This window comes from Streptomyces iakyrus (genome assembly GCF_000717055.1).
Lineage (GTDB): Bacteria > Actinomycetota > Actinomycetes > Streptomycetales > Streptomycetaceae > Streptomyces > Streptomyces iakyrus.
Map to the genome: position 1 here is coordinate 171,122 of NZ_JNXI01000001.1, position 115,343 is coordinate 286,464.

98 protein-coding genes and 3 pseudogenes (2 of these 101 running past the window's edge) are annotated in these 115,343 nt (G+C 71.9%); 62 read left to right on the forward strand and 39 right to left on the reverse strand.

Annotated features, from left to right (window positions below):
• Positions 1-667 carry the 5' end (the start) of a transglycosylase domain-containing protein gene (locus tag OO68_RS00755; protein WP_078625141.1) on the reverse strand. It extends 1,448 nt beyond the left edge of the window, so 667 of the gene's 2,115 nt are visible here — the first part of the coding sequence; it begins with the start codon at positions 665-667; its stop codon lies beyond the left edge, outside the window.
• 293 nt (positions 668-960) lie between these two features.
• On the opposite strand from OO68_RS00755, the gene OO68_RS00760 reads away from it, so the two are divergent.
• A complete protein-coding gene (locus tag OO68_RS00760; protein ID WP_033306109.1) occupies positions 961-1,182 on the forward strand; it encodes an FmdB family zinc ribbon protein in 222 nt (73 codons plus the stop codon).
• A 57-nt stretch (positions 1,183-1,239) separates the two neighbouring features.
• Positions 1,240-2,031, forward strand: coding sequence for a DedA family protein (locus OO68_RS00765; protein ID WP_033306110.1), 792 nt, complete (start codon positions 1,240-1,242; stop codon positions 2,029-2,031).
• Here OO68_RS00765 and OO68_RS00770 read toward each other — a convergent pair.
• From OO68_RS00770 to OO68_RS00780, 3 genes are read right to left on the reverse strand one after another with little or no spacing between them, the layout of a single operon-like run.
• Positions 1,928-2,761, reverse strand: coding sequence for an HAD family hydrolase (locus OO68_RS00770; protein ID WP_033306111.1), 834 nt, complete (start codon positions 2,759-2,761; stop codon positions 1,928-1,930). The genes OO68_RS00765 and OO68_RS00770 overlap by 104 nt on opposite strands.
• Positions 2,761-5,334: a phosphoribosyltransferase gene (locus OO68_RS00775; RefSeq protein ID WP_051814225.1), complete on the reverse strand. Its 2,574-nt coding sequence runs from the start codon at positions 5,332-5,334 to the stop codon at positions 2,761-2,763. Before OO68_RS00775 ends, OO68_RS00770 begins: the two co-directional genes overlap by 1 nt.
• Before the next feature lie 31 nt (positions 5,335-5,365).
• Entirely contained in the window at positions 5,366-6,532 is a 1,167-nt protein-coding gene (locus tag OO68_RS00780; protein WP_033306112.1) for an HpcH/HpaI aldolase/citrate lyase family protein, read from the reverse strand.
• 228 nt (positions 6,533-6,760) lie between these two features.
• Between OO68_RS00780 and OO68_RS00785 the strand changes: the two genes are divergently transcribed.
• Positions 6,761-7,672 carry a TerD family protein gene (locus tag OO68_RS00785; RefSeq protein WP_033306113.1) on the forward strand — a complete coding sequence of 304 codons (912 nt, stop codon included), beginning with the start codon at positions 6,761-6,763 and terminating at the stop codon, positions 7,670-7,672.
• Positions 7,673-7,709: 37 nt separating this feature from the next.
• Here the strand turns inward: OO68_RS00785 and OO68_RS00790 are convergent, their stop codons facing one another.
• From OO68_RS00790 to OO68_RS00815, 6 genes are all read right to left on the reverse strand, one after another.
• Positions 7,710-8,447 (reverse strand): TerD family protein, encoded by a 738-nt coding sequence (locus tag OO68_RS00790; RefSeq protein WP_033306114.1) that lies wholly within the window; start codon positions 8,445-8,447, stop codon positions 7,710-7,712.
• Positions 8,448-8,575: 128 nt separating this feature from the next.
• Positions 8,576-9,721: a DUF475 domain-containing protein gene (locus OO68_RS00795; RefSeq protein ID WP_033306115.1), complete on the reverse strand. Its 1,146-nt coding sequence runs from the start codon at positions 9,719-9,721 to the stop codon at positions 8,576-8,578.
• Between the two features lie 125 nt (positions 9,722-9,846).
• Positions 9,847-10,422, reverse strand: coding sequence for a TerD family protein (locus OO68_RS00800; RefSeq protein WP_033306116.1), 576 nt, complete (start codon positions 10,420-10,422; stop codon positions 9,847-9,849).
• Between the two features lie 139 nt (positions 10,423-10,561).
• Positions 10,562-11,137: a TerD family protein gene (locus OO68_RS00805; RefSeq protein WP_031131329.1), complete on the reverse strand. Its 576-nt coding sequence runs from the start codon at positions 11,135-11,137 to the stop codon at positions 10,562-10,564.
• 146 nt (positions 11,138-11,283) lie between these two features.
• Entirely contained in the window at positions 11,284-11,742 is a 459-nt protein-coding gene (locus OO68_RS00810) for a peroxiredoxin (RefSeq protein ID WP_033306117.1), read from the reverse strand.
• Positions 11,743-11,845: 103 nt separating this feature from the next.
• Entirely contained in the window at positions 11,846-12,283 is a 438-nt protein-coding gene (locus OO68_RS00815) for a DUF3052 domain-containing protein (protein ID WP_031104104.1), read from the reverse strand.
• A 418-nt stretch (positions 12,284-12,701) separates the two neighbouring features.
• On the opposite strand from OO68_RS00815, the gene aceE reads away from it, so the two are divergent.
• A complete protein-coding gene (gene aceE, locus OO68_RS00820) occupies positions 12,702-15,449 on the forward strand; it encodes a pyruvate dehydrogenase (acetyl-transferring), homodimeric type (protein WP_033306118.1) in 2,748 nt (915 codons plus the stop codon).
• Between the two features lie 71 nt (positions 15,450-15,520).
• Positions 15,521-16,267, forward strand: a complete 747-nt coding sequence (locus OO68_RS00825) for a potassium channel family protein (RefSeq protein ID WP_245236870.1) — start codon at positions 15,521-15,523, stop codon at positions 16,265-16,267.
• Positions 16,268-16,329: 62 nt separating this feature from the next.
• Here OO68_RS00825 and OO68_RS00830 read toward each other — a convergent pair whose 3' ends face one another.
• Both OO68_RS00830 and OO68_RS00835 read right to left on the reverse strand, forming a co-directional pair.
• Complete coding sequence (locus OO68_RS00830; RefSeq protein WP_033306119.1) at positions 16,330-16,638, reverse strand: hypothetical protein; 309 nt, start codon at positions 16,636-16,638, stop codon at positions 16,330-16,332.
• A 236-nt stretch (positions 16,639-16,874) separates the two neighbouring features.
• Entirely contained in the window at positions 16,875-18,500 is a 1,626-nt protein-coding gene (locus OO68_RS00835; RefSeq protein ID WP_033306120.1) for an MFS transporter, read from the reverse strand.
• A 115-nt stretch (positions 18,501-18,615) separates the two neighbouring features.
• Here OO68_RS00835 and OO68_RS00840 point away from each other — a divergent pair, with 115 nt between their 5' ends.
• From OO68_RS00840 to OO68_RS00850, 3 genes are all read left to right on the forward strand, one after another.
• Positions 18,616-19,248 carry a TetR family transcriptional regulator gene (locus tag OO68_RS00840; RefSeq protein WP_033306121.1) on the forward strand — a complete coding sequence of 211 codons (633 nt, stop codon included), beginning with the start codon at positions 18,616-18,618 and terminating at the stop codon, positions 19,246-19,248.
• 73 nt (positions 19,249-19,321) lie between these two features.
• On the forward strand, positions 19,322-20,530 hold the full coding sequence (locus OO68_RS00845; protein WP_033306122.1) for an alpha/beta hydrolase family protein: 1,209 nt from the start codon (positions 19,322-19,324) through the stop codon (positions 20,528-20,530).
• A gap of 66 nt (positions 20,531-20,596) precedes the next feature.
• Complete coding sequence (locus OO68_RS00850) at positions 20,597-21,448, forward strand: DUF4429 domain-containing protein (protein ID WP_033306430.1); 852 nt, start codon at positions 20,597-20,599, stop codon at positions 21,446-21,448.
• Between the two features lie 84 nt (positions 21,449-21,532).
• On the opposite strand, the gene OO68_RS00855 is transcribed toward OO68_RS00850, so the two are convergent.
• Positions 21,533-22,549 (reverse strand): aldo/keto reductase, encoded by a 1,017-nt coding sequence (locus OO68_RS00855; RefSeq protein ID WP_033306123.1) that lies wholly within the window; start codon positions 22,547-22,549, stop codon positions 21,533-21,535.
• Positions 22,546-23,013, reverse strand: a complete 468-nt coding sequence (locus OO68_RS00860) for a MerR family transcriptional regulator (protein ID WP_033306124.1) — start codon at positions 23,011-23,013, stop codon at positions 22,546-22,548. The genes OO68_RS00855 and OO68_RS00860 overlap by 4 nt, the downstream gene beginning before the upstream one ends.
• Before the next feature lie 98 nt (positions 23,014-23,111).
• On the opposite strand from OO68_RS00860, the gene OO68_RS00865 reads away from it, so the two are divergent.
• Positions 23,112-23,582, forward strand: a complete 471-nt coding sequence (locus OO68_RS00865) for a GNAT family N-acetyltransferase (RefSeq protein WP_033306125.1) — start codon at positions 23,112-23,114, stop codon at positions 23,580-23,582.
• Between the two features lie 18 nt (positions 23,583-23,600).
• Positions 23,601-24,416 (forward strand): serine hydrolase domain-containing protein, encoded by an 816-nt coding sequence (locus OO68_RS00870; protein WP_033306126.1) that lies wholly within the window; start codon positions 23,601-23,603, stop codon positions 24,414-24,416.
• Here OO68_RS00870 and OO68_RS00875 read toward each other — a convergent pair.
• Complete coding sequence (locus OO68_RS00875; RefSeq protein WP_033306431.1) at positions 24,413-25,069, reverse strand: pirin family protein; 657 nt, start codon at positions 25,067-25,069, stop codon at positions 24,413-24,415. The two genes, OO68_RS00870 and OO68_RS00875, sit on opposite strands and share 4 nt — an antisense overlap.
• A 61-nt stretch (positions 25,070-25,130) precedes the next feature.
• Between OO68_RS00875 and fasR the strand changes: the two genes are divergently transcribed.
• The 5 genes from fasR (at position 25,131) to fabF (ending at position 30,064) form a co-directional block, all read left to right on the forward strand.
• A complete protein-coding gene (gene fasR, locus OO68_RS00880; RefSeq protein WP_033306127.1) occupies positions 25,131-26,336 on the forward strand; it encodes a fatty acid biosynthesis transcriptional regulator FasR in 1,206 nt (401 codons plus the stop codon).
• Between the two features lie 89 nt (positions 26,337-26,425).
• Positions 26,426-27,358, forward strand: a complete 933-nt coding sequence (locus tag OO68_RS00885; protein ID WP_033306128.1) for an ACP S-malonyltransferase — start codon at positions 26,426-26,428, stop codon at positions 27,356-27,358.
• 16 nt (positions 27,359-27,374) lie between these two features.
• Positions 27,375-28,376: a ketoacyl-ACP synthase III gene (locus OO68_RS00890; protein ID WP_033306129.1), complete on the forward strand. Its 1,002-nt coding sequence runs from the start codon at positions 27,375-27,377 to the stop codon at positions 28,374-28,376.
• Positions 28,377-28,457: 81 nt separating this feature from the next.
• The gene (locus OO68_RS00895; protein WP_003989952.1) at positions 28,458-28,706 is read left to right on the forward strand and encodes an acyl carrier protein; all 249 of its coding nucleotides are present in this window, start codon (positions 28,458-28,460) and stop codon (positions 28,704-28,706) included.
• 86 nt (positions 28,707-28,792) lie between these two features.
• Positions 28,793-30,064, forward strand: coding sequence for a beta-ketoacyl-ACP synthase II (fabF, locus tag OO68_RS00900; RefSeq protein ID WP_033306130.1), 1,272 nt, complete (start codon positions 28,793-28,795; stop codon positions 30,062-30,064).
• Between the two features lie 130 nt (positions 30,065-30,194).
• On the opposite strand, the gene OO68_RS00905 is transcribed toward fabF, so the two are convergent.
• Positions 30,195-30,689, reverse strand: coding sequence for a DUF3145 domain-containing protein (locus OO68_RS00905; RefSeq protein ID WP_031131293.1), 495 nt, complete (start codon positions 30,687-30,689; stop codon positions 30,195-30,197).
• A gap of 259 nt (positions 30,690-30,948) precedes the next feature.
• On the opposite strand from OO68_RS00905, the gene OO68_RS00910 reads away from it, so the two are divergent.
• Complete coding sequence (locus OO68_RS00910) at positions 30,949-31,842, forward strand: SGNH/GDSL hydrolase family protein (RefSeq protein ID WP_033306131.1); 894 nt, start codon at positions 30,949-30,951, stop codon at positions 31,840-31,842.
• Between the two features lie 10 nt (positions 31,843-31,852).
• Positions 31,853-32,824, forward strand: coding sequence for an aldose epimerase family protein (locus OO68_RS00915; protein WP_033306132.1), 972 nt, complete (start codon positions 31,853-31,855; stop codon positions 32,822-32,824).
• 81 nt (positions 32,825-32,905) lie between these two features.
• Here the strand turns inward: OO68_RS00915 and OO68_RS43560 are convergent, their stop codons facing one another.
• Positions 32,906-33,094 (reverse strand): fibronectin type III-like domain-contianing protein, encoded by a 189-nt coding sequence (locus tag OO68_RS43560; protein WP_403551742.1) that lies wholly within the window; start codon positions 33,092-33,094, stop codon positions 32,906-32,908.
• A 37-nt stretch (positions 33,095-33,131) separates the two neighbouring features.
• Here OO68_RS43560 and OO68_RS00920 point away from each other — a divergent pair.
• Positions 33,132-33,344 (forward strand): annotated as a pseudogene (locus OO68_RS00920) (TetR family transcriptional regulator C-terminal domain-containing protein); the annotation flags it as partial.
• 116 nt (positions 33,345-33,460) lie between these two features.
• Positions 33,461-34,741, forward strand: coding sequence for a pyroglutamyl-peptidase I (locus OO68_RS00925; protein WP_033306133.1), 1,281 nt, complete (start codon positions 33,461-33,463; stop codon positions 34,739-34,741).
• Here OO68_RS00925 and OO68_RS00930 read toward each other — a convergent pair.
• Positions 34,692-35,519, reverse strand: coding sequence for an EI24 domain-containing protein (locus OO68_RS00930; protein ID WP_033306134.1), 828 nt, complete (start codon positions 35,517-35,519; stop codon positions 34,692-34,694). The two genes, OO68_RS00925 and OO68_RS00930, sit on opposite strands and share 50 nt — an antisense overlap.
• A gap of 143 nt (positions 35,520-35,662) precedes the next feature.
• Between OO68_RS00930 and OO68_RS00935 the strand changes: the two genes are divergently transcribed.
• Together OO68_RS00935 and OO68_RS00940 are read left to right on the forward strand one after the other, a co-directional pair.
• Entirely contained in the window at positions 35,663-38,239 is a 2,577-nt protein-coding gene (locus OO68_RS00935) for a M14 family zinc carboxypeptidase (protein WP_033306135.1), read from the forward strand.
• Complete coding sequence (locus OO68_RS00940) at positions 38,236-39,381, forward strand: EstA family serine hydrolase (RefSeq protein WP_033306136.1); 1,146 nt, start codon at positions 38,236-38,238, stop codon at positions 39,379-39,381. Before OO68_RS00935 ends, OO68_RS00940 begins: the two co-directional genes overlap by 4 nt.
• Positions 39,382-39,459: 78 nt before the next feature.
• Here OO68_RS00940 and OO68_RS00945 read toward each other — a convergent pair whose 3' ends face one another.
• Entirely contained in the window at positions 39,460-39,879 is a 420-nt protein-coding gene (locus tag OO68_RS00945; protein WP_033306137.1) for an organic hydroperoxide resistance protein, read from the reverse strand.
• Between the two features lie 94 nt (positions 39,880-39,973).
• Entirely contained in the window at positions 39,974-40,996 is a 1,023-nt protein-coding gene (locus OO68_RS00950) for an NADP-dependent oxidoreductase (RefSeq protein ID WP_033306138.1), read from the reverse strand.
• Positions 40,997-41,098: 102 nt separating this feature from the next.
• Between OO68_RS00950 and OO68_RS00955 the strand changes: the two genes are divergently transcribed.
• Positions 41,099-41,548 (forward strand): MarR family winged helix-turn-helix transcriptional regulator, encoded by a 450-nt coding sequence (locus OO68_RS00955; protein ID WP_033306139.1) that lies wholly within the window; start codon positions 41,099-41,101, stop codon positions 41,546-41,548.
• An 832-nt stretch (positions 41,549-42,380) separates the two neighbouring features.
• Here the strand turns inward: OO68_RS00955 and OO68_RS45190 are convergent.
• Positions 42,381-43,229 (reverse strand): SCO2400 family protein, encoded by an 849-nt coding sequence (locus OO68_RS45190; protein ID WP_033306140.1) that lies wholly within the window; start codon positions 43,227-43,229, stop codon positions 42,381-42,383.
• A gap of 248 nt (positions 43,230-43,477) precedes the next feature.
• On the opposite strand from OO68_RS45190, the gene OO68_RS00965 reads away from it, so the two are divergent.
• The 8 genes from OO68_RS00965 (at position 43,478) to OO68_RS01000 (ending at position 53,981) form a co-directional block, all read left to right on the forward strand.
• A complete protein-coding gene (locus tag OO68_RS00965; RefSeq protein ID WP_033306141.1) occupies positions 43,478-44,641 on the forward strand; it encodes a mandelate racemase/muconate lactonizing enzyme family protein in 1,164 nt (387 codons plus the stop codon).
• Positions 44,638-45,642, forward strand: a complete 1,005-nt coding sequence (locus tag OO68_RS00970) for a zinc-dependent alcohol dehydrogenase (protein ID WP_033306142.1) — start codon at positions 44,638-44,640, stop codon at positions 45,640-45,642. Before OO68_RS00965 ends, OO68_RS00970 begins: the two co-directional genes overlap by 4 nt.
• A 123-nt stretch (positions 45,643-45,765) precedes the next feature.
• Positions 45,766-46,734, forward strand: a complete 969-nt coding sequence (locus OO68_RS00975; protein WP_033306143.1) for a hypothetical protein — start codon at positions 45,766-45,768, stop codon at positions 46,732-46,734.
• A gap of 138 nt (positions 46,735-46,872) precedes the next feature.
• Positions 46,873-47,985: a multiple monosaccharide ABC transporter substrate-binding protein gene (gene chvE / locus OO68_RS00980; protein WP_358958517.1), complete on the forward strand. Its 1,113-nt coding sequence runs from the start codon at positions 46,873-46,875 to the stop codon at positions 47,983-47,985.
• 46 nt (positions 47,986-48,031) lie between these two features.
• Entirely contained in the window at positions 48,032-49,582 is a 1,551-nt protein-coding gene (gene mmsA, locus OO68_RS00985) for a multiple monosaccharide ABC transporter ATP-binding protein (RefSeq protein ID WP_033306145.1), read from the forward strand.
• Positions 49,579-50,823, forward strand: coding sequence for a multiple monosaccharide ABC transporter permease (gene mmsB, locus OO68_RS00990; protein WP_033306146.1), 1,245 nt, complete (start codon positions 49,579-49,581; stop codon positions 50,821-50,823). Before mmsA ends, mmsB begins: the two co-directional genes overlap by 4 nt.
• Before the next feature lie 56 nt (positions 50,824-50,879).
• The gene (locus OO68_RS00995; protein WP_033306147.1) at positions 50,880-52,028 is read left to right on the forward strand and encodes an aldose epimerase family protein; all 1,149 of its coding nucleotides are present in this window, start codon (positions 50,880-50,882) and stop codon (positions 52,026-52,028) included.
• Between the two features lie 171 nt (positions 52,029-52,199).
• Positions 52,200-53,981 (forward strand): pyridoxal phosphate-dependent aminotransferase, encoded by a 1,782-nt coding sequence (locus OO68_RS01000; protein ID WP_033306148.1) that lies wholly within the window; start codon positions 52,200-52,202, stop codon positions 53,979-53,981.
• A gap of 81 nt (positions 53,982-54,062) precedes the next feature.
• Here OO68_RS01000 and OO68_RS01005 read toward each other — a convergent pair whose 3' ends face one another.
• The 5 genes and pseudogenes from OO68_RS01005 to OO68_RS01020 all read right to left on the reverse strand — a co-directional run bounded on the left by OO68_RS01005 (position 54,063) and on the right by OO68_RS01020 (position 58,073).
• Entirely contained in the window at positions 54,063-55,043 is a 981-nt protein-coding gene (locus tag OO68_RS01005; RefSeq protein WP_209442526.1) for an arabinan endo-1,5-alpha-L-arabinosidase, read from the reverse strand.
• 156 nt (positions 55,044-55,199) lie between these two features.
• A complete protein-coding gene (locus OO68_RS01010) occupies positions 55,200-56,258 on the reverse strand; it encodes a hypothetical protein (RefSeq protein ID WP_033306149.1) in 1,059 nt (352 codons plus the stop codon).
• Positions 56,259-56,278: 20 nt separating this feature from the next.
• Positions 56,279-56,737 carry a PPOX class F420-dependent oxidoreductase gene (locus tag OO68_RS47330; RefSeq protein ID WP_033306434.1) on the reverse strand — a complete coding sequence of 153 codons (459 nt, stop codon included), beginning with the start codon at positions 56,735-56,737 and terminating at the stop codon, positions 56,279-56,281.
• Positions 56,738-56,938: 201 nt separating this feature from the next.
• Positions 56,939-57,478, reverse strand: a pseudogene (locus OO68_RS47335) (arginase family protein); the annotation flags it as partial.
• A gap of 43 nt (positions 57,479-57,521) precedes the next feature.
• Entirely contained in the window at positions 57,522-58,073 is a 552-nt protein-coding gene (locus OO68_RS01020; RefSeq protein WP_033306150.1) for a YciI family protein, read from the reverse strand.
• A 64-nt stretch (positions 58,074-58,137) separates the two neighbouring features.
• Between OO68_RS01020 and OO68_RS01025 the strand changes: the two genes are divergently transcribed.
• Positions 58,138-58,914, forward strand: coding sequence for an alpha/beta fold hydrolase (locus OO68_RS01025; RefSeq protein WP_033306151.1), 777 nt, complete (start codon positions 58,138-58,140; stop codon positions 58,912-58,914).
• Between the two features lie 121 nt (positions 58,915-59,035).
• Here the strand turns inward: OO68_RS01025 and OO68_RS01030 are convergent, their stop codons facing one another.
• Together OO68_RS01030 and OO68_RS01035 are read right to left on the reverse strand one after the other, a co-directional pair.
• Positions 59,036-59,689 (reverse strand): DUF4360 domain-containing protein, encoded by a 654-nt coding sequence (locus tag OO68_RS01030; protein ID WP_033306152.1) that lies wholly within the window; start codon positions 59,687-59,689, stop codon positions 59,036-59,038.
• A 313-nt stretch (positions 59,690-60,002) separates the two neighbouring features.
• Positions 60,003-60,461, reverse strand: coding sequence for an RrF2 family transcriptional regulator (locus OO68_RS01035; protein ID WP_010042345.1), 459 nt, complete (start codon positions 60,459-60,461; stop codon positions 60,003-60,005).
• 125 nt (positions 60,462-60,586) lie between these two features.
• Between OO68_RS01035 and OO68_RS01040 the strand changes: the two genes are divergently transcribed.
• Positions 60,587-63,559, forward strand: a complete 2,973-nt coding sequence (locus tag OO68_RS01040; protein ID WP_033306153.1) for a glycoside hydrolase family 35 protein — start codon at positions 60,587-60,589, stop codon at positions 63,557-63,559.
• 19 nt (positions 63,560-63,578) lie between these two features.
• Here the strand turns inward: OO68_RS01040 and arfA are convergent, their stop codons facing one another.
• On the reverse strand, positions 63,579-65,090 hold the full coding sequence (gene arfA, locus OO68_RS01045; protein WP_033306154.1) for an arabinosylfuranosidase ArfA: 1,512 nt from the start codon (positions 65,088-65,090) through the stop codon (positions 63,579-63,581).
• 134 nt (positions 65,091-65,224) lie between these two features.
• A pseudogene (locus tag OO68_RS48410) lies at positions 65,225-65,407 on the reverse strand (ABC transporter permease subunit); the annotation flags it as partial.
• Between the two features lie 512 nt (positions 65,408-65,919).
• Here OO68_RS48410 and OO68_RS01055 point away from each other — a divergent pair.
• The 3 genes from OO68_RS01055 to OO68_RS01065 all read left to right on the forward strand — a co-directional run bounded on the left by OO68_RS01055 (position 65,920) and on the right by OO68_RS01065 (position 69,427).
• Positions 65,920-66,543: a toxin-antitoxin system, toxin component family protein gene (locus OO68_RS01055; RefSeq protein ID WP_209442527.1), complete on the forward strand. Its 624-nt coding sequence runs from the start codon at positions 65,920-65,922 to the stop codon at positions 66,541-66,543.
• Positions 66,540-67,769, forward strand: a complete 1,230-nt coding sequence (locus tag OO68_RS01060) for a DUF6545 domain-containing protein (RefSeq protein ID WP_033306156.1) — start codon at positions 66,540-66,542, stop codon at positions 67,767-67,769. The genes OO68_RS01055 and OO68_RS01060 overlap by 4 nt, the downstream gene beginning before the upstream one ends.
• Before the next feature lie 257 nt (positions 67,770-68,026).
• Positions 68,027-69,427, forward strand: a complete 1,401-nt coding sequence (locus OO68_RS01065) for an FAD-dependent oxidoreductase (RefSeq protein WP_078625120.1) — start codon at positions 68,027-68,029, stop codon at positions 69,425-69,427.
• Between the two features lie 49 nt (positions 69,428-69,476).
• On the opposite strand, the gene OO68_RS01070 is transcribed toward OO68_RS01065, so the two are convergent.
• The 4 genes from OO68_RS01070 to OO68_RS46665 all read right to left on the reverse strand — a co-directional run bounded on the left by OO68_RS01070 (position 69,477) and on the right by OO68_RS46665 (position 72,802).
• Positions 69,477-70,325 (reverse strand): SMP-30/gluconolactonase/LRE family protein, encoded by an 849-nt coding sequence (locus OO68_RS01070; protein ID WP_033306157.1) that lies wholly within the window; start codon positions 70,323-70,325, stop codon positions 69,477-69,479.
• Positions 70,322-71,095, reverse strand: coding sequence for an IclR family transcriptional regulator (locus OO68_RS01075; RefSeq protein ID WP_033306158.1), 774 nt, complete (start codon positions 71,093-71,095; stop codon positions 70,322-70,324). Before OO68_RS01075 ends, OO68_RS01070 begins: the two co-directional genes overlap by 4 nt.
• Positions 71,096-71,393: 298 nt before the next feature.
• On the reverse strand, positions 71,394-72,647 hold the full coding sequence (locus OO68_RS01080; protein ID WP_033306159.1) for a PucR family transcriptional regulator: 1,254 nt from the start codon (positions 72,645-72,647) through the stop codon (positions 71,394-71,396).
• Positions 72,648-72,649: 2 nt separating this feature from the next.
• Entirely contained in the window at positions 72,650-72,802 is a 153-nt protein-coding gene (locus tag OO68_RS46665; protein ID WP_167345865.1) for a hypothetical protein, read from the reverse strand.
• Between the two features lie 214 nt (positions 72,803-73,016).
• Between OO68_RS46665 and pgfA the strand changes: the two genes are divergently transcribed.
• The 10 genes from pgfA (at position 73,017) to OO68_RS01135 (ending at position 84,862) form a co-directional block, all read left to right on the forward strand.
• A complete protein-coding gene (pgfA, locus tag OO68_RS01090) occupies positions 73,017-74,012 on the forward strand; it encodes a cell envelope lipid trafficking protein PgfA (RefSeq protein WP_033306161.1) in 996 nt (331 codons plus the stop codon).
• A gap of 217 nt (positions 74,013-74,229) precedes the next feature.
• Complete coding sequence (locus OO68_RS01095; protein WP_033306162.1) at positions 74,230-75,381, forward strand: glycosyltransferase family 4 protein; 1,152 nt, start codon at positions 74,230-74,232, stop codon at positions 75,379-75,381.
• Positions 75,382-75,437: 56 nt separating this feature from the next.
• Complete coding sequence (locus OO68_RS01100; RefSeq protein ID WP_033306163.1) at positions 75,438-76,163, forward strand: class I SAM-dependent methyltransferase; 726 nt, start codon at positions 75,438-75,440, stop codon at positions 76,161-76,163.
• Positions 76,160-80,332, forward strand: coding sequence for an alpha-(1->3)-arabinofuranosyltransferase (locus OO68_RS01105; RefSeq protein WP_051814228.1), 4,173 nt, complete (start codon positions 76,160-76,162; stop codon positions 80,330-80,332). The genes OO68_RS01100 and OO68_RS01105 overlap by 4 nt, the downstream gene beginning before the upstream one ends.
• Positions 80,329-81,582, forward strand: coding sequence for a condensation protein (locus tag OO68_RS01110; RefSeq protein ID WP_033306164.1), 1,254 nt, complete (start codon positions 80,329-80,331; stop codon positions 81,580-81,582). Before OO68_RS01105 ends, OO68_RS01110 begins: the two co-directional genes overlap by 4 nt.
• Positions 81,579-82,325 carry a class I SAM-dependent methyltransferase gene (locus OO68_RS01115; protein WP_033306165.1) on the forward strand — a complete coding sequence of 249 codons (747 nt, stop codon included), beginning with the start codon at positions 81,579-81,581 and terminating at the stop codon, positions 82,323-82,325. Before OO68_RS01110 ends, OO68_RS01115 begins: the two co-directional genes overlap by 4 nt.
• 15 nt (positions 82,326-82,340) lie before the next feature.
• Positions 82,341-83,246 carry a hypothetical protein gene (locus tag OO68_RS01120; protein ID WP_033306438.1) on the forward strand — a complete coding sequence of 302 codons (906 nt, stop codon included), beginning with the start codon at positions 82,341-82,343 and terminating at the stop codon, positions 83,244-83,246.
• Complete coding sequence (locus OO68_RS01125; protein WP_033306166.1) at positions 83,243-83,464, forward strand: Trm112 family protein; 222 nt, start codon at positions 83,243-83,245, stop codon at positions 83,462-83,464. Before OO68_RS01120 ends, OO68_RS01125 begins: the two co-directional genes overlap by 4 nt.
• The gene (locus tag OO68_RS01130; protein WP_033306167.1) at positions 83,461-84,288 is read left to right on the forward strand and encodes an FkbM family methyltransferase; all 828 of its coding nucleotides are present in this window, start codon (positions 83,461-83,463) and stop codon (positions 84,286-84,288) included. The genes OO68_RS01125 and OO68_RS01130 overlap by 4 nt, the downstream gene beginning before the upstream one ends.
• Positions 84,254-84,862: a hypothetical protein gene (locus OO68_RS01135; RefSeq protein WP_033306168.1), complete on the forward strand. Its 609-nt coding sequence runs from the start codon at positions 84,254-84,256 to the stop codon at positions 84,860-84,862. Before OO68_RS01130 ends, OO68_RS01135 begins: the two co-directional genes overlap by 35 nt.
• Here OO68_RS01135 and OO68_RS01140 read toward each other — a convergent pair.
• Together OO68_RS01140 and OO68_RS01145 are read right to left on the reverse strand one after the other, a co-directional pair.
• The gene (locus OO68_RS01140) at positions 84,843-86,237 is read right to left on the reverse strand and encodes an MFS transporter (protein WP_051814231.1); all 1,395 of its coding nucleotides are present in this window, start codon (positions 86,235-86,237) and stop codon (positions 84,843-84,845) included. The two genes, OO68_RS01135 and OO68_RS01140, sit on opposite strands and share 20 nt — an antisense overlap.
• A 56-nt stretch (positions 86,238-86,293) precedes the next feature.
• The gene (locus tag OO68_RS01145; RefSeq protein ID WP_033306169.1) at positions 86,294-87,172 is read right to left on the reverse strand and encodes an ATP-grasp domain-containing protein; all 879 of its coding nucleotides are present in this window, start codon (positions 87,170-87,172) and stop codon (positions 86,294-86,296) included.
• 162 nt (positions 87,173-87,334) lie between these two features.
• Here OO68_RS01145 and OO68_RS01150 point away from each other — a divergent pair, with 162 nt between their 5' ends.
• From OO68_RS01150 to OO68_RS01185, 8 genes are all read left to right on the forward strand, one after another.
• Positions 87,335-88,411: a MerR family transcriptional regulator gene (locus OO68_RS01150; protein WP_033306170.1), complete on the forward strand. Its 1,077-nt coding sequence runs from the start codon at positions 87,335-87,337 to the stop codon at positions 88,409-88,411.
• Positions 88,412-88,652: 241 nt separating this feature from the next.
• On the forward strand, positions 88,653-90,098 hold the full coding sequence (locus OO68_RS01155) for an acyl-CoA synthetase (protein ID WP_033306171.1): 1,446 nt from the start codon (positions 88,653-88,655) through the stop codon (positions 90,096-90,098).
• Positions 90,091-91,431, forward strand: coding sequence for a carboxyl transferase domain-containing protein (locus OO68_RS01160; RefSeq protein WP_033306172.1), 1,341 nt, complete (start codon positions 90,091-90,093; stop codon positions 91,429-91,431). The genes OO68_RS01155 and OO68_RS01160 overlap by 8 nt, the downstream gene beginning before the upstream one ends.
• A gap of 80 nt (positions 91,432-91,511) precedes the next feature.
• Complete coding sequence (locus OO68_RS01165; RefSeq protein WP_033306173.1) at positions 91,512-91,850, forward strand: CU044_2847 family protein; 339 nt, start codon at positions 91,512-91,514, stop codon at positions 91,848-91,850.
• Complete coding sequence (locus tag OO68_RS01170) at positions 91,847-93,535, forward strand: VMAP-C domain-containing protein (protein WP_033306174.1); 1,689 nt, start codon at positions 91,847-91,849, stop codon at positions 93,533-93,535. The genes OO68_RS01165 and OO68_RS01170 overlap by 4 nt, the downstream gene beginning before the upstream one ends.
• 62 nt (positions 93,536-93,597) lie before the next feature.
• The gene (locus OO68_RS01175; protein WP_033306175.1) at positions 93,598-94,605 is read left to right on the forward strand and encodes an AAA family ATPase; all 1,008 of its coding nucleotides are present in this window, start codon (positions 93,598-93,600) and stop codon (positions 94,603-94,605) included.
• A complete protein-coding gene (locus tag OO68_RS43585) occupies positions 94,595-98,866 on the forward strand; it encodes an SAV_2336 N-terminal domain-related protein (protein WP_033306176.1) in 4,272 nt (1,423 codons plus the stop codon). Before OO68_RS01175 ends, OO68_RS43585 begins: the two co-directional genes overlap by 11 nt.
• Before the next feature lie 169 nt (positions 98,867-99,035).
• The gene (locus OO68_RS01185) at positions 99,036-100,073 is read left to right on the forward strand and encodes a rod shape-determining protein (RefSeq protein ID WP_033306177.1); all 1,038 of its coding nucleotides are present in this window, start codon (positions 99,036-99,038) and stop codon (positions 100,071-100,073) included.
• Between the two features lie 14 nt (positions 100,074-100,087).
• Here OO68_RS01185 and OO68_RS01190 read toward each other — a convergent pair whose 3' ends face one another.
• The gene (locus OO68_RS01190) at positions 100,088-101,041 is read right to left on the reverse strand and encodes an anti-sigma factor RsbA family regulatory protein (RefSeq protein ID WP_033306178.1); all 954 of its coding nucleotides are present in this window, start codon (positions 101,039-101,041) and stop codon (positions 100,088-100,090) included.
• Positions 101,038-101,394 carry an STAS domain-containing protein gene (locus tag OO68_RS01195; protein WP_051814233.1) on the reverse strand — a complete coding sequence of 119 codons (357 nt, stop codon included), beginning with the start codon at positions 101,392-101,394 and terminating at the stop codon, positions 101,038-101,040. The genes OO68_RS01190 and OO68_RS01195 overlap by 4 nt, the downstream gene beginning before the upstream one ends.
• 185 nt (positions 101,395-101,579) lie before the next feature.
• On the opposite strand from OO68_RS01195, the gene OO68_RS01200 reads away from it, so the two are divergent.
• From OO68_RS01200 to fxsT, 9 genes are all read left to right on the forward strand, one after another.
• On the forward strand, positions 101,580-102,287 hold the full coding sequence (locus OO68_RS01200) for an ANTAR domain-containing protein (RefSeq protein WP_033306441.1): 708 nt from the start codon (positions 101,580-101,582) through the stop codon (positions 102,285-102,287).
• 92 nt (positions 102,288-102,379) lie between these two features.
• Positions 102,380-102,529, forward strand: coding sequence for a hypothetical protein (locus OO68_RS46080; RefSeq protein ID WP_157852645.1), 150 nt, complete (start codon positions 102,380-102,382; stop codon positions 102,527-102,529).
• Between the two features lie 52 nt (positions 102,530-102,581).
• The gene (locus OO68_RS01205; RefSeq protein WP_031131162.1) at positions 102,582-102,824 is read left to right on the forward strand and encodes a DUF6411 family protein; all 243 of its coding nucleotides are present in this window, start codon (positions 102,582-102,584) and stop codon (positions 102,822-102,824) included.
• 69 nt (positions 102,825-102,893) lie between these two features.
• Complete coding sequence (locus OO68_RS01210; protein WP_033306179.1) at positions 102,894-103,859, forward strand: YihY/virulence factor BrkB family protein; 966 nt, start codon at positions 102,894-102,896, stop codon at positions 103,857-103,859.
• Between the two features lie 148 nt (positions 103,860-104,007).
• Entirely contained in the window at positions 104,008-105,801 is a 1,794-nt protein-coding gene (gene uppS, locus OO68_RS01215) for a polyprenyl diphosphate synthase (protein WP_106974235.1), read from the forward strand.
• Positions 105,802-106,040: 239 nt separating this feature from the next.
• Entirely contained in the window at positions 106,041-106,943 is a 903-nt protein-coding gene (locus OO68_RS01220) for an effector-associated domain 2-containing protein (RefSeq protein WP_033306180.1), read from the forward strand.
• Positions 106,944-107,059: 116 nt separating this feature from the next.
• A complete protein-coding gene (locus OO68_RS01225; RefSeq protein ID WP_157852646.1) occupies positions 107,060-108,484 on the forward strand; it encodes a VMAP-C domain-containing protein in 1,425 nt (474 codons plus the stop codon).
• Complete coding sequence (locus tag OO68_RS01230) at positions 108,481-109,593, forward strand: AAA family ATPase (RefSeq protein WP_033306182.1); 1,113 nt, start codon at positions 108,481-108,483, stop codon at positions 109,591-109,593. Before OO68_RS01225 ends, OO68_RS01230 begins: the two co-directional genes overlap by 4 nt.
• Positions 109,594-109,616: 23 nt before the next feature.
• On the forward strand, positions 109,617-113,981 hold the full coding sequence (fxsT, locus tag OO68_RS01235) for an FxSxx-COOH system tetratricopeptide repeat protein (RefSeq protein WP_033306443.1): 4,365 nt from the start codon (positions 109,617-109,619) through the stop codon (positions 113,979-113,981).
• A 7-nt stretch (positions 113,982-113,988) separates the two neighbouring features.
• On the opposite strand, the gene OO68_RS01240 is transcribed toward fxsT, so the two are convergent.
• A protein-coding gene (locus tag OO68_RS01240; RefSeq protein WP_033306183.1) for an HEXXH motif domain-containing protein crosses the window boundary here: on the reverse strand, positions 113,989-115,343 show its 3' portion. The gene runs 499 nt beyond the window's last position; 1,355 of the gene's 1,854 nt are visible here — the last part of the coding sequence; its start codon lies beyond the right edge, outside the window; its stop codon occupies positions 113,989-113,991.

The following is a 115,343-nucleotide window of genomic DNA, read 5'->3' on the forward strand; positions in this document are numbered from 1 at the left end:
CGAGCATGGCCTCGGTGAATTTGCGGCCGACCGAGCGGTCCTGGTTGAGGTAGACGTTCTTGACGTACTGCTGGGTGATGGTGGAGCCGCCCTGGGTCTCCCCCTGGCCGACGGTGCGCCACAGTGCCCGGCCGAGGCCGCTGAGGGATATGCCGGGGTCGCTGTAGAAGCTCGCGTTCTCCGCCGCCAGCACCGCGCCGCGGACGTCCTCGGGTATGTCCTTGAGGGGCATCGCCTGCCGCCGCACCCAGCCGGTGCGGGCCATGGGCGTCCCGTCGGACCAGAAGTAGACGTTGTCCTGCTGGGTGGCGTACGAGTTGAGGTTGTCCGGGATGTCGGTGGCGGCGTACGCGGAGCCGAGGAGGATGACGGTCAGGCCGGTGCACGCCAGCGCGGCGCCGAGCCCCTGCCGCCAGGAGGGTGCCCAGCGGCGCCAGCCCGCGCGGTCGGCGTGCGGGTAACGGGGCCGCAGGCGGCGGGCGTCGGACGCGACGCGGGCGACGAGCCGCGTCAGCCCCGGGCCCGCTGCGGGCAGACGGGACAGGGCGGAGGCACGGGGGGCCTTGCGCCGGCGGCGTGACCTGCCGCGGCCGCTGCCGTCTGGCGCCGTGCCGGAGCGCGTGGCCGCGCTGCCGGTGGCGGCCGGCTCGACAGCGCGCAACATCATGGTCTCGTCCGCGTTCAGGGAAGCGGGGACCTTCAACTGCACGGTCTCGTCCGATTCCCGCCCAGCCTTGGACACGGCTGCGTCTCCCTCCCGCTCACGGTGGTGCTCGCGCGGAAGGACATGGCTGCCGTGGTCGACGGCAGCGAGCCCTCACGTTCCCCCGCCCTTACGGCTTCTCGCGGCGTTCGAAAGTTACCAGCGGCCTTTACAGTTCCTCCACACCGGTACGGCAAGAGTGATCAAACGGAATCCGGAGGGGCGGCACTTCCGCCGTCGCGGACTAATCTGTCCCCATGCCTCGCTACGAGTACCGCTGCCGGACCTGCGGCGACACCTTCGAACTCAGCCGTCCCATGGCGGCGTCCGCCGACCCCGCGGCCTGCCCTTCCGGTCATGAGGACACGGTGAAGCTCCTCTCCACGGTCGCGGTCGGAGGCTCGGCCTCCGCCCCGGCTCCGGCGCCCCGCGCGGGCGGCGGCGGGGGCGGCTGCTGCGGAGGCGGCTGCTGCGGCTGACGCCGCTCCCGGGATTTCCTCAGGAGCCCTTCAGCTTCGGTTCCCTACCGTGGCGGCATGACAGCCATCGCAGCGGACGCCGGACCGCAGTGGGTCAACGACCTGATGGACGCGCTGGGCGCGCCGGGTGCCGGTCTCGCCATCGCCCTGGAGAACCTGTTCCCGCCGCTGCCCAGCGAGGTCATCCTGCCGCTGGCCGGGTTCGCCGCGAGCAGCGGCCGGATGAGCCTGCTGGCCGTCCTGCTGTGGACGACGGCCGGCTCGGTGATCGGCGCGCTCGCGCTCTACGGGGTCGGCGCGCTGCTCGGCCGTGACCGGACGGTGGCGATCGCGGGCCGGCTGCCGCTGGTGAAGGTCTCGGACATCGAGAAGACCGAGGCGTGGTTCCTGAAGCACGGCACCAAGGCCGTGTTCTTCGGCCGGATGATCCCGATCTTCCGCAGCCTCATCTCCGTGCCGGCGGGCGTGGAGCGCATGCGCCTGCCGGTGTTCCTGGGGCTGACCACCCTGGGCAGCGCCATCTGGAACACGGTGTTCGTCCTCGCGGGCTACTTCCTCGGCGCGAACTGGCACCAGGTGTCGGACATCGTCTCGACCTACTCGAAGGTGGTCCTGGCCGTGGCGGTGCTGGCGGTGGCGGCGTTCGTCGTCATACGGCTGCTACGACGCCCTGAAGGGGCGCGGGGAACTGCGCGAACGGCCACGACGGCGCCGCACCCGCACGACGACCAGGACACCCGAGTCCTCAGGCGCCCGGCTCAGGCCCAGCGCCAGCGCCCCGTACTGCCCCCAGAAACTCCCGCAGGATCCGCTCCCCGGCGAGGACACCCCGGTCGGGAAGCACCCTGATCGAGGGAGCCGCGAAGCCCGTGTCGGCCAGCTCCCCGTGACCGGGCCGCCAGCCCCGGTCCGCCGCGAGGAGCAGGTCGGTGTCGAGCAGCGAGTCACCCGCGGCGAGCGTGAGCTCGGCCCCGGTCCGCCGGGCGACCTCCCGCATCGCCGCGCTCTTGGTGAGCGGCTTGGGGACGGCATAGATCTTGCGGCCCTGGAGGGACACGGTCCAGCCGCGGTTCTCCGCCCACACCGCGAGTTCCTTCACCCAGTCCTCGTCGAGCAGCTCGCGCTCGACGACGAGGTAGGCGAACAGGTCGTCGGCGACGCGGTGCTTGCGCACCCAGACCGGGTCGGCGGCCCTGAGGAGGTGCTCCTGTACCTCGGCGAGCGGCGCGCACTGGTCGGCCAGCCGCGCGGTGACCTGTGCGTGCCAGTCGGGGTCGGAGACGCCGTCGACCATGAGGTGGCCGCCGTTCGCGCAGATCGCGTACGTGGGCTCCGGGCCCGGCAGGTTGATGCGCTGGTACTGCTTGCGCGTCCGGGTCGTCGTCGGCACGAACACGGCCGCGTCGCCCAGGTCGGTGAGGAGCCCGGCCGCCGTCTCCGTCATGTACGACAGCGGCTTGCTCTCGTGCACCTCGACGCACAGCAGCCGGGGCGCCCGCGCGTCCGGCATGGTGAGCGCCAGAGCGGCGGCGGAGTAGATCAGGGTGCGATCGAGGTCGCTCGCGACGAGGACGGGCATCAGACCGACACCGCCTTGCCGTCGGCGCCGGTCGCGCCCCGGGTGTACTTGGGGTGGATCAGGCCGACGCAGGTGTAGGGCAGTCCGTCGACCTCCTCGACGGGCACCCCGCGCTGCTCGGCCAGCAGGCGCACGTGGTCCAGGTCGCTGCCCGCCCCGGCGCGTGCCAGGACCTTCCAGGGCACGCGGCGGAGCATGACCCGGGTGGTCTCGCCGACGCCGGGCTTGACGAGGTTCACGTCGTGGATGGCGTACTCCTCGCTGATGCGCTCGACGGCGGCCCAGCCCTCCCAGGTGGGTGAGCGGTCGCTCGCGAGCAGTTCCTTGGCCTGGGCGCAGGCGGCGTCGGTGACCTCGGGGAAGCGGGCGGACACGGCGTCCAGGAAGGCCACCGAGACGTCGGTGCCGGCGAGTTCGCGGTAGAACTTCGCGCCGTGGAAGTCGTGCGGGCCGACGAGGTCCGCACGCAGCACGGTCCGCGAGATCAGGCCGGAGACGGTGGAGTTGAGGCAGGCGGAGGGGATGAGGAAGTCCTCGCGGGTGCCGTAGGTGCGGACGCAGGAGCCCGGGTCGGCCAGGACCGCGATCTCGGGGCTGAAGCCGGTGATGCCGTCGGACTTCTCGAACTCCTCCAGAGCCTGGGCGAGTTCGCGGGTGATGGCGCCCTTGCCGGTCCAGCCGTCGACGAAGACGACGTCCCGGGGGTCGTGGTGCCGGGCGAGCCAGCGCAGCGCGTTGGCGTCGATGCCCCGGCCGCGGACGATCGACACGGCGTAGTGCGGCAGGTCCAGACCGTGCCGGTGCTGGGCCCAGCGGCGCATGAGGATGCCGACGGGCGTCCCGGCACGGGCCAGGGAGACCAGCACGGGACGCGGCGACCGCTCCGCGAGGACCGTCTCGGTGACGACACCGACCGCCTGGGCGATCCGGGCCGCCGACTCCTCCAGCGCGGCGTGGAACAGCTCCTGGTACTCCTCGCTGGGCTGGTACTCCACGGGCAGCGACTCCGCGTAGTGCGCGCCGCCGCTCTGGATAGCCTCCTCGCGCTCCTCGGTCGGCGCCTCCAGCGTCACGTCCGAGAGGTCCTGGAGCAGCCAGCCGACCTCCTCGGGCGCGTACGAGGAGAAGGCGGGGCCGCGCAGGGGCTCGGGCAGCATGGAGGGCCTTTCGGGGGCGTACGACGGTATGACGGCGAGGAGGACCCGCGGCGTGTGCGCGGCGAGACGGGCCAGCAGACCGTCGGGCGCGTGCAGTGCGGGGGTGTCCCCGGCCGAGTCGACCACCGCGACGACGGCGTCGAAGCCGGCGCCGGCGACGTTGTAGGCGTAGCGCTCGCCGGGGCCGTCGGCGGGGTCGTCGTGGGCGGGGAAGGCCAGGCGGGTGCGTATCGCGTAGCCCGGGTCGTCGACGGCCAGGACGGGTGAGCGGGTGGTGGTGGAGTAGCGGACCTCGGTGCCGGTGGTCCGCTCCAGCTCGCGGGCGAGCCTGAGCGGGGCGTACATCAGCTCTTCGAAGCCGAGGATGTGGACGCGGCGGGCGTGGTCGGGCAGCGCGTCCGCCAGGCGGCGGGCCATCGCGGGGAGGGCGTCTTCCAGGAGCTTCCGATGCGCGGGGGTGAACCCGTGCCGGGCGCCGTCCGGCAGGCCGGCCGGCCAGTGCAGGTCGATGCGCGTGGTGTGGGGAGCGGTGCCGTTGTCGTCCGGCTGCGGGCCGGTGGGGGCTGGTCGCGCAGTTCCCCGCGCCCCTGAGGCGACGCCCTCAAGGGGCGCGGGGAACTGCGCGAGCGACCACGACGGCGCCGCACCCGCCGACAAGCTCTCCGACTCGTACCGCGCCACCAGCTCCTGCCCCTTCTCCAGCACCCCCTCCGGCAGCCGCACAGTCCCCGATGCCGCTGCCACGAGATCCACCCGCGCACCGATCTCCCCGGCGAATTCCGCGAGGCGCCCCGCGTCGGCCGACGACCGCATGTCGACCAGAGCGACCACGACATACCTCCGCCGCGGATACCGCCCATGAAGATCACGGACAGTGTTCAGCACCGTGTTCCCCGTGGAGAACTCGTCGTCGACCAGGACCAGCGGCCCGTCGCCCGTGAACAGCGCGGGATCTTCCGGCAGCAGCAGGTGCGACGTCGCGTGGGAGTGGGACTCCTCGAAGCCGCCGGCCGGGGTGACACCGGCGACGGGACGGCGCGTGGAGTGCAGGTAGGGCGCGAGGCCCAGCCCGTCGGCGACGGAGTGGCCGAGCCCGGTCGCTGTCTCGGCATAGCCGAGGACGACGGCCCTGCGGGCCTCGTCGTCGCCGAGCAGGTCCCGCACCCGGCGGCCGAGCTCGACTCCGTAGCCGTACACCACGGACGGCGACTGCGGCACGTGCTTGCCCAGGACGTTCGACACCAGCAGGTGGGCCCGCTTGGGGTTGCGGCGCAACGCCAGCCCCAGCAGGCCGGCCAGCCGGCCGTCACCGGCGAGTTCGACGCCGAGCCGCTCGGCGACCCAGCTGCCGGACCAGACGCCGTCCGCGCCGTCGCGCACCTCGCGGTGCTCCCCCTCGTTCACTGCCTTCTCCATGAACCCTTCGTATCCTCGAAAAGCTGTGCGGTCAGGCCGGCAGTCCCGCCGCCAGCAGTTCCACGAAGCCGATGTCCTGGTTCGCCACGCCGAAAACCTCGGCCCGCAGCAGGGTCCGCTCGGCCCAGGCCCGGTGCGGCTTCACCTCGTTCATCTTGTTCGTGTACGCCGATCTCAGCACACCCCCGCCGCCGCGCTCGGGGCGCAGGATGTCCTGGGCGTCCGTGAACTCCTCGTGGCTGACGACCGACAGGGCGTGCACCGGCAGGACGTGCGAGGGGTGGATGCAGGTCTTGCCCAGCAGTCCGTTGGCGTGGTCCAGGGAGATCTCCCTCAGCAGACCGTCCATGGCGTGCTCAATCAGCTTCTCGCGCAGCTCCGCGGCCTGCACCTCCAGGAAGGGGCTCTGCCGCAGCAGCGGCTTGAACATGCGCTCCTGGACCCGGAAGTACTCCCACACCGGGCCGGTGACGGTGAAGCCGGTCCCGTCGGCGCGGCCCAGCATGTTCACCACGTCGGCGATCACGGAGGCGACGATCTGCACGTCGTAGGCCGTCATGTCGGGGCCCCTGCGCAGCCCGTAGGAGGAACAGAAGTCCGTCACGCCGAGGCGCAGGGCGAGGACGCGGTCGCGGTACTTGTCGATGGCCCGGGAGATGCCCTCCAGGGTCTCCACGCGCGACTCCCGGTAGAGCAGCTCCGGGGACTCCAAGACGGGCATGGCGAAAAGGCGACGGCCGCTTTCGGCCTCGGCGGCGGCCAGGGCCTCCAGGAAGGGGATGCCGCGTTCCTCGGTGAACTTGGGCAGGACGAACCCGGACAGCAGCCGGACAGCGGGGCCGAGGCGTCGTACCAGGTCGGGGATCTGCTCGGGGGCGCGGACCCGGATGAACAGCAGCGGCGGGTCGGCGTCGGGCAGGGCGGCGAGGGCGGTGAGCTGGCGGACGAGGTTCTCCTCGCCGGGGCCGACGTCCGCGTCGTCGATCGAGTCCTCCAGGCACAGCACCATCGAGACCACACCGCGCGCCGCCTGCTTGAGGACGTCGTCGGCCAGGCGCGGCCGGGTGGCCGGGCTGTACAGCGTGGCGCCCAGGGCGACCGAGAGCAGCCGGGCCGGGGAGTCCGGGGTGAAGGCGCACGGCTCGCGGAAGAAGAGACGCTTCCGCACCTCAGGGGCGACGTGCCCGAAATGACGCATAAGACTCCCCCGTGGTGATGATGCGGCCTGCGAATCGATGAAAGGTGGCCGGTAATAGTACGTAGATGTCCATGTCACAGGTTCCCATGAGGCATGAATTTCAGGTAACGCGGGCAATCACAGCCAGTACCCGGCCATCACGACGGTAGTCCGCGACGGCCGTCTGCGCCGCTCGTGACCGGGGCCCCCGCGTTGTCGTGAGCAGGACCGAGAGGGCAGGATGACCGCATGACGCACGCCATGCTGAAGGGGTCGAACGTCCCGCTGGAAGCCACCACGGTGCGCGCCGTGCTGCGCTGGACACCGGGGCAGGGGGTTCCGGACGTCGACGCCTCCGCGCTGCTCCTCGGCCCCGACGGTCGTGTGCGCTCCGACGAGGACTTCGTCTTCTACAACCAGCCCCGGCACCCGGCCGGGAAGGTGTGGCGGCTCGGCAAGAAGCGGGTCGCCGAAGGCCTGACCGACACGATCCAGACAGATCTCACCGGTGTCGAGCCCGGGGTGAGCCGGATTCTGCTGGTCGCATCGGCGGACGGCGTGACGTTCGACCGCGTGCGGGAGCTGCGCATCCTGCTGTACGACGCGGCGGACACCGGCACCGAGGCGCTGGCGTACTTCGACGTCACGCCGGAGACGGGCGAGGAGACCGCGCTGATCTGCGGCGAGCTGTACCGGCGCGGGGAGGGCTGGAAGTTCCGGGCGCTGGGCGAGGGCTACTCGAACGGGCTGAAGGGGCTCGCGACCGACTTCGGCATCTCGGTGGACGAGTCGGAGGCGGCGGCCGAGGAGGCGACCACGACGGTCCCCGCGCCCCCCACCACGAACACGACCGCGCAGCCGACGACGGCGGGCGCCTCCCCGCAGTCCCCCGAGGTCTCCGCGCCGCTGCCCCCGGAGCAGCCGACCGCCGTGCCCGGACAGCCCGGCTACGGATATCCGCCGCCGCAGCAGCCGCCGGCGACGCAGCCGGCCTACGGCTACCCGCAGACCACCGGCCGGCCCGCGTACGGCTACCCCCAGGCACCGGCAGCGGCGGGTGCCGCGGGGGCGCCGACCGGCTACGGCTACCCGCCGCCGGTCACCGTACCCGACCCGGACTTCCGGCTGCCCCCGCAGGGCCCGCAGTTCGTCGGGCGCTGAGCGCAGCTGTGGGGCGGGGCCCGTCACGGCTGCGCTGTCAGCGGTCGACCTTGGTCTTGTAGCCCCGCCCCCACTGCAGTCCCCACCCGTAGAGCCGGTCGAGCTCGGCCTGGAAGCCGTAGACGAACTTCGCCTCGCGGCGGACGACGATCTCGTTCTTCACCTTCTCGATCATGACGACGGCGCAGGAGCGGGCCTGCGGCTGGCGTTCGTCGAGGTGGATCTCGATGCGGGGGCCGTTGCTCGGGTAGAGGGTGACGATGGCGTGGGCGCGGTCGAAGGCGGGCGTCTGGTCGTAGATGTAGACGAACACCAGCAGCCGCTTGATGCTGTCGCGGTGGTCGAGGTTGATGTACATCGTCTCGCCGGACGCGGAGCCGAAGCGGTCGTCGCCGCTGAGCTTGACGTACGGCGCGGCGTTGGTGTCCCCGAAGTAGCCGCCGAGGGGCTGGACGACGCCCTTGCTGCCGTCCTGGAGTTCGTAGAGGCAGCCGAGGTCGAGGTCGACGTTGACCATGCTCTGGCTGTGGCCGACGACCTCGGGGGGTTTGAGGGCCCGGAAGGGATGGCGCAGCAGGCTCTCGCGCTGGGAGCCGCCGAAGTCGGAGGTGCGCATCCGCCAGCTGAGGTTGACGCGCAGATGACCGGTGGCCGCGCCCTGTTTGGTCAGTGATATCTGCGCGCGCCGCTTGGTCAGCTCGATCGCGTTGGTCGACGCGTCGCCCGAGTCGAACTGCGCCTCGCGCCCACGCCGTAGTCCGTCGAACAGGCCCATTCCGCCCCCACGTTCACTCGGAGACCGCAGGTCATCACCGTACCCACGGCCCATGACGACCGACGGGGCGGCCACCGAGGAGTCCTCGGTGGCCGCCCCGCACAGAGCGTTCCTCACCCGGAGGGGTGTCACACCCCGGACGAGACCTCAGTCTTCGAGTCCGAGCCGGCGTCCCCCTCGGCCGCCGCGAGCCGCCTGTTGCGGCGGACGGAGGACCAGAAGGAGGCACCGATCAGGATGACGCCGATGGAGCCGGTGATGAACTCGTTGATCTCGTACTGGATGGTGACGAGGAGAACCATGGCGAGCGCGCCGATGGCGTAGTGCGCGCCGTGCTCCAGGTAGACGTAGTCGTCGAGGGTGCCCTCACGGACCAGGTAGACGGTCAGCGACCGGACGTACATGGCACCGATGCCGAGGCCGAGGGCCATCAGGACGATGTCGTTGGTGATGGCGAAGGCGCCGATCACGCCGTCGAAGGAGAACGACGCGTCCAGGACCTCCAGGTAGAGGAACATGAAGAACGCGGCCTTGCCGGCCAGCTTGACCGCGGACTTGGGCTTGCCCTCGCGCGCGGCCTTCTCCTCGGCCTCGTGCTCGCGCTCCTCCTCCTCTTCGAGCTTGTCCTCGAAGTAGCCGGAGAGGCCGCCGACGATCATGTACGTGATCAGACCGGCGATACCGGAGAGCAGGACGGTCTCCGCCTTGTCGGCGTGGGTGCCGCCGTGCTGGTGGGCGTTGGCGCCGAAGGTGATCGAGGAGATCAGCAGGACGATCAGGGCGATGCAGACCGACAGCATGTCGACCTTGCCGAGCTTGGCCAGCGGGCGCTCCAGCCAGCCGAGCCACTTGATGTCCCGGTCCTCGAAGATGAAGTCCAGGAAGATCATCAGCAGGAACATGCCACCGAAGGCGGCGATCGACGGGTGGGCGTCGGTGACGTACTGCTGGTACTGGTCCTTGTCCGTCAGCGCGAGGTCGACGGCCTCGATCGGGCCCAGCTGGGCGCTGAGCGCGACGATCACGACGGGGAAGACCAGACGCATGCCGAAGACGGCGATCAAGATGCCGATGGTGAGGAAGATCTTCTGCCAGAAGGCATTCATCTTCTTCAGGATTCCGGCGTTGACCACCGCGTTGTCGAAGGACAGCGAGATCTCGAGGACGGACAGGATCGCTACGACGCCGAACGCGGTCCACCCTCCGTAGAGAACCGCTGCGACCAGGCCGAGCGCGGTGACCGCGAACGACCACCCGAAGGTTTTCAGAACCACTGGCTACCCAATCGTGTGTGTACGGGGCTCCCCCGCGCCGTACCCGGCTTTACGAAACTTTGAAGCCGAAGTCTAGTCGTCCCCCCTCAGCACCCCAGTGGGCCCCGGTTTTTGCTCATAACGCGTTATGAGACGTTGACCCCGAAGTCCAGTGCGATGCCCCGCAGCCCCGACGCGTACCCCTGCCCCACGGCCCTGAACTTCCATTCGCCCTGATAGCGATAGAGCTCGCCGAAGATCATCGCGGTTTCCGTGGAGGCGTCCTCGCTGAGGTCGTAGCGGGCGAGCTCCTGGCCGTCGGCCTGGTTGACGACGCGGATGAAGGCGTTGCTGACCTGGCCGAAGGTCTGGCCGCGCTCGTCGGCCATGTGGATCGAGACGGGGAACACGATCTTGTCGCAGTGCGGCGGCACCTTGGGCAGGTCGATCAGGAGCGACTCATCGTCGCCGTCGCCCTCGCCGGTGAGGTTGTCGCCGGTGTGCTCGACCGAGCCGTCCGGGCTCTTGAGCTGGTTGTAGAAGACGAACCACTCGTCCCCGAGCACGCGCCCGCTGCTGCACATCAGAGCGCTGGCGTCGAGGTCGAAGGGCGCTCCGGTGGTGGAGCGCGCGTCCCAGCCGAGCCCGACCAGCACCTGAGTGAGGTTCGGCGCGGCCTTGGACAGGGAGACATTGCCCCCCTTGGCGAGCGTGACGCCCATGATGCTGTCCCTCCCCTTGGGGCCACAGGCCCGGTGGTGTCACTGAGGTGGTCCTGCACGTCCGGCGCCGCACGTAAACCGTGCGGCGCCGGACAAGAAGACCTCCGGGCCCTGTCGCCAGGGCCCGTGCGGTGCTGGTTCAGACGTTCACGCCGAAGTCCTGCGCGATGCCGCGCAGGCCCGAGGCGTAGCCCTGGCCGATGGCGCGGAACTTCCACTCCGCGCCGTGCCGGTAGAGCTCACCGAAGACCATGGCGGTCTCGGTGGAGGCGTCCTCGCTCAGGTCGTACCGGGCGATCTCGGCGCCGCCCGCCTGGTTCACGACGCGGATGAACGCGTTGCGCACCTGGCCGAAGGACTGCTGGCGGGTCTCGGCGTCGTAGATCGAGACCGGGAAGACGATCTTTTCCACGTCGGCCGGGACGGTGGCGAGGTTGACCTTGATCTGCTCGTCGTCGCCCTCGCCCTCACCGGTGAGGTTGTCACCGGTGTGCTCCACGGAGCCGTCCGGGGTCTTGAGGTTGTTGAAGAAGATGAAGTGCTGGTCGTTGCCGACCTTGCCGGAGTTGTTCAGCAGCAGCGCGCTGGCGTCCAGGTCGAAGTCCGTGCCGGTCGTGGTGCGGACGTCCCACCCCAGACCGATGATGACCGCGGTCAGGCCCGGCGCCTCCTTGGTCAGCGATACGTTGCCGCCCTTGCTGAGGCTGACTCCCACGAGTCCTCCATTGGTGTCCAGGGGCGGGATGCCCCGTTGTGCTCGGATGTCGGATCAACGAGTCGATCCTAGTGACGGGTTCCCGCCCCACCCAGGCCCTGAAGCGTGGAATTCAGCGGGTGTCGGGCGCATGCCGCCCGACCGGGTCACAGGGAGTCGAGCGCCTTCACGTAGTCGTTCAGGTCGCGCGCGTCCGGCAGGCCGTTGACGACGGTCCACCGCACGACGCCCTCCTTGTCGATGACGAAGGTGCCGCGCACGGCGCAGCCCTTGTCCTCGTCGAAGACGCCGTAGGCCCGTGAGACGTTGCCGTGCGGCCAGAAATCGGACAGCAGCGGGTACTCCAGGCCCTCCTGCTCGGCGAAGACGCGCAGGGTGTGGATGGAGTCGTTGGAGACGGCGAGCAGCTCGGTGTCGCGGTCGGAGAACTGCGGCAGGTTGTCGCGCAGCTCGCACAGCTCGCCGGTGCACACCCCGGTGAAGGCGAAGGGGTAGAAGAGCAGCACCACGTTCTTGCGGCCCCGGAAGCCGGACAGCCGCACGGTCGCGCCGTGGTTGTCCTTGAGCTCGAAGTCGGGGGCCTTGTCGCCGACCTGGATCGCCATCGCGTGGGTGTCCCTTCTCGGTCTTCTCGGGTGGGACCACCCTACGCAGGCACCGGCACAGGCCGATGGGCGGGCCGACGACGCCGGCCCGCCCGCCGTACGACTACCGCTTGGACTTGGCGGCCTTGGGCGTGGCCAGCCGGCTGCCGCTCCAGTCCTTGCCGACGCTGACGCTCTTGGAGGCCGTCAGACCCGCCGTGGTGGCGGCTTCCGAGATGTCGCTCGGCTCCACGTACCCCGAACGGCCGGTCTTCGGCGTCAGGAGCAGAATCGCGCCGCCCTCTTCGATGTACGTGGTGGCATCGACCAGCGAGTCCGTCAGGTCGCCGTCGTCGTCACGGAACCACAGCACAACGGCATCGGCCACGTCGTCGTAGTCCTCGTCCACCAGGTCGGCCTCGATGATGCCCTCGATGGCCTTGCGGAGCTCCTGGTCCACGTCGTCGTCGTAGCCGATCTCCTGGACCACCTGCCCGGGCTGGAACCCCAGCCTGGCGGCAGGGTTCGTCCGCTCCTCCGCGTGGTCCGCGGTCGCGCTCACGGGTTGCCTCCTGATCATGTCTTGGGAATAACTCAGCCACGCGCGTGCGCGAAGCATTGGCCGTAGTCCACACGGGCGGGACGGATCGCGCAAGTACCCGGCCGTTCAGACCGCCGAAACGGTGACGATCCTGGCCGTGTCACCGCAACTCCAGGCACACCATCATGGCCCCAGGTGACGCACACCACACCTTTCTGCCCCGTTTGGGCGTTTGGGAATCGTCTGTGGGTACGAGACTCGAAGGTATTCGCCCCATACGTCACGGAGTCGATCTCACGTCTGGGTTACCGCTCGGTAGAGATGACGTTTCCCGGCCCCGAGGTGGACCATGGACAGCGGCGCGCCCCCCAGCGACGACGCCCCGGCGACGACAGCGAAACAGCGGCCCTCGCAGGCCCTCTGACAGTTAAGGAACAGCGTGGCTTCCGCATCCGATCGCAACCCGATCATCATTGGCGGCCTTCCGAGTCAGGTTCCTGACTTCGATCCCGAAGAGACGCAGGAGTGGCTCGACTCCCTCGACGCCGCCGTCGACGAGCGCGGCCGCGAGCGGGCCCGCTACCTGATGCTGCGGCTGATCGAGCGGGCCCGTGAGAAGCGCGTGGCCGTGCCGGAGATGCGCAGTACGGACTACGTCAACACCATCCCCACCAAGAGCGAGCCGTTCTTCCCGGGCAACGAGGACATCGAGCGCAAGGTCCTCAACGCCACCCGCTGGAACGCCGCGGTGATGGTGTCCCGGGCCCAGCGCCCGGGCATCGGCGTCGGCGGCCACATCGCCACGTTCGCGTCCTCCGCCTCCCTCTACGACGTCGGCTTCAACCACTTCTTCCGCGGCAAGGACGACGGCCTGGGCGGTGACCAGGTCTTCTTCCAGGGGCACGCCTCGCCGGGCATCTACGCCCGCGCGTTCCTGCTGGACCGGCTCAGCGAGCAGCACCTGGACGGATTCCGCCAGGAGAAGTCGAAGGCGCCGTACGCGCTGTCGTCGTACCCGCACCCGCGGTCGATGCCGGACTTCTGGGAGTTCCCGACGGTGTCGATGGGCCTCGGCCCGATCGGCGCGATCTACCAGGCGCGCATGAACCGCTACATGGAGGCGCGCGGGATCGCCGACACCTCCAAGTCGCAGGTCTGGGCGTTCCTCGGCGACGGCGAGATGGACGAGCCGGAGTCGCTGGGGCAGCTGTCCATCGCCGCCCGCGAGGGCCTGGACAACCTCACCTTCGTCGTCAACTGCAACCTTCAGCGCCTGGACGGCCCGGTGCGCGGCAACGGCAAGATCATCCAGGAGCTGGAGTCGATCTTCCGCGGGGCCGGCTGGAACGTGATCAAGCTGGTCTGGGACCGCAGCTGGGACCCGCTGCTCGCCCAGGACCGCGACGGCGTGCTGGTCAACAAGATGAACACCACGCCGGACGGGCAGTTCCAGACGTACGCCACGGAGACCGGCGCGTACATCCGCGACCACTTCTTCGGTGACGACCACCGGCTGCGGGCGATGGTCGAGGGCATGACCGACGACCAGATCCTGCACCTGGGCCGCGGCGGTCACGACCACAAGAAGATCTTCGCGGCGTACAAGGCGGCCGTGGAGCACAAGGGCCAGCCGACGGTGATCCTCGCCAAGACGATCAAGGGCTGGACGCTCGGCCCGAACTTCGAGGGCCGCAACGCCACGCACCAGATGAAGAAGCTGACGGTCGACGACCTGAAGCGCTTCCGCGACCGTCTGCACCTGCCGATCCCGGACAAGGAGCTGGAGTCCGGCGTACCGCCGTACTACCACCCGGGCCGGGACTCGGAGGAGATCCAGTACATGCACGACCGCCGCAAGTCTCTCGGCGGTTACGTCCCGACGCGTGTGGTGCGCTCCAAGCCGCTGCCGCTGCCCGAGGACAAGACGTACGCGACCGTGAAGAAGGGCTCGGGCCAGCAGTCCATCGCGACGACGATGGCCTTCGTCCGGCTCCTGAAGGATCTCATGCGGGACAAGGAGATCGGCAAGCGGTTCGTGCTGATCGCACCCGACGAGTACCGCACCTTCGGTATGGACTCGTTCTTCCCGAGTGCGAAGATCTACAACCCGCTCGGCCAGCAGTACGAGTCGGTCGACCGCGACCTGCTGCTCGCCTACAAGGAGGCGCCGAACGGCCAGATGCTGCACGACGGCATCTCCGAGGCGGGCTGTACGGCGTCCCTGATCGCCGCCGGCTCGGCCTACGCGACCCACGGCGAGCCGCTCATCCCGGTCTACGTCTTCTACTCGATGTTCGGTTTCCAGCGCACCGGCGACCAGTTCTGGCAGATGGCCGACCAGCTGGCGCGCGGTTTCGTCCTGGGCGCGACCGCGGGCCGTACGACGCTGACCGGTGAAGGCCTCCAGCACGCGGACGGCCACTCCCAGCTGCTGGCCTCGACGAACCCGGGCTGCGTCGCCTACGACCCGGCGTTCGGCTTCGAGATCGCCCACATCGTGAAGGACGGCCTGCGCCGGATGTACGGCGGCTCCGAGGAGCACCCGCACGGCGAGGACGTCTTCTACTACCTGACCGTCTACAACGAGCCCATCCAGCACCCGGCCGAGCCGGACAACGTGGACGTCGACGGCATCCTCAAGGGCCTCTACCGGTTCAGCGAGGGCACGGCGGGCTCGATCCCGGCGCAGATCCTGGCGTCCGGTGTCGCGCTCCCCTGGGCGATCGAGGCGCAGAAGATCCTGGCCGAGGACTGGAACGTCAAGGCGGACGTCTGGTCGGCGACCTCCTGGAACGAGCTGCGGCGCGAGGCCGTGGCGTGCGAGGAGCACAACCTGCTGCACCCCGAGGAGGAGCAGCGGGTGCCGTACGTGACGCGCAAGCTCGCAGGCGCGGAGGGGCCGGTCGTGGCCGTGTCCGACTGGATGCGGGCGGTTCCGGACCAGATCGCGCGCTGGGTGCCGCAGACGTACCAGTCGCTCGGCGCCGACGGCTTCGGCTTCGCGGACACGCGCGGTGCCGCCCGGCGGTTCTTCCACATCGACGCGCAGTCGGTCGTGGTGGGCGTGCTGACCGAGCTGGCCCGTGAGGGCAAGGTCGACCGGTCCGTGCTCAAGCAGGCCATCGACCGGTACCAGCTGCTCGACGTGTCGGCCGCCGACCCGGGAGCGGCGGGCGGCGACGCGTAGGACGCCGAGGGCGGTTTCCGCGGGGCGGCACCCGAGAGGTGCCGCCCCGCGCGTTTCCTACCATGCTTCCCATGACGCTCCCGATGACCGCCTCGACCACGCTGGCCCGTTGGGAGCGGCGCACCCAGGGCCCGCTGCTGGCGCTCGCCGTGCTGTTCGCGATCGCCTACGCCATACCGATCGTGGCCCCGAGGGCTCCGCAGGACCTGCTCACCGCGTGCCACGTCACCAACTGGGCGGTGTGGGCCGCTTTCGCCGCCGACTACCTGGTCCGCCTGTGGCTGGCCGAGGACCGGTTGCGGTTCGTGCGCGGCAATCCGCTGGCGCTGCTGGCCGTGGTGCTGCCGCTGGCCCAGCCGCTGCGGCTGCTGAAGCTGGTGTCGATGCTGTTCCTCGCCGGGCAACGGGCGCGGATGGCCTCGCAGGTCCGGGTCACCACGTACGTCGCGGGATCGTGCCTGGGGCTGCTCGTCTTCGGTGCGCTGGCCGTGCTGGAGGTGGAACGGGACGAGCCCGGTGCCTCCATCCACACCCTCGGGGACGCGGTCTGGTGGGCGTTCACCACGATGACCACCGTGGGGTACGGGGACATGGCACCGACCACCGGCCTGGGGCGGATGCTCGCGGTCGGTCTGATGCTGTCCGGGATCGCGCTGCTCGGTGTGGTCACGGCGAACATCGCCGCCTGGTTCATCGCACGGTTCGAGAAGGACGACGTCGAGGAGCGGCGGCAGACCGAGGCGATCCGGGAGCTGACCGAGGAGGTGCGGGCGCTGCGCGGGGAGTTGGCGGCGCTCAAGGGGACGCCGGCCGAGTAGCGCCGGGCACGAAGGTGGACCCCCGGTGTATCGCCGGAGGCCCTTCCCTCGCCGCACTCGGGTCAGAGCATGCCCATGCCCGGTGTGGCCGCTCCGGACAGCCAGACGATGGCCAGGAGCGTGTCGATGGCGCCCAGGACCAGGGCGACCACGGCCGCGGTGGGGCGTGCGCCCGACCATGAGCGGCCCATGGCGAGCCAGCCGCAGACCACCGCGGCGGGACCGAGAATGATCCCCAGCACGAAGAAGCCTGCAACGGCGCAGATGACTCCGATGAGTCCGAGCGTCGCGCGATCCGTCCCGGTCCGTGACCACGTCCGGCCACGTGAGCGGGGGTGCCTGCGCGTACCGTGTCCGAAGCTCGCCATCATCAACTCCCGTAAACCCTCGATCGGTTGGGGTTCGATTCGGGTACGACATGGCGAGTACCCCGTCGGCACGCTTCAATTCCCGCTGCCTGCGCGCTGCCCCCCTCCGGCAGCGCGCCGCAGCGTCCACCCTCCATGCCCTGCGGAGGACTTGACCCACTGTGACCTGCGGCGCGTGCCGGAGGGGAGAGTTCGGCGGTGGTGTTCACCCGGATAGGTGAACAAGCCGCCGTCGAGCGTCAGATGTGCGCCGCGCCGGCACCGGCCTCCGCGTTCTCGCCGCGCTTGGTGAGGAACGCGACCAGTACCGCCACCACGGCGACCCCGGCCGCGACGAGCGAGGCCGCGCTCATGCCGGAGATGAACGTGTCGTGCGCGACGCCCGTGATCTTCGCGGCGATCGCGTCCGGCGTGCCCGGCGCCACCGGTGGCACTCCGACCTGGACGGCCTCGGAGGCCTGGTGCTCCTGCTCCGGCGTGAGCGGCGGGAGGCCCGCCTTCTCCCAGTTGCCGGCGAGGTCGCTGTTGACCTTGGAGGCCATGACGGCACCCAGCACGGCCGTACCGAGGCTGCCGCCGATCTGCATGGCGGCCTGCTGGAGGCCGCCCGCGACGCCCGAGAGCTCCATCGGGGCATTGCCGACGATGACTTCGGTGGCGCCGACCATGACCGGCGCAAGGCCGAGGCCCAGCAGGGCGAACCAGAGCGACATGACGCCGCTGCCGGTGTCCGTCCCCAGGGTCGACATCCCGTACATGGCGATCGCGGTGAGCGCCATGCCGCCCGCGAGCGGGACACGGGGGCCGAACTTGGTGATCATCGCGCCGGCGAGCGGCGAGCCGACGATCATCATGCCGGTGAGCGGCAGCAGGTGCAGACCGGCGTCGATCGGGCTCATGCCGTGCACGTTCTGGAGGTAGAACGTCACGAAGAACAGGCCGCCCATGAAGGCGATGGCCATCAGCACCATCAGCACGACACCCGCGGACAGCGCCACGGAACGGAACAGCGCGAGCGGGATCAGCGGCTCCTTCACCTTCGTCTCCCAGAAGGCGAAGAGCGCGAAGCAGAGCACGGAGGCGCCGAGGAACCCGAGGGTCTTGACGTCGCCCCAGCCCCACTCGGACGGCGGGGCCTTGATGAGCGCCCACACCAGGCAGAACACCGCGGTCGACAGCAGGGCGATGCCCAGGAGGTCGAAGGAGCGCGGGGCGTTCTCGGCGCGGTGGTCGAGCAGGATCAGCACGCCGAGGACGACGGCGAGGACGCCGACCGGCACGTTGATGAAGAACACCGACTGCCAGTTGACGTGCTCGACGAGCACGCCGCCGAGAATCGGGCCGCCCGCGGTGGACGCGCCGATGACCATGCCCCAGATGCCGATGGCCATGTTCAGCTTCTCGGCCGGGAAGGTGGCCCGCAGCAGGCCGAGCGCGGCCGGCATCAGCAGCGCGCCGAACAGGCCCTGCAGGACGCGGAAGACGACGACGAACGCGATGCTGTCCGACAGGCCGATGGCGCCCGAGGCGGCGGCGAAGCCGACGACGCCGATCAGGAAGGTCTGCCGGTGGCCGAAGCGGTCGCCGAGCTTGCCCGCGGTGATCAGGGAGACGGCGAGGGCGAGGAAGTACCCGTTGGTGATCCACTGGACCTCGGCGAAGGTGGCGCCGAGGTCCTTCTGGATCGCCGGGTTGGCTATGGCCACGATGGTGCCGTCGAGGGCCACCATCATGACCCCCACAGCGACGGTGATGAGGGTGAGCCAGGGGTGCCCTCGCAGCCCCTTGCCCGGCGTCGCGTCCGACGGCGTCGCCGGTACCTTGCCCCCCGGTCCCGTCGTGTCGATGGTGGTCTGACTAGTCATCCTTCGAGGCTAATGACAGCCACTGACAATTGACAAACGGATTCACTAGTCGGTAACTGACACGACATCCCCCTATAGCCTGAACTGGGCAAACACTTCGGACGAGAGGCCGGCCTTGAACCTGCGCGAACGCAAGAAGCGGCGCACCCGGGACGCACTGCTGCGGGCCGCGCTGGAACTCTTCGCCACGCGCGGGTACGAGGAGACGACCGTCGACGACATCGCCGCCGCCGTGGACGTCTCGCAGCGCACCTTCTTCCGCTACTTCGCCGGCAAGGAGGAGACGGCGTTCTTCGTGCCGCGCCTCGCGGAGACGCTCGTCGTCGAGGCCCTGCGCACCCGGCCGCCGGACGAGGTGCCGCTGGAGGCGCTGCGCCGGGCCGTGCTGGAGAGCTGGGACGCGATCAACGAGGCCGTGGTGGAACTCGTGCCGATCGAGCTCCACCTGCGCGTCTACCGGGTGATCGAGTCGACGCCCGCGCTGCTCGCCGCCCATCTGCGGCGGTCCGCGGAGCTGGAGGAGCAGCTCGCGGGCATCATCGCCGAGCGCGAGGGGCTCGACGTGGACGCGGACCCCCGGCCGCGGATCGTCGTCGCCCTCTTCGGCGGGGTGATTCGCGTCACCGAGCGCCTGTGGTCCACCGGCGGCGACCTCACCCTGGACGGCATGCGCGAACTCACCACGACATACCTGGATCAGGTGGGTCCCGCACTGGCCGGGAACTGGCGTGCGGAGCAGTCCCCTTAGGACATACACCGAAACGTGATCCCGGTCACTTGGTTAACGCGAGACCCTCTCGTTCTCCTAGTGTGTCCTTTCAGTGACTTCCTTCGACACCTCCCCGCAACTGAACGTCTGGCGCGCACTGCTCGCCCTGGCCGTCGTCTTCGTGATGCTGGCGACCACCGGCTGGACGGCCCTGCGCAACCAGCGGGGCCCCACACCGCTCCAAGCCTCGCTTTCCGCCTGGGAGCACGGCCGGATCGGCGGGCACCGGCTGCCGGACCCGCAGTCCGAGCCGACGAGGCTGGCCCGCTTCTTCGCGTCGCTCACCGAGCAGGACCGTACGACCCTGGTCCGCAAGTACTCGCTCGCGGTGGGCAACATGAACGGCGCGCCGGTCGAGCTGCGCTACCGCGCCAACCATCTCGCGCTCGCGAAGGCGCGCAAGGTCGAGCGGGAACGCATGCACGACAAGCGCCTCACCCGGGCCGGACAGCACGAGGCCGGGCGCAGGATGCACCGCTTCGAGGACCTCATGGAGAAGGGCCGGCACATCCTGGCCTTCGACCCGGAGGGCTCGGGGCGGGTGGCGGAGGTCTTCGGCGACCTGCGCGGGGCGGAGCGGGTCTCGGTCGTCGTCCCCGGTGTCGACACCGACCTGCTCACCTTCCAGCGCACGCACCGCAAGTACGCGGCGCCCGTCGGCATGGCCAAGTCCCTGTACGCGGCCGAGCGGCAGGTGAGCCCCTCGACCCGGACGGCCGTCATCGCCTGGGCCGACTACACGGCGCCCAGCGGACTCGGCATCGACTCGGCCACGGCGATGCGCGCCGAGGAGGGTGCCGTACGGCTGAACGCGCTCGTGCGGGCCCTGCCGGGCAGGTCGCCGGTCTCGCTGTTCTGCCACAGCTACGGCTCCGTGGTGTGCGGCGTGGCCGCACACCAGCTGCCGGGCCGGGTGTCCGACATCGCGGTGGCCGGCAGCCCCGGCATGCGCGTCGAGAAGGCCGCCCAGCTGCACACCAGTGCCCGGGTGTGGGCGATGCGGGACTCCGACGACTGGATCCAGGACGTGCCCTACCTGGAGGTCGGCGGGCTGGGCCACGGAGCCGATCCGGTGTCCGCCGGGTTCGGCGCGCGGGTGCTGTCGGCGGCCGGCGCGAAGGGGCACGCGGGCTACTTCGAGCCCGGGACGGCAAGTCTGTTCAATTTCGCAGAGATCGGCGTTGGCGCATACCGCTCGGTGCACTGCGCGCACGAAGACGGCGTCTGCCGTACCGGTTTGTCCGGCGCGGCGGCGGCCTGACGCGCGTAGAGGCGAAGAAATTGCGGTCTGCTCGAGAGGGGGACGGAGGAGCTCGTGCCGCATACGATGAGCCGCATGGGTGACGTACTGGCCGGATTTCATGCCGCCTGGGAGTTCGAGTCCGACTCCGTGCTCATCCGCTACGAACGGGGGATTCGAACACCCAAGCTGTTCCAGGCTCTCGGGGAACGCCGTGTGCCCCTGGAGGCGATCGCCGGGGTGACACTGACCCGCGGGAAGCGCGGCACGGTCGTGCTGCGCGTCGAGCCGCGTCCCGGGGCGGACCCGTTGATGGAGGCGGCCGCCGGGCAGCTGAAGGAGAGCGGCGATCCCTACCGGCTGGTGCTGCCCGCCGAGCGGGAGGTGCTCGCCGAGTACTACGCCGACGAGCTGCGCCCGCTGCTGACCGAGTCCGGGCCGGCGGACCGGTTCCTCGTGAAGCCGCCCGAGGGGCCGTTGTCCTTCAAGGCGTACGACGGGAAGGCGACCTTCGACGGACGCACCGTGAACTTCCGCTGGTTCTGGACGGGGGCGTCGTCGGCGAAGTGGAAGGCCGGTGACCAGAGCTTCTCCGTCGGGGAGCTGAACGGGGTGGAGTGGCGGTCGCCGGAGGTCTTCGAGGGGCACTTGCGGCTTTTGCGCCGGGATGCGGAAGCGTCGGCGGCCCAGGCCGATCAGGATCCCGCGGCGGTGGTGTTCGGGCTGGGGTACGGGCCCGTGCACGAGTCGCTGCCGTTCGCTGCCGCGGTGTTGGCGGCAGTGCGGACGTCGAGTCCGGTGGCGGCGGTGCCCGCGCCGCGGCGGGATCCCGCCGACATCGCCGAGCGCATTCGTCACCTGGGTGAGTTGCATCAGGCCGGGTTGGTGACGGATGAGGAGTTTTCGGTCAAAAAGGCCGAGTTGCTCTCTGAGCTTTAGCGTCTGCGGGGTGCTGCGCGCCGGCGGGTGCGGGCCGTATGTGGCCGGTCGCGCAGTTCCCCGCGCCCCTGAAGGGGCGCTTCGCTACTCCCGGCCCGCTGACGTGAACGCCATGTCCGCGTAACGGTTGCCCGCCACCTGGGCCGCTATGCCGTCCAGCAGGTCCAGTTGCTCGTCGGTCAGGACGATGCCGGTCGCCGCCGTGTTCTCCTCCACCCGGGAGGGCTTGCGGGTGCCCGGGATCGGGATGACCGGGAGGCCGTGGACCGTCGCCTGCTGCTGGGCCCAGGCCAGGGCGATCTGACCGAGGGTCGCGTCATGGGCCTCGGCCACCGAGCGGATCAGCCCCAGCAGGGTCGCGTTCGCCGTGGCGTTGTCGCCCGTGAAGCGGGGCTGCCGGCGGCGGAAGTCACCGGCGCTGAGGTCCTGCTCGGCGTCGGTGAAAGAGCCGGTGAGGAAGCCCCGGCCGAGGGGTGAGTACGCCACGAGGGCCACGCCCAGGTCGCGGGCCGCGGGGACGACGTGCGTCTCGATGTCCCGGCTGAACAGCGACCACTCCGACTGCACGGCGGCGATGGGGTGGACGGCGTGCGCGGCCCGCAGTTCGTCCGCCGTGACCTCGCTCAGCCCGAGGTGCTTCACCTTGCCCTCGCGGACCAGGTCGGCCATCGTGCCGACGCTCTCCTCGATCGGCACGTTCACATCGCGCCGGTGCATGTAGTAGAGGTCGATGACGTCGACGTCCAGGCGCTTCAGGCTCGCCTCGACGGCCTGGCGGATGTAGGGCGGGTCGTTGCGGATGACCCGGCGGGTGGGATCGTCCGGGGGGATCGACAGGGCGAACTTGGTCGCGATGACGACCTCGTCACGGTGGGCCTTGAAGAACGGCGACAGGAACCGCTCGTTCTCGCCGGCCCCGTACGCGTCGGCCGTGTCGTAGAAGGTGACGCCCAGTTCGAGCGCCCGGTCCAGCGTGGCCCGGGACGTGTCGGCGTCCGAGGGGCCGTAGCCGAAGCTCATGCCCATGCAGCCGAGGCCCTGGACGCTCACCTCGGGTCCGTGGTCGCCGAGCTGCGCCGTCGTGATCCTGCCGTCCGTCATCGGGACCTCTCCGACGCCAGGGCGTGCCCGGCGTCCGCGTAGAAACTGATCTTCCGGTCGAGCACGGCGAGCGTGCCCCGGAGTTCGTCGATCCTGGCCAGGACGTCCTCGCGGGTCGTCTTCAGCAGCTGGAAGCGCTCGCCGTAGGTGTGGTCGCCCTCGCGCACCAGTTCCGCGTACCGGACCATGTCCGCGACGGGCATGCCCGTCAGGCGGAGCTTGCCGACGAGGTCGAGCCAGTCGAGGTCGCGGTTGGTGTAGCGGCGCTGGCCGGTGTGGGACCGGTCGATGTGCGGCATCAGGCCGATGCGCTCGTACCAGCGCAGGGTGTGTGCCGTCAGGCCGGTGAAGGCGACGACCTCGCTGATCGTGTAGTGGTCGTCGCCGTCCGGGCGCCGGTTCTGCTGCCGCGGCGGGCCTGCGCAGGTGTCGGTCCTGGTCCCCGTGGTCTCCATCACCGTCATGGCCCCAACGCTAGAACCTTGGAGTGCACTCCAAGCAAGCGCCGACGGTAAGAAATCGGCAGGACGTCTCTTGATCCGGATGGTTAGCGTACGGACTCATGAGTGTTGTACGTCGCGCCCTGCCCGCCGACGCCGCGGAAGTCCTGCGCCTGCGTCAGGTCATGATCGACGCGGTGTTCGCCTCCGATCCCTCCGTCGCCTGGCACGGGGAGTCCCTCCCCGCCCTCAGGGCCCGACTCGGCGAACCGGACGGGGACTTCGTGGCGTTCGTCGTCGACCACCCCGAGCGGCCGGGAGCGCTGGCCTCCCTGGTGGCCGGGACGATCGACTACCGCATCGGCAAGCCGGGGGACCCGCACGGCATGGTGGGCTTCGTGTTCAGCGTCGCCACCGACCCGGACGCGCGGCGCCGGGGCTACGCGCGGGCCTGTACGACCACGCTGCTGGACTGGTTCCGCGAGCGCGGTGCCCGGCGCGTGCAGCTCACCGCCTCGCCGGAGGCAGAGCCGCTGTACGTCTCCCTCGGGTTCCGGCCCAAGCCCGACCCCTTGCTGGAACTCACGCTCTGAGCGCATAGGCTCGAACGCATGTCGCTGAAGAGCCTCGCCCTGATCGAGAACTGGCCGGTTCCCACCGCTGCGGCGGGTGTCGTACGAGCGGACGGCACCGTCCCCGGCACCCACGGCCCGGCCGGGCAGCGGTTCCCGCTCGCGTCGGTGACCAAGCCGCTGGCCGCCTACGCGGTGCTCGTCGCGTACGAGGAGGGGGCCGTCGAGTTCGACGAGCCCGCGGGTCCCCCCGGGTCGACGGTCCGGCACCTGCTCGCGCACACCTCGGGCCTCGCCTTCGACGAGCACAAGGTCACGGCCCCGCCCGGGGAGCGGCGGCTGTACTCCAACGCCGGCTTCGAGCAGCTGGGCGACCATGTCGCGAAGGCCACCGACATCCCGTTCGGGGAGTACCTGCGGCAGGCCGTGCTGGAGCCGCTGGGCATGACCTCGACGACCCTGGAGGGCTCCCCGGCCAAGGACGGGGTGTCGACGGTCGAGGACCTGCTGCGGTTCGCCGCCGAGGTGCAGGCGCCGCGGCTGCTGGATCCGCGCACGGTCGCCGAGGCGATGACCGTGCACTACCCGGGCACCAAGGGCGTCCTGCCGGGGTACGGCCACCAGAACCCCAACGACTGGGGGCTCGGGTTCGAGATCCGCGACTCCAAGTCGCCGCACTGGACGGGCTCGTCGTCCTCGCCGCGTACGTTCGGGCATTTCGGGCAGTCGGGTACGTTCCTGTGGATCGACCCGGACGCGGGAGCGGCCTGCGTGGCGCTGACGGACCGGGCGTTCGGGCCGTGGGCGATCGAGGCGTGGCCGGCGTTCACGGACGCGGTGCGGGCCGAGCTCTAGCCGAGGCCCATCTCCCAGATCAGCAGCTCCGCCCCGGTCGCGCCCTCGGCTTCCAGGCCCTTGGCGTCCGTGATCCGGGCGGCGTCACCGGCGCCCAGTGTCTCGCCGTCCAGGCGGATCTCGCCGCGGACGACGTGCACGTACGCGTACGCCCCGTCCGGCACGGCCGTCCGCTCCCCCGCCGCCAGCCGCCGTACGTGCAGCAGCGCGCCTGCCTCCGGGACGGCGTAGGGCGTCGAGTCGGCGATGCCGCGGACGACCTCGTAGGACGGCTCGCCGCCGGGCCGCAGCGGGGCCAGCCACATCTGGATGAAGGTCAGGGGCTCCGGGCCGTCGTTGCGCTCCACGTGCCGCACGCCGCCCGCCGAACTGAGCCGCTGCACATCGCCGTGCCGTACGACCGACTCGTGCCCGGTGGAGTCCCGGTGGGTCAGCTCGCCCTCCACCACCCAGGTCACGATCTCGGTGTGGCTGTGCGGGTGCTCGTCGAACCCCGCCCCGGGCGCCAGCCGCTCCTCGTTGCACGCGAGCACCGCGCCGAAACGGAGGTTGTCCGGGTCGTAGTGGGACCCGAAGGAAAAGGCGTGCCGGCTCTCGATTCCGGCCGCCGGGTCACCGCCCCGGTAGCGCTCGCCTGCGCGCCGAATGTCCATCACGGAGCCCACCGTAGACCCGGCGGCCCACCTTCCCGTCCGGATAAGGCAGTCTTGTCCCGTGCCCGAACCCGAAACCGGTAAGAACGAAGCCGCAGCCCACGACGTCCATCCCCATGCCGCGACGCTGAAGCGGCTGGAGAAGTCGTCCGGATCGCTCGCCGCGCAGGCCATCGCGCGGATGGACGAGACGCTGCCCTGGTACCGGGCCATGCCCCCGGAGAACCGTTCCTGGATCGGCCTGGTCGCACAGGCGGGCATCGCCGCGTTCACCGAGTGGTTCCGTTACCCGGACGCCCCGCAGGCCATCTCCACGGACGTGTTCGGCACCGCGCCGCGCGAGCTGACCCGGGCGATCACACTGCGCCAGACCGTGGAGATGGTGCGCACCACCATCGAGGTCATGGAGAGCGCGATCGACGAGGTCGCGGCCCCCGGCGACGAGCGGGTGCTGCGCGAGGCGCTGCTCGTCTACGCCCGGGAGATCGCCTTCGCGACGGCCCAGGTGTACGCGCAGGCCGCCGAGGCGCGGGGTGCCTGGGACGCCCGTCTTGAGTCCCTGGTCGTGAACGCCGTGCTCAGCGGCGAGGCCGACGAGGGGGCCGTGTCGCGGGCCGCCGCCCTCGGGTGGAACTCCCCCGAGCACGTGTGCGTGGTGCTCGGCACCGCGCCCGACGGGGACAGCGAACTGACCGTCGAGGCCATACGGCGGGCGGCCCGGCACGCCAAGCTCCAGGTGCTCACCGGTGTGCTCGGCGACCGGCTGGTCGTCATCGCGGGCGGCAGCGACAACCCGCTGGCCGTCGCCAAGTCGCTCATCGGCCCGTTCGCGGCCGGGCCGGTCGTGGCGGGCCCGGTGGTGCCCGACCTGCAGGCCGCGACCCGGTCCGCGCAGGCCGCCGCGGCGGGGCTGAAGGCGTGTTCCGCCTGGCAGGACGCCCCGCGCCCGGTCCTGGCCGACGACCTGCTCCCGGAGCGGGCGATGGCCGGTGATCCCTCGGCGCGTGAGCAGCTGGTGGAGGAGATCTACAGACCGCTGGAGGAGGCCGGGGCCGCGCTCCTGGAAACCCTCAGCGTCTATCTCGAACAGGCGAGCAGTCTGGAGGGCGCCGCCCGGATGCTGTTCGTCCATCCCAACACCGTCCGCTACCGGCTTCGACGTGTGACTGACGTCACCGGTTGGTCACCCTCCGATGTACGCTCTGCGTTCACACTGCGGATCGCGTTGATCCTGGGGCGTCTGGTCGATGGAGATCTCCAGCCCTAAGGTTTTGTCGGGGCTCGACAAAACCCCCCCGTGTTCTTCGTCCTTGTCCCCACGGGCGGCCGTGCCCGTCCCCAAGAGAGAGTGTGAGAGTGCTCGTACTCGTCGCTCCCGGCCAGGGCGCTCAGACGCCCGGCTTCCTGACTGAATGGCTCGACCTCCCCGGTGTCCGCGGTGCCCTTGAGGCATGGTCCGACGCCGCGGGGATCGACCTGATCCGTTACGGCACCGAGGCCGACGCGGAGGAGATCCGCGACACCGCGGTGGCGCAGCCGCTGCTGGTCGCGGCCGGACTGGCGTCCGCGCAGCTGCTCTTCGACGACCCGGCCGACCTGCCCGCGAAGGTCGGTGCCGTCGCCGGGCACAGCGTGGGCGAGTTCACCGCCGCCTCGCTCGCCGGCGTGCTCCCGCACGAGGAGGCGCTCCGCCTGGTCCGCACCCGCGGGCTCGCCATGGCCGAGGCCGCCGCGGTCACCGAGACCGGCATGGCCGCGCTGCTGGGCGGCGACCCCGCCGTGACGGTTCCGCACCTGGAGAAGCTGGGCCTGACGCCGGCGAACATCAACGGCGCGGGCCAGATCGTCGCGGCCGGCACCAAGGAGCAGCTCGCCGCGCTGGAGGCGGACAAGCCCGAGGGCGTGCGCAAGGTCGTCGCGCTGAAGGTCGCGGGCGCGTTCCACACGCACCACATGGCCCCCGCGGTCGACACGCTGGCGAAGGCCGCCGAGGCCCTGGCGCCCGGCGACCCGAAGCTCCCTTACGTCTCCAACAAGGACGGGCAGGCCGTCGCCGCCGGCACCGAGGCGCTGGAGCGTCTGGTCGGCCAGGTCGCCAACCCCGTCCGCTGGGACCTGTGCATGGAGACCATCAAGGGCCTCGGCGTCACGGCCCTGATCGAGCTGTGCCCCGGCGGCACCCTCACCGGCCTCGCCAGGCGGGCCCTGCCCGGCGTGAAGACGCTGGCCCTGAAGTCCCCCGCCGACCTCGACGCGGCCCGCGAGCTCATCGCCGAGCAGAGTGCCTGAGAAGGAGCCCGAGAGCATGGCGAAGATCAAGCCCAGCAAGGGCGCCCCGTACGCGCGCATCCTCGGCGTCGGCGGCTACCGCCCGACCCGGGTCGTGCCGAACGAGGTGATCCTGGAGACGATCGACTCGTCCGACGAGTGGATCCGCTCGCGCTCCGGCATCGAGACCCGGCACTGGGCGAACGACGAGGAGACGGTCGCCGCGATGTCGATCGAGGCGTCCGGCAAGGCGATCGCCGACGCCGGGATCTCCGCCGAGCAGATCGGCGGCGTGATCGTCTCGACGGTCTCGCACTTCAAGCAGACCCCTGCCGTCGCCACCGAGATCGCCGACAAGCTGGGCACCGCCAAGGCCGCCGCGTTCGACATCTCGGCGGGCTGCGCCGGCTTCGGCTACGGCCTCACGCTCGCCAAGGGCATGGTCGTCGAGGGCTCGGCGGAGTACGTCCTGGTGATCGGTGTCGAGCGGCTGAGCGACCTGACCGACCTGGAGGACCGCGCGACGGCCTTCCTGTTCGGCGACGGTGCCGGCGCGGTCGTGGTCGGCCCGGCGAAGGAGCCGGCGATCGGCCCGACCGTGTGGGGCTCGGAGGGCGACAAGTCCGAGACCATCAAGCAGACGGTGCCCTGGACGGACTACCGCGACGGGACGGTCGAGAAGTTCCCCGCGATCACCCAGGAAGGCCAGGCGGTGTTCCGCTGGGCCGTGTTCGAGATGGCGAAGGTCGCCCAGCAGGCGCTGGACGCCGCCGGGATCAGCGTGGACGACCTGGACGTCTTCATCCCGCACCAGGCCAACGTGCGGATCATCGACTCGATGGTGAAGACCCTGAAACTGCCGGAGCACGTCACGGTCGCCCGTGACATCCGCACCACCGGCAACACCTCGGCCGCCTCGATCCCGCTCGCGATGGAGCGGCTCCTGGCGACCGGCGAGGCGAAGAGCGGCGACACCGCGCTCGTCATCGGCTTCGGGGCGGGTCTCGTCTACGCCGCGACTGTCGTTACCCTCCCCTAGGCACTCCGTGCCGGATCATGCGATCCGGCACGGGCGGAAACACCTGCCACACCCTCTGAATATCTACGAAGGAGCGCCGACATGGCCGCCACTCAGGAAGAGATCGTCGCCGGTCTCGCCGAGATCGTGAACGAGATCGCCGGCATCCCGGTTGAGGACGTCCAGCTGGACAAGTCCTTCACCGACGACCTGGACGTCGACTCGCTGTCCATGGTCGAGGTCGTCGTCGCCGCTGAAGAGCGTTTCGACGTCAAGATCCCCGACGAGGACGTCAAGAACCTCAAGACCGTCGGTGACGCGACCGACTACATCCTCAAGCACCAGGGCTGATCGGCCGATCAGGCCCTTGGGCTGACTGCCCCGCCACCCGGCGGTGGCGCCGCTTAATCCTCGGATCCGTTGGAGAAAGAATTCCCGTGAGCTCGACCAATCGCACCGTGGTCGTCACCGGTATCGGCGCAACCACACCGCTGGGTGGCGACGCAGCCTCTACCTGGGAGGGCCTGATCGCCGGACGTTCCGGCGTCAAGCCCCTGGAGCAGGAGTGGGCGGCCGATCAGGCCGTCAGGATCGCGGCCCCGGTGGCCGTGGAGCCGACCGAGGTCATCCCACGGCCGCAGGCGCGCCGCCTGGACCGCTCGGCGCAGTTCGCGCTGGTCGCGGCCAAGGAGGCCTGGGCCGACGCCGGTTTCGAGGCGAAGGCAGGCGAGGACCCGGCCGTCGACCCCGACCGGCTCGGCGCGGTCATCGCCTCCGGTATCGGCGGCGTGACGACCCTGCTCGACCAGTACGACGTGCTGAAGGAGAAGGGCGTCCGCCGCGTCTCCCCGCACACCGTGCCCATGCTGATGCCCAACAGCCCCTCGGCCAACGTGGGTCTGGCCGTGGGCGCCCGGGCGGGCGTGCACACGCCGGTCTCCGCCTGCGCCTCGGGCGCCGAGGCCATCGGATACGCCATCGAGATGATCCGCACCGGCCGTGCCGACGTCGTCGTCGCGGGTGGCACGGAGGCGGCGATCCACCCGCTGCCCATCGCCGCGTTCGGCAACATGATGGCGATGTCCAAGAACAACGACGACCCGCAGGGCGCGTCGCGTCCCTACGACACCGCCCGCGACGGTTTCGTCCTCGGTGAGGGCGCCGGTGTCGTGGTCCTGGAGTCCGCCGAGCACGCCGCCAAGCGCGGGGCCCGGGTGTACGCGGAGGCGGTCGGGCAGGGCATCTCCGCCGACGCGCACGACATCGTGCAGCCGGAGCCGGAGGGGCGGGGCATCTCGCACGCCCTGCAGAACCTGCTGGACCGCAACGACCTGGACCCGGCGGAGATCGTGCACGTCAACGCGCACGCGACGTCGACGCCGGCCGGGGACATCGCCGAGCTGAAGGCGCTGCGGAAGGTGTTCGGCGACCATGCGGACCACTTCGCGGTGTCCGCGACGAAGTCGATGACCGGGCATCTGCTGGGTGGTGCCGGTGGTGTCGAGACGGTCGCGACCGTGCTCGCGCTGTACCACCGGGTGGCTCCGCCGACGATCAACGTGGAGAACCTCGACCCCGAGGCCGAGGCGAATGCGGATGTCGTCCGGGGTGAGGCTCGTAAGCTGCCCGTCGAAGGGCGTATCGCCGCGCTGAACGACTCGTTCGGGTTCGGTGGGCACAACGTGGTGCTGGCGTTCCGGACGGTTTGATCTCGGAGCGTTTCAATGGCCCGGACCCTGAGAAGGGTTCGGGCCATTCGCCGTTCTGTGTTGCGTCGTGTGCCGGGTGCGGGGCTGTGGGGGCTGGTCGCGCAGTTCCCCGCGCCTCTGAAAGAAGGCGTCACACCACCTGGTGCAACCAGCGGACCGGGGCGCCTTCGCCTGCGTACCGGAAGGGTTCCAGTTCGTCGTCCCAGGGCTTGCCGAGCAGCTTGTTGAGCTCGGCCTCCAGGTCCGTCTCGCCCTGGCGGCTGCGCTGGAGGGCCGCTCTGAGCCGGTCCTCGGGGATGAGGATGTCGCCGTGGATGCCGGTGACGGCGTGGTAGATGCCCAGGTCGGGGGTGCAGCTGTAGCGCTCGCCCTCGGCGGTGGCGCAGGGTTCCGCGGTGACCTCGAAGCGGAGGAGGTGCCAGCCGCGGAGCGCCGAGGCCAGCTTGGACGCCGTGCCCGCCTGGCCCTGCCAGGAGAACTCCGAGCGCCAGGTGCCCGGGGCGGCCGGCTGACGGATCCAGTCCAGGCTGACGCGTGTGCCGAGCACCCCGGCGACGGCCCACTCGACGTGCGGGCACAGCGCGCGCGGCGCGGAGTGCACGTACAGAACTCCACGTGTCGTCACCGGAACCTCCGGGCAGAGCGGGACATGACGCAAACGGGCGGAACGGCTGTGACCGGGCGGGTCACGTTGATGGCGAGGCTACCGTGCGGTGGCGCAAGGAGTGCGACGTACGGTCGGTCCAGGTGCCGGGAAACGCCTGCCATTCACCCATGGGGACGCTTGTACGGGTGTGAGCCGTTGCACCTGACCGGCCGGGAACCCTCGTGCGTTGTTATGGGTTGGGGAGACAGGCACGGCGTGGCGAGGGGATGGACCAGGGATGCGGAAGCGAGGCCGTCGTACACGGGGCGTTCTGGCCGTCGTCGCGGCGGGCGTGCTGGGGGTCACCGGGTGTGATGCCGTGGGGGGCGATGCCGCCGCCCCGTCCGAGTCCGCGAAGCCGTCTGTGAAGCCCACGTCCTTGTGGGATCGCAGCCCTGGTTCCGTCGCGGCCGTCGGTGACTCCATCACGCGCGGGTTCGACGCCTGTGACGTGCTGTCGGACTGTCCGGAGGCGTCCTGGGCGACGGGTGGCAGTCCCGAGGTGGACTCGCTCGCGGTGCGGCTGCTGGGGAGGACCGGGGCGGCGCAGCGGAGCTGGAACTATGCCGTGAGCGGGGCCCGGATGGCCGATCTGCCCGGGCAGATGGCCCGGGCGGTGGGGCGCAGGCCGCAGTTGGTGACGGTGATGGTCGGGGCGAACGACGCCTGCCGGTCGACGCCCGCGGAGATGACTCCGGTCTCGGCCTTCCGTGCCGACTTCGAGGATTCTCTGCGCTCCCTGCGCAAGGCCCTGCCCAAGGCGCAGGTGTTCGTGGCGAGCGTGCCGAACCTGAAGCGGCTCTGGTCGGAGGGCCGCACCAGCCCGATGGGCAAGCAGGTGTGGAAGCTGGGCATCTGTCCGTCGATGCTGGGCGACCCGGACGCCCTGGACTCGGCGGCCACCCTGCGGCGGAACACGGTGCAGCAGCGGGTGGAGGACTACAACGAGGTGTTGAAGGACGTCTGCGCCGAGGACAAGCGCTGCCGCTACGACGGGGGCGCGGTGTACGACTACCGCTTCGGCACGACGCAGTTGAGCCGCTGGGACTACTTCCACCCCAGCGTGAACGGACAGGCCCGGCTGGCGGAGATCGCGTACCGCACCGTCACCGCGGAGAAGCCCCTGACTTAGAGTTCCGCACATGAACGAACTCTTCGGAACACTTTCCGACGGGACGCCGGTGCACCGCTGGACCCTGGAGCGGGCCGGTGTACGGGTGCGGGTCCTGTCGTACGGCGGGATCGTGCAGTCCGTGGAGGTGCCGGACCGCGAGGGCCGGGCCGGCGACGTGGTGCTGGGGTTCCCGGACTTCGACGGCTACCTGGCCCACCCGGAGCCGTACTTCGGGGCCCTGGTCGGGCGGTACGCCAACCGGATCGCGGGCGGCCGGTTCACCCTGGACGGCCGGACGTACGCGCTGGAACCGAACAACGGACCGAACTCGCTGCACGGTGGAGCCCGGGGCTTCGACAAGCGCGTGTGGGACGCGGAGCCCGTGGAGCACGGGGTGCGGCTGACGCGGAGCAGCCCGCACGGCGAGGAGGGCTTCCCGGGGCGTCTGGAGGTCTCGGCGACGTACACGCTCGACGCGAGCGGTGCGCTGCGGATCGCGTACGAGGCGGTGACGGACGCGCCGACCGTGGTCAACCTGACCAACCACAGCTACTTCAACCTGGCCGGTTCCGGTGACGCGGGCGGTCACGAGCTGCGGCTGGCCGCCTCCCGGTACACGCCGGTCGACGCGGACCTGATTCCCGCCGGCGGTCCGGAGGACGTGACCGGCACGCGCTTCGACTTCCGCGAGGCCCGCAAGACCGGCTGCGGCTACGACCACAACTTCGTGCTCGACAAGGGTGTGACGGACGCTCCGGTGGAGGTCGCCGAGCTGCACGACCCGGCGTCCGGGCGGGTGCTGACGGTGGCGACCACCGAGCCGGGCCTCCAGCTGTACACCGCCGACCACCTGGGCGGGCCCTTCGCGCCCGGTGACGGCATCGCGCTGGAGACCCAGCACTTCCCCGACTCGCCGAACCGGCCGGAGTTCCCGACGACGGTGCTGCGGCCGGGCGGAGTGTTCCGCTCGGAGACGGTGTACGGGTTCGGCACCCGCTGAGGGGGTCCGTGACAGACCAAGAGCCCCGGTCCGGAGGTCAGGTCCCGGGCCGGGGCTGCTCGGCGGGGAACTTGTCCCGGATCAGACGTTAATCGTCGCGGTGATCCTGCGGTCCGTGATCGAGCGTCCGACCTGGATCTCGTACGAACCCTTCACAAACGACCACGAGCCGGTCGCTTCGTCCCAGATCTCGAAAGCGCGGCGCGGCAGTTCGACCGTCGCCTCGGCGCTCGCGCCCGGTGCGGCCCCGACGCTCGCGAAGCCGGCCAGCCGGCGTGCCCGGGCGGGTGGGGTCGTCGGGGCCGGCCGCTACGCCGGGGTGCGGGACGGCATGGCCGGGGTGCTGCGCGCCGAGTACGGCGACCGGCTGCCGAGCGGCCTCACCCCCGAGCGGGCCGCCCCCCTCCTCGTGGCGGTCCTGGACGGGCTTCAGTACCAGTGGCTGCTGGACCCGGAGTCGGTCGACATGGCGGCGGCGTTCCGGGACTTCCTGACCCTGCTCGGCGAGGGCGAGGGCTGAACCGGCGCGCGGGTACGGCGGCCACGCCCTCCACCATGGCGTGGACCACACCGGGCACGCGATACTGCGGTCCGTCCGGCACCGACCCCCCACCGCGACGGAAGGCCCCAACCCCCTTGAACTCCATACGCGTTCGCCTCGGCGTCCTCGGCCTCGCCCTGCTGACCGGTCTCACCACCCCGACGGCCGCGAGCGCCACTCCGGCGGCCTCCTCCCCCACCGTCGAGGAGCAGCGGCTCGGCAGAGCCGCCCCGCAGGAGATCCTGCGCCGCTCCGGATTCGACACCGTGGCCCCGCGGCTGGCCCGGGCGCTGGAAACGGCCCGCACCTACGGGGAGGCCCGCCGGGCGGTCACGCGCGAGGGCGCGCGGCTGTGGCAGCGTGCCGTCGACCGGGCGCAGGGGCGCGGCCCGGCCGAATACGAAGGGCGCGAAGCGCTTCCTTGGAAGGGTGGTGGTGGGCGACGGGCGGGCCTCAGCCGGGACGACGACCGGCCGCTGTACTGGGCGCGGCTCGGCATGACGCGTGAAGTGCGCACCTGGGAGCCGGCGTTCGGTCTGACGGACGGGCAGCGGGCCGCGCTGCTGGACGAGCTGGAGCGCTCCTCGCGCGGCCAGGACACCATCCGGTATCCGCACGGCACGGGCCTGAAGCGGATCCTGCTCACCGGCTTCGACCCGTTCACGCTGGACCGGGACATCCGCATCTCCAACCCGTCCGGCGCCACCGCGCTGGCCCTCGACGGCACGGTGATCGCGACGGCCGACGGCCCGGCCCGGATCGAGACGGCCGTCTTCCCGGTGCGCTGGCGGGACTTCACCGAGGGCACGGTGGAGCGGACCCTGCGGCCGCACCTGCCGAAGGTCGACCTCTTCACGACGGTGAGCCAGGGGCGGGTCGGGCGCTTCGACATCGAGCGGACCAACGGGGCCTGGCGGGGCGGCTTCGGGGACAACGAGAACGTCGGCCGCACCGAGACCGTCCCGGTCGCCGACCCCGCCTCGCAGCCCCAGTGGACGACGACCACGCTGCCGTACGCGGCGATCGTCGCCGCCCCCACCGGCCGCTTCCCCGTGTACGACAACACGAGCGTCACCGAGATCCCGGCGGGCGGTACCCAGCCCGTCGTGCGCCCCGAGGGGCCGACCCCCGGCTCCACCGCTCGGGCGGGCGGCGGCGGGGACTACCTCTCCAACGAGATCGCCTACCGGGCGACGCTGCTCCGGGACCGGCTGGGGCTGCGCGACACGCTGCCGGGCGGGCATGTGCACACGCCGGTGCTGCAGTTCGGGGCCGGGAACACCACCGAGGTCACCGATCCGGAGTTCGTGCGGAACCGGCTGGACATCATCGCCCAGGTGAAGGCGATCCTGAGGGTGGCTGCGGAAACGAAGTAGCCGCCTGATCGCCCTTCTCGCCGCCCTCACGGATCTCCTCGTCCAGCAGGTCACGAGCCATGAGGGTGGCGCCCGCGACCGCGCCCGGCATCAGGAACACCGCGACGAACGGCACCAGGAAGGCCGCGGCGAGGGGCGCGCCGAAGCCCCAGACGAGGGTCTTGCGGGAGCGCAGCAGGGCGAGGCGGGTGCGCAGTTCGACGCCGCGGCGCTGGAGAGCGACGGCGGTCAGTTCCTCGGTGAGGAAGAACCCGGTGACGAAGACGCCGATCACCGGGACGACCGTCTGCCCGACCACCGGGATGAAGCCGCACCCGAACAGCAGTACCCCCCACAGGGCGGCCCGCACCACGATGCGGAGGCTGTCGCGGGCGGAGATCCACAGTTCGCGCCAGAGCGGGAGCCCCGACTCGGGGGCGTGCCCGTCCGGGGACACGTCCCGGTCGACCTTCTCGGAGAGGTTCTCGTAGAAGGGCTGCCCGATCAGCAGGGTCACCGCGGTGAAGGTCACGACGGCGAGGAGCAGGGAGAGGGCGAACAGCACGGCGGTCAGGAAGCCGCGGAAGAGGCCGGCCCAGGGGCTGGACCAGTCATCGGCGAAGGGCGTCGCCCAGGTCACGGCGTCCTCGCCCCACAGCGCCAGCCCGACCAGCACCGCCGCGTACAGGACGAGGGTGATCAGGCCCGGGAGCAGGCCGAAGCCGTAGCTCCTGCCGTGCCGGGCCACCCACCGCTGGCCCTTCAGGAGGTACCGGAAACCTGCCCCTAGATCGCGCATGGGGAAACCCTATCGGGGCAGGCCGGGGCGCCCCCCTACAGGGCCGTGCGGGGCTTCGGTGACACCAAGGCGCCCTTGTTGCCGTTGAGTCGAACCGGTACACCTCGCCGTACCGATCTCAGGAAGCCCCGGAGGAGGCACGCGTGCGCACCACGAGAAGCGTTCCCGCGAGACCTGCACTGATCGCCGCCCTGGCCCTGGCCACGGCGGGCTCACTCCTGCTCGTCCCCGGCGCGGCCGGCGCGGACCCGTTACCCGTCACCCGTGAGGGCTCCGCCGTGGACGACGGCGCGGCGCGGGCTCCCGCGAGCGCGGCGCGACGCGCGTTGACCGCGGACTCCTCCGCTGCCTCCTCCAACACCCGCGGCTACCCCCGGCGCCAGACCCTCTCCCCCGACGCGCACAACTCCGGCGACAAGTCCCTGAAGCTGGGCCTCACGCCGTACCACGCGATCGCGCCGAAGCTGAACGCCCTGCAACGCCTCGGCGACCGGGTGAGCGTGGAGGTGACGGGCCGCTCGGCCGGCGGCCACCGCCTCTACCTCGTCACCGTCACCGCCCCGGAGTCCACCCGGCAGGCCCGCGCCCAGGAGCGGATGCGCGACCTGATCGAGAACGCGCCCGCCGCGGCGGCCAAGTCCCGTGAGATCAAGCGGGAGTACAAGGCACCGGTCTTCGTCAACAGCAACATCCACGGAAACGAGTGGGAGGGCACGGACGCCTCCCTGAAGGTCATCGAGCAGCTCGCGACGGCGAAGGACGCCAAGACCAAAGACCTCCTCGCGCACAGCCGCCTGTACTTCAACATCACGGCCAACCCGGACGGCCGCATCGCCGGGACCCGCGCCAACGCAGGCGGCTTCGACCTGAACCGCGACTTCGTCACCGCCTCCCAGCCCGAGACGCGGGCGATGCGGCAGATCGAGATCGGCAAGCAGCCGGCCGTCCTGCTCGACCTGCACGGCTACGTCAACGGCACCCTCATCGAGCCGACCACTCCCCCGCACGGCGAGAACTACGAGTACGACCTCTTCCTGAAGAACAGCTACGCCAACGCCCTCGGCATGGAGTCCGCGGTCAACGCCCTCGGCTACACGCCCGCGAAGGACGGCGTGGAGGCGGCCCAGATCCCCTTCCGCGACCAGGAGGAGGGCTGGGACGACTGGCCTCCGATCTTCACCCCGCAGTACGCGGCCTTCCACGGCACGGTGGCCGCCCACACGGTGGAGATCCCCCTGGCGGTGAACAACGAGGAGTACGACGAGCTGCCGGTGCCGGAGCTGCGCCGCCGTTCGGCGGTCAACACGGCCGTGGCGGGCGCGGCGATCCGCGCGACCCTGGACCACGTCCGCGAGCACCGCGGCACCCTGATCAGCGACCAGATCGAGGTCTTCCGCCGCGGCGCGACGGGCGCCGCGCAGGTGCCGGTGTCCCCCCAGACGGTTCCCGGCGTCCCCGGCATCGGCCCGGAGGACGTCTACACGACCACGTTCCCGCGCGCCTACGTCATCCCGCCCGCCGGGGCCCGCACGCAGCGCTCGGGACCCGCAGCGGCCCGCCTGGTCGACCACCTGCTGGCCAACGGTGTCCGGGTCACCCGCGCCACCCGCCCCTTCCGGCTCGACGGACGCACCCACCCCGGCGGCTCGTACGTCGTCGACATGCACCAGCCCAAACGCGGCATGGCGAACGTGCTGCTGGCCGACGGCCGGGACATCAGCGGCAAGGTCTCGGTGATGTACGACATCTCCGGCTGGAGCCTGGGCGGTCTGTGGGGCGCCACGGTCGAGCGGGTGCCGTCGGGCAGCCTGCGGGGCGCACCCCTGCGCGCGATCGGCGAGGCCGCGCCCGTCGCCCACGTGCCCGCGCACGGCAACCTGCGGCTGCGGCTGACCGACCCGCGCGAGATCGCGGCCCTCAACTCCCTGCTGCGGCAGGGCGTCCCGGTCCGGCGGGCGGCGGACGGCAGCGTGATCGTCCCGGCGTCGGCCCGCCGCGCGGCCCGCACGGCCGCCCGTGCCCACGACGTGCCCTTCACGGCGACCCGGCAGACCGGAACGGCACCGCTGCGCCGCCTGCGCGTCGCGGCCGCCGTCACGCCGGGTGAGCTGTTCGCCCTGCGGGAGATGGGCTTCGACGTCACGCCGGTCTCGACGGCCGTTCTGAACGCGGGCTTCGACTGGCGTACGTCCGGCGCAGACGTGCTGTTCGTGTCCGCAGGCCTGGACCGCGCGGCCTTGACCGCTCCCGCCCGGCAGGCCCTGGACATCTTCCTGGACGGGCACGGCCTGGTCGGCCGGGGCGCGACCGGAGCGGCCCTGAACGCAGCGGCGGGCCGGCTGGCCGTCAAGCCGGTGCAGGGCAACGCGGATGCGAACGGCGTGGTGCGGGTGACGAACTCGGGAGCCCTGACGCGCGACGCACCGGCCCACGGCTTCGTCTACGCCCCGCTCTGGTTCACCGACCCGGGTCCCGGCGTCCGCGTGGAGCAGTCGTACGCGACCGGGAACCCGCTGGTCTCCGGACACTGGAGGCCCCTCGGCGACGGCACCGGCGGGCCCGCCGCCGCCTCCGGGCAGGCCTCGGTCGTCAGCGGGGACCGAACGGTCCTGTTCGGCACCGAACCACTCTTCCGGGACCATCCCAAGGGGGAGTTCCCGCAGGTGGCGAGGGCATTGTTCACAGTGGCACACAGCGCTTCAGTCAAGGAGAGCGGATGACGCAGGAGATCCACGGCACCGTGGCGGACGGCTTCGAGGCGGTGCGCGAGGAGTTCGCCGCGTTCGTCGCCGGAGAGCGAGCCGACTACGAGGGGCAGCTGTGCGCCTACGTCCACGGCCGGAAGGTCGTCGACCTGTGGGCGGGGACCGGCGCGGACGCCCTCTACGGTGTGTTCTCGTCCACGAAGGGCGCCGCCTACCTGGTCGTGGCCCTGCTCGTCCAGGACGGCACGCTCGAACTGGACCGCAAGGTGACGTACTACTGGCCGGAGTTCGCGGCCGAGGGCAAGGGCGCCCTGACGGTGCGGGACCTGCTGGCCCACCGGGCGGGCGTGGTCGGTACCGACACCGGCTTCACGCTCGCGGAACTGGCCGACGACCGCCAGCTCGCCGAACGCCTCGCCGATCAGCGGCCGTTCTGGCGCCCCGGCACGGCGTTCGGCTATCACGCGCTGGGCGCCGGCGCCCTGGCCGGCGAGGTCGTGCGCCGCGCGACGGGCCGCACGCTCCAGGAGGTCTACCAGGAGCGGATCCGGGCTCCGTACGGGCTGGACTTCCACCTGGGCCTCCCCGCGCCCGAGGAACCGCGCTTCCGCACCACCCAGCCGATGGTTCCGACCCCGGAGCAGCAGGCCGTCCTGGACGCCACGGCCACGGGCCCGCACTCACTGGCCTCGATCGCGTTCAACGGCAACGCGGCGGAGCCGACCGACCTCGTCTCCCTGCCGAACATGCCGCTGATCCGCGCCAAGGGCCCGGCCTCGGTGGGCGGGGTGGCGTCCGCGCGGGGCCTGGCGGGGATGTACGCGGCGGCGATCAGCGAGGTGGGCGAGCAACCGGCGCTGCTGAAGCCGGACACCGTGGCGGAGTTCGGCCAGGTCCACTCGACCGGCCACGACCTGGTGGCCCGGGCCCACAAGTCGTTCGGGCTCGGCTTCCAGATGACGGCTGACACGTGGCACCCGTTTCTCGGCGCCGGGACGATCGGGCACAGCGGCGCGGGCGGCTCCCAGGCCTTCGCGGACCCGTGGAGCGGCCTCTCCTACGGCTACACGCGCCGCCGGTTCGCCTTCCCGGGCGGGGCGGCTGCGGAGAACGACCGGCTGGTGCGGGCGGTCCACACGGCGGCGCTCGCCCTCTGAGGAGCCCTGAGCCCGGGCACGGGCGGAGGCCGCACCCCACGTCCAAGGGTGCGGCCTCCGCGTACGCAACGACCGGGGTCAAACCAGCGTCACGGTGATGTTGCCGCGGGTCGCCTTCGAGTACGGGCAGACCCCGTGGGCCTTCTCGATCAGCGAGCGGGCGGTCCCACGGTCCACCTTGGGGATGTCGGCCGAGATCTCGACGATGATCCCGAAGCCGTCCCCGTTCCTGCCGAGGCCGACCTTGGCGGTGACGGTCGAGCCGGTGAGGTCGGCGCCCTCCTCCCGGGCGACGACGCCGAGGGCTCCCTGGAAGCAGGCGCTGTAGCCGGCGGCGAACAGCTGCTCCGGGTTGGTGCCGGCGCCGCTGCCGCCCATCTCCTTCGGCGGGTTGACGACGACGTCGAGCTTGCCGTCGTCGGTGGCGACCCGCCCGTCGCGCCCGTTCTCGGCGGTGGCGACGGCGGTGTACAGGACGTCGGACTGCTGGATCGGCATGCGGTTGTGTTCCTTCGGTCGTCCGCCGCGGCTCGCGCCCGGGCCGAGCGGATTCGGAAAAAACTTACCGCATACCGGAAACCAACAGAAGGCGTCAGAGCTTGACGATCATCTTCCCGGTGTTGTCGCCGCGCAGAACGCCCAGGAACGCCTCCAGGTTGTTCTCGATGCCCTCGACGACGGTCTCCCGGTACTTCAGCTCGCCGGAGGCGACCCAGGGGGCGACCTCCTGCACGAACTGCGGCTGGAGGTCGTAGTGGTCCCCGACCAGGAAGCCCTGGATGCGGCCGCGGGTCGCGATCAGGCGGGCGAGGTTCTTCGGGCCCGGGGCGGGCTCGGTGTTGTTGTAGACGGAGATCATTCCGCAGACGGCGATCCGGCCGCCCTCGTTGAGGGAGCCGATGGCCGCCTCCAGGTGGTCACCGCCGACGTTGTCGAAGTAGACGTCGATCCCGTCGGGGGCTGCGTCGCGCAGCTGCTGGGCGACGGGCCCGTCCTTGTAGTTGAAGGCGGCGTCGAAGCCGTACTCGTCCGTGAGGAGCTTGACCTTCTCGTCCGATCCGGCGGAGCCGATGACCCGCGAGGCGCCCTTCAGCTTGGCGATCTGGCCGACCTGGCCGCCCACGGCGCCGGCGGCACCGGAGACGAAGACGGTGTCGCCCTCCTTGAAGGAGGCGGTCCGCAGCAGGCCGGCGTAGGCGGTGAGGCCGGTCATGCCCAGCACGCCGAGGTACGTCGACAGCGGCGCGGCCTCCGGGTCCACCTTCACGGCGTTCTTCGCGCCGACGACCGCGTACTCACGCCAGCCGAAGAAGTGCAGGACGTGGTCCCCGACGGACAGACCCTCGGCGTTCGAGGCCACGACCTCGCCGACGGCACCGCCCTGCATGACCTTGCCGAGCTCGAACGGGGCGACGTAGGACTTCGCGTCGCTCATCCGGCCGCGCATGTACGGGTCCACGGAGAGGTACTTGTTCCGGACGAGGACCTGCCCCTCACCCGGCTGCGGGACCTCCGCCTCGACGAAGGCGAAGTCCTCGGGCTTCGGCCAGCCGACGGGGCGGCTCGCCAGGTGCCACTCGCGGCTGACGGCGGGGAGGGTGGGGGTGTCGGTCATGATGCGCCTTACCTCACTGGCTCGATGCGGATGTTTCAGTACCTGAAACAACCATGCTCCTGAAAATTTCAGGTTGTCAAATAACCGGGTACCCTCGATGGCATGGCCTCCACCACACCGCCGTCCCAGGACATGACCAAGCGCCCGGATCCGCTGACCCTCGAAGTCGTCGAGCTGATCGGGGAGGTCGTGGCGCGGTTCCACGAGGACTACGAGTCGGCGGCGGCGGACCATGCCCTGACCGGCGCGCAGGCGCGGCTGCTCAGCCTGCTGTGCCTCGAACCGCTGCCGATGCGCAGGCTGGCCCGTCAGCTGAAGTGCGAGCCGTCCAATGTGACGGGGATCGTGGACCGGCTGGAGGCACGGGGACTCGTCGAGCGGCGGCCGGACCCCGCCGACCGCCGGGTGAAGGTCGCGGCGGCTACGCCCGAGGGCCGGAAGGTGGCCCGGAGCCTGCGGGAGTCACTGCGGTTCGCCGGGGAGCCCCTGGCCGGGCTCTCCGAGGCCGAACGGGTGGCGCTGCGGGACACGCTGCGGCGGATGCTGGGCTGAGAGCGGTCCGCCTCCGGCGGAGCCGGCGGGCCAGGGCCGCGTGAGGACGCCGCGACCGTGCCAGAGGCGCTGAGGCCGGCCCCCCTCCGGCGGAGCCGGCGGGCCAAGGCCGCGTGAGGACGCCGCGACCGTGCCAGAGGCGCTGAGGCCGGTCCCCCTCCGGCGGAGCCGGCGGGCCAAGGCCGCGTGAGGGCGCCGCGACCGTGCCAGAGGCGCTGAGGCCGGTCCCCCTCCGGCGGAGCCGACGGGCCAAGGCCGCGTGAGGACGCCGCGACCGTGCCAGAGGCGCTCAAGCCGGTCCGCCCCCGGCGGAGCCGGCGGGCCAAGGGCCGCGTGAGGGCGCCGCGCACGCGCCTGTGGGGCCGGGCCGCCTGCTCGGCGACCCGCGGGACGTGGCCGGCGCCATCCCGTCGACGCCATCACGTCGACGTCGTGCTGTCCGGCTCCGCGGCCGGCCCCGGCGCCTGCGGGGTTGTCATCGCGATCCGCACGTGGATCGTGCCGCGTGCCCGCCCCGCAGCGCCGTGCTCGCCACGGACGGCAGCGAGCCCGCCCTAGGGCGGGCCGGCTGCCCCGGCGGTCGGCAAGCAGCGCGGTGAACACCGAGGCCGTGCCGGCGCCGGCCATCGCCGTGTACGACAGGCCGAAGGCCGCCCGGGGTCGACTTCCCTGCGCGACAGGTCCCTTGTCACGTCCATCCCGGCATCGCGGCGGCGACGACCCCGACACGCGTGCCGACCTGACCAGTTGGCGGAGTGGAACTCCGGGACGAACGGGCCGGGGTGACGCACGGTCAGCGGACACGCACCAGTCGCGGACGCCCGGTCAGGGCCTACGTGCACCACCAGAGGAACCGCTTGCAGGGCTCGGACGGGGACGGTTCCGGTTGCGGAGGCTGGGTGGTCGGGTCCGACGTCGGGGCCGGGTCCGGGGCCGGCGGGGCCTCGGTGGGGGCGGATGCCGGGCGGCTGGGGGCGCCTCCCGCCGTCGCCGACTCGGGAGCCTTCGACGGTTTGTCGTCCTTCGGGGACTTCGACTCCTCGTCGTCGGGGGATGCGGAAGCGGACGGCGAGTCGGACGCCTCGGGCGAGGGCGAGCCTGACGGACCTTCAGCCCCGGCGGCCTTCCCGCCCGCACCGTCGCCCGGCTTCCCCGCCTCCACCGAGGCGTCCCCGTCCGCCGACTCGCCCCCGGCCGCAGCCGGTTTCGGCGTCGAACCGGGGGCGTCCATGCCGAGTTCGGCGAGGCTCAGGCCGCCCGCCGCCAGCACGAATCCGGCCGCCACGAACAGGGTCCGACGCCGGCGCCGGCGGTGTGCCGCGGCCTTGCGGTCCCGCCGGCTCGCCCCGCCCGGCCCTTCGGCGACCGGCCCACGCCCACGCCCGCGCCGCCGGGCGGCGCGCCCCAGGTGCTCCCCGTCGCCCTCACCGGCGTCTTCTTCACCGACATCACCGTCGTCGTCGCCGCGTGTGCCGTCGTACGGGTCGTCGTCGTACGGGTCGTCGTCGTACGCGTCGCCGTATCCGTCGGCGGAGGCATCCGGCCCGTCGGACCCCGGCACTGCCGGTCCCGCGCCATACTCCGGCTCGCGCGAACGGCGCAGCGTTTCGGCCGAGGTGCCGCACCCCGGGCAGGCAAGGGCGCCGTTGAGGTGCCGTCGGCACGGGTCGCAGTAGTCCATGTCGCGGGAAGATTAAGTTCCGCGCAGGTCACGTTCCTAGATCCAGCTGTGAAGGTTCTGTAGGGACACGCCTCACCCCTGGTTTCGAAACTGTCGAAACCGTTATGCGCGCGACCCATTGACACCCCTGCCGCCGGATCCTTACTGTCACGCCAGCATTTCGAACGTGTGCCGAAATCTCGAACAGGGCGCACCGAACGGAACGCTGACGGAAACTTGAGCCGACGAACCTGTGAGGGACAACCGCCGTGCGCATCACCGGAATCAGCACACACGTGGTCGGGACGCCGTGGCGCAACCTGACGTACGTCCAGGTGCACACCGACGAGGGCATCACCGGAGTCGGCGAGACCCGGATGCTGGGACACACCGACGCCCTCCTCGGATACCTGAGGGAGGCCGAGGCCAATCACATTCTCGGCTCCGACCCGTTCGCCGTCGAGGACCTCGTCAAGCGGATGAAGTACGGCGACTACGGCCGTGCGGGCGAGATCGTCATGTCCGGTATCGCCGTGATCGAGATGGCGTGCTGGGACATCAAGGGCAAGGCCCTGGGCGTTCCCGTCTGGCAGCTGCTGGGCGGCAAGGTCACCGACAAGGTCAAGGCCTACGCCAACGGCTGGTACACCACCGAGCGGACCCCGGAGGCCTACCACAAGGCCGCCCAGGGTGTGATGGAGCGCGGCTACCGGGCGCTCAAGATCGACCCCTTCGGCACCGGCCACTTCGAGCTGGACCACCAGCAGACCCTGTACGCCGTCTCGCTGATCGAGGCGGTCCGGGACGCCATCGGCCCCGAGGCCGAGCTGATGCTGGAGATGCACGGCCGCTTCTCCCCCGCCACGGCCGTGCGCCTGGCCAAGGAGCTGGCGCCGTTCAAGCCGGCGTGGCTGGAGGAGCCGGTCCCGCCGGAGAACCTCAAGGCGCTGGAGAAGGTCGCCGCCAAGGTCGACATGCCGGTCGCCACCGGTGAGCGCATCCACGACCGGATCGAGTTCCGGGAGCTGTTCGAGAGCCAGGCCGTCGACATCATCCAGCCGGACGTCGGCCATATCGGTGGAATCTGGGAGACCAGGAAGCTCGCCGCGACCGCCGAGACCCACTACATGCTGGTGGCTCCCCACAACGTGGGCGGCTCGGTGCTGACCGCCGCGTCCCTCCAGGTCGGCTTCACCTCCCCGAACTTCAAGATCCTGGAGCACTTCAACGACTTCGCCGACGCGGAGATCAAGAAGGTGGTCAAGGGCGCCCCGCAGGTGAACCCGGAGGACGGCTGCTTCCACCTCTCCGACGCCCCCGGCCTCGGTGTGGAGCTGGACGTCGACGCCGCCGCCGAGTTCCCCCAGCAGCAGGCCCGGTTCGACCTCTGGGCGGAGGGCTGGGAACAGCGCAAGCCGAAGGGCTCGCAGTGAGCACCGCTGTCGTCATCGACGCCCCGGGCGAACACCGTCTCGTGCCGCACGAGCCCCGGCGGCCCGAGGCCGGCGAGGCGCTGGTCCGGGTGCACGCCTCCGGGATCTGCGGCAGCGACCGCGAGGTCTACCAGGGCAACCGGCCCGAGGGTTACGTCCGTTACCCGCTGACCCCGGGCCACGAGTGGTCCGGGACGGTGGAGGCCGTGGGCGCCGGTGTCCCGGGCTCCCTCGTGGGCCGCAAGGTCGTCGGTGAGGGCTTTCGAAACTGTCAGGTCTGCGACCGCTGCCACGCGGGCGACACGACCCTGTGCTCGGCCGGCTACGAGGAGACCGGGTTCACCCAGCCGGGCGCGATGGCGGCCACGCTGACCCTCCCGGCCCGTCTCCTGCACGCCCTCCCGGACGACTGCGACCTGACGGCCGCGGCCCTCCTGGAGCCCGCCGCCTGTATCGCGGCCGCCGCGCTGAAGGGCAACGCCCAGCCCGGCGAGCGCGTCGCCGTGGTGGGCACCGGCACCCTCGGCATGTTCGCCGTGCAGTTCCTGAAGGCGAACTCGCCGGGCGAGCTGCTGGTCGTCGGCACCCGCCGGGACCGTGAGGCGCTGTCGCGGAGTTACGGCGCGACGGACTTCCGGACCAAGGACCAGGAACTCCCGGACGACTTCGACGTGGTGATCGAGACGGCCGGGTCCGCGGACGCCGCCCGGATCTCGGCCGGGCTGCTCCGGCGCGGCGGCCGGCTGGTCCTGACCGGCATCCCGGCGCCCGGCGCCGACGGTCTCGACCCGACGGACCTCGTCGTGAAGCAGTTGGAGGTGCACACCGTCTTCGGTGCTCCGCCGGACGCCTGGGCGCACACGGTGCGGGTGTTCGCCGCCGGGCTGCTCGACCCGCTGCCGCTGGTGACGCACGAGCTGCCCCTCACCGAGTTCTCGCAGGCCATCGAGCTGGTCGGGGCCGGTGACCCCAAGGTGGGCAAGGTCCTGCTCCGCCCCTAGACGTACGCCGGTACGGGGGCAACCTGACGGCTCCCGTACCGGCGTACACCCACCCCCACTCCGAGCCTCGCCGTACCCAGAGCCGCGAACCTCGTCCGAAATATCGAACCGAAGGACATTCCTGTGACCGACGCTCCCACCCCGGCCGCCCGCAGGCCCGGTGAGCAGGCGCTCACCGCCCTGGGCCTGAGCGCGCCCGCCCCCGATCCCGCCGACGCCTCGCCGCACTCCTTCCCCGGCGGCGGCCGCTGGCGCACCGAGATCCCCTCCTGCGAGGGGCCCGAGGCGCTCGCGGTGGTGCTGAAGGAGGCCTCGCGGCTGGACGTGCCGATCCACCGGATCAGCCAGGGCAGCGGCGTGTGGATGCTGACCGACGCCGAGATCACCGAGATGGTCGAGTCGACCGGTGAACGCGACATCGAGCTCTGCCTGTTCACCGGCCCGCGCGGCACCTGGGACATCGGCGGGTCCACGCGCACCGACTCGCGGGGGGCCGGTCTGCGCGCCCGGGGCCACGACGCCGTCGCCGGCTGTGTCGAAGACGCCGTCAGAGCGACGGAGTTGGGCGTCAAGTGCCTGCTCGTCGCCGACGAGGGCGTGCTGTGGACGCTGCACCGCGCACGGGCCGCCGGGATCATCCCGGCCGACACGACACTCAAGGTCTCCGCGCTCATCGGCCCGGTCAACCCGGCCGCGTACGCGGTCTACGAGCGTCTCGGCGCCGACTCGGTCAACGTGCCGAGCGACCTGACGCTCGATCACCTCACCGAGATCCGGCGGGTGTCGGGCGCTCCGATGGACATGTACATCGAGGCCCCCGACGACCTCGGCGGCTACGTGCGGATGTACGAGGTCGCCGAGCTCATCCGGCGCGGCGCACCGCTCTACCTGAAGTTCGGCCTGTCCAAGGCGCCCGGGATCTACCCCTATGGGCACCACATGCGGGAGCTGACCCTGGCCACCGCCAAGGAGCGGGTGCGGCGCGGCCGGCTCGCCCTGGACCTCCTGGCCCGCCACGGGGCGGACGGCGACATGGCGCCGCTCGGCTCACGGCTGCCGGGCGATCTGCAACGGTTCGAAATCTCGTCATAACGTTCCGGAAACTCGCCTTACAAAAGAAGACACAGCCGCGCACAATCCCACACATCTCTTCTCGGTCTTTCCGGCACGACCACCCGGAGCGACTTCGCGCCTCAGACCGAGCCCTGCCACAGATCAAGGATGATGATCATGCGTAACCGCAGAGCCGCCCTCACCGCCATAGCCGGAGCCGCGTCCCTCGCCCTCACCCTGTCCGCCTGCGGCCAGAGCGGTGAGGGGGGCAGCAAGGAGAGCGGAGGCGACACCAAGGGCGCCACCATCGGCATCGCGATGCCGACCAAGTCCTCCGAGCGCTGGATCGCCGACGGCAAGAACGTCGTCGCGGACCTGGAGTCCAAGGGCTACAAGACCAAGCTGGTCTACGGCGAGGACGACCCCGACCAGCAGGTCTCGCAGGTCGAGAACCTGATCACGCAGGGCGTCAAGGCGCTGATCATCGCCGCGATCGACAACAAGTCGATGAACAACGTGCTCCAGCAGGCCAAGGACGCGAACATCCCGGTCATCTCCTACGACCGCCTGATCCTCGGCACGCAGAACGTCGACTACTACGCCTCCTTCGACAACGAGAAGGTCGGCGAGCTCCAGGGCAGCTACATCGTCGAGAAGCTCGGCCTGAAGGACGGCTCCAAGAAGGGCCCCTTCAACATCGAGCTGTTCGCCGGCTCCAACGACGACAACAACACCCGCTACTTCTTCCAGGGCGCGATGAACGTCCTGCAGCCCTACATCGACAAGAAGCAGCTCGTCGTCCGCTCCGGCCAGACCAAGCTCAACCAGGTCACCACCCTGCGCTGGGACGGCGGCACCGCCCAGAAGCGCATGGACGACATCCTGACCTCGGCCTACAAGAGCCAGCGGGTCGACGCCGTCCTCTCCCCCTACGACGGCATCTCCATCGGCATCCTCTCGGCGCTGAAGTCCGACGACTACGGCTCCAAGAGCAAGCCCCTGCCGGTCGTCACGGGCCAGGACGCCGAGGTCGCCTCGGTGAAGTCGATCATCGCCGGCCAGCAGTCGATGACCGTCTACAAGGACACCCGCCAGCTCGCCAAGGTGTCCTCGAACATGGTCGACGCGCTGCTCAACAAGAAGAAGCCCGAGGTCAACGACACCAAGACCTACGACAACGGCTCGAAGGTCGTCCCGGCCTACCTGCTGGAGCCGGTCGCGGTCGACAAGGCGAACTACCAGAAGGAGGTCGTCGACTCCGGCTACATCAAGGAGAGCGACCTCAAGTAGTCCCCGCCACCGACCGACGATTCACCACTGATTGGAAGGCACGACCATGGCGGGACCCGTCCTGGAAATGCGCTCGATCGTCAAGACCTTTCCCGGCGTCAAGGCGCTGTCGGACGTCACGCTGACCGTCCGGCAGGGCGAGGTCCACGCCATCTGCGGGGAGAACGGCGCCGGCAAGTCGACCTTGATGAAGGTCCTCTCCGGCGTCCACCCGCACGGCACGTACGAGGGCGACATCCTCTTCGAGGGAGAGGTCTGCCAGTTCAAGGACATCCGGGCCAGCGAAGAGCGCGGCATCGTGATCATCCACCAGGAACTGGCCCTGGTGCCCTACCTCTCCCTCGCCGAGAACATCTTCCTCGGCAACGAGCACGCCACCCGGGGGATCATCAGCTGGACCGAGACCCTCCGGCACGCCACCGAGCTGCTCCGCCGGGTCGGCCTCTCCGACCACCCGGACACCCGCGTCGCCGACATCGGCGTGGGCAAGCAGCAGCTCGTGGAGATCGCGAAGGCCCTGTCGAAGAAGGTCAAGCTGCTCATCCTGGATGAGCCGACCGCCGCGCTGAACGACGAGGACAGCGGCAAGCTCCTGGATCTCATCCTGGAGCTGAAGAAGCAGGGCATCACCTCGATCATCATTTCCCACAAGCTCAACGAGATCCGCAAGGTCGCCGACTCGGTGACGATCCTCCGCGACGGCCAGACCATCGAGACCCTCGATGTGAAGGCCGAGGAGACCACCGAGGACCGGATCATCAGCGGCATGGTCGGCCGCGACCTGGAGCACCGCTTCCCGGAGCGGTCGCCGCACGAGCCCGAGGAGGGCGCGGCCCCGGCCCTGGAGATCCGGGGCTGGACCGTGCACCACCCGATCGACCAGCAGCGCAAGGTCGTTGACGACGTGTCCCTCCAGGTGCGCCGCGGCGAGATCGTCGGCATCGCGGGCCTGATGGGCGCCGGCCGCACCGAACTCGCGATGAGCGTCTTCGGGCGGACCTACGGCCGGTACGCGGGCGGCACGGTCCTCAAGGACGGCACGGAGATCCGTACGAAGTCCGTCCCCGAGGCGGTCAAGCACGGCATCGCGTACGTCACCGAGGACCGCAAGCACTACGGCCTCAACCTCATCGACACCATCAACCGGAACATCTCGCTGAGCGCCCTGGGCAAGGTCGCCAAGCGCGGTGTGGTCGACGAGCACGAGGAGCGGCAGGTCGCCGAGGGCTTCCGCAAGTCCATGAACATCAAGGCACCGACCGTCTTCGAGCCGGTGGGCAAGCTGTCCGGCGGCAACCAGCAGAAGGTCGTCCTCAGCAAGTGGATCTTCTCGGGTCCGGACGTGCTGATCCTGGACGAGCCGACGCGCGGTATCGACGTCGGTGCCAAGTACGAGATCTACACGGTCATCGACCAGCTGGCCGCCCAGGGCAAGGCGGTCGTCTTCATCTCCTCCGAGCTGCCCGAGCTGCTCGGTATGTGCGACCGCATCTACACGATGGCCGCGGGGCGGCTGACGGGTGAGTTCTCGCGGGCCGAGGCCTCCCAGGAATCCCTGATGCGTCAGATGACGAAGGACAAAGAGGTAACCCGATGAGCACGGACGTGACCGCCAAGAGCCCGGCCCCCGCGCCGCCGGGCAAGAGCGGAGGGGCCGCGGGCGACGGCCTGTTGCAGCTGGTGATGGACGGCATGCGCCGCAACATGCGGCAGTACGGCATGCTCATCGCGCTGGGCCTGATCGTGGTCCTGTTCGCCGTCTGGACCGACGGCGACCTGCTGCTGCCGCGCAACGTCTCCAACCTGGTGCTGCAGAACAGCTACATCCTGATCCTCGCGATCGGCATGATGCTGGTCATCATCGCCGGCCACATCGACCTGTCCGTCGGATCGCTGACGGCGTTCGTCGGGTCGATGGCCGCCGTGTTCATGGTCAAGCAGGATCTGCCCTGGCCCCTCGCGGTGGTGCTGTGCCTGGCCGTGGGCGCGGTCGCGGGTGCCGTACAAGGGTTCTTCATCGCGTACGGCGGCATACCGTCGTTCATCGTGACCCTGGCGGGCATGCTGATCTTCCGCGGTCTGACGGAGATCTTCCTGGAGGGCCAGACCCTCGGCCCGTTCCCGGACGGGCTGCAGAAGGTCGCCAACGGGTTCCTGCCCGAGGTCGGCCCGAACACGAACTACCACAACCTCACCCTGCTGCTGGGCTTCGCGATGATCGCCTTCGTGATCTTCCAGGAGGTCCGTGACCGCAAGCGGCAGCAGGAGTTCAACCTGGACGTCCCGCCCACCAAGCTGTTCCTGCTGAAGCTGGTCGCGATCGGCGCCGCGGTGCTGACCCTCACCATGCTGCTGGCCAGCTACAAGGGCGCCCCGATCGTGCTGCTCATCCTGGGCGTGCTGCTCGTCGGCTTCGGCTACGTCATGCGCAACGCGATCATCGGCCGCCACATCTACGCCATCGGCGGCAACCTCCCGGCGGCCAAGCTGTCGGGTGTGAAGGACAAGAAGGTCACCTTCCTTGTCTTCCTGAACATGGGCATGCTCGCGGCCCTGGCGGGTCTGGTCTTCGCCGCCCGCTTCAACGCGGCCTCTCCCAAGGCCGGCCTCAACTTCGAGCTGGAGGCGATCGCGGCCTCGTTCATCGGCGGTGCGTCGATGAGCGGCGGTGTCGGCACCGTCCTCGGCGCGATCATCGGTGGCCTGGTCCTGGGCGTGCTGAACAACGGTATGAACCTCGTCGGCATCGGTACCGACTGGCAGCAGGTCATCAAGGGCATGGTGCTGCTGGCGGCGGTCGGGTTCGACGTGTGGAACAAGCGCAAGGTCGGTTCGTAAGTCAGATCGGGGCCCCGCCACCAGGCGGGGCCCTCTCCTTATCGGGAGCCGCACACATGGAACTGAACAGACGCACGGTCATCGCGGGAGCAGCGGCGGCGGGCATAGCCGCCACCACGCTCGGCGGCACGGCACACGCCACGGGAGGCAGGAAGCCGGTGAAGACGCTCTTCGGCAAGCTGGCCGACGGCACCAAGGTCTACAGCTGGTCGCTGGAGAACGGCGGCACCCGCCTGAAGGTCCTCTCCTGGGGCGGTGTCGTCCAGTCCCTGGAGATCCCCGACCGTCGCGGCCGGTACGCCAACGTCTCCGCGGGCTTCGACAATCTCGAGGACTACGTCGCGAAGACCCCGTACTTCGGCGCGCTGATCGGCCGCTACGGCAACCGCATCGGCAAGGGCAAGTTCACCCTCGACGGCAAGAACTACCAGCTGTCCGTGAACGACGGCGAGCAGAGCCTGCACGGCGGCACCCAGGGCTTCGACAAGCGCGTGTGGGACGTCGAGCCGTTCGTGAAGGGCTCCGACGTCGGCCTGCACCTGTACTACACGAGCGTCGACGGCGAGATGGGCTACCCGGGCACGCTCAAGACGAAGGTGACGTACACGCTCACCCGGCACGGTGAATGGCGCATCGACTACGAGGCCACCACGGACAAGGCCACCGTCGTCAACCTCACCAGCCACGTCTACTTCAACCTGGCCGGCGAGGGCAGCGGCACGATCGAGGACCACGAGCTCCAGATCGCCGCCTCCCGCTACACGCCCACCGACGCGGGCCTGATCCCCACGGGCGAACTGGCGAAGGTCGCGGGCACCCCCTTCGACTTCCGCAAGGCCAAGCCGATCGGCCGGGACATCCGCGTCTCCCACCCGCAGCTGGTGACCGCCAAGGGCTTCGACCACAACTGGGTCCTCGACAAGGGCATCACCGCCCGGCCCGAGCACGTCGCGACCCTGCGCGACCCGTCCTCCGGCCGCACCATGAAGATCGCCACGAACGAGCCGGGCCTGCAGTTCTACTCGGGCAACTTCCTCGACGGCACGCTGACCGGCCCGTCCGGCCGCACCTACCGGCAGGGCGACGCGCTCTGCCTGGAGACGCAGCACTTCCCGGACTCGCCGAACAAGCCGAAGTTCCCGTCGACGGTGCTGCGGCCGGGGCAGACGTACCGGACGACGACCATCCACACGTTCGGCTGCTGAGGCCCCTGACAGGCCTTCACAGAAGGAGCACATGTTCCGACCGTTTTCCCGACGGTTGAACAGTGCCCCAGTGGTCTCCGTATGAAAGGGCGGCCCGCGCTCCCCCGCGCGGGCCGCCCTTAAACGTCGGGTCCGTCCGTCCCCAGCGGACCCGCCCCATACGGAGGTTCCATGGCCGACAACGTCACGTCGCTGTTCCGCAGTACCGCGGCACACAGCCCGTCGATGGCGGCTCTGACACGTGAGGGCGGCGAGGGAGCCGGCCCCGTGGACTTCTGTATCCCCTGCAACCCGTACTTCCCGACCCCGGCCATGTTCGAGGACATGGCGGGCCGGCTGCGCGACATCATCACGTACTACCCGAGCAGCGCCGACACCATCACGGCCGAACTGTGCAGCCTGCTCCAGCTGCCCCCGCAGTGCGTGGCCATGGGCAACGGCTCGACCGAGCTCATCACCTGGATCGACCACCTGCTGGTACGCGAGTCCCTCGCCGTCCCCGTCCCCACCTTCGGCCGCTGGACCGACCAGCCTATGGAGACCGGCAAGCGGGTCGACATGTTCCCGCTCCAGGAGTCCAGCGGCTTCGCCCTCGACCTCGCCCAGTACGCCGAGTTCATCCGGGCCCGCGGCACCCGCGTCGCCGTCATCTGCAACCCCAACAACCCCGACGGCGGCTTCCTGCACAAGCACGCCATCGTCCAGTTCATGGACGCCATGGCCGACCTCGACCTGGTCGTCATCGACGAGTCGTTCCTGGAGTTCGCGGACGCCGAGGCCGAACCGTCCGTCGTGCAGGAGGCGATGCTGCGGCCCAACGTCGTCGTACTGCGCAGCCTCGGCAAGAACTTCGGCCTGCACGGCATCCGTTTCGGCTACCTCGTCGCCAACCCGGCGCTCGCGGGCCGCATCCGCTCGATGCTCCCCAAGTGGAACCTCAACTCCTTCGCCGAGCACGTCGTCTTCATGCTGAAGGAGCACGGCGCCGAGTACGCGCAGAGCCTCCAGCAGGTGCGCCGCGACCGCCTCGACATGGCCGGCCAGCTCTCCTCCCTGCCCGGGCTGACGGTCTACCCGTCGCAGGGCAACTTCCTCTTCGTGCGCCTCCCCGTGGGTGCCGAGGGCACCGTCGTCCGGGACCGGATGCTCACCGAGCACCGGATCCTGGTCCGCGAGTGCGGCAACAAGATCGGCTCGTCCAGTCGCTTCCTGCGTCTCGTGGTGCGCCCCCAGGTGGACGTGCGTCGCCTGGTGTCCGGCCTGGAACAGGTGCTCTACGGGACGTCCAGGAGGGGAGCCGCCGTGCCCGAGCTGGGCAATGGGACCAGCTACAGCTCGGGCACGGCGGCCGTGGACCGTCTGGTGAGCGAGACGAACGGGTCGGGCATGCGGGGGCTGGCCGCGCAGGCGGTGGGGATGGCCGCGGCGCCGGCCGCCGCTGGGGCCGGCGAGCCGGGGCTCGCACCTGCTGCCGCGGCCGCGAGCGTGGGCGGGCCGGGGCTCGCCGCCGCCCCGGCTCCCGCTCCGGCGCCCCTTGCGGCTCCCGCTCCGGCCACCGGCATCGGCATGCCGCTCCCCGCCGCCGCGTCCGCCGTACCGGCGGGTGCGAGCGGCGGGATGCCGATGCCGGCTGCGGCGCAGATGCCGCAGCCGCAGATGCCCCAGCCCCCGATGCCGCAGGCGGTGCCACAACCCGCGCCTCAGCCGATGGCCGCCCCGGCCCCGCCGCTGACGCCTGCGGCACAGGCGCCGGCACCGGTCCCGGCTCCTGCTCCGGCGCCCTCGCCCATGGCCGCTCCGTTCACCGGGCCCACGCCGCCCGGCGTTCCGGCTCGTGGAGGCCTGACGGCGGCTCAGGTGCGGGGCACGAACGGGCTGACGCCGGCGCCGGCCACGGGGTGGCCCGCCGCGCAGAGCTGGCCCAACGCGGCGGGGATGGGGCAGGCCGGGTAGTTCGGCGGGTGCGGGTGGGCGGTGGCTGGTCGCGCAGTTCCCCGCGCCCCTGGGGGACTGCACCGCTGTCACTTTCCAGGGTCAGTAGGCGACGGGCCATCCGCTGCTCCAGTTCAGGAGGTTGATGCCCAGCTTGGGTGTGCCGTTGTCGTTGCCGTCGTAGTAGTGGTAGACGATCAGGTCGCCGTCGGCGTCCTTCAGGATCGACTGGCCGCCGGGACCGATGACGCTGCCGTGCGACTCCAGGACGGGCGTGCCACCGTTGTTCATCAGGTCGACGCCGTTCTTGTCGCGGTACGGCCCGGTGACGCCGGACGCGCGGCCGACCTTGACCTTGTACGTCGAGCTGGTCCCGTTGCAGCAGGTGTCGTACGAGGCGAAGAGGTAGTAGGAGCCGCCCCGTTTGACGATGAAGGGCGCCTCGACGGCCTTGGTCCCGGTGGGGCGGGAGGCGAGCGAGTACCGGGTGGTGTTGGAGGAGAGCTGCTTCCCGGTGGAGGGGTTGATCTGGATCATTTTGATCCCGGTCCACCAACTGCCGAACGACAGCCACCACTTGCCGTCGTCGTTCACGAAGAGGTTCGGGTCGATGGCGTTGAAGTCGCTGCCCGAGTTCGAGGTGTAGACCGTGCCCTGGTCGGTCCAGCTGCCCGGCCGGCCGGTACTGGAGGTGGCGAGGCCGATGGCGGAGGTGTTCGAGCCGAACTTCGATACGGAGTAGTACATCAGGTACTTGCCGCCGTGGTACGAGATGTCCGGCGCCCAGGCCTCCGGCACGGACGAGTAGTTCCGCCACCAGCCCGGCCGACTGGAGAAGGCATCGCTGCCGTTACGGAAGGCCGTGCGGTCGCTGCTGGTCTTGTTGGCGATGCCGCCGCCGGTGGCGTAGAGCAGGTACTGGCCGGACGAGGTGCGGATCATCGACGGGTCGTGGGTGACGACGTCGCCGGTGACCCGGCCGGGGTTGGGGTACGCCGACGCCGTGCCCGGAACGAGGGCGAGCAGGAAGGCTGTGGGGAGGGCGAACAGGGCGGTTCTCGTGCGCAGGATGGAGCGGCTCATGCGGATCCTCCTTGCGGTGGGGGTCACAACGTTGTCCGGTATCTCGGACAACGATCGCAAGTTCGAACGGACCGTAGAATCGAACCCATTGCGCGTCCATGGTCCGCGCGGCAACAACCGCGCGGACCATCGAAGTTCGACCGGAACACGGACGGGTCAGCCGGTCGGAAGTCCCAGCCCGTAGTACCTGACGTGATAGCCGTCCACGTACTCGGCCTCACCGCCGACGATCAGACCGGCCGGCTCGGTCACCCCCGCCGCCCTGGCCGTCGCCACCAGCATCTCCGCGAGCGCGCGGCCCTTGGGTTCGCCGGGTCCTCCCGCGTCCACGCGCCACAGCGGATCGTCGTCGCTCCAGACCGAGGCCGTACCCGGGTGCTCGGCGACGGTGCCCCAGCCGAGCGCGGCCGCGTCGACGCCGTCCGGGGCGAAGCAGCCGATCGACAGCCGGTCGCCGCACGTGACGTCGAAGAGGAGTGGCGCGCCACCGCCGGTCCGCCCGTAGAACGGCATGCCGAAACCGACACCGAGGGCGACGGCCTCGGCGGGCAGGGCCCCCAGGAAGTCGCCCAGCGACCGGGTGACGGTCTCCCAGCTGCGGGCGGTCCAGCCGCCGGGGAAGCCGAGGCCGGCGTTGGCGGGGTCGCGGTTGCTGCCGAAGAAGCCGCTGATCGCGTGCTCTTCGCCGTGGCCCTGACGCCAGAACCAGTTCTCCGCCGGGTCGGTGGGCTGCAGGACCAGCTCCGGGCCCGCCTTACCGGCGCGCAGCTCCAGGGTGTCCGTACTGCCGCGCCAGCGCAGGAAGGGGGCGCCCCACGACGGCCCGCTGTCGTAGAAGGGGCCCATGTCGCCGTGCGAACCCATGACGGACGGCCGTCCCAGGGCCGCGGTCAGTTCCTCGTTGGCGGCGCGGAAGGCGGCGGCCTGCGCCGCGGCGCCGGGATCGGCGGTCGCCACCGGCACGGCGAGTTCCACGTACGACTCGCCGTCGGTGAAAGGCTCTTCGTAGGTGCCGACGGGACGCAGTCGGGCGTTGCCCGAGGGCCGGCCGGTGACCAGGACGGGATGGTCCGCCGTGCCGCCCCGGGCCCAGCCGAGCCCGTCCGCCAGGGTGTTCACCCCCTCCGGCGTCCAGCCGCCGGTGTCCGCGGCGAGGAGCCGCCGGGCGAGGTCGCCGAGGGATTGTTCATCAGTGCTGCCCCGTTGTCCGTTCATGCGCTCATCGTGCCGCAGCCCTATCCCTCGATGTCGAGCGCGGTCCCGTACAGCCGCTCCACCTTCAGCCGGATGACGACGCGCCGCTCGTCGACCAGTTGTTGGAAGAAGGCGTCCTCGTCCTCCGGTTCGGCGCCCGCCGGGATCATCGCGAGCAGTTCCCGGCCGACCGAGTCGCCGGGGACCGTCGTGACGTCGGAGACCTCGGCGTCACCCTCCGCCACGGCGAACGACCAGACGTCCCCGCCCTGCACGTGCAGCGCCGCACCGGGTGAGCGGCGCAGGTGCTTGACCTTGACGCGGTCGGCCGTCGTCGAGAACCGCACGGTGCGGGAGTCGGGATCCCAGTTGTAGACCATGGTCGTCAGATGGGGGTGGCCACTGCGCTTGACGGTGGCGAGCGTGCCGAACTGCTGCGCGGCGAGCAGGTCGGAAAGGGCTTCGTCGGACAGGAGGCGGGGTGTCGGTCTGTCGGTCATGCCATGGCCAACACCCGTGCGGCTTCGATCATTTCGAGATCCGCCCACTTCGCCGCTCAGCCCCGGGCCGTGCCGAACAGCCCGTCGACGATGCGCCGCAGTACGGCCTCCTCCTGACCGGTGTCCTCCCCCCCCCCGCTCGTACTCGGTCAGCGCGATGCCGGCGAGCGTGAACTCCCCCGTCAGGGCCCGCACCGCTCCCAGCAGGCCGTCGACGTCGAGCCCCCCGGGTTCCGGTGTGCCGACGGCCGGGAAGACCCGGGGGTCGAGGACGTCGAGGTCGATGTGGACGTAGACCGCCTCGGCACCGGTCGCGCGCACTGCCGCGAGGAGCGGGCCCGGTTCGGCCAGCTGCTCGACGCCGACGTGCCGGATGCCGCGGTGCTCGACGAGGTCCCGCTCGCCCGGGTCCAGGGATCGGGCCCCCGCCAGCACCACACGGTCGGCCGACAGGCTCCGTACGGGGCGCAGGCCCTCCGGTCCGTCACCGATGAGCGCGCGCAGCACCATGCCGTGGAACGCCCCGGAGGGCGACGACTCCGGTGTGTTGAGGTCTGCGTGCGCGTCGAGCCACACCAGCGCCAGCCGGTCCCCGAACACGGAGAGCGCGGTCTCGACGGGGGCGAGATCGACCCCGCAGTCGCCGCCGGCCGGCTGTGGCCGCTCCCGACCCCTGCCACTGGGCCACCTCAAGTACGACCCGACCGGACACGGGAATCTCCTCTCGACGGTGATCAACACAGCCTAGGAGCGGCAGGGACACGGACGGACGTGCCCCCGCGCCTCACCGTCGCCCGCCGAACTCCCAGTCATGCACCTCGATTGCGGCGTACCGGTCCGAGGTCAGCACCGCACGCGCCGCCTCCGCGTCCGCGGCCCGCACCAGTGCCGCCGTGCCCACCCACACGGCGCCGTCGTCGGACAGCAGCGGTCCGTACGCGATCAGTTCGTCCTGCCGGGTATCCGGCACATCGAGGTCGGCACCGTCCCCCGGGCCGAGCCCGAGAACGAGGTACCGCTTGCCGCCCGTCCGGCCGCCGGGGAACTCCCACATGGTGCGGCCCAGCAGGTTCCGCCACCGTCGCACCAGTACATCCCGGTACGCCCCGGCCTGGTAGTTGGGCTCGTCGAAGGCGAACGCGCGGGCGGCGGCGGCATCCGGCAGGTCGACGATGTGCACACTGCCCGTGACCGTCTCCCCGTCATCCGCAAAAGTCGGTCCCCGGGCGATCAACTCGGCCTCGTAGCGGTCCATATAGGCCCAGTGCGCCTCCCCCAGCTCCTCGCGCAGGGGCAGGGAGCCGGGCCGGTCGCGGTGGTAGCAGAAAAACTCCATGGCTCATCCAACCTCGGTGGCTACGCTCGTGTCTCCCGTCGTCGTGACCACAGGAGAGCAGACCGTGCGCAGCGCCGCCGTAACGCCCGAGGGCGACCAGATCCGCTGGGTCGAACTGCCGGGGCGGGAGCCGACGCGCGTCTACCTGCACGGACTGGGCGCCACATCGCCGGCCTACTTCACCTCCGTCGCGGTCGACCCGAGGCTGTCCGGCCACCGCTCCCTGCTCCTGGACCTCCTGGGCCACGGCATCAGCGATCGCCCGACGCACTTCGACTACAGACTGGAGTCACACGCCGACGCCGTCGCCAACGCGCTGACGGGGGCGGGTGTCTCGGCCGCTGAGCTGATCGCACACAGCATGGGCGGCTCGGTGGCCGTCGTCCTGGCGGCCCGCCACCCCCACCTGGTCTCCCGCCTGGTCCTGGTCGACGCGAACCTGGACCCGATCCCGCGCGCCCCGGGCTCGTCGGGCAGCAGCGGCATCGCCGCCTACTCCGAGGAGGAGTTCGTGACGGGCGGCGGCTGGGAGGAGGTCCGCGACCGGGTCGGCCCGCACTGGTGGTCCACGATGCGCCTGGCCGGCCGCGAGGCCCTGCACCGCAGCGCGTTCCACCTCACCCGGGGCTCCGACCCGACCATGCGTGAACTCCTGCTGGACCTGAAGATCCCCCGCACCTTCCTGCTCCCGGAGTCCGACGGCCCGCTCCCGGGCACCGAGGCCCTCAGGGAGGCCGGCGTGTCCGTCGTCCCGATCCCCGACTGCGGTCACAACATCATGCTGGACAACCCGGAGGCCTTCGTGGCGGCCACTGCCGTGGCTCTCGCGCCCCGGGGCTGACCGGCCCTCACCGAAGATCCCCGAACGAGGACGACACGTAGGCCGGCCGGACGACGCGGAGGACCGGGAAGGGCGGCCCACCGGGCCACCTGGCCGGTGAAGCCGCCCCCCGTTCACACCGTCACGACTTCTTCGGGCACTCCTTCCACGCCAGGTGGTACACCGTGCTGATGTCCCCGTCCGTGGAGTCCATCGTCATGAAACTGACCTTGTCGGCCGACTGGGTGCCGGCGTTGACGCGGATCTCGGTGTTGATGTTGAAGTTGCGCTGCACTCCGCAGGGCGCGTAGACCAGCTGGGCCCAGTCCGTCTCGTCGGTGGCCTGCCAGTTGTCGTTGAGGGGCCCGCTGAAGGGGTGGTTCTTGTACACCGTGCTGGGCGAGCCCTGGAAGTAGTACGAGGCCCGCTGGGTGGCGCTCGCGCCGCGCTGGAGCGAGGCGAATCCGCGGTAGTCCGCGCTCGCGATGGCGTAGGTGAAGCCGCCGGGCACGTGGACCTTCAGGTTGAGCTGGCAGTTCCTGCGGAACGCGGTCGGGTCGGAGCTGCCGCCGGCCTGGGCGAGGTAGTCGCTGTAGGTGACCGTGAACGCCGTGTTGTCCTCGGAGACCGCGACCGCTGCCGTGCCCTGCGGGCAGCCGGAGCCGTTCACCGTGGCGACCTGGATGATGATCTTGTCCGGGGGCGGGTCGTCGAACCCGGAGGACGGGGATGATGCGGGAAGTGCGCTGGTGAGCAGCGCGGCGATCGCGCCGCTCAGGAGCAGGCCACCGGCCATGGTTCTCCCATCCGTTCGTGGGGGGTGGATCGTGAAAGTGAATAAGCATGCACATGTCAAACCGACAAGTACACGCACCCCCGGCCTGTGACCATTCCATGAAGGAGATGTGAAGAGCGGGAGCGGTCGCATCGTACGCAGGGCGGCAGTGGCGGGCCAGGTCGCTCACCGGCCATTCACACTGGCGGGAATTCACCCGGTACCGGCGGACGCATAGGGTGCGTTGCACCAGTGCGTCAGACCGAGGACATGGCGAGGAGATCCCGAGGACGGAATGAGGATCACGCACAGCGCCGCGCACGGCCGCCGCCACTCAGGGGTTCTCCCAGGCCGCCGGTTCCGCCGCCAGCCGCTCCACCGGCTCCGGCAGCGCCCCGGCCGCGAGGTCGGCGATCGTCACGCCCTCCAGGATCCTGCGGACGTTGGCCCGCAGGGCGATCCACAGCGGGAGCAGCGGCTCGGCGGTGCCGGAGTAGGCGAGGCCGGTCGGCCGCTCGCCGCGCACCGATACGATCGGCCCGTCCACGGCCCGGATCACGTCCGCGACCGTGATCTCCGAGGCCTCCCTGGCCAGCCGGTAGCCGCCGCCCCCGCCGCGCCGGCTGTCGACGACGCCCCCGCGCCGCAGATCGCCGAGGATCCCCTCCAGGAACTTGTGGGGGATGTCCTGCGCGGTGGCGACGGCCTCCGCCTTGACCGGTCCCTCCCCCTGCCGGACGGCCAGCTCCACGACCGCTCGTACCGCGTAGTCCGCACGTGCCGAGATCCTCATAGGACCATTGTGGCCGTCACCCTGTAGACATTGAGCACGCGCACCCCGAACCACATCAAGCACACGCACCCCCGTACGACAAGCACACGCACCACGTACCGCATGGCACAACAGGAGGCGCTCCCTTGGAGCTCAGCAGGCGTACCTTCCACGCTCTGGCCGGCACGGCGGCGCTCGGCTTCGCGCTGACCGGCAGCGGGTCGCCGACCTCCGCCAACCCGGCACGCACCGCGCCCACCGGCCCGCCGCCGCCCGTGCCGAGCGCGGACGGCCGGCCGCACAAGATCGGCTTCGACCACCACTCGCTGACCGTCGACGGCCGCCGCCTGGTCCTCTGGTCGGGCGAGATGCACCCCTTCCGGCTGCCGAGCCCGTCGCTGTGGCGGGACGTGCTGGAGAAGATGCGCGCCCACGGCTACAACGCCGTCAGCGCGTACGTCGCCTGGAACCATCACTCCCCCGCCCCCGGCCGCTACGACTTCACCGGCGTGCGCGACCTGGACCTGTTCCTGCGGACGGCCGCCGAGACGGGGATGTACGTGATCCTGCGGCCCGGGCCGTACATCAACGCCGAGGTCGACGCCGGCGGCTTCCCCGGCTGGCTGACCGCCACCGAGGGCCGGGCCCGGACCTCCGACCCCACCTACCTGCGCTATGTCGACGAGTGGCTGACCGCCGTCAACGCCATCGCCGCGAAGCGCCTGTTCACCCGGGGCACGGGCACGGTGCTGCTCTACCAGATCGAGAACGAGTACGACGCGCACGTCGACGAGCCGTCCGGTCGCGCCTACATGTCGTACCTGTACGAGAAGGTCCGCGCCGACGGTATCGACGTGCCGCTGTTCCACAACGACAAGGGCAGGAACGGCCACTGGGCGCCCGGCTCGTTCGGCACCGGCGGCGAGAAGGGGCGCTGGCTCTACGGGTTCGACGGATACCCGGAGCCGGACGAGGTGCCGCCGGACTGGGGGTCGTTCGGGACCGGCGGCAGGAAGGGCGGGACTACGGCCAGTCCGAAGACGCCCGGGTTCGTGCCCGAGTTCGGCGGGGGCTGGTTCGACCCGTGGGGCGGGTCCTGGTTCGACGGCAAGGGGTACGCCGAGGCGCGCCGGACCCGGGACGCGGCGTACGAGCGGCGTTTCTACCTCACCAACCTCGCCAACGGCATCACGCTGCACAACGTCTACATGACGTACGGCGGCACCTCCTGGGGCTGGCTGCCCGCGCCGGCCGTCTACACCTCGTACGACTACGGCGCCGCGTTCGACGAGGCCCGCAACGCCACCCCGAAGCTCGCGCCGATGCACCAGATCGGGCAGTTGCTGCGGTCCGTGCCCGACCTCGCCCGACTGAACCGGGCGAAGTCCGTGCGCGCGACCGACGAGCGGATCAAGGTCTACCACCTGACCAACCCCGACACCGGGGCCCACTTCTACGTCCTGCGCAACGACTCCGCCGAGGCGGTCTCCGTGACGCTGCCGGACGCCGGGATCGACGTGCCGGTCATGGTCCCCGCGCGGGACGCCAAGCTGATCGCCGCCGATCTGAGGCTCGGGAAGCGGACGCTGGTGCACGCCACCGTGCAGCCGATGCTGAGCCTGACCGCCGGACGGCAGGACATCGCCGTGTTCGCGGGCCGGCGGGGCGATCTCGCGCAGGTCGTGCTGGAGTGCCCCGACGAGCCGACTCCCATGCGGCTGGACGCGGAGCCCGCGTGGTCCTGGAACCTCAACAAGCTGAACATCACCGCTCCGCTCGGCGCCGGCGGGCTGAGCCGCGTGCGGGTCGAGGGCGACGGTGTGGACACGCCGATGCTGGTGCTGTTCGCCGACGACGCCACCGCCCTGCGGCTGTGGCCCTACGAGACCCCGTCCGGCCCGCTCCTCGTCTACGGCCCCGCCCTGCTGCGCTCGGCCGAGCTGCGCGGCTCCACGGTCCACCTCACCGGCGACACCACCGGGCAGACCGGCCTGGAGGTGTGGGGGCCGCGCGGGATCACCCACGTCACCTGGAACGGACGCCCGGTCCCCACCCGGATCAGCGCCTCCGGCAGTCTGCTGGCGCTGCGGCCGCTGGCCGGGGTGACCCGGCCGGTCCTGCCCGCCCTGGACGGCTGGCGGCGGCGTGCCGGGAACCCGGAGTCCGAGCCGGACTTCGACGACTCGGACTGGACGACGGCCGACAAGGAGACCACGTTCAGCACCACGCCCGTGCCCGACGGGCAGCCCGTCCTGTTCGCCGACGACTACGGCTTCCACTACGGCGACGTCTGGTACCGCGGCGAGTGGACCGGCGACAGCGGCGTCGAGTCCGTGTCCCTGGCCTACAGCACGGGCACGCAGGGCCTGCTGATGGCCTGGCTGGACGGCGAGCCGCTGGGCACGCACCGGATGCCCGTGCCGGACAAGGACCGGGCGCGGCAGGGCACGTGGACCGCTAAGGCCGGCTTCGACCTGCCGAAGCGGCTGCGCGAGAAGCTCCGTGACGCGGACCCGGAGCAGCGGCACGTGCTGTCCGTGCTCGTCCGGCGGATGCAGCACGACATGGACGGCGAGGCGCTCGACACGCACAAGGCCGCGCGCGGGCTGACCGCCGTCACCTTCGAGGGCGGCTCCCCCGGGGTGAAGTGGCGGATCCAGGGCGCGACCACGCCGGATCCCGTACGCGGTCCGATGAACAACGGCGGGCTGCACGGGGAGCGCGAGGGCTGGCACCTGCCCGAGTTCGACGACGGGGACTGGAAGGACACCGAACTCCCCGCGGGCGACCGGCGGCAGGGCGTCATCTGGTACCGGACGGACTTCCGGCTGGACGTCGCCCCGGGCGTCGACGCCTCGGTCGGGCTCGTCCTCGACGACGATCCCGGCCGGGCGTACCGCGTCCAGATCTTCCTCAACGGCTGGAACATGGGCCAGTACATCAACGACGTGGGCCCGCAGCACACTTTCGTGCTGCCGAACGGCATCCTGCGCACCCGGGGCGCCAACACCCTGGCGCTGGCGGTGCTGTCCGACGGGACCACCCCCTCCGGGCCGGGCGAGGTGCGGCTGACGCTGCTGGGCGCCGCGGCCGGAGGGGTGCCCGTGAAACCGGTCTGACCGGACCGGCCGGGGGCCGTCAGGCCAGCCGGATCACGTTCCAGGACAACGGCTCCAGGACGGTGCTCAGCGTGCCCTCCTGGAGGGTCGTGCCGTCGGCGGTGTGCGGGGCGACCCGCTCGGGGTCGTCGAGGGTGTTGCGGGCGTCGGGGTCGGCGTCCGCGAGGACGCTGTGTTCGACGACGTTCGTCACGTCCAGTCCGCTCAAGGAGACTTCGAGCGGCAGGGCGTCGGTGCGGCTGCGGTTGACGGCGAAGACGGTGACGGTGCCGTCCTCGGCGCGCACGGCGGTGGCGTGCAGCAGGTCGGTCTCGCCGTACTTCCTCGTCTCGTACGTCGGCGAGTCCACGCGGACGTCCAGGACCTGGCCGCGGCCGTACCGCGCGGCCTGCGCGAACGGGAAGAACGTGGTCTGCCGCCAGGCCGGGCCGCCGGGCTCGGTCATGATGGGCGCGATGACGTTGACGAGCTGGGCGAGGCAGGCGACCGTGACGCGGTCGGCGTGCCGGAGCAGGGCGATGAGGAGCGAGCCGAAGACGACGGCGTCCAGGACGCTGTAGTTGTCCTCCAGCAGGCGCGGGGCCTCCGCCCAGTCCCGCGCGCCGGAGTTCTCGATCTCGTGCCACTCCGACATGTACCAGACGTTCCACTCGTCGAAGGAGAGGTTGATCTTCTTCTTCGACTTCAGCTTCGCGCCGATGTGGTCGGCGGTGGCGACCACGTTCTCGATGAAGGACTCCATGTCGACGGCGGAGGCCAGGAAGGAGTCGAGGTCGCCGTCCTCGGGCTGGTAGTAGGCGTGCAGGGAGATGTAGTCGACGAGGTCGTACGTCTCCTCCAGGACCGTCGCCTCCCACGCGGCGAAGGTCGGCATGGACTGGCTGGAGGAGCCGCATGCGACGAGTTCGACGCCCGGATCGATCTGGCGCATGGCGCGGGCCGTCTCGGCGGCGACCCGGCCGTACTCCTGCGCCGTCTTGTGGCCGGTCTGCCAGGGGCCGTCCATCTCGTTGCCCAGGCACCAGATCTTGATGCCGAAGGGGTCCTTGTCACCGTGCGCGGCACGGAGGTCGGACAGGGCCGTGCCGGCAGGGTGGTTGGCGTACTCCTGGAGTTCGAGGGCCTCGGCGACACCGCGGGTGCCGAGGTTGAGGGCCATCATGGGCTCGGCCCGGGGGCCGATCTTCTTCAGGAAGGCGATGTACTCGGAGAGGCCGAAGCGGTTGGTCTCGGTGGAGCGCCAGGCGAGGTCGAGGCGGCGGGGGCGGTCCTCGACGGGGCCGACGGAGTCCTCCCACTTGTAGCCGGAGACGAAGTTGCCGCCGGGGTAGCGGATGGCGGTGACGCCGAGCTCCCTGACGAGGTCCAGGACGTCCTGGCGGAGGCCTGCTTCGTCGGCTGTGGGGTGGTCGGGTTCGAAGACGCCGGTGTAGACGCAGCGGCCGAGGTGTTCCACGAAGCTGCCGAAGAGGCGAGGGTTGACCTCGCCGACCGTGAAAGCGGGGTCGAGGGTGAAGCGGGCCTTGTGCATTTTCGCCTTTCGGGGTGGGTGGTTCTGTTTCGGTGGCGGCTGCGGGGCCGTGGGGGTCGATCGCGCGGTTCCCCGCGCCCCTGAAGAAGGGCGCTACTGGCCTGCCAGGCCTGTGTGCGCCACGCCCGCCACGTGCCGTTCGGCAGCGTCATCAGGTCGGGGTTGTTGGTCACCGTGTACGGCCAGAGGAAGTTGTTCCACGAGGCGATGAAGGTGAAGATGCCGACCGCCGCCAAGGAGGGGCGGGACAGCGGGAGGACGATGGTGAAGAAGACGCGCCAGCGGCTGGCGCCGTCGATGAAGGCGGCTCCCTTCAGGCCGTCCTTGCGGTAGAAGCAGAGCTGGACGTGGATGTCGAGCGGGAGAGCGTAGAGCTTGCCGTCGATGACGCGGAAGGCGTCCAGCATCGCGATCATGTTGGAGCCGTCGCCGCCGCTGAAGAGGTTCCAGTAGCGCACCCGCGTGTCGGCGTCGGAGGCGAGTGCGTCGGCGCCGGTGCCGAGCGCTGCGAAGCCGAAGCTGCTCGCGACGAAGAGTCCGCCGAGCCCGCCGAGAAGCTGCCTGCGATTCAGGTCAGGTCGTGCCATGCCCTGCCCTTACGATCGATGACGGATAGCTGTTCGGTATTTCGGATGGCGCTCGTTACTTCGAACGGGACCGTAAATTCGAAGCGCTTGCACGTCAATGGTCCGGCCAGACTTCGGGCGGGACTTTTCCGGACAGGAACGGTCGTTCCCTTGTGGACATCGGACGTCCGATCGCATGACGCGCACACTTTCGGGCGCGTAGTCTCGGAGCCGCGACAGGCCGGCGGTGAGAAGGGGGAGCGATGGACATCGCGGGCGCGCGGGCCCGGGCCGCCCGACTCTCCGCCGCGCTCAGGCGCTCACGCAGTGGCTCGGCCATGCGCGGCCTGGCCGCCGAACTCGCCACCGCGGTACGGAAAAGACCGGACCAACCCACCGACGTGCGGTCCCTGTGCCGGGCCCTGTGCGAGGAGATGAGCAGCCGGCGCGGCGGGCGGCGCGTCGAGCTGCGCTTCGAGCGCTTCCCCGACGAGATCGAAGTGACGGGCCTGTGGGTGGAGTTCCAGGACTTCGACCTCGTCATCGTCGAGGAACGGGCCGAGGCGGTGCAGCAGTTGGTCATCCTCGGGCATGAGCTGTGGCATCTGCACGCGGGGCACGGGCATCACCACGGGGCGGGTGCGGTGGCGGCCCATGCGTTCGCCGACCGGCCGGGGTGGGACGACGTCGCGCTGGCGGTGGCCGCCCGCAACGGCTCCCGGGAGCGGGACGAGGCCGAGGCCGACGCCTTCGGGCACCGGCTGGCGGCGGGGTGCCGGGCGCTGCTGCCGGGCGGGCGCGGGCCGGAGGCACCCCTCGACCCCGTGCAGCGGTCGCTGTACTACCGGGGGCCTCACCATGGGCCGCGAGGAGGTGCGGCACCGTGACGACGGTGGCGCTGACCCCGGCCGAGTTCGTCAACCAGTTCTATCCGAACTTCTGGTGGATCCCCGCGGGGGTCCTGGCGGCCGCGCTGGCCATCAAGCTGCCGAGCATCATCCGGCTCTGGAAGGACCCGATGCTGCGCGCGGTCGGCGGGCTGCTGCTGCTCGCCTGCGCGGTGTTCGTGTTCGTGGCGCCGTCGACGATCGCCCGGGTCAACCGGCTCACCGGGGTGGCGAACTTCTCCGGACCCTGGGTCTACTCGCTGCTCACCGCGTTCTGCGCCTTCTGCCTGCTGCTGATCATCTCCTGGCGCAACGGCCTGTCCGACCGCTCGGAGCGCACCCGGCGCGCGATGCGCGGGGTCGTGGCGGTCTACTCGGGTGTGATCGTCGCGATGTGGGTGCTGTTCGCCCTCGCGGACGTACCGGTGGAGCGGCTGCGGGACCTCGACACGTACTACGCGAACACTCCGTACATGCGCGAGGTGATCGTGCTGTACCTGCTCGCGCACACCGTGGCCGCGCTGGTCACCAACGGGCTGATCTGGAACTGGGTCCGCACGGACGGGCTCGACTCGCTGCTGCGCTGGGGGCTGAAGTTCCTCGGCGTGGGCTACGCGGCGCAGTTGCTCTTCGACGGCGCCAAGATCAGTGCCGTGGTGGCCCGTTGGTCCGGGCGGGACCTGGACTGGCTGAGCACGGCCGTCGCCCCGCCGCTCGCCTGCCTGTCCGCCGTGCTCATCGCGGTCGGCTTCATCCTCCCGCACGCCGGGCAGTACCTGCACGGCCGCTGGCACGTCCGGCTCGCCCTCCACGAACTGCGGCCGCTGTACCTGCTGATGAGGACGGTCAACGGCACAGGGGTCCCGTTCCTGCTGCGCGCGACGCCGGAGCTGCGGCTGGTCCGCCGTGAGACGTTCATCCGCGACGTGCTGCTGCCGCTGGCCCGGCACATCGACGAGGACCGGCGCGAACGGTTCCACGACGCCGCCCTCGCCCTCGGCCATCCGCCCGACCGCGCGAAGACACTCGCCGCCACCGCGGCGATCCTGGACGCGGCCGACGCCGGGAACCGGACCCGGGAGGACGACGGCACCGGTGCCCGGGACACCACGGACCTGCTGCGCGAGATCGGCGCCTTGTCCCGGGCCCTGCGCCGCACGGAGGACCTCCGGGCGATCCGCGCCCAGGCGCGTGACCACACGGACGGCAGGTCGCTGACCGGCTGACCACGCCCCCGCCCGCGACCGGTGCCGGTGCCGGTGCCGGTGCCGGTGCCGTCGTATCCGGCGGGAATGCATCGACGTGACCCGCACGGGGGCCGCGCACGGTACGTGAAGGTACGGTGAGAGCCGTCCGGAACGAGGCCTGTGTGGCTCGAAACCGGTGCCGGCGGACGGGTGTTGTGCGCCCGCGCGGCTGTGGCCGGACGACGGGGAATGCCCTCAGGGCAAAGGAGCCTTCATGGCTGAGTGCGGGGAGTCGCATGTCGCGTAGAGCTGTCGTCATCGGTGCGGGTCTGGCCGGCATGCTGGCCGCGGCGGCCCTGTCCGCCGTCGCGGACGAGGTGGTCGTGCTCGACCGCGACGATCTGCCCGAGGGGCCGGAGCACCGCAAGGGCCTGCCCCAGGGACGTCACGCGCATCTCCTCATGGCCGGCGGGCTGGCCTCCATGGAGGACCTGGTGCCGGGCGTGAGCATGCGCAAGCACCTGCTCGCCGCCGGTGCGCACGAGATACCGCTCGGCTCGGGCATGGTCGCCCTCACGCCCGAGGGCTGGCTCCGGCGCTGGCGTCACCCCGGCCCGAGCATGCTGACCTGCACCCGGGCCCTGCTCGACTGGGCGGTGCGGGGCGCCGTGCTGGACAGCACCGGGGTGGTGATCCGCAAGGCGCGGGTGCTGGAGCTGACGGGGTCGCGGCAGCGGGTGACCGGGGTCCGCGTGTCGACCGCCGCCGGGGAGGAGGATCTCGCCGCCGACTTCGTGGTGGACGCGAGCGGGCGCGGCTCGCGGATCGTGACCTGGCTGGCGGCGCTGGGCGTAGACGACGTACGCGAGAAGACGGTGGACGCCGGCCTGGTGAACGCCACGCGTCTCTACCGCACTCCCGAGGGAGCCGGGCGTTTCCCCCTGACCATGGTGCAGGCCGATCCGTACCAGGGGCGGCCCGGCCGCAGCGGCATGGTGCTGCCGATCGAGGGCGACCGCTGGATGGTCAGCCTCGCGGGTACACGGGGCGGCGGCGAACCGCCGTCCGATCCGGACGCGTTCCTCCGGTACACCCTGGACCTGCCCGACCCGATCGTGGGCCGGCTGATCTCCGGCGCGGAACCGCTCACCGACGTCCATGTCAGCCGCAGCACCAGCAATCACCGCCGGTACCTGGAGAAGGTCCGCTCCTGGCCCGACCGCCTCGTCGTCCTCGGTGACGCGCTGGCCACGTTCAACCCCGCCTACGGACAGGGCATGTCGGTGGCCGCGCTGGGCGCCCGGGAGCTGGACCGCGAGCTGCGGCGGTCCGCCCTCGGCGAGCCCGGGCTCGCCCGGCGGGTGCAGCGGAGGGTGGCCCGGCCGGTGGAGTCCGCGTGGACGATGGCGGTGAGCCAGGACGTCTGGTATCCCGGCACGCGCGGGGGCTCGCCCGGGGTCGCCGACCGTCTGGTCACCGCCTACACCCGCCGCATGATCCGCACGGCGACCGGCTCGTACACGGCGGCGTCGGCGGTCTGGGACGTGATGAGCATGACGACGGGGCCGACCCGGCTGCTCCGGCCCTCGACGGTCCTGGCAACGCTGAGCGGGCCGCCGTTGCCCGCGGCGGTGGGGGCGCCGCTGACGGACGACGAGCGGGCGGTCCTGCGGCGCCTGGACCGCACGGGAGGCTGAGGCAGGGGCGGCCCGGTGCGGTTCGCGCCCCCGGCCGCCCCGCCCCTCGTCAGCCGGCGAACGCGGGCTGTGCCAGGCCCTTGCCCGCCCCGGGCACCACGAACAGGGAACCCGCCAGGGCGGGCGGCTCGGCCGGCCCCGTACGGGCCGTGGTGACGTACAGGTCGGTCAGGTCCGGCCCGCCGAACGCACAGGCCGTCACCAGCGGCACCGGCAGCTCGATCACCCGGTCCAGCTCACCGCCGGGGGTGTACCGCCGCACCGCCGAGCCCTGCCACAGCGCGACCCACACGCACCCCTCGGCGTCCACGGTCAGCCCGTCCGGGAAGCCCGCGTCCTCCTCGATCACGGCGAGGGTCCGCCGCCCGGAGATCCGCCCGTCCGCGTGGTCGAAGACGTCGACCCGCCGGGTCGGGGAGTCGATGTAGTACATGAGCCGCCCGTCGGGGCTCCACCCCGTGCCGTTGCTGACGGCGGCGTCGTCGAGCACGACCTCCACGGTGCCCTCGCCGGTGACGCGGGACAGCGTGCCGCCCCCCGGCGCCTCGTCGTAGCGCATGGTGCCCGCCCACAGGGCGCCGTCGGGCGCGATCGCGGCGTCGTTGGCGCGGCGGCCCGGCACCGGCTCGTGGTGGAGCCAGCGGAAGCCGTCGTCCGGGTCGAGGAGGCCGATCCCGTCGCGCAGGTTCAGCACCAGGCCGCCGCCGGCGCGCGGCTTGACGGCGCCGATGTGCTGTTCCGTGCGGCGGACGGTGCGGCGCCCGGTGGCCGGGTCGTAGGTGTGCAGGCGGGAGCCGAGGATGTCGATCCACAGCAGCCGGCCGGCTGCCGCGTCCCAGGTGGGCCCTTCGCCGAGCTCGGCCTCGGCCCGCACGGCGACCTCGTACGGCGTCGTCATGCCGGGCTCCGGTGCCCGAGGTGCTCGGACAGCTCGGCGGCGCCCTTGACGGCGAGCTGCTCCAGCTCGGCGCGGCGCTCCTCGCTCCAGCGGATCATGGGCACGGAGATCGACAGGGCGGCGACGACCTGCCCGGTGCGGTCGCGGACCGGCGCGGCCACGCAGGACACGTCCGGGTTGGACTCGCGGTTCTCCACGGCGAGGCCCCGCTCACGGATCTCGGCCAGGGCCTCGCGCAGCGCGCCCGGGTCGGTGATGCTGTTGGGGGTCATCGCGACCAGCCGGGCACCGTCCGGGATGCGCGCGGTGAGCTCCGGCTCGGGAAGGGAGGCCAGCAGCATCTTGCCGACGGAGGTGCAGTGGGCGGGCAGCCTGCGGCCGGCCGCCGACACCATCCGTACGGCGTGCGTGGAGTCGACCTTGGCGATGTAGATGACGTCCGTGTCCTCCAGGATCGCCACGTGCACGGTCTCGTCGCAGGTCTCGGCGACGGACCGGGCGACCTGCTGGCCCTCGGCCGCGAGGTCGAGCTGCTCGGAGTACCGGGCACCGAGCTGGTACGGGCGTACGCCGAGCCGGTAGCGTCCGGGCTGACCGGGCATCGGGACGATGTACTTCCGGGCGGCGAGCGTGGTCACCAGCTCGTGCACGGTGGTGCGCGGCAGCTGGAGCTTGCGGACGATGTCGGGGGCGGAGAGCGTCCCGTCCCCGTCGAGGAAGAGCTCCAGAATGTCGAGAGCCCGGGTCACGGCTGGTACGAGGCGTCCCACGACCGGCCCCCTCCCTATATGTCTCAGGCGCCTGTGCTTCAGATCCCGATGTTCGAGATATCAACAGGCGATCGGCATGACGAACACAGGCTAGCCATAGAGGTATGTCCGGGCAATGGGCAGCGGGCCTACGGGCAGAAACCCACGAGCGCCCCACATGCGCGTGGTGTGCCCATTGCAGTGCCCGGTGTGCGACACGTCACAGGTGTCGCAGAGGTGGGGGCGCACCTGGACGCCCCCGCATCCGGGCGGACCGCGGCGAAGGAGCGGGCCACGGTGTGACGCCGGGCGGCGCCGCTCAGCGAGTACGCCGCCCCCGCATTCCTCCCAGCTCTCCCCGCAACCGCTGCGCCCGCAGCACCAGTTCCAGTTCGAAGCGGCGGTCCGGGTCGTCGATCTCGTCGCCCCACAGTTCGCGGATCTGGCGCAGGCGGTAGCGGACCGTCTGGGGGTGGACGCCCAGGCGGGCGGCCACCTCCGGGGCGCCGCCGCGGGTCTCCAGCCAGGCCAGGAGGGTCTCGGCGAGGCGCCGGCCGTGGGTGGGGCCGCAGTGGGTCAGGGGGGCCAGGCACCGCAGAGCCAGGTCGTCGATGAGCTCCTCGGGCTGGAGGAGCACCAGGGCCTCGGTGTGTTCGGTGCAGTAGAGGACCTCGCCGGAGGGGAGGAGGTCCCGTTCCATCAGGCGGACCGCCGCCTCCGCCCAGCGCAGGGACTTGGCCGCCTCGGTCAGCGGGACCGGCGGGCCGATCGCGCCGGACCAGCCGGCCAGGGCCCGGTGCATGAGCTCCGAGCGGCCCGCCGCGTCCGGCTCGGGCACGACCATGCGGGGCTGCTCGTATTCCATGTCCAGCAGAACGCCCTGGCCGACCGCGGGGGCCATCGCCTCGCGGGCCGGGCGGAGCAGGACGCCGACCGCGACCTTCGCCGGTAAGGGCCAGCCGATGCGGGCGGCGCGTTCGGTCAGGGCCTCGGAGGGGTCGCCGCGGTGGTGCTCGGCGAGGAGCAGCTCCATGAGGCGGCGTTGCAGACGCAGGCGTTCACCGGCCTGGCGGGCCGCGGCCTCGGCGTAACCGCGTACGGACTGGTCGACCAGGCCGTCGAGGTACTCGTAGCCCGCGTCGACCAGTTCGTACATGGCCGGGGGCGGGATCTCCACGCGCTGGCCGATGTCGGCGAAACGGCGCCAGGCCAGGCGTACGCCCATGCGGTAGATGGCCTGGAGGGAGTCGAGGGAGCGGCCGTTGAGGCCCTCGCCGCGGCCGAAGTCCTGGAAGACGCCGGGCGGGACGGTCGGACGTCCCTCCGAGTGCTCCAGGTGCTGCACGAAGACCTCGATGGCCCGGCGGATGCCGACCAGCGCCATCGGCTCGCCGGAGTCGTCGAGGACGACGGGCAGGTGCGGGTACTCCCGCTGGATCTCGCAGAGGATCTCCTCGGCTAGGGCGGGCGCCTCGGCCAGGGCGATCGCGGCGAACCGGCGTACCTGGAAGCGCGGTACCTCATGCCAGGCCGAGCGCGTCGAGAGGGCGGCTGCGGTGCGGGCGGCCGTCACGGTCAACTCCCCTGGTCTGTTTGCTCGTACGTGATCAGGGGGGTGTTGGGTTGGTCGGGTGTGGCTTCGAGCAGCGCGACGACGCCCAGCGCGGCGCCCACGGCGAGGGCGGCGGCGAGCGCGACGGTCAGCGCGGCAGCGAGCAGTCTCGACATCGCAGGGTCAGCCTCTCTGTCCGGATTCGTCCGGAGATCGTCCGGAGGTTTCCCCACCTCGGCGTCCCGTCCCTGCCTGTCGCGCCCAGTTTCGACAAGCATTGACACCCCGTCAAGAGCCGCCTACGGTTCCCGGCCCAACCGCACGTGCGCATTCCGCCGCCGTGCCGGCCCTCTCGTACGTCGAGCCGTCCCAAGCCACTGGAGTGCCCGGATGCGCCGTACAACCTCCCCCTTTTCCCTGGTCCTGCTGGGTCTCGGTACGTTCCTGCTGGTGCTGGCGCCCCTGCTCGCCTGGTACGTGGAGCCCCGTGCAGCGGTGAACCCGATCGACATCGACACGACCGCCGTCTACACCGGCCGGGGCAGCGTCTTCGACACTGACCGGATCGAGACGGTGCCCGACCGGAAGATCACCGTCACTCAGCGGGTGCGGGGCAACGTCGAGGACAGCGAGCGCAGCGGCAACGCCGTCTGGGACGTGACGACCACGGTCGACACCGACAAGTCGCTGCCGGCCGCCGATCCCCACGACGCGCTGGACTTCGTGCCGCACCGCTGGGTGATGGACCGGAAGACCACAAGGCCCGTGCACTGCTGCGGGGAGAAGCCCTACATCGAGGGCGAGGCGTACCTGAAGTTCCCCTTCGACGTGCAGAAACGCTCCTACCAGTGGTGGGACAACACCCTCGGCGACACGGTGGTGCTGCGCTACCGGGGCACCGCGAAGATCCAGGGCTACACGGGCTACAAGTTCACCGGCTCCGTGCCGCCGACGAAGACCGGCACGCGCATGGTGCCCGGCAGCCTCGTCGACCAGCCGAGCCGGCCGCAGGTGCTGGCGGAGGAGTGGTACTCCAACCACGGCTTCGAGCTGGTCGTGGACCAGGCGACGGGCCGTGTGATCTACGCGCAGACGGGCCCGAAGCGGACCCTGCGGGCGCCCGGCGGGAAGAAGGACGCGGCGGTGCTGCTGGACAGCCGGAAGGTCTCGTTCACGACCGCGACCCAGAAGGAAGCAGTGCGGCAGGCGAAGCGGGACAGCGGGCAGCTGCGGATGGTGGGCACGACGCTGCCGATCGGGGCGGCGGCGGGGGGCTTCGTGCTGGCGGTGGCGGGGGGCGTTCTCGTGGCACGTGGGCGGAAGGAGCCGGAGAGCCCCGTTCCGGCCGATACGTCCGGTACGCCCCAGCCCACCCTCACGATGTGATGTGACGTCAGGTCCAACAAAGCCGGAAATTGTCACGCCGGTGAGTAGCCGTGGCGAACGTCCGGGCGAAAACTGTCCAACCCCACCCGAGCACATCCCGTCCACACTCCCCTCCCAGGAAGAGCTCAGGCTCCGCACAGACCGACCCTCTGTGACGACCCCACCCCCACGTTTGCCCCACGCTGAGTTCCGCACCCCAACACGAGTTGGAGCACCCATGCCCCAGCACGTACCGTCCCGGCTGCGTGCCGCGCTCCCCAGTGCGTCGCAGCACCTTTCGGCGCTCCCCCCACATCCGCGCCGGATCGTTTTTCTCGCCCACCGTGATCTGGACAACCCCTCCGCCGGCGGCTCCGAGCTGCTGGTCGACCGGCTCGCCGACGGACTGACCCGGCTGGGGCACCAGGTGACCCTGCTGTGCGGAGGGCCGGCTGCCTTCCGCGACTACCGGGTCGTCTCCGCCGGCGGCCCCTACGGCCACTATCTGCGTGCCCGCTCCGCCTTCACCCGGCAGATCGGCGACTGCGACCTGCTGGTCGAGGTGTGCAACGGCATGCCCTACCTGGCGCCGCTGTGGCACCGGGGGCCGACGCTGACCCTGGTCAACCACGTCCACACGGACCTGTGGCCCCTGCGCTTCGGCGGGCCGCTGGCCCCGGCGGCGCGGATCGGCCGAAGACTCGAACACTGGGCGCTGACCGGGGCGCAGCAACGGAGTCTGCTCGTCGCCGTGTCCTCCTCGACCGCGCACGCACTGCGGGCGATCGGCGTCGAGCGGGACCGGATCCGGGTCGTGCACAACGGAGTCGAGGAACCTGGGCCGAGGGCCGAGCGTTCGCCGGAGCCGTTGTTCGTCGCCGTCGGGCGGCTCGTCGAGTACAAGCGGATCGATCTGCTGCTGCGGCTGTGGGAGCGGGTACGGCCGGTGACCGGCGGGCGCCTGATGATCGTCGGGGACGGGCCCGAACGAAGCCGTCTGGAGCAACTGGCCGGTCCTGGCGTCGAGTTCACCGGGTACGTCTCCGAAGCCGAGAAGCACCGGCTGCTGTGTGCGGCCTGGCTGCTGCTGCACCCGTCCGCGGTGGAGGGGTGGGGACTGGTGGTGACGGAGGCCGCGGCCCGCGAGACCCCTGCCGTCGCCTTCGACGTGCCGGGCCTGAAGGATTCCGTGGTCGACGGTGAGACCGGCGTCCTCGCCCGGGGCGAGTCCTCCTTCGCCGCGGCGTGGTGCGCGTTGGCCCTCTCCGGGCGACGGCGGGAGCTGATGGGGAAGGCGGCGCGGGAGCGGGCCGCACAGTTCCGGTGGGACCGGACGGTGCGGCAGTTCAGGGCGGTCGCCACGGAGGCGGTGAGGGGCTGGGCCCCGTGAAGCCGCCCACGCGCCCGCGCGGCGCAGCCGCAGAGGTCTCAGCCCCGCGCCCCCCTGTGCGCGACCCCTCGTTCCGGAGATCCCTCGCCCTGTTCCGAGCCTTCCTCCACGAGCAGGACGACCCCGAGGCCTGCTACTCGCTGCTCGCCCGCGACGCCGTCGACCAGGTCGAGTCCTACGACGGGCCGGTCGCCGGGCGCACCGTGCTCGACGTCGGTGGCGGCGGCGGGTACTTCACCGGGGAGTTCCGGCGCCGCGGGGCGAACGCGTTCCTCTTCGAGCCCGACCTGGCCGAGCTCGGTGAGAAGCCCCCCGACTCGGCCGTCGTCGCCGACGGGTACCTGCTGCCCGTGCGGGACGGCGCCGCCGACGTCACCTTCTCCTCCAACGTGCTGGAGCACGTGGCCGATCCGGAGACGTTCCTCAGTGAGCTGGCCCGGGTGACCCGCCCGGGCGGGCTGATCTACGTGTCGTTCACCAACTGGCTGTCGCCGTGGGGCGGGCACGAGTGGGCCCCGTGGCACTACTTCGGCGCCGAACGGGCCCGGGCCCGCTACCTGCGGCGGACCGGCAGGCCGGCCAAGCACACCCTCGGCGAGAACCTGTTCGCCGTGCACATCGGCTCCACCCTGCGGCAGGTGCGGGCCCGGGACGACGTCACGGTCGTCTCGGCGCGCTCCCGCTACTGGCCGTTCCTCGCGGAGGCCGTCGTCAAGGCGCCGGGCATCCGCGAGTTCGCCACCTGGAACCTCCTCCTCATTCTGCGGCGGTGTCCTACATGACAACCACGGTCCAGGCTCCTCCCCCGGCAGCCGTCCCCACCACCGCGACCGCCGCGGGCCCGCCCGACGGCCCGCGGTCGCGGCGCTGGCTGCTGGGTTTCTGGGCCGTGGTGTTCGTGTTGTTCCTCGTGGTGCAGCCCGGGCGGCAGACCTTCGACACCAAGCTCGGCGTCACGGTCGATCCGGGGCAGTTCCTCGCCGATCTGGGCCAGTTGTGGCACGACCGGGCCGGGTTCGGCGGGATCCAGGACCAGTACGTCGGCTATCTGTGGCCGATGCTGCCGTTCTACTGGCTGTGCGACCTCGTGCGGCTGCCGGTGTGGCTGGCGGAGCGGCTGTGGCTGTCGCTGATCGTGTCCGTCGCCTTCTGGGGGGCGCTGCGGCTGGCGGAGCGGCTGCGGGTGGGGAGCGGGGCGTCCCGGCTGCTGGGCGCGGTGGCGTACGCGCTGTGGCCGGTGTTCACGACCGTGATCGGGTCGACGTCGGCCGCCGCGCTGCCGGGGGCGTTCCTGCCGTGGGTGCTGCTGCCGCTGACCAACGAGCGGTACGCCGCCCGGGTCGCGGCCCTGCGGTCGGCGCTGCTCGTGCCGTTCATGGGCGGGGTGAACGCGTCGGCGACCCTGGCGTCGCTGCTGCCGGTCGGGCTGTACCTGCTGTCCCGGCCGCCCGGGCCGCGCCGGCGCAAGCTGATCGCCTGGTGGGCACCCGCCGTTATCGTGGTGACGGCCTGGTGGTGGGTGCCGCTGCTGCTGCTCGGCGTCTACGGCGAGAACTTCCTCCCCTATATAGAGACCTCGCAGACGACGACGGACACCATGGCGACGACCGAGGCGCTGCGCGGCGCCGGCAACTGGGTCGCCTATCTGCACCTCGGTGAGGCGTGGCTGCCGGCCGGCTGGGCCGTGGCCTCCTCCGTCGTCGTCATCGTGTGCTCGGCGCTCGCCGCCGGACTCGGGCTCGCCGGACTCGCCCGGCGGGACATGCCGGAGCGGCGGTGGCTGGTGCTGACGGTGCTGGTGGCCGCGCTGGTGCTGCTCGCCGGGTACGGCGGGGCGTTCGGGGCGCCGTTCCACGGGGTCGTGCAGGGCTGGCTGGACGGGTGGCTGTCGCCGTTCCGGAACGTCTACAAGTTCCAGACCGGTGTGGCGCTGGCGCTCGTGCTGGGGCTGGCGCATCTGGTGGGCGTGGCCTCCGAGCCGCACGGGGCCCGGCGGGTGCGGGGCCGGCGCTTCGCCCCGCTGATCGCGGCCGTGCTGATCCTGCCGGGGCTGCTGTGGCCGTACCTCAACGGCTCGATCCTCAACCCGGGTTCCTTCCAGAAGCTCCCCACCTACTGGCAGGCCACCGCCGACTGGCTGGAGAAGTACTCGCCCGACTCGCGCGCCCTGGTCGTCCCGGCCACCGCGCACGGCGTCTACACCTGGGGCTCCCCCATCGACCAGCCGCTCGACGTGCTCGCCGAGTCGCGGTGGGCGCAGCGCGACTACGTGCCGTTCGGCACGCCCGGCAACCGGCGCGCGATGGACGCCGTCGAGCAGGCCCTCATGACCGGCTCCCACGTGCCGGGGCTCGCGGACTACTTGAGCCGGGCCGGGCTGTACTACGTCGTCGTCCGCAACGACCTCGACCCCGACCAGATCGGCTACGTGCCCACCGCGACCGTCAAGCGCACCCTGGAGCAGTCGGGGTACGAGCGGGTGACGGGGCTCGGCCCGGTGATGACCGGCGGCCGGATCGCGCAGGACGCGCCGCTCCAGGTCGAGGGGCTGTATCCGCGGCAGCGGGCCGTGGAGATCTACCGGCCCGCGGGTGAGGACGTGGTCCGGCCCGGACAGGCGGGGCTCGCCCCGGTCGCCGACACGGCCGTGGTGTCCGGCGGGCCGGAGGCGCTGTTGCCACTGGCGGAGCGGCTGCGCGGACGGGCGGCCGTCCTGACCGGCGACAACCATCCCGGGCTCGGCACGCCGGCCGTGCAGGTGGTGGGTGACGGGCTGCGGCGTGCGGACACCCGGTTCGGGCTGGTCAACGCCGGTACGTCGTACACGTACACGCGCGACGAGCGCAACGCGCCGGACGCCCAGCAGGACCCGGGCGAGAAGCCGCGCCAGATCCTGCCCGCCGAGGGCACGGACCATCAGACGGTGGCCGAACTGCGCGGCGCCCGCTCGGTGTCGGCGTCCTCGTACGGCAACTGGCTGTTCCACCTCCCGCAGTACGACCCGGTGAACGCCTTCGACGGCAACCCGGGCACCGCGTGGGCGGAGGGCGCGCCGGACACGCCGGACGGTCAGTGGCTGCGCATCGGCTTCACCGGCTCCTACGACATGCCGTCTTCCTTCAAGGTGACACCGCTGCCGCAGGAGAGCGTTCGGGCGGCGGCGACGAAGGTGCGGGTGGAGACCGAGAAGGGCGAGAAGACCAGTTTCCTCCAGCCGAACGGCACAACGCAGCGGATCAAGGCGCCCGAGGGCGCGACGGACTGGATGAAGCTGACGATCGTGGACTCCGTGGAGCGCCGGAGCGGTCTCACCGGCGCCGGGTTCTCCGAGATCGACTTGCCGGACGTGCAGGTGACCCGGCTGCTGCGGCTCCCGGCGGACGCCGAGAACGCCACGTCGGCCGCGACCCTCGTCTCCCTGCACCGCGCCGCCGACCCGACGGGTCTGTCCGCGACCGGCACCGAGGCGGGCCTGCACCGCCGCTTCACGACACCGGCGGCCGGGACGTACGAGGTGAAGGCGAGCGCGGTGCCGGTGCCGGGCGAGGAACTCGACGAGCTGCTCTACGAGGTGGCGCCCGAGCAGCAGGCCCGGATCGTCGCCACCGCCGACTCCACGGCGCGTCTCGGCGCGGGCCTCACGGCGCGCAACCTCACCGACGGCGATCTGACGACGGCCTGGATCGCGGGCGACCGGCCGACGATCCATCTGCGCTGGGAGGGCAAGCAGCCGGTCGGCGAACTGGTCCTGGCCCCCGCGGGCGGGCTGTCCGCCCGGGCTTCCGAGGTGCACATCAGCTCCCCGGACGGCGCGGCCATCGCCGGAGCCGACGAGAACGGCTGGGTCCGCTTCCCGCCGATCACCACGGACCGGCTCGACATCACCATCACCGAGACGGCCCCGCTGACCCTGCACAACCCGGTCGCCGACGAGGACCTGCGCCTTCCGGTGGGTCTCACGGAGGCGTACGTCCCGTCCCTCGACCAGTACCGCACCCCGCAGCCGGACGGCACCCGGGAGTTCTCCCTGCCCTGCGGCAAGGGCCCGGACGTGGCGCTGGACGGCGAGCTGTACCAGACGAGCGCGAAGGGGACCGTGCGGGATCTGGTGGAGCGCCGGGGCGTGGAGGTGACTCTGTGTCAGGAGGGCCGGGGCGACGCCGAGGTGCGGCTCGCCTCGGGCGACCACCGGCTGGAGGGCGGCGACGCCGGCCCGCTCGCGCTCACGGACGTGACCCTGACCCGCGGCACGGTCCCCGAGGCCGCGGCGGCCGGGCGCGACCTGCGGATCCGGGACTGGCTGGGCGACCGGCGCGCGGTGACGGTCGGCTCGGGAGCGGCCTCGTACCTGACGACGTACGAGAACTTCAACGACGGCTGGCAGGCCACCCTGGACGGCAAGGAGCTGACCCCGGTGCGGCTGGACGGCTGGCAGCAGGGCTGGCGAGTCCCGGCAGGGGCGGGCGGCAGCGTGACGCTGACCTACGAGCCGGCCACGACATACGACGCCGCCCTGATCGGCAGCGGTGTGGGCATCGCGGTCCTGCTGGGCCTGGCGCTGTGGCGCCGCCGCGCCCCCAACCCCGACGCGCCCCAGCCGGTCCCGCCGCTGCCCGGCCTGTGGCTCGGCACGGTGGCGCTGACGTTGGTCGGTGTCGTGATCGCGGGCTGGTTCGCCCTGCTGGTCCCGGCGCTGGCACTGCTCGCCGCGCGGCGGCACACCCTGCTGGTGCCCATCGCGTTCGCCGCCCTGGCCGCGGCCGGGATCGTCGCGGCCTTCGGGGCCGGGGAGCCGGTGGGCGCGGGCGAGGGCGCGTTCGGTCATCTGGCCCAACTGCTGGCTTTGATCGGCCTGTTCGCGGGCCTGGTGAGCCTGCGCGAGGGACCGGCCCCGCAGGCTCCGACACAACAGCTGCCGAGGACGGAAACGGGGGAGGGCAAACCCGCATGACGGCACCGGTACGCATTCCCTTCCCGGTGGTGGACGAGGTCTCCCGGCACTGCCTCCAGGAGGAGGAGCCGGAGACGGTCCACATCGAGGTCCACCTCCCGGGTCCGCTCGACCGGGCGCGGCTGCGCAAGGCGTTCCTGGAGGCCCTGCACCGGCACCCGCGGATCCTGATGCGGGAGGCGCGGGGGCCGTGGTACCGGCGCCAGTACGAGTGGGAGCTGACGGCGGAGCCGGACGTGGAGGTGGTGACCTTCGCCCCGCCGGGCCCACGAGCCCTGCTGGACGCACGGACCCGGGCCCTGGCGGCCGCCCCGCCGCTGTCGGCGTCCCCGCCGATCCGGCTGGAAGTGGTGGACTCGGTCCTCCTCCTCACCATCAACCACACCGCGCTGGACGGCCCGGCCTGCCTGCGCGTCCTGGCCACGGCCGCCGAGCTGTACGGCGGCCGGGACAACGCCCCGGCGGCGCCCCCGACCCGCCCCGCCGAACCCCGGCAGGAACCCCCGGACACCCCGGCCGGCTGGTCGCCCCCGGCGCGGGTGGCGCACGGCACGCCCGACCCCTCCCCGGGCAACGGCATGCTCGTCGCCGAGCTGCCCCTCCCGCACCGGCCCAAGGGTTCCCCGTACACCGTCAACGACCAGCTCATGGTCACCACGGCCCTGACCATCGCCCACTGGAACCGGGAACACGGCGCCCGCCCCCGCCCCCGCCCCCTGCGCATCACCATGCCGGTGGACGACCGCCCCCGCGACACGACGATGCCCATCGGCAACGGCACCCGGCTGGTGGAAGTCCCGTACGCGCCGGGGGAACTGGACGTCACCGACATGCCGGCCCTGCTGCGCCGCACCGCGGACCGGACCCGGGCCCTGAAGTCCCTCCCCCGCCCCCAGCTGGGCCACGGCGCCGCCCTCCTGACCGCCCCCTGGGCGCCCGTCACCGCGCGTGCCGCCCTCACCCGCACCCTGCGCCGGGCCGCCGCGCCCTGGACGTCGACGACCCTGCTCAGCAACATCGGCCGCATCCCCTACCCGCTGGACTTCGGCGACGAGGCGGGCCGCGCGCACGCGGTCTGGTTCTCCGCGCCGGCCCGGATGCCCCGCGGTCTCACCGTGACCACCGCCTCCACGGCCGGCCGCCTCCATCTGGCCCTGCGCTGGTCGAAGGCCCTGCTCAGCCACGGCGACGGCGCCCACCTCCGCGACCTGTTCGAGCACTACCTGCACACCACGGAGGTGACCCCGTGACGACGCCGACCACCACCGGACCCCCGCCCCGCGACCTGCGGGACTTCTACGAGAACCCGGCCGTCCCGGTCGCCTCCGGCACACCGCGCAGCCTCCGGCAGGCCCGCATGCTGGCCCGCGCCCTGAGCGGCCCGGCGACCGCGGGCCCGCAGACGATCCTCGACATCGGCTGCGGGGACGGCACCGCCGCCGCCACCGCCGCCCCGCTCCTGCCCGGCCACCGCGTCATCGGCGTCGACTGGTCCCAGGACGCCCTGCGCCGCGCCCGCACGCGCATCCCGTACGCGGTGCGCGGCGAACTCACCGGCGGCGGACTGCCGTTCGCGTCCGGAGCGGCGGACGCCGTGCTGTTCAGCGAGGTCGTCGAGCACCTCGTCGACCCGGACGCGGCCCTCGACGAGATCCGCCGGATCCTGCGCCCCGGCGGGCATCTGATGCTGTCCACGCCGAACCTGGCCGCCTGGTACAACCGCGGCCTGCTGCTGGCGGGAGTGCAGCCCGTGTTCTCGGAGGTCAGCCTGCGCGGCATCCACGGCCGCCCGGGCAAGGAGGTCGTGGGGCATCTGCGGCTCTACACCGCCCGCGCGCTGAAGGAGTTCGTCGCCGCGTCCGGCTTCACCGTCGAACGGCTGGAAGGGGCCCCCTTCCACGGCGTGCCGCGCCCGCTGCGCCCGCTGGACCGGCTGGCCTGCGCCCGGCCGCAGCTCGCCTCGATCCTGCTGCTGCACGCCAGGAGGACGTAGCCCATGTGGTGGGGAGTGGCCGCGGCCCTGCTGGCGAACACCCTGTACAGCCTGGGGTTCGTGCTGGAGAAGCGGGCGCTCACCTCTCTGCCCGAGGTGAGCATCCGGCAACCGGCCCGGCTGCTGCGCCTCGTCCTCGGCAGCCCGCTGTGGATCGGCGGGTCCCTCGCCCTGGCCGCGGGTTTCGCCGCGCAGCTCGTCGTCTACCGCACCCTGCCGATCGCCGCCGCGCAGGGCATCTTCGTCTCCGGCCTGGTGCTGCTGGTGCTGCTGTCGGCGCGGCTGCTCGGGGAGGAGACGTCCGGCCGGGAGCGGTACGCGCTGGGCGCGATCCTGCTGGCGCTGCTGATGGTGGTGCTGTCGCTGCGGGAAGGGTCGGACACCGTCAGCCAGGACGCGCCGTACCCGTTGATCCTGCTGGTGTGCGTGCCGTCGCTGGCGGCCGGAGTGTGGCTGTACGCCTCGGCCGAGCGGCGCACCCGCAACCGGCACCGGCGGCCCACGACCGGCGTCGAGTACGGCGTGGCCGTGGGCCTGCTGTACGGCGTCAGCTCGCTGGCCATCAAGGGGGTCGCCGGCCGTCTGACGACCGACGGGATCGGGGGCGCGGTACTGAGCCTGCTGGGCTCCCCGTATCCCTATCTGCTGCTGTTCACCGGTGTGTTCGGCCTGGTGATGTCCCAGGCGGCGCTGCAACGCTGCCGGGCCTCGCTGATCGTGCCGGTGTGCACGACCGTGACGTCCCTGTTCACGGCGGTGCTCGGCACGCTGTCGTTCGGCGAGGCCCTGCCGGACGAACCGCTGCGGCTCGCGCTGCGGGTGGCGGGCACGGCCCTGGCGGTCGCCGTCCTGCTGACCATGCCGAAGCACGACACCGCTCCCCAACCCTCCCCACCCGCCAAGGAGCTGGCATCCCCATGAAGCCCGACGACCCGCTGCTGAAGATCCTGGCGTGCCCGCTCGACAAGGGTCCGCTGCATCTGCTGGCCGAGGAGGCCGGGCAGGAGGAGGCGCTGTACAACCCGCGCCTGCACCGCCGTTACCCGATTACCGACGGCATTCCGCAGCTGCTGCCGTCCTCGGGGGAGCAGGTGCCGGACGACGAACACGAGGAACTCATGAAGAGGATGGCGCCGTGACCAGCCTGGCGGCCCGTGTCGCCCCTCTGCTGCCCACCCGTCTGGTGGCCGCGGCGGCCCGGGCGCTCTACCCCCGGTTCGAACCGGAGCTGGCCCGGCTCGCCGAGCTGTGCCCGCCGGGCTGCCGTACGGCGGTGGACGTCGGCGGCTGGTACGGGCCCTGGACACACCGCCTGTCCGGCCTCGCCGAGCAGGTCGTGACGGTCGAGCCGGTGCCCCATCTGGCCCGGCTGCTGGCCGCCGCCACCCCGCCGAACGTGCGCGTGGTCCGGGCGGCCGCCTCGGACCGGCCGGGCATCGCCCGCCTGTGGCTGCCCTCGGACGACTCGGGCGACCGGGGCGTGTCCTCGCTGGTCCGCCGCGACATCCACGGCCGCGCGCTGGACGTCCCCTGCGTCACGCTGGACGAGCTGGGGCTGCGCGACGTCGGCTTCATCAAGATCGACGTGGACGGCAACGAGCCGGCGGTGCTGCGCGGCGCGACGGGTCTGCTGGCCCGCGACCGGCCGGCCCTGTTCGTGGAGCTGGAGTCCCGCATCCAGCCGATCGCGCCGGTGGTGACCTATCTTTCCCTGCTGGGCTACGACGGCTGGGTCCTGCCCGGCGACACCTGGGTCCCGCTCGCCCGGTTCCCCCTGGAGGACCACCAGGCGGACGCCTCCTACGTCGTCTCCCACGGCCTGCTCCGCCGCGTCCTGCCCTCCCCGCTCCTGCGGGGCCCCCGCTACGTCAACTCCGTCCTGTTCCTCCCCGACGGCCGCCGCCCGGGCAGGGCCCCGGTGGGCGACGATGGGACCCATGCCCTCCGGAAAGCACCCCGCTAGCCCCTTCACCCCGCTCGACTTCCAGCTGGTGCTGCTGCGCCGCATGGCCGACCACAATCCCGGCCTGGTGGAGGATGCCCGCCATGAGCTGGGGGTGTCGATCGCGGACATGCGCGAGGCGAACAAGCGCTGGCAGGCGATGGTCCGCTCCCCGCGCTCGCGCGCACCCCTGTCCCGCTACCGCCAGGTGCTGGGCGAACCGGAGTCCCGTACGCCCCGCCAGATCGGCGATCTCGACTGCGAGGCCTGGCTGTGGCCGGTGCCGCTCTGGCCCTCCTTGCGCTTCGAGGTGCTGACCGCCCCGAACCGCGTGGTGTGGAACGAGTGGCTGGTCCGCGCCCCGGGCGCGAAGGGCCCCGAGCTGCGCACGCTGGACGACCTCACCCCCTGGTCCTGCACGGTCGACGAGGCGGCCCGTGCCTTCGCCCCGGCCCGTCCCCTTCAGGGCACGGCACCGACCCGGTGGGGGCTGGCGTTCACCGCGCCCGACGCCGAGGGCGTCCGGCGGGAGGCGGTCGCGGAGTTCACCTGGGGGCTGGTGCAGCGGGTGGCCGTCACCGGCGCCCAGGGCTGAGCTGCGTGAGCCAAGGAGGGCGGCGCGTCTTCGCCGGTACGCACCACCATGCGAGGACCGCCGCGGCCAGATAGGCGAGGGCCCCGATGCCCATGCTGGTGCGGATTCCGGTGCCGTAGTTCGCGGCCGAGGCGAGCAGGCTGCCGCCGAGTGCGACGCCGGTGGCGCTGCCGACCTGGCGGGTGGTGTTGAACAGGGCGGAGGCGGCCCCCGAGTAGGCCGGGGGCGCGGCGCCCATCACCGTGGCGGTGGAGCCGGTGAGGGCGAAGGACGTGCCGAAGCCGGCGGCCATCATCGGGAGCACGAGGAGCCCGTAGGCGGGGTCGGGGCCCGCGGCGGCCCAGCCGGCCAGGCCCAGCGCTGCCAGGAGCATGCCCGAGATCACCAGCGGGCGGTCGCCGGTACGGCGGGACAGCCGCCCGGACAGCACCGAGGCGAACATCGTCATCGCCACCGCCGGGAACAGCGCCAGACCGGTGCCGAGAGCGCTGTAGTCGCGCTGGTGCTGGAACTCCAGGCTGGCGGTGAAGACCATGCCGTAGAAGCCGAAGTTGAACAGCAGGCCGATGAGGGCGCCGCCGCTCATGGCGCGTGCGCGCAGCAGGCTCAGCGGGAGGGCGGGAGACCGGGCCAGCCGCTCGCGCAGGGCGAAGGCCGCGGCGGACAGTACGGCCAGGCCCAGACCGGCGAGCACGGCCGGGTCGGACCAGCCGCGCCGTCCGGCCTCGTTGAGCGCCGCGGTCAGCAGGGCGACGGCCGCGACGACGGCGACCTGCGCCGGCCAGTCCGGGGCCCGGTCGGCGCGCCGGGGCGAGCGGGCCACGTGCCGCAGGGTGAGCGCCAGGCAGGCCGCACCGACGGGCAGGTTGATGAGGAACACCCAGCGCCAGCCCACCGTGGAGACGAGCAGCCCGCCCAGCAGCGGCCCGGCGGAGGCCGCGATACCGGCCATCGAACCCCACAGCCCGAAGGCCCGTGAGCGGACGTCCGGCTCCGGGTAGGCCTGCTGGAGCAGGGCCAGGGAACCGGGCACGATCAGCGCCGCGCCGAGCCCCTCCACCAGCCGGGCCACCACCAGGAAGGCGGCGCCGGGCGCGAGCGCGCAGGCCGCCGAGGACGCGGTGAACACCGCCACGCCCCAGCAGAAGACCCGCCGGTTGCCCAGCCGGTCCCCCAGCGCCCCGCCCGTCAGCAGGAACCCGGCGAAGACCAGCGTGTACCCGTCGGTGATCCACTGGATCCCGGTGAGCGAGGCCGACAGCTCCCGCCCGACCACCGGCACGGCGACGTTGATGACCGTCACGTCCAGGATGACCATGAAGTACCCGGCGCACACCGCGAGCAGCGGTGCCCAGGACCGTCGCTCGGAGGGCATGGCCCTAGCAGTACACCAAAAGCCGCATCAGGGGACGTATGCCTCGCGTGCCGTGCTCAGCACGCGGCGGCCAGCACCGCCTCCACCACCTTCGGCACGGAGTCCGGATGCAGATGGAGGAACAGGTTCGGCTCGATCAGCTCCAGCTCCATGACGCACGGCTCGCCGTCGGGCCCGGTGACGAGGTCCACGCGCGCGTAGAGCAGCTCCGCGTCCCCGGGCACGGCGGCCAGCGCCTTCTCGGCGACGGCCAGTTCGGCGGCGGTCGGCTCCCAGGGGCGGAGGTCGGGGTGGGCCACCTTGTCGGCGTCGTACGGTGTGCCCGGCGCGAGGACGGCGCCCTTGACGCCGGCGTGCAGCAGGCGGCCGCCGAAGAACTGCAGGGCCCGCTCGCCGTGGGTGTCGATGCTGCTCAGGTAGGGCTGCACCATGACGGTGAACCCCTCGGCGTGCATGCGCTCGGCCTGCCGCAGGGCGGCGTCCCGCTCCCCGGCCGGGTAGCGGGCGGCGTAGCGGGCACCGGCCCCGGAGGCGGGCTTCACGACGAACTCGCGGTCGGCGGGCAGGTCGAGGGGGTCGCCGGGCGCGAAGTACCGGGTGGGCACGACCGGCACTCCGGCGTCCGCGAGCTGCCCGAGGTAGCGCTTGTCGGCGTTCCACTTGACGACACCGAGCGGGTTGGCGAGCCGTGTCGCCTCGCCGCACCGCTCGGCCCACGCCGTGAACTCCGCGGCGCGCCAGCTGTAGTCCCAGGTGGAGCGGAGGAGGGCGAGATCGAACGCGGCCCAGTCCGTGTCCGGGTCGTCCCAGGGAACGGCGACGGCGTCGGCCCCGGCCTCCCGCAGCGCCGCCACCAGCACCGGCAGGTCGCGGTCCTTGTGCTCCTCGCCGCGGGAGTCGTAGGTGACGACGGCGATGCGCGGGGTGCCGGGCACGGCGACTCCATCCTCGTACGGACGATCGATGCGGTGTCCGTCGCAGGCTAACAATCCCGTCCGGAACCACGACACCTCGTTTGACCTTCACCTTCGGTGAAGCCCCAGCATCGGTGGCGGAACGGAACGAGCGCGAGGAGCGCGGGGACCGCAGGGGGTCACATGGCCATGCTGACGATCGGTGCGTTCGCGAGGGCGTGCCGGCTCTCGCCGAAGGCACTGCGCCTGTACGACGAGCTGGACCTGCTGCGGCCCGCCCGCGTGGACCCGGACACCGGATACCGGTACTACGCGGCCGGGCAGCTGGAGCAGGCCCGGCTGGTGGCGTGGCTGCGGCGGCTGGGCATGCCGCTGGCCGAGATCCGCCGGGTCTGTCTCCTGCACGGCCGCGACTCCACGGCCGCCGCCCGCGAGGTCCGTGCCTACTGGGCGCGCATCGAGGCGGAGACGGCGGTCCGGCGGGACCTCGCCGCGTTCCTGGTCGATCACCTCACGACGGACCCGAACGGGCCCGGGAAGGACACCGCCATGCTGGAACTGCGTTACTCCGCCCACTCCGACGCCGGCCGCGTACGCCCCGCCAACCAGGACACCGCCTACGCGGGCACCCGGCTGCTCGCCGTCGCCGACGGCTTCGGACCGGCGGGCGCGCCCGCGAGCAGCGCCGCCGTGGAGGCCCTGCGCTTCCTGGACACGGACGAGATACCGTCCGGCGGCGTCCTCGACGTCCTGGAGGACGCGGTACGGGGCGCCGAACAGGCCGTCCGGGACGTCGCCGGCGGCTCCGACGACGTCGGCACGACCCTGACGGCCCTGCTGTGGACGGGCTCGCGGCTGGCGCTGGTGCACATCGGCGACTCCCGCGCGTATCTGCTGCGCGACGGCGAGCTGTTCCGCATCACGCACGACCACACGATGGTGCAGTCGATGGTCGACGAGGGCCGGCTGGCGCCCGAGGAGGCGGCCTCCCACCCCGAGCGCGCCCTGCTCCTGAAGGCCCTGACCGGAGGCGGGACCGGCGCGTCCCCGGACCTCCGCCTCCACGACACCCGGCCCGGCGACCGCTGTCTACTTTGCTCCGACGGCCTGTCGGGCGTCGTCCCCGAACACCGCGTCAGGGAGCTGCTCGCCGCACCCCTGTCCCCCGGTGACACGGTCCGCGCCCTGGTCGAAGCGGCGAACGCGGCGGGCGGCCCGGACAACGTCAGCTGCGTGGTGGCGGACGTGGTGGAGCCCTGACCCGGACGGCGTAGGACCACGGGCCGTGGGGGCGGCGTGATCAGCCGCCCCCGCCGACTTGATCCGCCGCCGTCCCGGGTTGGACCGCGAGCGTTTCTTCCGGCGGTGGATGGTGTACGGAGGGATCGTGGTGGCGGTCGTACCGGGCGGCGGCGTGGCCGGTGCCGGTTGTCCCCGGCCGGGGTGCCCCGGCCGGACCCGCCACTGCCAGGGACAACAGCCACTCAAGGAGACGTGACGCGTGACCTCTCTCTTCCCGGCCCTGACCGGCGGCTCGGCCGACCGGCCCGCCCTGCGGTTCGGCGAGCGCACACTGACGTACGGGGAACTCGCCGCCGCGGCCGGTGCGACGGCCGAGCGCATCGGGGACGCCCCCCGGGTCGCCGTCTGGGCGACGCCCACGATGGAGACGGCCGTCGCCGTCGTCGCCGCGCTGCTGGCCGGAGTGCCCGCCGTGCCGCTCAACCCCAAGTCCGGTGAGAAGGAACTCGGGCACATCCTGACCGACAGCGCCCCCGGCCTGGTGCTCACGGCACCCGACGACCAACTCCCCGAGCCCGTACGGGGCCTGGCCCGGCTCGACGTCGACGTGCACGGCACCGGAACCGCCCCCGTGGAGCCCGCCGACGAGAGCGCCCCGGCCCTGATCGTCTACACCTCCGGCACCACCGGCCCGCCCAAGGGCGCCGTCGTCCCCCGCCGGGCCGTCGCGAGCACCCTCGACGCCCTGGCCGACGCCTGGCAGTGGACCGGCGACGACGTCCTCGTCCACGGACTGCCGCTGTTCCACGTGCACGGCCTGGTCCTGGGCATCCTCGGCCCGCTGCGGCGCGGCGGCTCGGTGCGGCATCTGGGCCGCTTCACCACCCAGGGCGTGGCCCGCGAGCTCAACACCGGCGCGACCATGCTGTTCGGCGTGCCGACGATGTACCACCGGATCGCCGAGGCCGTGACGAGCGATCCGGAACTGGTGAAGGGGCTGACCGGGGCCCGGCTGCTGGTCTCCGGCTCGGCGGCGCTGCCGGTGCACGACCACGGCCGGATCGCGACCGCGACCGGGCGGCGGGTGATCGAGCGGTACGGCATGACGGAGACGCTGATGAACACCAGCGTCCGCGCCGACGGGGAGGCCCGCCCGGGCACGGTCGGCGTGCCGCTGCCTGGTGTGGAGCTGCGGCTGGTCGAGGAGGACGGCTCGGAGGTCGCCGCCTACGACGGGGAGACGGTGGGCGAGATCCAGGTGCGCGGTCCGAACCTGTTCACCGAGTACCTCAACCGCCCCGACGCCACCGCCGCCGCCTTCACCGCCGACGGCTTCTTCCGCACCGGCGACATGGCGGTGCGCGATCCCGACGGCTACGTCCGGATCGTCGGCCGCAGGGCCACCGACCTGATCAAGAGCGGCGGTTACAAGATCGGGGCCGGTGAGATCGAGAACGCGCTCCTCGAACACCCCGGGGTGCGGGAGGCGGCCGTCACCGGCGAGCCCGACGCCGATCTGGGTGAGCGGATCGTGGCGTGGATCGTGCCGGCGGATCCCCAGTCGCCGCCCGGTCTGGAGGAGTTGGCCGGTCATGTGGCGCGGCGGCTCGCCCCGCACAAGCGGCCGCGGGTCGTGCACCACCTCGGCGCGCTGCCCCGCAACGACATGGGGAAGATCATGAAGCGGGCACTGGCCCATGGCTGAGCGCCTCTCCGCCCGCGAGGCCGTCACCGCCCTCGCCGACGACGCCACCTTCGCCGAACTCCCCGTCCCCGCACGCAGGCCGAAGCCCGACGGCCCGCTCGGCTGGCCGGGCTACGACGCCTCCCGCGCCCGGGCCGCCGAGCGCACCGGCGAGCAGGAGTCGGTGGTGTGCGGCACCGCCCGGGTCGGCGGTACCCGGGCCGTGCTGATCGCGTTCGAGTTCGGCTTCCTCGGCGGCTCCCTGGGCGAGGGCACCGGCGACCGGCTGGAGGCGGCGTACGCGTACGCACGGGAACGGCGCTTCCCCATCGTGCCGCTGGTGGCGACGGGCGGCAGCCGGATGCAGGAGGGCATGCTCGCGCTGACCCAGCTCCAGCGGGTGGCCCGCCAGTCGGCGCTCACCCGGGAGACCGGTCTCGCGCAGGTCGCGGTCGTGCGCGACCCGACGACCGGGGGCGGCTGGGCGACCCTGGGCGCGGGCGCCGACGTGGTGCTCGCGCTGCCCGGCGCGCAGGTCGGCTTCGCCGGCTCCCGGGTGCGGCCGGCGGACGCGGACCCGGCGGCGTACACCGCGGAGGCGCAGCTCGCGGCGGGCGCGGCGGACGCGGTCGTACGACCGGAGGAACTACGCGAGACGCTCGGGCGCTGGCTGCGGCTGCTGACGTGCCCGTCCACCACACCCGCCCCGCCGCCCGGACCGCTCGGCGGGTCCGCGGTCCTGCCCGCCACCGGCTGGGACGCCGTCCGCCGCGCCCGTTCCCCGCAACGGCCGCGCGCCACGGCCTACCTGGACGCCTACTTCACGGACCGGGCCGCGATCAGCGGCGACCGCTGCGGCGGCACCGACCCGGACGGCATGCTGTGCGGCTTCGGCACGCACGAGGGCCGGACGGTCGCCTACGCCGCACAGACCGGGACGGCCACCCGCCCCGCCGGATACCGCACCGCCGCCCGGCTGATCCGCCTCGCGGACCGGCTCGGCATCCCGGTGCTGACCCTCGTGGACACCCCGGGCGCGGCCAACGACGCGGAGGCGGAACGGCAGGGCGCGGGCGCGGCCATCGCCGACCTGTTCGCCGCGGTCGCGGGCGCCCGCACCCCGGTGACGACGCTGGTGATCGGCGAGGGCGGCTCCGGCGGCGCACTGGCCCTCGCCGCGCCGGGCAACACCTGGGCCACGCCCGACAGTTACTTCTCGGTGATCGCGCCGGAACTGGCGGCGGCCATCCTCAAACGGCACCCGCGCGAGGTGGAGGCGACGGCGGACCAACTCCGCATCCGGCCACAGGACCTGGTGGAGCTGGGGGTGATCCGGGGGACCGTCGGTGGATGAGTTCCGTGAATGCCCACTGCGCCATCGAGCACCTTCCGTCACAATGGGGCTGCCCAGCGCAATCGAACGACGGGGGTGTCGTGGACGGTTTGGTCGAGTTCAGAACCGGTGACGGGGCCGTGGTCGCGGTCGAGGCGGTGGAGGAGCGGTCCGGCTCCCGGCTGGTCTCCCGCGGCGACGGCACGGTCCAGGCGGCCCGCACGTTCGAGGGTGCCCTGGACGGTGTGCGGGCGGCGGCCGAGTCCGCGCTGCGCGTCTTCCGGGACGGCTCGCTGCGGCCCGACGGCGTGGAGATCGAGTTCGGGGTGAAACTGGCCGCCGAGACGGGCGCGTTCATCGCCAAGGGCACCGCCGAGGGCCATCTCGTGGTCAGGCTGACCTGGTCCCCGGACGCCCCCGGGGCGAGCTCCGCCTCATGAACAGCGCCGAGTGGCACGCCCGGATCGAGTTACGGGGCCGGGTGACCGGAGCGGGTTTCCTCGTCACCCCGAGTACGGTGCTGACGTGCGCCCATGTCGTGGGCGACGGCGAGGACCTGGCCGTGACCTTCACCGAGCGGCCCGGCACCCCGGCCGTGTCCGCCCGGGTCGTCGCGCACGGCGGCTGGGCCGGTGGCGTCACCGACCCCGGCGACCTGGCCGTGCTGGAGCTCGACCGGGAGGTGCCGGTCGCCCCGGCCGCGCTGGCTCCGGCCGACGCGGCGCACGGCACCACGGACCGCAAGCTCGTCGTCTACGGCTTCCCGCGCGGCTTCGACGAGGGCACCCTCACCGAATGCCGGGTCACGGCGCCGCAGTTGATCAGACGGGAGTGGCTCCAGCTGGAGGCCTGGCACCAGGGCGGCCAGCCCCTGGCCCCCGGCTTCAGCGGGGCCGCCGTCACCCTGGCCGACACCGGCGAGGTCGTCGGCATGGTCACGGCGGACGCCGGCAGCGGCGAGGTGCGCACCGGCCGGATGATGCCCACCCAGGTCATGGCCCGCTACTGGCCGGGCCTGCAGAGCCTGGTCCCCACCTCCGACCACGCCACCGCCGACCGGGCCCGGCTGCGCGCCCTGGTCGAGCGGGCGGCACGCGCGGGCGTCGACTGCGACCCGGTGCGGCTGTACACGGCGGCGGCCGACCCGTTCGACCCTCCGCCGCCCGAGGAGGGGTTCGACTCGCTGTGGTCGGCGGCCCTGTTCGTGCTGTGCGAACTCGACGGCCCGGGCGCCGCCCGCACCGTCGCCCGCTTTGCCGACCGGCTCCGGGACCTGCTGCACACCCCGGCCTCGGAGCCGTCGGCCCCGGACTGGTCCCCGATCCTCGTCGAGCTCGGGCACAGCGGAGCGGGCGACGGCCTGGTCCGGGTCGAGGTGTCCGCGTACAGCGAGGGGCGGCGCCACCCGGTCGATTCCGGCACGGTCGAGCGGCACCGGCTGCACGCCTACGTGCAGGAGGGGATCGAGGCGGCCTTCCGTTACCTGACGCCCGGCGCGGACGAGCTGGTCGCGTTCGCGCTGCCCCGGGACTGGCTGGACTGGCCGGTCGACCGCTGGGAGAGCGCCCCGGACGACGACACGCCGCTCGGCTGCGTCTACCCGCTGGTGGTCACCGACCACGCCCGCCGCAAGGCCAGCACCCGGCACATGCTGACCCGGACGTGGAAGCGCCTCGACTCGTGGCCGGGCGCGCGGATGCACCGGGTGGAGTGCGGCGTGCCGGAGGAGCCCGGGCGGCTGCGGTTGCGGCTGCGGCAGCGCGACGCCTGCCTAGCCGGGTTCGGCACCGCCCCGGCCGCCGCCCGCACCCGGCCCCACTTCGACACCTCGCTCACCGCACCCGCCCCGGTGATCGTGTGGTCGCGGGGCGGCTGCGACTCCGGGCAGGAGGAGTGCGCCGGGGCCGACGGCTGCACCGGCAAGGCGTTCCTCGACGCGCTCGACGCCCACGTCATGGCCGTACCGCCCGCCGAACTCCCGCGCCAGGTCCTCGCCCTGCGCGAGGAGGCGCACGCGGAGGAGGACCACTGGGCCCGCGGCATCCAGCTGCTCTGGGACGACCCCCGGGTCTTCGCCGACCCGCACGCCGTCGCCGCCGCGCACGCGAGGTCGCCGGTGGCCTGACCCACCCGCAGTGACGCGCCTGAGAGATACCCGCACGAAAACGGAGAGCGAGACCACTCCCCATGCCGCACTGGTCCGTCTACACCGGCCGCAACGAGCCGCACGACGGCATCGACGACCTGCCCGCCCCGCCGCCCTGGCGCGCCTTCGACGGCGGGCCCGCTCTGCCGCCGCCGCACGACGGCGACGACGCGACAGCCGTCTCCCCCGACCGTGTGCACCGGGCGAAGTCGTACGTCGCCGGCGAGGAGAGCGTCCGGCTCGTCAACGCCGCGCTCTGCCTGCGCCGCCCCCTGCTCGTCACCGGCCCGCCCGGCACCGGCAAGTCGTCCCTCGCCTACGCGGTGGCGCGGGAACTGCGGCTCGGCCCGGTGCTGCGCTGGAACATCACCAGCCGCAGCTCGCTGGCGGACGGCCTCTACCAGTACGACCCGCTGTCCCGGCTGTACGCGGCCCGGGAGGCGCGGGAGGAACGGGGCGGTGTCGAGGACCACCTGCGTCTCGGCCCGCTCGGCACGGCCCTGCTCCCCTACGACCGGCCCCGCGCCCTGCTCGTCGACGAGATCGACAAGAGCGACCTGGACCTGCCGAACGACCTGCTGAACGTCCTGGAGGAGGGCCAGTACGAGATCCCCGAACTGGTGCGTGCCGCCCGGCACTCCGGCGACGGCGCGGCCGAGGTGCTCGCCGACGGCACGGACACGCCGGTGACCGTCCACCGCGGCCGGGTCCGCTGCCGCGCCTTTCCGTTCGTCGTGCTGACCAGCAACGGGGAGCGCGAGTTCCCGCCCGCCTTCCTGCGCCGCTGCGTCCGGCTGAAACTGCGCCGCCCCGGCCGCGACCAGCTCACCCACATCGTCCGGGCCCATCTGGACACGCCGGACGGGGACGCGGACCGTCTGATCACCCGCTTCCTGGAGCGGGCCTCCGGCGGCGAACTGGCCACCGACCAGCTGCTGAACGCCCTCTACCTCACGGGAGTGGCGGGCCTGGACGCCGAGTCCCGCGACGACCTCGCCGAGCAGCTGATGCCGTACCTCAGCGCGGCGGCCGACGGCGATGGCTTCTGACGGCGGCCCCGGGCCGTCCCCGGTCGCCCGGCTCCAGGCGGCCCTGTCGGCCGCGGGCGCCGCACCGACCCCCCGGGAGATCGCCGAACTGCTCTGGCTGGCCGGCCAGTTGGACCCGCCGTCCGGCGAGCCCGGGACAGGCCGGCCGAACACTCCCGAGACTGCCGTCACGGAGGGAACGGCTTCCGGCCCGGAGGAGCCGGCCCCCGCCGCCCCCGAACCACCGCAGGCCGCCGGACCGCCCGCCCCGGCCGGTCCGGGCCGCGTCGCGCTCCGCCTCCCCGCGCCGCGCTCCCCGGACCGCCCCGGCCACCGCTCCGGCGGCGGCTCGGCGCTCCTCGCGCCCGCGCCCCCGATGCTCCCCCACCCCCTCGCGCTCCAGCGCGCCCTGCGCCCGCTCCAGCGCAAGGTGCCCTCCCCGCATCTGCGCCTCCTCGACGAACGGGCGACGGCCGACCGGATCGCGCGGCTCGGCGCCCACCCGGACGTGTGGTTCCCCGTGCTGCGGCCGGCGCCCGACCGCTGGCTGCGCCTGAACCTCGTGCACGACACCGGCCTCACCATGCCGGTCTGGCGCCCCCTGGTGAGCGAACTGCACACGGCGCTCGCCCAGTCGGGCATCTTCCGCACGGTCACCCTGCACCCCGCCACGCCCGACGGCCGGGCCCGCCAGGTCCCCGTCCTCGACGACGGCCGCACGGCCACCCTCGTCGTCAGCGACTGCATGGGCCCGCAGTGGCGCCCGGGCGAGGCGGGCGAGCGCTGGTACCGCACCCTGCGGCAGTGGGCCCACCGCATGCCGCTCGCCGTGGTCCAGCCCCTCCCCGAACACCTGTGGCCCACCACGGCGTTGCCCGCCGAGCCGGGCCTGCTGACGTCCCCGTCCACCGCGGCCCCCTCGGCGACCCTCGCGTTCAGCCCGTACGACGGGTCACCGCCCCCGGAGCGGGCCCTGCCGCTGCCGGTCCTGGAACCGGGCGCCCCCTGGCTCGCCCACTGGGCGGCCCTGCTCGCCGACCCGGGCGGCGCCCGGACGCCGGGCGCGGTGGCCTGGCTGCCGCCCGCGCCCGCCCCGCCCGCCGAGCCCACCCCCGACATCACCACCGCCTCCCCCGAGGAGCTGGTCCTGCGCTTCCGGGCGACCGCGTCCCCCGAGGCCTTCCGCCTCGCCGGGCATCTCGCGCTGGCGGACCCCTCGGTGCCGGTGATGCGCCTCGTCCAGCGCACTCTGGAACGCGAACCGCGCCCCCAGCACCTGGCCGAGGTCATCCTCAGCGGCATGCTCACCTCCGCGCCCGGGCCGCCCGGCTCCTACGCGTTCCGGCCCGGCGTACGGGAGTTGCTGCTGCGCTCCCTGCCCCGCACGGCCCGCGGCCGGACCCGGGAGTTCCTCGAACGGGTGGGGGGGCTGATCGACGAGCGGGCGGGACTCGCGGCCGGGGAGTTCCGGGCCGAGACGGGCGGCGGGAAGGGCGATGCGGGCCCGGCGTTCGCGACGGTCAGCGAGGAGACCGTCCAACGGCTGGGCGGGGAGAAGCTGTTCGCGGGACGGTACCGGCTGACCGGGCAGCGCGACGGGGAAGGGCGCGTGTCCCGGGCCGTGGACGTCCGCACCGGCCGGCAGGTGATCGTGCGCCGGTACCGTGAGCAGCCCGCCCCGCAGGAACGCTTCCTGAGCGAGGCTCGGGCCCTGGCCGGGGTCGACGACCCGCACGTGGTGAAGGTGCTCGACTTCGGGGTGGAAGGCGACGCGCCCTACCTGGTGACGGAGTTCGTCGACGGCCTGACGGTCTCCGAAGTGCTCTCGGGCATCACCTTCCCGGCCTTCGCCCGCCTGGTGTGCCAGGGCATGGCAGGGCTGGAGGCCCTGCACGCGCGCGGTCTGGTGCGCGGGGAGCGCGGGCCGATCGGCCTGCTGCTGCGCCCCGACGGCACGGTGCTGCTCAGCCGCGTCACTCTGGGCGAGGAGTCCCGGAACAAGGCACCCGAGGGGGACGTCGCGGAGTTCCGGTGGCTGCTCAAGCAGCTGGTCGCCGGCACCCGGGTGCCCGCCGAGCACCGGGAACTGCTCGAACTGATCGACCGGCACGAGCTGCGGGAAGCCGCCGCGTACGCCGCCCGCCTGCCCGCCGAGTGGCCGCCGCCGCGCTCCTTCACCCTGCTCGGTCCCCTGCGCATCAGCGCCGGTCCGGAGCCCCTGGAACCGCCCTCCCCCGAGGCCCGGGCGCTGCTGTGCATGCTGCTCCTGCGGCCCGGCCGGCGCGTGTCCCACTCCGAACTGGCCCGCGGGCTGTGGGAGGAACCCCTGCCGGAGAGCGAGGCTGCCCACCGCCTCGACGCCCTGGCGGCGGAGGTCCGGCAGGCCCTGCCGGCCGGCGGTCTCGTCACCTTCTCCGACTCGTACGCCCTGCACGTGCCCGACGTGTACGTCGACGTGCTGCACTGCGAGCGGCTCCTCGCGGATGGCACCGGCGACCCCCGGCGCGCCCTCGCCCTCTGGTACGGCGACCCCCTCGACGGCGTCCCGGGACCGGCCGCCGCGGCCACCCGGGAGCGGCTGCGCACCCTCAAGGCGGAGCTGGAGTCCGGGCCGGAGACCGCCGCCCCCACGATCCTCTTCGAGGCCGACGACCTCACCGGCCACCCCGAGGCCCGCATCACCCTCGAATACGCGGTGCACGAGATGCTCTCCCGCGGCGCGCTCGCCCCCCACCAGTTCGACGTGCGGGTCCGCGGCGGCGGCTACGACGTCCACACCGAACCCGGTACCTACCTCCTCCCCGTCCTGGCCGCTGTCCTGCGCGGCCTGCCCGAGGTCCTCACCGGGCTCGCGGACCCGCCGCCCCTGACCGTCACCTTCTGGGACCGGCCCACCCCGCCGCCCGAGCCTCCGCGCGTGCCCGCCGACCTCCAGGTGATCGTCTCCCCGGACCTCTACGAGCAGTTCGCGGCCAGCTCGGCCGCCCAGGGCCCGCAGCGCTTCCAGCCCCTCTTCCAGGACGGCGCCACCGACACCCCGCCCGTCGCCTGGTACTGCCCGCTGTCCCCCGCCACGGCCCCGGAGCCCGGGGCCCGCGACCTCGTGCAGGGCCCCTTCATCACCCGCGACCTACGCCGGCTGGGCATACCGGCCCCGGGCCGCACGGCCGTCGTCCACACCCGGCCCGACGGCCCGCTGACCCTCCTCAACCCGGCCCGGCCGCACGGCGACCGGCCGCCGGGGCTCGTGACGTACTACGAGGTGGACCTCACCACGCATCAGTCCCACCACCGGGTCTCCCTGCCCAGTTCCGGCAAGGGCGCCTTCGCCGCCGCGGTCGACCTCGCCTGGCACGTGGAGGACCCCGTCGCGTTCGTGCGGGCCGAGACCGGCCGGGTGTCCGAGGTGCTGCTCGACCGCCTGCTGGAGGAGGCGGCCCGCATCACCCGGAGGCATCCGCTGCGCCGGGCGGGTGCCGCCCAGCGCGCGGTCAACGCCGGGCTCCGCCGCTGGCCGGTGCCCGGGCTGTCGGTGACCGCGTCGGTGCAGCTCGGCCCGGAGGGCACGGCCCTGCCCGGACCGCAGGGGGCCGCTCCCGCGCAGCTCCCGCTGCCGCAGCTCCTCGGGGAGGCCGAGACGGTCCTGGTCGGGTTCGACGGCCCGATGGCCCGCCTGTTCTCGGCGAGCACCGCCCGCGAGGCCGTGCTCGGCCTGCTCGCCCTCGTCGACGAGCACCCCGCCCCGGGGCAGGCCCTGCCCGGCGCGGTGCGCGAGACGTTCGCCCATCCGCTGGACGTGCTCCGGGCCTTCGCGCGGGACCCGCTCGGGCCGCTGCTGCGGGAGCGTCTGGACGAGATCGAACTCCGGGCGGTGGCGCACGCCCCGGCGACGCACAACTCCGCGCCCCTGGTCCGCGCCCTGCACGCCTCCGGCCGCCGCGTCAGCGTGATCACGGACGTCTGTGCCGAGGCCGTCCCCCGCTATCTGCGGCCCTACGGCACCCTGCCCCTGGCCGGCGTCCACGGACGCGCCGAGGACCTGGCCCTGCTCACCCCGCACCCGGACTGCATGCTGCGCGCCCTCGACGCCTGCGACGGGTCCGCGTCCACGGGCCTGGTGATCGGTTCCACGGTCGCCGAGCTGGCCGCCGCCCAGCGGGCCGGACTGCGCTTCGTCGGCCTCGCCCGCAACGCCACCACCGGGCGGCAGCTGCGCGAGGCCGGCTGCGAAACCACGGTGACCTCCCTCGCGCCGCTGCTGGAGGCCGCGCGCTCCCTGTGACAGAACGCCGAACCCCCCGTTCGGCGGCGCCCCGCCCGGCCCCCCACGAAAGGCGGCCCGGCCCCCTCCCGCGCACGATGCGAGGGAGGCCCGCCGCCCGGCGGTCCCACGTATGCGAGGCCCGCCACCTGGCGGCCCCCCACGGTCTGTGCTCTCGGGAGGACCTGCCATGACCGCCAGTCTGGAGCAGTTGCGCCGCTGCCACTTCGCCGTCGACCTGGGGGCGGCCCGCACACGCGTCTACGTCAAGGGCGCCGGTCTCGTCGTCGACCAGCCGTCCGCCGCCGCCGTGAACACCCGTACCGGAGCGCTGATCGCGGTAGGCGAGCTCGCGGAGAAGATGACGGGCCGCACCCCGGACTACATCCGGGTGGTCCGGCCGGTCTCCGGCGGCACCGTCGTCGACATCGAGATGGCGCAGCGCATGCTGCGGCACCTGCTCGGCGACAAGATGCGCCGCGCGCTGCGCCGCAAGCCGATCCTGCGCGCCGCGGCCTGCACCCCGCACGACGCCGACCCGCTGGCCCAGCGTGCCGCGATCGAGACGCTGGTCGGTCTCGGGGCCCGCAAGGTGGAGCTGGTGGACACGCTGATCGCCGCCGCCGTCGGCTGCGGACTGCCCGTGGAGCAGCCCGAGGCCACGATGATCATGGTGTGCGGGGCGGCGGCCACACAGGTGGCCGTGCTGTCCCTCGGCTCGATCGTCACGGCCGAGCGCGTCCCGGTGGGCGGCGAGGCCGTCGACCAGGCGATCGTGCAGCACCTGCGGCACCAGCACGAGCTGATGCTGCCGAGCCAGTCGGTGCGGCCCCTGCAACTGGCCCTGTCGGGCAACGGCCTCACCCCGCAGGGCCCGGCCTCCACGGAGATCCACGGCCGGGACGTCGCGACGGGCCTGGCCCGGTCCGTCCAGGTCGACACCGCGGCCGTCCGGGACGCCATCCAGACGCCGCTCACCGCGATCCTGGACGGCATCGGCAAGGTGCTGCGGGCGTGCCCGCCCGACCTGGTCGCCGACCTGGCCGACCGGGGGATCATGATGGTCGGCGGCAGTGCCCTGCTGCCGGGCCTGGACCAGATGCTGCGGCAGGCGACCAACATGCCGGTGCACATCGCCGAGCGCCCGGACGTGTGCGCCGTGCAGGGTCTCGGCGCGATGCTGGAGGGCAGGATCGCGCCGCTGGCGCTGGACACACTGAGCGCCTGAGCGGCAGGCGCGGGTCAGCGGGCGAACCAGCAGCGCACTGTCGTCCCGCTGTCGCTCCGGTGCAGCCGCACCAGATCGGCGATCAGGTTGACCAGCAGGATCCCGCGCCCGCCGCGCTGGTCGCGGGGCACGGGCCGGCGTCCGGCCAGGACGTCGGCGAGGTGCCCCTCGTCGCGGACCTCGCACACCACGTACCCGTCCTCGGCCCACACCCGCAGCACGCCCGAACCGCCGCCGTGCACCACGCTGTTGGTGGTCAGCTCGGCCGTGGCGAGGGCCAGGTCGTCCAGCTTCACACCGACGAGGCCGAGGCGCGCGCCCTCCCCGACGGCCACGTGCCGGGCGTGGGGCAGGGAGTCGGAGTCGAAGGCGAACGACAGCGCCTCCGGCACGGGCGGCAGCGGCTCGTTGTAGCGGGTGACGACGCCCTCGGGGGCGTACGCGTCGCTGCGCTGCTCCGCCCGGGAACCGGGGGGGATGACGGTGGGGTGGGTGGCGTAGGCGTCGGAGACGACGTGCTCGGGCAGCCGCTCGACGTCGTACGGGCACAGGATCGTCGCCGTACGGCCCCGGAAGGCGGCGTTGATGAGCGCCTCGTGCTGGACGCAGGCCGGGTACTCGGCATCGGACCGGCCGGCCCAGATCGGCTCGCCGATGATGCGCACCCGGCGGCCGGCCGGCTGGGCGTCGGCGAAGGCGCGCAGCACGCCGGGGATGATCCGCCCGGGGTTGCGTCCGGCCTCGCGCATGTCCAGGAGCCGCACGGCGGCGGCGTCGTCGCCCAGCGCGTCCCGGATCAGGACGAGGTTCTTGCCGGGCACGGCGACGGCCACGGGTTCTCCGGCCTCCAGCCCCTCGCGTACGAAGGGCAGGGTGCCGTCGAGGTAGTCCTGCTCGTCCCGGTAGAAGAGCGCGGGGTGGACGAAGGGGTCGAGGGGCCCGAAGAGCTCGGTGACCGTGCTGGTCATGATGTGGACACCTCGATTCCCTTCTGGCCGGGCCACAGCAGGTCCAGCGTGCGCCGCAGGGCGGGCGGCGGCCGGCGCACCACGAACCGCCGGCCGTCGCGGAGCTGTCCGGCGGCGGCCGCGAGCGCACCGGCGCCCGCGACGTCGACGAACGTCACGCCGGACAGTTCGAGGTAGTACACGTCGTCATCCTCACGGACAGCCTGTTCCAGTACACCTTCCCAGATCGCACGCGTCGGCAGGCCGACCTCCCCGGCCGCCCGGACGCCCCGCCGCCCGGCCAGCGGGAACACCGCCAGACCGGGCGCGGGGTCGCGAGGGCCGGTCGCCGACGGCTGCTGCCGAGTGTTCAAGCCCCACTCCCCACACTGGTGGACCACAGCGCTCTTACCCGCAAGGCAAAGTCTCATTCCCCCGGAACGTGTGTAGTACGCCGTCCGGAGGGCAGGCGCACCTCACACCGACGTCCACGGGGGCGAGTGACGTCGTGCAGTCCGGCGAGACGAACACGACCGACGAGGACCGACAAGGCGGTGACATGACCTCAGCGGCATCACCACATCTCACAGGAGGGCTGGACACCCTGGTCATTTCTGGCCGCATCGACGCGGACCGCGCCGAGCTCACCCCCCGCGGTGAGCTCGTCCACGGTTGCGCGGACATCCTGGCGAGAACCCTGGCCGGTCTGCCGGACACCGTCACCCGGGTCGACCTGGACATGGCGGGCGTGCACTTCATGGACACGGCCGGCCTGCAGTTCCTGGACGTACTGGCCGTGCACGGCCGGCAGCGGTCGCTGACGGTGACGACGGCGAACTGGAACGGCCAGCCGCGCCGGATCCTGGAGCTGGCGGGTCTGGACACGACCGATCCGCTGGCCGGTCCGGACACCGCCGGCGCGGTCTGGGCGGTGGCGCCGGCCGCACCGGCCGTCCCGGCCTCCTCGGCGGTCGCCCTGGAGCGCGCGGAGCGGCTGCACGTCCTGGAGGAGGAGGTCGAGCAGCTCCGCCAGGCCATCGCCTCGCGCCCCGTCATCGACCAGGCCCGGGGCATCCTCATGGCCACCCACGGCTGCACGTCGGACGAGGCGTGGCACATCCTGCGGGAGACGTCCCAGCTGTCGAACACGAAGCTGCGGGACGTCGCCGCGGCGGTGACCGCGAGCGCGGAGGCGGACGGCCCGCCGCCGTCGCCCGAGCTGCGCACGGCGCTGCAACGGGCCGTCGCGAGGCGCCGCCGGGGCTGAGGGGGCAGGGGCCCGGTGTACCGCGTGCCGGGCCGGTGCTCCCGCCCCCGGCGGGGTACCCGGCAGCCGACAGCCGCGCGAGGAGGTACACCATGAGCGACCAGACCCCGTCCCAGGCCGAAGGCGGCCGCGACGACGAGCAGGACACGACCCCGCGTCCCACCCCGTCCCAGGCGGAGGGCGACCGCGACGACACGGACGCCCAGGAGGAAGGCGACGGCGACCGGACGGAGGCCACATAGAGACGACGCGACGGGGAACCCGTAACTCCCCCACTACACAAAGGAGTTACCCGTGATCGTCGCCGTCGTCATCGCCGGATGCGTCCTCCTGGCCGTGCTGGCCTTCCTCGTCCCCCGCCTCTCGCGCCATCCCGAGCGCGGCACCCAGCGTTCGCTCGGCGCCGGCGCCCGGGCCGGCGGCAAGGCGCCCGGAGTGCTGGGCAGGCTCTTCAGTAAGCCCTTCCACTCCAGTTCCCGCGCGGTGAGCCGCAGCGGCTCGGCCGGCCGCCGCACCCGCGGCCGCATGCCCTTCTGATCCACCGCGCGGCCGTGCCGCCCGGCATGCTGGTCCGGTACGCAGGGCAGGCAGAAGGAGCACCTCTCGATGGGCACCGCAGTGCACGTCCCGCAGACGCGGGACATGATCGGGGAGGAACTCTCCGGGGACGAGGCGTTCACGGCGCTGCGGCGCTACGGAGGCCGCCGGCTGTTCCTCGACGCGTTCACCCGCTTCCGCTACGCCGACGGGTTCAGCAGCTCCCGCTCCCTCGCCTTCCAGGTCGTCCTGGGCATGGTGCCGTTCACCATCGCCCTGGTCGGCGTGGCCACCACCGTGCACACGGAGAGCGTGGGGCGGATCATCGAACTCACCCTCGGCCGGATCGTGCCCGGCGCCAGCGCGGACCTGGTCGAGGACGCCCTGGACGGCACCGCGCGCAGCGCCGGTTCGGGCGTCTGGGGCGCCGTCGCCATGTGGCTGGGCCTGGCCTTCGCCGTACTCAACCTGGCCTCGGCGATGGCCCAGGTCGAGCGGGGCGCCAACCGCATCTACGGCATCGAGCGCGACCGGCCCTTCCTGGCCAAGTACGGCCGTTCCCTGCTCCTCGCCATGGCCGCGGGCATGCCGATGGTCCTGGGGTTCCTCGTGCTGGTGGCCGGTGACGCCGTGGGCAGCGCGGCGGTGGAGGCCCTCGGCTGGTCCCGCACCTGGCTCGACTGGTGGGGCGCCCTCGACGTGCCGCTGGGCGTGCTGCTGGCCTGGGTGGCCTCGGCGGCGATCTTCCGCTGGGCGCCGCGCCGGGACCAACCGGGCTACACCTGGCTGGCGTTCGGCTCCGCGGTCCATCTGGTGCTGTGGATCACCGCCACCTGGCTGCTGGCGCTCTACGTCGCCAAGAGCGGCTCCTTCGGCGCCGTCTACGGCCCGCTGACGGCCTTCGTCGCCCTGTTGCTGTGGGCGAACCTGACCGGTGTGGCCCTGTTCCTCGGCATCGCCTTCGCCGCCCAGCTCGAAGCGGCCCGGGCCGGCATCACCGAGGCCGTGCACCCCGACCCGGGCCCGGGCCCGTGACGCGCCCGCCTGACGCGCGCCCGGCCCCTGTGATCACCGCGCGGAACCAGGACGTATCGTCCTCGGTGTGACCGATGTGCCCCCCGCGACCACAGCACCGGCGGACCGAGGAACGGCCCACACAACCCCCGGACCGGCCGGAGGCCCGGTGAGCGGCGACGATCCGGCCCTGCGGGCGGCCTACCGACTGTGCCGGCGCCGGACGAAGGACGAGGACCCGGCGGAGTACGCGCTGATCCAGCTGGTGCCCGCGGCCCTGCGCCCGGCGCTCCACGCCCTGTGGGCGGCCGCCAACGCCCTCGACGACCTCGGCGACGACCGCACCGCGCCCGCGGCCGAGCGGGCCGCCCGGGTCGAGGCCTGGATCACGGCCCTGCACCGCGAACTGCCCACCGGCTCCAGCCCGGACCCGGTCCGCCACGCCCTGGTGAACACCGCGAACCGCTGGCGCCTGGACCTGTCCGAGCTGCGGGACGCCATGGCCCAGGTGCGGGACGACACCCGCGGCAGGCACTTCGCCGACTGGGCGGAGTGGCGCGCCTGGGGCCGGGACAACCTCCTGCCCTGGTTCGGCCAGGTCCGCACGGTCTTCGACCGGGCCGGCGTCCCCGTGGCGCTGCGCCTGGACACCCGGGAGGCCTACGAGGAGTTCCTCGACGGCGTCCGGCTCACCGACATCCTCACCGACCTGTCCGCCGACCTCGCCCAGGGCGACCTCCTGCTGCCCGCCGAGACCCTCGACCTGCACCCCGGGTCGGCCGCCGACCTGGCGCGGCGCCGCTGGAGCCCCGCCGTCGCCGCCCTGGTCACGCACCTGACCGGGCTGGCCCGCCAGTGGGTGGCCCAGGAAACCCTCACCCGCGGCATGCACCCGGGCCCCGCGACGGTCCTGGAGACGATGGCCGCCCTGCTGCGCGCACAGCTCGACGCCGTCGACGCGGCCGGCCCGGCGCTCCTGCGTTCTCCGCCCCGGCCCGCGCTCCGCACCCGGGCCCGCATCCTCGCCCCCGCCCGGGCGCGCGCGGCCCTGGCCTGGAGCCTGACCCCCCTGACGGTGCCGCCGCCCCAGCGCCCGGGCGACCAGCGGCAACCGGCACCCGCGCTGCCCCCACCCACCGACACCTTCCTGCGGCCGCCGCCCCACCCCAGCGGCGAGCGGCCCCCCGCGATCCCGCCCGGTGATCTGCCCGCCCACGTCGCCGTGATCATGGACGGCAACGGCCGCTGGGCCCAGCAGCGCGGTCTGCCCCGGCACGAGGGCCACCGCGCCGGCGCCGACGCGGTCCGCGAGGTGGTCCACGGCGCCCTGGACATCGGCCTGCGCCACCTGACGCTCTACACCTTCTCCACCGAGAACTGGCACCGCGACCCGGAGGAGGTCGACGCGATCCTCGGCCTGCTCCGCCGCGAGCTGGCCGAGAACCCCTTCCGCGACCTGGACGTCCGGCTGCGCTGGCACGGCCGCGCCGGCCGCCTGCCGCCCGACCTGGTCGACGTCCTCCATCTGCGCGAACGCACCACCCGCGCCCGCACCGGCCTCACCCTGACGATGTGCATCGACTACGGCGGCCGGGACGAGCTCACCCGCACGGCCGCCGCCCTGGCCGGCCGGGCCCGGGCCGGCCGTCTGGACCCCGGCCTGATCGACGAGGACGACTTCGCCCGGCACCTGCCCCTGGCGGACCTGCCGGACGTGGACCTGCTGTGGCGCACGGGCGGCGAGCAGCGCGTCTCCAACTTCCTGCCCTGGCACACGGCCTACGCCGAGCTGCACTTCACCCCCGGCCTCTGGCCCGACACGGACCGCCGCGACCTCTGGCAGGCCGTCACCGCGTACACCCACCGCCAGCGCCACCACGGGGCGACACCGGCCATGCCCCCGGATCCGGAGCCGGAGGTGTCACGGGCGGTGGCCGACGTCCGGGGCCGGCTTCGCCCGTAGGGCACACAGAACTACGGCTGTCACGCGCACCGGCGCAGTCGGACATCTCCGGCGGCGGACGGTCACAATCGGTTCACACTGCGCTCTCGCCGGAAGCCCGCCGGATGCGTAGGGTTTTTCCTAGGCTCAGCGTGACTGATCCTGCCTTCACCGGGGGAGGTACGCCCGCGAGCCTGGAGGGGGGTGCTGGGACGTTGGGCGACTGGCGCGTTCGAGTGAGAGGTCCCGACGGAGAGAGCGTGGCCGGGGCGGGCGTCCTCATCGGCGACGACCGGATCCTTACCTGTGCGCACGTCGTGACCGAGGCGCTGGGGCGGCCCGACGAGCAGAGGACGGCCCCCGGCAGCACCGTGCTGGTGGACTTCGCACCCTCCGGTGACCCACGACCACGGCGCGCCCGGACGGTCGACGGCGGCTGGTTTCCGGTCCTGCCCTCGTCCGGCGACATCGCGGTCCTGGAACTGGAACCGGGCGGCCCGCCGGCCGAGGCACATCCGGCGCGCCTGTTCCCCGGCGATGGCGTGGGGCCGACCGAGGTGAGCGTCTACGGACATCCGGGCCGGGGGCTCGGCGACGGTGTATGGGTCGAGGCGACCGCGACCGGGCGCGGCGGACCCAACCCCGCCTGGCGGCAACTGGACGGCAGGGCACACGGGGTGGCCGTCCAGCGGGGGTTCAGCGGGGCCGGCGTGTGGGACCGCGGCCTCGGCGGTGTCGTCGGCCTCGTCGTCGCCGCCTACGGCTCGTCCGTCGAGCGGGTGGCCTGGATGTTCCCGCTGGCCGCCATGGCCCGGGAGTGGACACCGCTCGCCGCGCTGCTCCACCCGGCGCGATCGGCGCCCGCCGAACTGACCACACGTCAATGTGCGGAACTCGCGCGGTTGATCGCATCGATCCCACGCTTCGGGACGCTCGGCGGCCGTCAGGACCTGGTTTCGCTGCTGCCCCCGGAGATCGGCTCGGTGGTGGCCGAACGCCCCGAGGCCCACGCACACTTGTACAACGTGGTGCGCACCAGCTCCGACTACGACGGAGGTCTCGACGAACTCATCAGCGCCGTACGGACCTTGGTGGGCGACTCGCGTGCCGTCCGGTCGATCGCCGCCGAGATGCGGCGTTTTGAGGAGGAGGGGCGCGGGTGACCGGACATTCGACACTCTGCGTGGCCGAACCTGTCCACGCCTGGATGCCTTACGGGAAAACGGGGATGGCGGACACAATCGACGACCCATCGGACTGGGCGCATACCAGCAGACTCGTGGAACTTCTGGAACGCACCAGACCCATGGGGGACCCGGAGCTGCGCCGCCAGTGTCTGGAGGTGACGGGAAGCCGGCTGAGCATCGACGTCGCGGGGCTCGTACCGCAGGGTGTGACCACGCGAAGCCAGCTCTACGACGTCGTACGGCTCTTGGGTGACATCCCCGGCGGCCTCCTGGTGCTGGCCGAGACCGTCCAGTTCTTCGCTCCCGGTGCCCGCTCCACGGAGGCCTTCCACCACTTGGTGCGCTCGACGTTCGTCCAGCCGCCGCTGACGGAGGCGGAACTGCGGCACATCCAGGACCTGTTACGGCAGTCGCCCAAGGTGCCGGTCGGCCGGATCCACCGGGCGGCCCGGGGTGTTTACGAGCGGCTCCCGCCCGGGCACGACGACATCGTGCTGGCCTTCGAGCATCTGGTCGAGGCGAACGCGCGGGCGGACGGTCTGTTCCCCTTCATGCTGTACGTCGAATACGTCGCGGCGCTCGCCCCCGGCCACCTGGCCCGGCGGTTGCGCGAGTGGAACGCCGCGGTCGCCGAGGGCCTCGGGGTGCGCGACACCCTGAACACGACGCGCGCCGCACTCGTGCCAGTAGCACTCGAGCACACCGAGGGCATGGGGTATCTCGCGATCCTGATCGAGCGGGGCGACGACGGCGACGCACACGGCGGGTATCTGGTGTCCTCGTGGACCAAAGAGGACGTCCTCTCCCCGGCCCGGCCGGACTTCGTGGACTTCGTCTGTTCAGACGGCGATCTGGAGGTGACCGTGGAGCGCGCCATCTCCAGCGGCGAGGCGTCCCTGGCCGGCCTCGACACTCCCGTGCAACTGGAGTTTTTACTCGGCCGGGACCTGGTCGACCTGCCCATAGACGAGTTCTCCACGCACCGCTCCTCCGGCCTGCCACGCTCTCTGGTGCGCCATTACCAGACGGTGATCCGCAGCCTGGAACGGCAGCGTGACCCGTCGATCCAGCGGGTGCTGAAGCAGCGCTGGCGCAGCTTACGCGACACCCCGCACGAGTGCTCCTGGCACGCCTGTGGCGGAACGGGCGGCCTGAGCGCCTCCGACCTGCAAGACCTGCTCGGCCGGGACAGGAACGGACGCGTGGTCGCGGTCGCCCTGCTCGACGCTCCTCGGAAACCCGAGCCGGGGGCCGTCCACTCCTACGACGTCGCCCTGCGCGAGGGCGTCCCCGCAATGCTCTGGGCCCGCTCAGCCGGTGCCGTTTCGAGGCTCGGTGATCTCGCCGACCGGTTGTTCCAGGCGAACCATCTGAACGCGCTGGCCACCAAGTTCCACGAATCGAGGGGATCACTGGTCTCCGACGAGGTTCTCGTTCTCATAGACAACCCGGAGAACGTCTACGTGCCCTTACGCCGCTACCAGTCGCCGCATCACGAGGGAAGGACGCAGTCATGAGTGACGGCCGACCCGCCGACGACAGGTTCCCTCCGGACACCGGACAGCACTTCCCCACCCAGAACACCGCACCGTGGTGGGTCTACCACGGCGACGGGCGCACCCTGGCCGCCCGTGATCTCGACGACGTGCTCATGGGTCCGCCGCCCTGGCGCACCTTCGACGGCGGTCCGTTGCAACCCCGCCCGCCGGAGGACCAGGCGGAGACGACCCGCCGCATCGGCCCACCCCCGCGCGAGGGCGACCCGCCCCGCCCCGTCGACGTCGCCGAGGCGGACATGGTCAACGCGGCGCTGTATCTGCGCCGGCCGCTGCTGATCACCGGCCGCCCGGGCACCGGCAAGTCGAGCCTCGCCTACCGTGTGGCACGCGAGTTGCGCCTGGGCCGCGTCCTGCGCTGGCCGATCACGACGCGCACCACCCTGAAGTCCGGACTGTACGACTACGACGCCATCGGACGGGCACAGGACGCGGCCGCCCGGCGGGCCGCGGCGGACCCGGAGGCCGGGCCGGGTGACGGCCGGACCGGTATCGGCGACTACATCAGGCTCGGCCCTCTGGGCACGGCACTGCTGCCGTACCGGCTGCCGCGGGTTCTCCTGATCGATGAACTCGACAAGAGCGACATCGACCTTCCGAACGATCTCCTCAACATCTTCGAGGAGGGCGAGTTCGACATTCCCGAACTGGTCCGCATCGCCTCGCGCGAGCCGACGGCCGAGGTGCTCACGGCCGACCCCGGCGCCACGGCCCAGGTCGCCGGCGGCCGGGTGCGCTGCCGCGCTTTCCCTCTCATCCTCATCACGTCCAACGGAGAGAAGGAGTTCCCGCCCGCGCTGCTGCGTCGCTGCCTGCGCCTGGAACTGCCGCCGCCGAACCTGGACCAGCTCGCCGCCATGGTGGCGGCTCGTTTCGGGCAACGGGCCGGTGACCGCGGGCAGGAACTCGTCCGGCTCTTCGTCGCGCGCAGCGCGCGCGAGGGCGGGATGAGCGCGGACCAGCTGCTCAACAGCGTTCACCTCGCGACGTCCGACCGGTTCGAGGGGGACGAGCACTGGGACCGGCTGGTCGACGCTCTGTGGCGCAGCCTCGATGCGGCGAGGCCGTGATGGCTGCCGCCCCCCGGGCTTCGATGCCTCCGCCCGACCCCCTGGGAACGGCGGATCTGACGCCGTACGAGCTCTCCGACGGCCTGTGGCTCGCCATGTGCCTGGCCGGGCGCACCCGTCCCCGGAGCGACGGGCCCTCCGTCCCGCCCCGCCGGCGGGAGCCTCGCCCCGTCGAGTCACCGCCCCCCGCCCCATCCGTGCCGGACCGGAGGAGGGAGGCACCGGAAGTACCACGGCAGCAGTCGCCGCCCTGGACGCCGAGGGTGCCCGCCCCCTTCGCCCGCGCCGCCGCCCCGCTCCCCCGGCTCCCGGCCCTCGGCACGGGACCGTTGTGGACCGCAGTACCCGGCCTGGAGAGCCGACGGACGCTGGAGCGGGCGCTGCGCCCGCTGCGCCGGACGGTCGTGTCCGCGCACGACCGGGAGCTCGACGAGGAGCGGACCGCCGAGGCCCTGGTGGAGGCCGAACCCCGGCTGCCCCGGTACCGCCCGGGCCGGGAGCGTTGGCTGGATCTGGTGCTGGTCGTGGACGCCGGAGCGTCGATGGCCGCATGGCGGCACACCGTGACCGAATTCGCCCGCTTGCTGAACGGTCTCGGTGCGCTCCGCACCCTCAGCATCCGGCTGCTCAGCGCCGGCCAGGGGGGCGAGGCGCTGCGTTTGCACGGACCCGGCCCGTCCGGCGCCGAGTACGACCTCGCGGCCCCCGCGCTGCCACCCCGGCGGCGGGCCGTCATGGTGCTCACCGACGGAGGGGGGGCCGCGTGGCGGAGCGGTGCGGCCCAACGGCTCATCACTCGATGGGGTGAACATGTCCCGGTTGTCGTCGCCCATCTGCTCCCCCACCGCAACTGGTACCGCACCTGGATCGCCACCCACCGTTCCCGCATCCGTACCACCGGGTCCCTCCCGTGCGGCCCGAGCTGCACGGCGAGCGTGACCGGCACGGGCGGCACCGTGAAGTCGGCCGTGCCCGTCATCGAGCTCGCTCCGCGATGGCTGGCGCGCTGGGCGCAGCTGCTGACGGGAGACGGCGGCGACTGGCCGGGGGCGCGGGTGCTGCTCACGGAGGACGGCACGGAACACGACGATCCGGGGCCGGACGAGGACTTCCTCCCGGGCCGTCCCCCGACGCCGGCCGCTCGCGTCCTCGAGTTCCGCGCCGGCGCCTCCCCCGCGGCCTTCCGGCTGGCCCAGCACCTCGCGGTCGCGCCGCTGGACCTCGCCGTGATGGAGACGGTGCAGTACCTCACCCAACCGGGTTCACGACCCGCCCACATGGGCGAGGTCCTCAGCTCGGGGCTGCTCGTCACCCAGGGCGGTCCGCCCTCCGTCGATCCCTTCGATGCGACCGCACACCAGTACGCGTTCCTGCCGGGCGTGGCCGAGGAGCTTCTCGCCACGAGCGGGCGGTCCGCCACCGCGGAGGTGATGCTGCACGTCATCACCCGCCTCGCGGCGACGGTCCCCGAGATGCGGGACCTCGCCCGGGTGCTCACCACCCCCTGGGCGGAACGGCCGGTGACGGTACCTGAGGAGTCGACCGGCGACTTCGCTCCGTTCATACGCGCACTGCGGGCACTGTCGGGGCCGTACCGGCCGTGGGCCGACCGACTGAGCGCGCGTGTTGAGGGCTTTGCGACACAGGACATCGGCGCTGGTCCACTACAATTTGCGGGGTCATCCATGCCCGAAGAACCTGTGTCAGACCCGCGTTCAAAAACGGTCAAAGAACAGCAATCGCGGGCCGTTCCCGAACACGTGACACCGCTGCCCGAAGGACAGGCAGCGGCGGACAGAGGAGAGCCAGGTTCGATGAACGACGCATACGCACGCACGCTGGGGCCGGTTGAGCGGGCCATCGCCGAACGGCGCAAGGCGGGCAGCCCCCCACCCGTTTGGGGTAATGTTCCGCCCCGGAACGTCAATTTCACCGGACGGGTGCTCGCTCTCCAGGATCTGCACACACGTTTGACTCAGGGCACCACGGCGATTTTACCTGAGGCACTGCACGGCATGGGCGGCGTCGGCAAGTCCCAAATTGCCATCGAATACGCATACCGTCATAGTTCTGACTATGACATCGTTTGGTGGATCCCCGCCGAACAACCGGCCCAAATCCGTGCCGCCTTCGTGGACCTGGCGCAACGCCTGCGGCTGCCCACCAGCGCCGAGGCCAACACCGCGGTTCCAGCTGTCCTGGAAGCCCTTCGTCTGGGTAAGCCTTACCTCAACTGGCTCCTGGTCTTTGACAACGCCGAAAGCCCGGAAACAGTCACCCCCTTCTTCCCCCAAGGCGGCACCGGCCGGATTCTCGTCACTTCCCGAAACGGACAATGGGTCAACATGGCACGGACCATCGAGGTGGATGTCTTCGCGCGCGAGGAAAGCATCGAGCTATTGCGGCGGCGAGGACCGGAACTCACCGACGAAAAAGCGAATCGACTGTCCGAGGCGCTCGGCGACCTACCCCTGGCCATCGAACAAGCCGCCGTCTGGCTCACCGAAACAGGTATGCCCGCTGAAGAATACCTCGAACTCTTCGAAGGGAAAAGGGAAGAGTTCGTCAGCCGTCGCGCGGAGTTGCTGGAACTCGCCCCGCCGATGGACTACCAATTGCCCGTCGCAGCGGCCTGGAATGTCTCGCTGGACCGCCTCAAGGACACCAACCCGGGCGCACTCCAACTGCTCCAGGTGTGCTCCTATTTCGCGCCGGAGCCGGTCTCCCGCAGCCTTTTCATGGCAGGGCGGAACGCCAACCTGCCCGGCCTGCTCGGACAGGTGCTCAGCGACCCCATCCGCCTCGGCCAGGCCCTGCGCGAGGTCAACCGGTACGCGCTGGCCCGCATCGACCACCGCACGAGCACCATCCAGCTGCACCGCCTCGTCCAGGCGGTACTCATCGACCAGATGACGGCCGAGGAGCGCGCGTCGATGCGCGAGGCGGCTCATCTGCTGCTCGCGGGGGGCGACCCGGGAGAGCCGGGAGTGACCGCGAACTGGCCCCGCTACGCCGAACTGCTACCGCACATCCGGGCGTCCCGAGCGGTCGAGTGCGACAACCACTGGGTTCGGAACCTCGTCGTCAACACCGTCACGTACCTCTTCACCTGGGGTGACCACGATGCCTGCCTGGATCTCGCCCAGGACGCGCTGCGGACCTGGCGGGACAGCATCGGCCCCGACGACGCCCAGACACTGACCGTGGCCCGCTACTGCGGACACGTCCTGCGCTCGCTCGGACGCTACTCCGAAGCGGCCCAGCTCGACGAGGACAGCCTGGAACGCCGCCGCAGGACGGTCGGCGACACCCACGAGGACACCCTGCTCGCGGCCCGCGCCGTCGCCGTGGACCTGCGCGCGGCCGGGGATTTCGCCTCGTCCGCCAAGCTCAACAAGGAGACCTACGAACAGGCCGTGCGCTCTTTCGGTGATCGCGATCCGATGGCGATCGCGGCCGCACTGGACTACGGAACGGCGCTGCGCCTCACAGGGGACTTCACCACCGCCCGGGACCTGGACGCGGTCAATCTCCAGCTCGCGGTCGACGTGCTCGGCGAGGACAGCCTGAACACCATGATGCTCGTCAGCCTACTCGCGGTGGACCTCAGGGAGTGCGGCGACTATGTGGGTGCCTGCGAGATGCAGGAGAACAACTCGATCCGCTTCGAAAGGCTGGCCGGCAGCGAGACCCCCATCACGCTGATGGCGTTGCGTCACCTCGGCGAGGCACGCCGCAAGGCCGGCGACCACGAAGGCGGGCTTTCGGCCTGCCTCGAAGCGTGGGAGCGCAGCCAGCGCCGCTACGGTGACAACCACCTCAACACCCTGTCCGCCGCGTCGAGTCTGGTGATCGCCCAACGCCAGGCGGACCGTCTGGACGAGTCGGTGGACCTGGGCAAGAAGACCCTGGACCAGTTGAGGCGGAGCCTCGGGGAGAGTCACCCGTTCACCTTCGGGGTCATGACGAACCTCGCGATCTCGCTGCGCCGCAAGGAACGGACCGAGGAGGCGGTGGCCCTGAACAGGCAGGCTCACGACGGGCTGGTCGGCACCGTGGGCCTGAACCACCCCTACACCCTCGCCGTCGCCGTCAACCTGGCCAGTGACCTGTTCACCCTGGGAGACCCGCAGGCCGCTGCCGAGAGGGACGAGGACACGCTGCGGCGTACGACTCAGGAACTCGGCGAGTCGCACCCGATGACCCTGGCCTGTGCGCTCAACCTCGCGGCCGACCTGCGTGTGCTGGGCCGGGCCAACAGGGCCGAGACGCTGTACGCCGCGACGCTTACCTCCCTGCGGCAGGTGCTCGGCCAGGAGCATCCGGCGACGACGGCCGCCACCAGGGGCGACCGGGCCGACTGTGACGCGGAGGTGTACCAGATCTGAACGTACGTCACCTCAGGCGGGGCGGTGACACGGTCACCGCCTCCTGCGGGTGCGGCCCACCGATCCAGCCTGCCAGGGCGAACGGGTCTGCCGATCCTCCCTGGTCGGCGAGCCGCAGGTACACGGCCCGCACCAGCTCGGGCCGGCCCAGCAGGGCGGCCGCGGCGGAGGTGTCCCCGCGGCCCTCGGCTGCCAGACCGAGGCCTATCCAGGGCCTCGACTCCTCGGGGCGGGCCATCACCTGCCGCCGGTAGTCACGCAGGGCCGTGTCGAAGTCGCCGTCCAGCAGAGCGATGTCCGCCGAGGTGACACCCAGCGAATCCGGATGGCGACGCGCCCACGCGAGTCTCTGCGGGTCCTCCCAGCGCAGTCTCACCAGCTCGGATCGCACCACCTTCTCCCGGGGCAGCACGTCGGCTCGCACGACCGGCTCCCCGACCTCCGGGCACCTCGTCCGCACGCCGTCCTTCCAGCACTCGGCCAACGGTTCCACGTCCGACCGCGACGGCCGGCTGTTCCGCAGCCGCCACATGCCGAGATGGTCCGCGGCCACCAGGGCGGCGTCCGCCTCTACCCGCGCCGGGAGTTCCTCCTGGTACCAGCGGACCAGGCTCTCCCGCATGGTGGTCACGAACAGCGTACCCAGCTCGGTCAGTTCCCCGGAGGCCAGGAGATCGTCGAGTACGGCGAGGGTGCTGCGTCGCCACAACGCGTAGGCGAAGCGCGCGCGAAGAGCGTCCTGTCCCGACGCCGTCGGGTGGAACCGACGCCAGAAGTCGACGATGCCCAGGTAGGCGTACGCACCCTGCAGCAGGCCCGGGACCGGGCGCGGGTCCAGACGCCACGGCGCGTAGTGCAGAGCGCCCTCTGCTTCCCGGCACAGGGTGACCATGTCCAGCAGGGCGCCCAGTTTGATGTGTTGGAACTCGTGTACGAGGCTGACGGCCAGAGTCGTGGCGTCCAGAGGGAGCTGCATCATCGCGCTGCCGAAGGACTCGGGCGAGGTGACGCTGTAGGGCTCTCCGCTCATGACGGCTTCCAGCGGGACGAGCGAGCGGATCGCCTCCGCGAGCGCACCGGCGGTGCCGGGCTGGCTGTGGACCAGCGTCTCCCACGCCTGCTCGGTCAGAGCCTGCCATCGATTCCGGCTCTGCGTGGTCTGCGGGGCCGGTTCCCGTCCCGCCACGAAGGAGGCGTAGGGGTCGGTGTCGTCCAGGACCAGCCGGAGACTGTGCCCGCCATGCCCGGCCTCGACCCGCGGAAGCGGTCGCCAGCCGTCCGCCGGCGACTCCAGGGACTCCGGCAGCAGCACACAGGCCCCCCAGGACGAGACGACGGCCACGCCGCCGGCTCCGCGGCCCG

Excerpts from the sequence above, each read along its gene's own strand:
- OO68_RS01185 (WP_033306177.1), top strand. The coding sequence starts at position 99,036 with ATGACCGCCAGTCTGGAGCAGTTGCGCCGCTGCCACTTCGCCGTCGAC.
- OO68_RS00940 (WP_033306136.1), top strand. The coding sequence starts at position 38,236 with ATGACGCAGGAGATCCACGGCACCGTGGCGGACGGCTTCGAGGCGGTG.
- OO68_RS00780 (WP_033306112.1), bottom strand. The coding sequence starts at position 6,532 with ATGCGTCATTTCGGGCACGTCGCCCCTGAGGTGCGGAAGCGTCTCTTC.
- OO68_RS01125 (WP_033306166.1), top strand. The coding sequence starts at position 83,243 with ATGAAGCCCGACGACCCGCTGCTGAAGATCCTGGCGTGCCCGCTCGAC.
- OO68_RS00770 (WP_033306111.1), bottom strand. The coding sequence starts at position 2,761 with ATGCCCGTCCTCGTCGCGAGCGACCTCGATCGCACCCTGATCTACTCC.
- OO68_RS01070 (WP_033306157.1), bottom strand. The coding sequence starts at position 70,325 with ATGACGACGCCGTACGAGGTCGCCGTGCGGGCCGAGGCCGAGCTCGGC.
- OO68_RS00855 (WP_033306123.1), bottom strand. The coding sequence starts at position 22,549 with ATGACGGACGGCAGGATCACGACGGCGCAGCTCGGCGACCACGGACCC.
- OO68_RS01000 (WP_033306148.1), top strand. The coding sequence starts at position 52,200 with ATGGCCGACAACGTCACGTCGCTGTTCCGCAGTACCGCGGCACACAGC.
- OO68_RS01065 (WP_078625120.1), top strand. The coding sequence starts at position 68,027 with ATGTCGCGTAGAGCTGTCGTCATCGGTGCGGGTCTGGCCGGCATGCTG.
- OO68_RS00955 (WP_033306139.1), top strand. The coding sequence starts at position 41,099 with ATGGCCTCCACCACACCGCCGTCCCAGGACATGACCAAGCGCCCGGAT.
- OO68_RS00890 (WP_033306129.1), top strand. The coding sequence starts at position 27,375 with ATGGCGAAGATCAAGCCCAGCAAGGGCGCCCCGTACGCGCGCATCCTC.
- OO68_RS00910 (WP_033306131.1), top strand. The coding sequence starts at position 30,949 with ATGCGGAAGCGAGGCCGTCGTACACGGGGCGTTCTGGCCGTCGTCGCG.
- OO68_RS00800 (WP_033306116.1), bottom strand. The coding sequence starts at position 10,422 with ATGGGCGTCACGCTCGCCAAGGGGGGCAATGTCTCCCTGTCCAAGGCC.
- pgfA (WP_033306161.1), top strand. The coding sequence starts at position 73,017 with ATGCGCCGTACAACCTCCCCCTTTTCCCTGGTCCTGCTGGGTCTCGGT.
- OO68_RS01150 (WP_033306170.1), top strand. The coding sequence starts at position 87,335 with ATGGCCATGCTGACGATCGGTGCGTTCGCGAGGGCGTGCCGGCTCTCG.
- OO68_RS00790 (WP_033306114.1), bottom strand. The coding sequence starts at position 8,447 with ATGGGCCTGTTCGACGGACTACGGCGTGGGCGCGAGGCGCAGTTCGAC.
- OO68_RS01105 (WP_051814228.1), top strand. The coding sequence starts at position 76,160 with ATGACAACCACGGTCCAGGCTCCTCCCCCGGCAGCCGTCCCCACCACC.
- OO68_RS01210 (WP_033306179.1), top strand. The coding sequence starts at position 102,894 with ATGGGCACCGCAGTGCACGTCCCGCAGACGCGGGACATGATCGGGGAG.
- OO68_RS00760 (WP_033306109.1), top strand. The coding sequence starts at position 961 with ATGCCTCGCTACGAGTACCGCTGCCGGACCTGCGGCGACACCTTCGAA.
- OO68_RS00995 (WP_033306147.1), top strand. The coding sequence starts at position 50,880 with ATGGAACTGAACAGACGCACGGTCATCGCGGGAGCAGCGGCGGCGGGC.
- OO68_RS00775 (WP_051814225.1), bottom strand. The coding sequence starts at position 5,334 with ATGGAGAAGGCAGTGAACGAGGGGGAGCACCGCGAGGTGCGCGACGGC.
- OO68_RS47330 (WP_033306434.1), bottom strand. The coding sequence starts at position 56,737 with ATGACCGACAGACCGACACCCCGCCTCCTGTCCGACGAAGCCCTTTCC.
- OO68_RS00945 (WP_033306137.1), bottom strand. The coding sequence starts at position 39,879 with ATGCCGATCCAGCAGTCCGACGTCCTGTACACCGCCGTCGCCACCGCC.
- OO68_RS01160 (WP_033306172.1), top strand. The coding sequence starts at position 90,091 with ATGGCTGAGCGCCTCTCCGCCCGCGAGGCCGTCACCGCCCTCGCCGAC.
- OO68_RS00895 (WP_003989952.1), top strand. The coding sequence starts at position 28,458 with ATGGCCGCCACTCAGGAAGAGATCGTCGCCGGTCTCGCCGAGATCGTG.
- OO68_RS01030 (WP_033306152.1), bottom strand. The coding sequence starts at position 59,689 with ATGGCCGGTGGCCTGCTCCTGAGCGGCGCGATCGCCGCGCTGCTCACC.
- mmsA (WP_033306145.1), top strand. The coding sequence starts at position 48,032 with ATGGCGGGACCCGTCCTGGAAATGCGCTCGATCGTCAAGACCTTTCCC.
- OO68_RS01170 (WP_033306174.1), top strand. The coding sequence starts at position 91,847 with ATGAACAGCGCCGAGTGGCACGCCCGGATCGAGTTACGGGGCCGGGTG.
- fxsT (WP_033306443.1), top strand. The coding sequence starts at position 109,617 with ATGCCTCCGCCCGACCCCCTGGGAACGGCGGATCTGACGCCGTACGAG.
- OO68_RS01005 (WP_209442526.1), bottom strand. The coding sequence starts at position 55,043 with ATGAGCCGCTCCATCCTGCGCACGAGAACCGCCCTGTTCGCCCTCCCC.
- OO68_RS01230 (WP_033306182.1), top strand. The coding sequence starts at position 108,481 with ATGAGTGACGGCCGACCCGCCGACGACAGGTTCCCTCCGGACACCGGA.
- OO68_RS00860 (WP_033306124.1), bottom strand. The coding sequence starts at position 23,013 with ATGACGGTGATGGAGACCACGGGGACCAGGACCGACACCTGCGCAGGC.
- OO68_RS01110 (WP_033306164.1), top strand. The coding sequence starts at position 80,329 with ATGACGGCACCGGTACGCATTCCCTTCCCGGTGGTGGACGAGGTCTCC.
- OO68_RS00950 (WP_033306138.1), bottom strand. The coding sequence starts at position 40,996 with ATGACCGACACCCCCACCCTCCCCGCCGTCAGCCGCGAGTGGCACCTG.
- OO68_RS00825 (WP_245236870.1), top strand. The coding sequence starts at position 15,521 with ATGACGCTCCCGATGACCGCCTCGACCACGCTGGCCCGTTGGGAGCGG.
- OO68_RS00850 (WP_033306430.1), top strand. The coding sequence starts at position 20,597 with ATGAGCCGCATGGGTGACGTACTGGCCGGATTTCATGCCGCCTGGGAG.
- OO68_RS01135 (WP_033306168.1), top strand. The coding sequence starts at position 84,254 with ATGGGACCCATGCCCTCCGGAAAGCACCCCGCTAGCCCCTTCACCCCG.
- OO68_RS00915 (WP_033306132.1), top strand. The coding sequence starts at position 31,853 with ATGAACGAACTCTTCGGAACACTTTCCGACGGGACGCCGGTGCACCGC.
- OO68_RS00785 (WP_033306113.1), top strand. The coding sequence starts at position 6,761 with ATGACGCACGCCATGCTGAAGGGGTCGAACGTCCCGCTGGAAGCCACC.
- OO68_RS00930 (WP_033306134.1), bottom strand. The coding sequence starts at position 35,519 with ATGCGCGATCTAGGGGCAGGTTTCCGGTACCTCCTGAAGGGCCAGCGG.
- OO68_RS00865 (WP_033306125.1), top strand. The coding sequence starts at position 23,112 with ATGAGTGTTGTACGTCGCGCCCTGCCCGCCGACGCCGCGGAAGTCCTG.
- OO68_RS01010 (WP_033306149.1), bottom strand. The coding sequence starts at position 56,258 with ATGAACGGACAACGGGGCAGCACTGATGAACAATCCCTCGGCGACCTC.
- mmsB (WP_033306146.1), top strand. The coding sequence starts at position 49,579 with ATGAGCACGGACGTGACCGCCAAGAGCCCGGCCCCCGCGCCGCCGGGC.
- OO68_RS01095 (WP_033306162.1), top strand. The coding sequence starts at position 74,230 with ATGCCCCAGCACGTACCGTCCCGGCTGCGTGCCGCGCTCCCCAGTGCG.
- OO68_RS45190 (WP_033306140.1), bottom strand. The coding sequence starts at position 43,229 with ATGGACTACTGCGACCCGTGCCGACGGCACCTCAACGGCGCCCTTGCC.
- OO68_RS00870 (WP_033306126.1), top strand. The coding sequence starts at position 23,601 with ATGTCGCTGAAGAGCCTCGCCCTGATCGAGAACTGGCCGGTTCCCACC.
- OO68_RS01140 (WP_051814231.1), bottom strand. The coding sequence starts at position 86,237 with ATGCCCTCCGAGCGACGGTCCTGGGCACCGCTGCTCGCGGTGTGCGCC.
- OO68_RS00765 (WP_033306110.1), top strand. The coding sequence starts at position 1,240 with ATGACAGCCATCGCAGCGGACGCCGGACCGCAGTGGGTCAACGACCTG.
- OO68_RS00830 (WP_033306119.1), bottom strand. The coding sequence starts at position 16,638 with ATGATGGCGAGCTTCGGACACGGTACGCGCAGGCACCCCCGCTCACGT.
- OO68_RS00835 (WP_033306120.1), bottom strand. The coding sequence starts at position 18,500 with ATGACTAGTCAGACCACCATCGACACGACGGGACCGGGGGGCAAGGTA.
- OO68_RS01020 (WP_033306150.1), bottom strand. The coding sequence starts at position 58,073 with ATGGAGTTTTTCTGCTACCACCGCGACCGGCCCGGCTCCCTGCCCCTG.
- OO68_RS00810 (WP_033306117.1), bottom strand. The coding sequence starts at position 11,742 with ATGGCGATCCAGGTCGGCGACAAGGCCCCCGACTTCGAGCTCAAGGAC.
- arfA (WP_033306154.1), bottom strand. The coding sequence starts at position 65,090 with ATGCACAAGGCCCGCTTCACCCTCGACCCCGCTTTCACGGTCGGCGAG.
- OO68_RS46080 (WP_157852645.1), top strand. The coding sequence starts at position 102,380 with ATGAGCGACCAGACCCCGTCCCAGGCCGAAGGCGGCCGCGACGACGAG.
- OO68_RS46665 (WP_167345865.1), bottom strand. The coding sequence starts at position 72,802 with ATGTCGAGACTGCTCGCTGCCGCGCTGACCGTCGCGCTCGCCGCCGCC.
- OO68_RS01035 (WP_010042345.1), bottom strand. The coding sequence starts at position 60,461 with ATGAGGATCTCGGCACGTGCGGACTACGCGGTACGAGCGGTCGTGGAG.
- chvE (WP_358958517.1), top strand. The coding sequence starts at position 46,873 with ATGCGTAACCGCAGAGCCGCCCTCACCGCCATAGCCGGAGCCGCGTCC.
- OO68_RS01175 (WP_033306175.1), top strand. The coding sequence starts at position 93,598 with ATGCCGCACTGGTCCGTCTACACCGGCCGCAACGAGCCGCACGACGGC.
- OO68_RS00875 (WP_033306431.1), bottom strand. The coding sequence starts at position 25,069 with ATGGACATTCGGCGCGCAGGCGAGCGCTACCGGGGCGGTGACCCGGCG.
- OO68_RS01055 (WP_209442527.1), top strand. The coding sequence starts at position 65,920 with ATGGACATCGCGGGCGCGCGGGCCCGGGCCGCCCGACTCTCCGCCGCG.
- OO68_RS43585 (WP_033306176.1), top strand. The coding sequence starts at position 94,595 with ATGGCTTCTGACGGCGGCCCCGGGCCGTCCCCGGTCGCCCGGCTCCAG.
- OO68_RS01190 (WP_033306178.1), bottom strand. The coding sequence starts at position 101,041 with ATGACCAGCACGGTCACCGAGCTCTTCGGGCCCCTCGACCCCTTCGTC.
- OO68_RS01200 (WP_033306441.1), top strand. The coding sequence starts at position 101,580 with ATGACCTCAGCGGCATCACCACATCTCACAGGAGGGCTGGACACCCTG.